Annotated in this window: 108 protein-coding genes and 1 riboswitch (2 of these 109 only partly in view); of the genes, 35 read left to right on the forward strand and 73 right to left on the reverse strand. The window is 72.1% G+C overall.

The genetic code is table 11. The features are described from left to right. The 8 genes from trpB to hisI all read right to left on the reverse strand — a co-directional run. Positions 1–23, reverse strand: the start of a protein-coding gene (gene trpB, locus ACYQ8Q_RS12685; RefSeq protein WP_460064533.1) for a tryptophan synthase subunit beta. 1261 nt of this gene lie to the left of the window's left edge; 23 of the gene's 1284 nt are visible here — the first part of the coding sequence; it begins with the start codon at positions 21–23; its stop codon lies off the left edge, out of view. Between the two features lie 70 nt (positions 24–93). Then, entirely contained in the window at positions 94–294 is a 201-nt protein-coding gene (gene trpM, locus ACYQ8Q_RS12690; protein ID WP_460064535.1) for a tryptophan biosynthesis modulator TrpM, read from the reverse strand. A 22-nt stretch (positions 295–316) separates the two neighbouring features. Further along, positions 317–1126 carry an indole-3-glycerol phosphate synthase TrpC gene (trpC, locus tag ACYQ8Q_RS12695; protein WP_460064537.1) on the reverse strand — a complete coding sequence of 270 codons (810 nt, stop codon included), beginning with the start codon at positions 1124–1126 and terminating at the stop codon, positions 317–319. A gap of 122 nt (positions 1127–1248) precedes the next feature. Then, positions 1249–1683, reverse strand: a complete 435-nt coding sequence (locus ACYQ8Q_RS12700; protein WP_460064538.1) for a DUF2752 domain-containing protein — start codon at positions 1681–1683, stop codon at positions 1249–1251. A gap of 83 nt (positions 1684–1766) precedes the next feature. Further along, positions 1767–2024 carry an HGxxPAAW family protein gene (locus ACYQ8Q_RS12705; RefSeq protein WP_460064540.1) on the reverse strand — a complete coding sequence of 86 codons (258 nt, stop codon included), beginning with the start codon at positions 2022–2024 and terminating at the stop codon, positions 1767–1769. A 143-nt stretch (positions 2025–2167) separates the two neighbouring features. Then, positions 2168–2818, reverse strand: coding sequence for a TIGR02234 family membrane protein (locus tag ACYQ8Q_RS12710; RefSeq protein WP_460064542.1), 651 nt, complete (start codon positions 2816–2818; stop codon positions 2168–2170). Between the two features lie 67 nt (positions 2819–2885). Next, positions 2886–4364, reverse strand: coding sequence for an anthranilate synthase component I (locus ACYQ8Q_RS12715; protein ID WP_460064544.1), 1479 nt, complete (start codon positions 4362–4364; stop codon positions 2886–2888). Between the two features lie 11 nt (positions 4365–4375). Next, positions 4376–4771 (reverse strand): phosphoribosyl-AMP cyclohydrolase, encoded by a 396-nt coding sequence (hisI, locus tag ACYQ8Q_RS12720; RefSeq protein ID WP_460064546.1) that lies wholly within the window; start codon positions 4769–4771, stop codon positions 4376–4378. An 82-nt stretch (positions 4772–4853) separates the two neighbouring features. Here hisI and ACYQ8Q_RS12725 point away from each other — a divergent pair, with 82 nt between their 5' ends. Beyond that, positions 4854–5489 (forward strand): TIGR03085 family metal-binding protein, encoded by a 636-nt coding sequence (locus tag ACYQ8Q_RS12725; RefSeq protein WP_460064548.1) that lies wholly within the window; start codon positions 4854–4856, stop codon positions 5487–5489. 34 nt (positions 5490–5523) lie between these two features. Beyond that, a complete protein-coding gene (locus tag ACYQ8Q_RS12730; protein WP_460064550.1) occupies positions 5524–5922 on the forward strand; it encodes a VOC family protein in 399 nt (132 codons plus the stop codon). Between the two features lie 3 nt (positions 5923–5925). Here ACYQ8Q_RS12730 and ACYQ8Q_RS12735 read toward each other — a convergent pair whose 3' ends face one another. The 10 genes from ACYQ8Q_RS12735 to hisD form a co-directional block, all read right to left on the reverse strand. Further along, entirely contained in the window at positions 5926–7692 is a 1767-nt protein-coding gene (locus ACYQ8Q_RS12735) for an MFS transporter (protein WP_460064551.1), read from the reverse strand. Positions 7693–7706: 14 nt separating this feature from the next. After that, positions 7707–8297: an ArsR/SmtB family transcription factor gene (locus ACYQ8Q_RS12740; protein ID WP_460064553.1), complete on the reverse strand. Its 591-nt coding sequence runs from the start codon at positions 8295–8297 to the stop codon at positions 7707–7709. A gap of 118 nt (positions 8298–8415) precedes the next feature. After that, entirely contained in the window at positions 8416–9171 is a 756-nt protein-coding gene (gene hisF / locus ACYQ8Q_RS12745; RefSeq protein WP_460064555.1) for an imidazole glycerol phosphate synthase subunit HisF, read from the reverse strand. Then, the gene (locus ACYQ8Q_RS12750; RefSeq protein WP_460064557.1) at positions 9168–9572 is read right to left on the reverse strand and encodes a RidA family protein; all 405 of its coding nucleotides are present in this window, start codon (positions 9570–9572) and stop codon (positions 9168–9170) included. Before ACYQ8Q_RS12750 ends, hisF begins: the two co-directional genes overlap by 4 nt. Then, on the reverse strand, positions 9569–10294 hold the full coding sequence (gene priA / locus ACYQ8Q_RS12755; protein WP_460064559.1) for a bifunctional 1-(5-phosphoribosyl)-5-((5-phosphoribosylamino)methylideneamino)imidazole-4-carboxamide isomerase/phosphoribosylanthranilate isomerase PriA: 726 nt from the start codon (positions 10292–10294) through the stop codon (positions 9569–9571). Before priA ends, ACYQ8Q_RS12750 begins: the two co-directional genes overlap by 4 nt. Continuing rightward, a complete protein-coding gene (hisH, locus tag ACYQ8Q_RS12760; protein ID WP_460064561.1) occupies positions 10291–10935 on the reverse strand; it encodes an imidazole glycerol phosphate synthase subunit HisH in 645 nt (214 codons plus the stop codon). Before hisH ends, priA begins: the two co-directional genes overlap by 4 nt. Next, positions 10932–11096 (reverse strand): hypothetical protein, encoded by a 165-nt coding sequence (locus ACYQ8Q_RS12765; protein ID WP_460064563.1) that lies wholly within the window; start codon positions 11094–11096, stop codon positions 10932–10934. The genes hisH and ACYQ8Q_RS12765 overlap by 4 nt, the downstream gene beginning before the upstream one ends. Positions 11097–11100: 4 nt before the next feature. Further along, positions 11101–11694, reverse strand: coding sequence for an imidazoleglycerol-phosphate dehydratase HisB (hisB, locus tag ACYQ8Q_RS12770; protein WP_055632936.1), 594 nt, complete (start codon positions 11692–11694; stop codon positions 11101–11103). Next, positions 11691–12800, reverse strand: coding sequence for a histidinol-phosphate transaminase (locus tag ACYQ8Q_RS12775; RefSeq protein WP_460064565.1), 1110 nt, complete (start codon positions 12798–12800; stop codon positions 11691–11693). The genes hisB and ACYQ8Q_RS12775 overlap by 4 nt, the downstream gene beginning before the upstream one ends. After that, a complete protein-coding gene (gene hisD / locus ACYQ8Q_RS12780) occupies positions 12797–14122 on the reverse strand; it encodes a histidinol dehydrogenase (protein ID WP_460064566.1) in 1326 nt (441 codons plus the stop codon). The genes ACYQ8Q_RS12775 and hisD overlap by 4 nt, the downstream gene beginning before the upstream one ends. A gap of 156 nt (positions 14123–14278) precedes the next feature. On the opposite strand from hisD, the gene ACYQ8Q_RS12785 reads away from it, so the two are divergent. The 4 genes from ACYQ8Q_RS12785 (at position 14279) to ybaK (ending at position 18360) form a co-directional block, all read left to right on the forward strand. Then, on the forward strand, positions 14279–15856 hold the full coding sequence (locus tag ACYQ8Q_RS12785; RefSeq protein WP_460073282.1) for an oxidoreductase: 1578 nt from the start codon (positions 14279–14281) through the stop codon (positions 15854–15856). Between the two features lie 165 nt (positions 15857–16021). Then, complete coding sequence (locus tag ACYQ8Q_RS12790) at positions 16022–17068, forward strand: hypothetical protein (protein ID WP_460064568.1); 1047 nt, start codon at positions 16022–16024, stop codon at positions 17066–17068. Between the two features lie 11 nt (positions 17069–17079). Then, a complete protein-coding gene (locus tag ACYQ8Q_RS12795; protein WP_460064569.1) occupies positions 17080–17820 on the forward strand; it encodes an LON peptidase substrate-binding domain-containing protein in 741 nt (246 codons plus the stop codon). A 36-nt stretch (positions 17821–17856) separates the two neighbouring features. Next, positions 17857–18360 (forward strand): Cys-tRNA(Pro) deacylase, encoded by a 504-nt coding sequence (ybaK, locus tag ACYQ8Q_RS12800; protein WP_460064571.1) that lies wholly within the window; start codon positions 17857–17859, stop codon positions 18358–18360. A 187-nt stretch (positions 18361–18547) separates the two neighbouring features. On the opposite strand, the gene ACYQ8Q_RS12805 is transcribed toward ybaK, so the two are convergent. The 4 genes from ACYQ8Q_RS12805 to ACYQ8Q_RS12820 form a co-directional block, all read right to left on the reverse strand. Beyond that, positions 18548–19237, reverse strand: a complete 690-nt coding sequence (locus tag ACYQ8Q_RS12805; protein ID WP_460064573.1) for a DUF2567 domain-containing protein — start codon at positions 19235–19237, stop codon at positions 18548–18550. 34 nt (positions 19238–19271) lie between these two features. Continuing rightward, entirely contained in the window at positions 19272–20093 is an 822-nt protein-coding gene (locus ACYQ8Q_RS12810; RefSeq protein ID WP_460064574.1) for an ABC transporter permease, read from the reverse strand. Positions 20094–20199: 106 nt separating this feature from the next. Continuing rightward, positions 20200–21174 (reverse strand): ABC transporter ATP-binding protein, encoded by a 975-nt coding sequence (locus tag ACYQ8Q_RS12815; RefSeq protein ID WP_460073284.1) that lies wholly within the window; start codon positions 21172–21174, stop codon positions 20200–20202. Positions 21175–21280: 106 nt separating this feature from the next. Then, complete coding sequence (locus tag ACYQ8Q_RS12820; RefSeq protein WP_460064575.1) at positions 21281–22498, reverse strand: NYN domain-containing protein; 1218 nt, start codon at positions 22496–22498, stop codon at positions 21281–21283. A gap of 224 nt (positions 22499–22722) precedes the next feature. On the opposite strand from ACYQ8Q_RS12820, the gene ACYQ8Q_RS12825 reads away from it, so the two are divergent. Further along, positions 22723–22887: a hypothetical protein gene (locus tag ACYQ8Q_RS12825; RefSeq protein ID WP_099053949.1), complete on the forward strand. Its 165-nt coding sequence runs from the start codon at positions 22723–22725 to the stop codon at positions 22885–22887. 92 nt (positions 22888–22979) lie between these two features. Here ACYQ8Q_RS12825 and dnaE read toward each other — a convergent pair whose 3' ends face one another. Beyond that, a complete protein-coding gene (gene dnaE, locus ACYQ8Q_RS12830) occupies positions 22980–26519 on the reverse strand; it encodes a DNA polymerase III subunit alpha (RefSeq protein ID WP_460064578.1) in 3540 nt (1179 codons plus the stop codon). 170 nt (positions 26520–26689) lie between these two features. Here dnaE and ACYQ8Q_RS12835 point away from each other — a divergent pair, with 170 nt between their 5' ends. The 4 genes from ACYQ8Q_RS12835 to ACYQ8Q_RS12850 all read left to right on the forward strand — a co-directional run bounded on the left by ACYQ8Q_RS12835 (position 26690) and on the right by ACYQ8Q_RS12850 (position 31490). Continuing rightward, positions 26690–28015 (forward strand): DUF2252 domain-containing protein, encoded by a 1326-nt coding sequence (locus ACYQ8Q_RS12835; protein ID WP_460064580.1) that lies wholly within the window; start codon positions 26690–26692, stop codon positions 28013–28015. A gap of 94 nt (positions 28016–28109) precedes the next feature. Beyond that, positions 28110–28811: a hypothetical protein gene (locus tag ACYQ8Q_RS12840; protein WP_460064582.1), complete on the forward strand. Its 702-nt coding sequence runs from the start codon at positions 28110–28112 to the stop codon at positions 28809–28811. Positions 28812–28914: 103 nt separating this feature from the next. Next, positions 28915–29727, forward strand: coding sequence for a thioredoxin domain-containing protein (locus tag ACYQ8Q_RS12845; RefSeq protein ID WP_460064583.1), 813 nt, complete (start codon positions 28915–28917; stop codon positions 29725–29727). 80 nt (positions 29728–29807) lie between these two features. Then, positions 29808–31490, forward strand: coding sequence for an alkaline phosphatase D family protein (locus ACYQ8Q_RS12850; RefSeq protein ID WP_460064585.1), 1683 nt, complete (start codon positions 29808–29810; stop codon positions 31488–31490). Positions 31491–31539: 49 nt separating this feature from the next. Here ACYQ8Q_RS12850 and ACYQ8Q_RS12855 read toward each other — a convergent pair whose 3' ends face one another. Then, positions 31540–32109: a dienelactone hydrolase family protein gene (locus tag ACYQ8Q_RS12855; protein WP_460064587.1), complete on the reverse strand. Its 570-nt coding sequence runs from the start codon at positions 32107–32109 to the stop codon at positions 31540–31542. A gap of 98 nt (positions 32110–32207) precedes the next feature. Between ACYQ8Q_RS12855 and ACYQ8Q_RS12860 the strand changes: the two genes are divergently transcribed. Then, positions 32208–33308, forward strand: a complete 1101-nt coding sequence (locus ACYQ8Q_RS12860) for a mechanosensitive ion channel family protein (RefSeq protein WP_460064588.1) — start codon at positions 32208–32210, stop codon at positions 33306–33308. Positions 33309–33318: 10 nt separating this feature from the next. Here ACYQ8Q_RS12860 and ACYQ8Q_RS12865 read toward each other — a convergent pair whose 3' ends face one another. From ACYQ8Q_RS12865 to ACYQ8Q_RS12890, 6 genes are all read right to left on the reverse strand, one after another. Next, positions 33319–34059, reverse strand: coding sequence for an SDR family NAD(P)-dependent oxidoreductase (locus ACYQ8Q_RS12865; RefSeq protein WP_460064590.1), 741 nt, complete (start codon positions 34057–34059; stop codon positions 33319–33321). 98 nt (positions 34060–34157) lie between these two features. After that, positions 34158–35744: a Na+/H+ antiporter gene (locus ACYQ8Q_RS12870; protein ID WP_460064592.1), complete on the reverse strand. Its 1587-nt coding sequence runs from the start codon at positions 35742–35744 to the stop codon at positions 34158–34160. A 69-nt stretch (positions 35745–35813) separates the two neighbouring features. After that, the gene (locus ACYQ8Q_RS12875) at positions 35814–36287 is read right to left on the reverse strand and encodes a GNAT family N-acetyltransferase (RefSeq protein WP_460064594.1); all 474 of its coding nucleotides are present in this window, start codon (positions 36285–36287) and stop codon (positions 35814–35816) included. Then, positions 36284–37228, reverse strand: a complete 945-nt coding sequence (locus tag ACYQ8Q_RS12880; protein WP_460064595.1) for an RluA family pseudouridine synthase — start codon at positions 37226–37228, stop codon at positions 36284–36286. Before ACYQ8Q_RS12880 ends, ACYQ8Q_RS12875 begins: the two co-directional genes overlap by 4 nt. Before the next feature lie 67 nt (positions 37229–37295). Beyond that, positions 37296–37904 (reverse strand): signal peptidase II, encoded by a 609-nt coding sequence (gene lspA, locus ACYQ8Q_RS12885; protein WP_358987907.1) that lies wholly within the window; start codon positions 37902–37904, stop codon positions 37296–37298. Between the two features lie 67 nt (positions 37905–37971). Further along, on the reverse strand, positions 37972–39297 hold the full coding sequence (locus ACYQ8Q_RS12890) for a TraR/DksA family transcriptional regulator (protein ID WP_460064596.1): 1326 nt from the start codon (positions 39295–39297) through the stop codon (positions 37972–37974). A 600-nt stretch (positions 39298–39897) separates the two neighbouring features. On the opposite strand from ACYQ8Q_RS12890, the gene ileS reads away from it, so the two are divergent. Next, positions 39898–43044: an isoleucine--tRNA ligase gene (gene ileS / locus ACYQ8Q_RS12895; protein ID WP_460064597.1), complete on the forward strand. Its 3147-nt coding sequence runs from the start codon at positions 39898–39900 to the stop codon at positions 43042–43044. A gap of 170 nt (positions 43045–43214) precedes the next feature. Here the strand turns inward: ileS and ACYQ8Q_RS12900 are convergent, their stop codons facing one another. The 16 genes from ACYQ8Q_RS12900 to rsmH form a co-directional block, all read right to left on the reverse strand. Further along, on the reverse strand, positions 43215–44540 hold the full coding sequence (locus ACYQ8Q_RS12900) for a DivIVA domain-containing protein (protein ID WP_460064599.1): 1326 nt from the start codon (positions 44538–44540) through the stop codon (positions 43215–43217). A gap of 52 nt (positions 44541–44592) precedes the next feature. Then, positions 44593–44877, reverse strand: coding sequence for a YggT family protein (locus ACYQ8Q_RS12905; RefSeq protein WP_020129925.1), 285 nt, complete (start codon positions 44875–44877; stop codon positions 44593–44595). A gap of 83 nt (positions 44878–44960) precedes the next feature. After that, entirely contained in the window at positions 44961–45602 is a 642-nt protein-coding gene (locus ACYQ8Q_RS12910) for a cell division protein SepF (protein WP_460064602.1), read from the reverse strand. A 128-nt stretch (positions 45603–45730) separates the two neighbouring features. After that, complete coding sequence (locus tag ACYQ8Q_RS12915; RefSeq protein ID WP_460064604.1) at positions 45731–46450, reverse strand: YggS family pyridoxal phosphate-dependent enzyme; 720 nt, start codon at positions 46448–46450, stop codon at positions 45731–45733. Between the two features lie 5 nt (positions 46451–46455). Further along, positions 46456–47184, reverse strand: a complete 729-nt coding sequence (gene pgeF, locus ACYQ8Q_RS12920; RefSeq protein WP_460064606.1) for a peptidoglycan editing factor PgeF — start codon at positions 47182–47184, stop codon at positions 46456–46458. Next, complete coding sequence (gene ftsZ / locus ACYQ8Q_RS12925; protein WP_460064608.1) at positions 47181–48377, reverse strand: cell division protein FtsZ; 1197 nt, start codon at positions 48375–48377, stop codon at positions 47181–47183. Before ftsZ ends, pgeF begins: the two co-directional genes overlap by 4 nt. Before the next feature lie 277 nt (positions 48378–48654). After that, a complete protein-coding gene (locus tag ACYQ8Q_RS12930; RefSeq protein WP_460064610.1) occupies positions 48655–49461 on the reverse strand; it encodes a cell division protein FtsQ/DivIB in 807 nt (268 codons plus the stop codon). Between the two features lie 143 nt (positions 49462–49604). Next, positions 49605–50702 (reverse strand): undecaprenyldiphospho-muramoylpentapeptide beta-N-acetylglucosaminyltransferase, encoded by a 1098-nt coding sequence (murG, locus tag ACYQ8Q_RS12935; RefSeq protein WP_055633830.1) that lies wholly within the window; start codon positions 50700–50702, stop codon positions 49605–49607. A 6-nt stretch (positions 50703–50708) separates the two neighbouring features. Further along, complete coding sequence (gene ftsW, locus ACYQ8Q_RS12940) at positions 50709–52073, reverse strand: putative lipid II flippase FtsW (RefSeq protein WP_460064612.1); 1365 nt, start codon at positions 52071–52073, stop codon at positions 50709–50711. A 122-nt stretch (positions 52074–52195) separates the two neighbouring features. Next, positions 52196–53626, reverse strand: coding sequence for a UDP-N-acetylmuramoyl-L-alanine--D-glutamate ligase (gene murD / locus ACYQ8Q_RS12945; RefSeq protein ID WP_460064614.1), 1431 nt, complete (start codon positions 53624–53626; stop codon positions 52196–52198). Further along, on the reverse strand, positions 53608–54681 hold the full coding sequence (gene mraY / locus ACYQ8Q_RS12950; protein WP_460064616.1) for a phospho-N-acetylmuramoyl-pentapeptide-transferase: 1074 nt from the start codon (positions 54679–54681) through the stop codon (positions 53608–53610). The genes murD and mraY overlap by 19 nt, the downstream gene beginning before the upstream one ends. Beyond that, positions 54678–56093: a UDP-N-acetylmuramoyl-tripeptide--D-alanyl-D-alanine ligase gene (locus ACYQ8Q_RS12955; RefSeq protein WP_460064617.1), complete on the reverse strand. Its 1416-nt coding sequence runs from the start codon at positions 56091–56093 to the stop codon at positions 54678–54680. Before ACYQ8Q_RS12955 ends, mraY begins: the two co-directional genes overlap by 4 nt. Positions 56094–56097: 4 nt before the next feature. Further along, positions 56098–57753 (reverse strand): UDP-N-acetylmuramoyl-L-alanyl-D-glutamate--2,6-diaminopimelate ligase, encoded by a 1656-nt coding sequence (locus ACYQ8Q_RS12960; protein ID WP_460064618.1) that lies wholly within the window; start codon positions 57751–57753, stop codon positions 56098–56100. A 56-nt stretch (positions 57754–57809) separates the two neighbouring features. Next, entirely contained in the window at positions 57810–59771 is a 1962-nt protein-coding gene (locus tag ACYQ8Q_RS12965) for a peptidoglycan D,D-transpeptidase FtsI family protein (protein ID WP_460064620.1), read from the reverse strand. A gap of 5 nt (positions 59772–59776) precedes the next feature. After that, on the reverse strand, positions 59777–60313 hold the full coding sequence (locus ACYQ8Q_RS12970; RefSeq protein ID WP_460064621.1) for a septum formation initiator family protein: 537 nt from the start codon (positions 60311–60313) through the stop codon (positions 59777–59779). A gap of 57 nt (positions 60314–60370) precedes the next feature. Next, positions 60371–61327 (reverse strand): 16S rRNA (cytosine(1402)-N(4))-methyltransferase RsmH, encoded by a 957-nt coding sequence (gene rsmH / locus ACYQ8Q_RS12975; protein WP_460064623.1) that lies wholly within the window; start codon positions 61325–61327, stop codon positions 60371–60373. A gap of 279 nt (positions 61328–61606) precedes the next feature. Between rsmH and ACYQ8Q_RS12980 the strand changes: the two genes are divergently transcribed. The 4 genes from ACYQ8Q_RS12980 to ACYQ8Q_RS12995 all read left to right on the forward strand — a co-directional run bounded on the left by ACYQ8Q_RS12980 (position 61607) and on the right by ACYQ8Q_RS12995 (position 67385). Next, entirely contained in the window at positions 61607–62215 is a 609-nt protein-coding gene (locus tag ACYQ8Q_RS12980; protein ID WP_460073285.1) for a beta-class carbonic anhydrase, read from the forward strand. Positions 62216–62464: 249 nt separating this feature from the next. After that, positions 62465–63502 carry an AAA family ATPase gene (locus ACYQ8Q_RS12985; protein WP_460064625.1) on the forward strand — a complete coding sequence of 346 codons (1038 nt, stop codon included), beginning with the start codon at positions 62465–62467 and terminating at the stop codon, positions 63500–63502. Continuing rightward, the gene (locus ACYQ8Q_RS12990) at positions 63502–64884 is read left to right on the forward strand and encodes a DUF58 domain-containing protein (protein WP_460064627.1); all 1383 of its coding nucleotides are present in this window, start codon (positions 63502–63504) and stop codon (positions 64882–64884) included. The genes ACYQ8Q_RS12985 and ACYQ8Q_RS12990 overlap by 1 nt, the downstream gene beginning before the upstream one ends. Then, complete coding sequence (locus ACYQ8Q_RS12995) at positions 64881–67385, forward strand: transglutaminase family protein (RefSeq protein WP_460064628.1); 2505 nt, start codon at positions 64881–64883, stop codon at positions 67383–67385. The genes ACYQ8Q_RS12990 and ACYQ8Q_RS12995 overlap by 4 nt, the downstream gene beginning before the upstream one ends. A gap of 87 nt (positions 67386–67472) precedes the next feature. Here the strand turns inward: ACYQ8Q_RS12995 and ACYQ8Q_RS13000 are convergent, their stop codons facing one another. The 3 genes from ACYQ8Q_RS13000 to ACYQ8Q_RS13010 form a co-directional block, all read right to left on the reverse strand. Further along, positions 67473–67865: a DUF3040 domain-containing protein gene (locus tag ACYQ8Q_RS13000; RefSeq protein ID WP_358987969.1), complete on the reverse strand. Its 393-nt coding sequence runs from the start codon at positions 67863–67865 to the stop codon at positions 67473–67475. Between the two features lie 276 nt (positions 67866–68141). Further along, complete coding sequence (locus ACYQ8Q_RS13005; RefSeq protein ID WP_460064630.1) at positions 68142–68912, reverse strand: methyltransferase; 771 nt, start codon at positions 68910–68912, stop codon at positions 68142–68144. A 642-nt stretch (positions 68913–69554) separates the two neighbouring features. Next, the gene (locus tag ACYQ8Q_RS13010) at positions 69555–70118 is read right to left on the reverse strand and encodes an SAV_6107 family HEPN domain-containing protein (protein ID WP_460064632.1); all 564 of its coding nucleotides are present in this window, start codon (positions 70116–70118) and stop codon (positions 69555–69557) included. A gap of 166 nt (positions 70119–70284) precedes the next feature. Here ACYQ8Q_RS13010 and ACYQ8Q_RS13015 point away from each other — a divergent pair, with 166 nt between their 5' ends. From ACYQ8Q_RS13015 to ACYQ8Q_RS13030, 4 genes are all read left to right on the forward strand, one after another. Continuing rightward, entirely contained in the window at positions 70285–71061 is a 777-nt protein-coding gene (locus tag ACYQ8Q_RS13015; protein WP_460064634.1) for an ATP-binding cassette domain-containing protein, read from the forward strand. Continuing rightward, positions 71033–73117 (forward strand): YhgE/Pip family protein, encoded by a 2085-nt coding sequence (locus ACYQ8Q_RS13020; protein ID WP_460064635.1) that lies wholly within the window; start codon positions 71033–71035, stop codon positions 73115–73117. The genes ACYQ8Q_RS13015 and ACYQ8Q_RS13020 overlap by 29 nt, the downstream gene beginning before the upstream one ends. A 44-nt stretch (positions 73118–73161) precedes the next feature. Further along, positions 73162–73788 carry a TetR/AcrR family transcriptional regulator gene (locus tag ACYQ8Q_RS13025; RefSeq protein ID WP_460064636.1) on the forward strand — a complete coding sequence of 209 codons (627 nt, stop codon included), beginning with the start codon at positions 73162–73164 and terminating at the stop codon, positions 73786–73788. A gap of 442 nt (positions 73789–74230) precedes the next feature. Then, on the forward strand, positions 74231–75703 hold the full coding sequence (locus ACYQ8Q_RS13030) for a phytoene desaturase family protein (protein ID WP_460064637.1): 1473 nt from the start codon (positions 74231–74233) through the stop codon (positions 75701–75703). A gap of 19 nt (positions 75704–75722) precedes the next feature. On the opposite strand, the gene ACYQ8Q_RS13035 is transcribed toward ACYQ8Q_RS13030, so the two are convergent. The 6 genes from ACYQ8Q_RS13035 to ACYQ8Q_RS13060 form a co-directional block, all read right to left on the reverse strand. Further along, positions 75723–76751, reverse strand: coding sequence for an SCO2102 family sporulation regulator (locus tag ACYQ8Q_RS13035; protein ID WP_460064639.1), 1029 nt, complete (start codon positions 76749–76751; stop codon positions 75723–75725). A gap of 56 nt (positions 76752–76807) precedes the next feature. Next, positions 76808–77731 carry a methylenetetrahydrofolate reductase [NAD(P)H] gene (gene metF, locus ACYQ8Q_RS13040; protein ID WP_460064641.1) on the reverse strand — a complete coding sequence of 308 codons (924 nt, stop codon included), beginning with the start codon at positions 77729–77731 and terminating at the stop codon, positions 76808–76810. Between the two features lie 143 nt (positions 77732–77874). Then, positions 77875–78522 carry a thiamine phosphate synthase gene (gene thiE / locus ACYQ8Q_RS13045; RefSeq protein WP_460064642.1) on the reverse strand — a complete coding sequence of 216 codons (648 nt, stop codon included), beginning with the start codon at positions 78520–78522 and terminating at the stop codon, positions 77875–77877. A 32-nt stretch (positions 78523–78554) separates the two neighbouring features. Next, positions 78555–78920, reverse strand: coding sequence for an Rv2175c family DNA-binding protein (locus ACYQ8Q_RS13050; RefSeq protein WP_055638238.1), 366 nt, complete (start codon positions 78918–78920; stop codon positions 78555–78557). A gap of 93 nt (positions 78921–79013) precedes the next feature. Then, the gene (locus ACYQ8Q_RS13055) at positions 79014–80216 is read right to left on the reverse strand and encodes an NAD(P)/FAD-dependent oxidoreductase (RefSeq protein WP_460073287.1); all 1203 of its coding nucleotides are present in this window, start codon (positions 80214–80216) and stop codon (positions 79014–79016) included. 77 nt (positions 80217–80293) lie between these two features. Continuing rightward, positions 80294–80644 carry a hypothetical protein gene (locus ACYQ8Q_RS13060; RefSeq protein ID WP_460064643.1) on the reverse strand — a complete coding sequence of 117 codons (351 nt, stop codon included), beginning with the start codon at positions 80642–80644 and terminating at the stop codon, positions 80294–80296. 75 nt (positions 80645–80719) lie between these two features. Next, a riboswitch (TPP riboswitch) is annotated at positions 80720–80832 on the forward strand. On the opposite strand from ACYQ8Q_RS13060, the gene thiO reads away from it, so the two are divergent. From thiO to ACYQ8Q_RS13090, 6 genes are all read left to right on the forward strand, one after another. Beyond that, a complete protein-coding gene (gene thiO, locus ACYQ8Q_RS13065) occupies positions 80830–81996 on the forward strand; it encodes a glycine oxidase ThiO (RefSeq protein ID WP_460064645.1) in 1167 nt (388 codons plus the stop codon). It overlaps the preceding riboswitch by 3 nt. 8 nt (positions 81997–82004) lie before the next feature. Then, the gene (gene thiS / locus ACYQ8Q_RS13070) at positions 82005–82205 is read left to right on the forward strand and encodes a sulfur carrier protein ThiS (protein WP_460073288.1); all 201 of its coding nucleotides are present in this window, start codon (positions 82005–82007) and stop codon (positions 82203–82205) included. Positions 82206–82210: 5 nt separating this feature from the next. Then, on the forward strand, positions 82211–83005 hold the full coding sequence (locus ACYQ8Q_RS13075) for a thiazole synthase (protein WP_460064647.1): 795 nt from the start codon (positions 82211–82213) through the stop codon (positions 83003–83005). Between the two features lie 273 nt (positions 83006–83278). Beyond that, entirely contained in the window at positions 83279–85216 is a 1938-nt protein-coding gene (gene pknB, locus ACYQ8Q_RS13080; protein ID WP_460064649.1) for a Stk1 family PASTA domain-containing Ser/Thr kinase, read from the forward strand. A 34-nt stretch (positions 85217–85250) separates the two neighbouring features. Continuing rightward, positions 85251–86141 carry a deoxyribonuclease IV gene (locus ACYQ8Q_RS13085; RefSeq protein WP_460064650.1) on the forward strand — a complete coding sequence of 297 codons (891 nt, stop codon included), beginning with the start codon at positions 85251–85253 and terminating at the stop codon, positions 86139–86141. Positions 86142–86236: 95 nt separating this feature from the next. Next, complete coding sequence (locus ACYQ8Q_RS13090; protein ID WP_460064652.1) at positions 86237–86725, forward strand: DUF4396 domain-containing protein; 489 nt, start codon at positions 86237–86239, stop codon at positions 86723–86725. Between the two features lie 3 nt (positions 86726–86728). Here ACYQ8Q_RS13090 and ACYQ8Q_RS13095 read toward each other — a convergent pair whose 3' ends face one another. Continuing rightward, a complete protein-coding gene (locus tag ACYQ8Q_RS13095; protein WP_460064654.1) occupies positions 86729–87361 on the reverse strand; it encodes a sulfite oxidase-like oxidoreductase in 633 nt (210 codons plus the stop codon). A gap of 175 nt (positions 87362–87536) precedes the next feature. Here ACYQ8Q_RS13095 and bfr point away from each other — a divergent pair, with 175 nt between their 5' ends. Then, positions 87537–88016, forward strand: a complete 480-nt coding sequence (gene bfr, locus ACYQ8Q_RS13100; protein ID WP_055637255.1) for a bacterioferritin — start codon at positions 87537–87539, stop codon at positions 88014–88016. Here the strand turns inward: bfr and ACYQ8Q_RS13105 are convergent. Further along, a complete protein-coding gene (locus ACYQ8Q_RS13105; RefSeq protein WP_460064656.1) occupies positions 88013–88273 on the reverse strand; it encodes a (2Fe-2S)-binding protein in 261 nt (86 codons plus the stop codon). The genes bfr and ACYQ8Q_RS13105 overlap by 4 nt on opposite strands. Positions 88274–88396: 123 nt before the next feature. Then, positions 88397–89749 carry a class II 3-deoxy-7-phosphoheptulonate synthase gene (locus tag ACYQ8Q_RS13110; protein WP_067245155.1) on the reverse strand — a complete coding sequence of 451 codons (1353 nt, stop codon included), beginning with the start codon at positions 89747–89749 and terminating at the stop codon, positions 88397–88399. Between the two features lie 97 nt (positions 89750–89846). Between ACYQ8Q_RS13110 and ACYQ8Q_RS13115 the strand changes: the two genes are divergently transcribed. Together ACYQ8Q_RS13115 and ACYQ8Q_RS13120 are read left to right on the forward strand one after the other, a co-directional pair. Further along, positions 89847–89903, forward strand: coding sequence for a trp operon leader peptide (locus ACYQ8Q_RS13115; RefSeq protein ID WP_460073290.1), 57 nt, complete (start codon positions 89847–89849; stop codon positions 89901–89903). Between the two features lie 98 nt (positions 89904–90001). Next, positions 90002–91855: an anthranilate synthase family protein gene (locus ACYQ8Q_RS13120; protein WP_460064658.1), complete on the forward strand. Its 1854-nt coding sequence runs from the start codon at positions 90002–90004 to the stop codon at positions 91853–91855. Between the two features lie 28 nt (positions 91856–91883). On the opposite strand, the gene ACYQ8Q_RS13125 is transcribed toward ACYQ8Q_RS13120, so the two are convergent. From ACYQ8Q_RS13125 to ACYQ8Q_RS13135, 3 genes are read right to left on the reverse strand one after another with little or no spacing between them, the layout of a single operon-like run. Next, positions 91884–92531, reverse strand: coding sequence for a response regulator (locus ACYQ8Q_RS13125; protein WP_460073292.1), 648 nt, complete (start codon positions 92529–92531; stop codon positions 91884–91886). Positions 92532–92542: 11 nt separating this feature from the next. Then, positions 92543–93769, reverse strand: a complete 1227-nt coding sequence (gene macS, locus ACYQ8Q_RS13130; RefSeq protein ID WP_460064659.1) for a MacS family sensor histidine kinase — start codon at positions 93767–93769, stop codon at positions 92543–92545. Between the two features lie 48 nt (positions 93770–93817). Continuing rightward, the gene (locus tag ACYQ8Q_RS13135; RefSeq protein WP_460064661.1) at positions 93818–94576 is read right to left on the reverse strand and encodes a lysophospholipid acyltransferase family protein; all 759 of its coding nucleotides are present in this window, start codon (positions 94574–94576) and stop codon (positions 93818–93820) included. 158 nt (positions 94577–94734) lie between these two features. Between ACYQ8Q_RS13135 and ACYQ8Q_RS13140 the strand changes: the two genes are divergently transcribed. Both ACYQ8Q_RS13140 and ACYQ8Q_RS13145 read left to right on the forward strand, forming a co-directional pair. Further along, the gene (locus ACYQ8Q_RS13140; protein ID WP_460064662.1) at positions 94735–95514 is read left to right on the forward strand and encodes an alpha/beta hydrolase; all 780 of its coding nucleotides are present in this window, start codon (positions 94735–94737) and stop codon (positions 95512–95514) included. Next, positions 95507–96133, forward strand: coding sequence for a hypothetical protein (locus ACYQ8Q_RS13145; RefSeq protein WP_460064664.1), 627 nt, complete (start codon positions 95507–95509; stop codon positions 96131–96133). The genes ACYQ8Q_RS13140 and ACYQ8Q_RS13145 overlap by 8 nt, the downstream gene beginning before the upstream one ends. A gap of 4 nt (positions 96134–96137) precedes the next feature. On the opposite strand, the gene ACYQ8Q_RS13150 is transcribed toward ACYQ8Q_RS13145, so the two are convergent. From ACYQ8Q_RS13150 to ACYQ8Q_RS13175, 6 genes are all read right to left on the reverse strand, one after another. Beyond that, positions 96138–96884, reverse strand: a complete 747-nt coding sequence (locus ACYQ8Q_RS13150) for an endonuclease/exonuclease/phosphatase family protein (RefSeq protein WP_460064666.1) — start codon at positions 96882–96884, stop codon at positions 96138–96140. Between the two features lie 127 nt (positions 96885–97011). Next, entirely contained in the window at positions 97012–97965 is a 954-nt protein-coding gene (locus tag ACYQ8Q_RS13155; protein WP_055631459.1) for an ROK family glucokinase, read from the reverse strand. Positions 97966–98084: 119 nt separating this feature from the next. After that, a complete protein-coding gene (locus ACYQ8Q_RS13160) occupies positions 98085–98585 on the reverse strand; it encodes a DUF5304 family protein (RefSeq protein ID WP_460064668.1) in 501 nt (166 codons plus the stop codon). A gap of 100 nt (positions 98586–98685) precedes the next feature. After that, on the reverse strand, positions 98686–99852 hold the full coding sequence (locus tag ACYQ8Q_RS13165) for an ArsA family ATPase (RefSeq protein ID WP_460064670.1): 1167 nt from the start codon (positions 99850–99852) through the stop codon (positions 98686–98688). A 50-nt stretch (positions 99853–99902) separates the two neighbouring features. Beyond that, on the reverse strand, positions 99903–100343 hold the full coding sequence (locus ACYQ8Q_RS13170; protein WP_055631456.1) for an SRPBCC family protein: 441 nt from the start codon (positions 100341–100343) through the stop codon (positions 99903–99905). 114 nt (positions 100344–100457) lie between these two features. Next, positions 100458–101213 carry a metallophosphoesterase family protein gene (locus tag ACYQ8Q_RS13175; protein ID WP_460073294.1) on the reverse strand — a complete coding sequence of 252 codons (756 nt, stop codon included), beginning with the start codon at positions 101211–101213 and terminating at the stop codon, positions 100458–100460. Positions 101214–101549: 336 nt separating this feature from the next. Here ACYQ8Q_RS13175 and ACYQ8Q_RS13180 point away from each other — a divergent pair, with 336 nt between their 5' ends. Next, positions 101550–103346, forward strand: a complete 1797-nt coding sequence (locus ACYQ8Q_RS13180) for an AMP-dependent synthetase/ligase (protein WP_460064673.1) — start codon at positions 101550–101552, stop codon at positions 103344–103346. A 17-nt stretch (positions 103347–103363) separates the two neighbouring features. On the opposite strand, the gene ACYQ8Q_RS13185 is transcribed toward ACYQ8Q_RS13180, so the two are convergent. Together ACYQ8Q_RS13185 and ACYQ8Q_RS13190 are read right to left on the reverse strand one after the other, a co-directional pair. Next, positions 103364–104980 carry a GMC oxidoreductase gene (locus tag ACYQ8Q_RS13185; RefSeq protein ID WP_460073295.1) on the reverse strand — a complete coding sequence of 539 codons (1617 nt, stop codon included), beginning with the start codon at positions 104978–104980 and terminating at the stop codon, positions 103364–103366. 68 nt (positions 104981–105048) lie between these two features. Beyond that, positions 105049–106191 (reverse strand): glycosyltransferase family 4 protein, encoded by a 1143-nt coding sequence (locus ACYQ8Q_RS13190; RefSeq protein WP_460064675.1) that lies wholly within the window; start codon positions 106189–106191, stop codon positions 105049–105051. 101 nt (positions 106192–106292) lie between these two features. Here ACYQ8Q_RS13190 and ACYQ8Q_RS13195 point away from each other — a divergent pair, with 101 nt between their 5' ends. Beyond that, positions 106293–107537, forward strand: a complete 1245-nt coding sequence (locus tag ACYQ8Q_RS13195; RefSeq protein ID WP_460064677.1) for a glycosyltransferase 87 family protein — start codon at positions 106293–106295, stop codon at positions 107535–107537. On the opposite strand, the gene ACYQ8Q_RS13200 is transcribed toward ACYQ8Q_RS13195, so the two are convergent. Beyond that, the gene (locus tag ACYQ8Q_RS13200; protein WP_460064679.1) at positions 107495–108820 is read right to left on the reverse strand and encodes an MATE family efflux transporter; all 1326 of its coding nucleotides are present in this window, start codon (positions 108818–108820) and stop codon (positions 107495–107497) included. The two genes, ACYQ8Q_RS13195 and ACYQ8Q_RS13200, sit on opposite strands and share 43 nt — an antisense overlap. Before the next feature lie 84 nt (positions 108821–108904). On the opposite strand from ACYQ8Q_RS13200, the gene ACYQ8Q_RS13205 reads away from it, so the two are divergent. Continuing rightward, the gene (locus ACYQ8Q_RS13205) at positions 108905–109435 is read left to right on the forward strand and encodes a PadR family transcriptional regulator (RefSeq protein ID WP_460064681.1); all 531 of its coding nucleotides are present in this window, start codon (positions 108905–108907) and stop codon (positions 109433–109435) included. Here the strand turns inward: ACYQ8Q_RS13205 and ACYQ8Q_RS13210 are convergent. From ACYQ8Q_RS13210 to ACYQ8Q_RS13220, 3 genes are all read right to left on the reverse strand, one after another. After that, on the reverse strand, positions 109423–110631 hold the full coding sequence (locus ACYQ8Q_RS13210) for a hypothetical protein (protein ID WP_460064683.1): 1209 nt from the start codon (positions 110629–110631) through the stop codon (positions 109423–109425). The genes ACYQ8Q_RS13205 and ACYQ8Q_RS13210 overlap by 13 nt on opposite strands. 99 nt (positions 110632–110730) lie before the next feature. Continuing rightward, positions 110731–111762, reverse strand: coding sequence for a C40 family peptidase (locus ACYQ8Q_RS13215; protein WP_460064685.1), 1032 nt, complete (start codon positions 111760–111762; stop codon positions 110731–110733). Positions 111763–111973: 211 nt separating this feature from the next. After that, positions 111974–112225: the 3' portion of a C40 family peptidase gene (locus ACYQ8Q_RS13220; RefSeq protein WP_460064687.1), read on the reverse strand. The gene runs 789 nt beyond the window's last position; the window shows 252 of its 1041 coding nt (coding positions 790–1041); its start codon lies off the right edge, out of view — the gene reads right to left on this strand; it ends in the stop codon at positions 111974–111976.

The raw sequence follows: 112225 nt of genomic DNA on the forward strand, positions 1-112225 counted from the left end.
GGGATGAAGAAGTCGCTGGGCATGCGGATACCTCACGGTGAGTGCCGATGAAAAAACACGATTCGCCGTGGGGGCAGGGGTTGTCGGTCGACCTCAGGCCGTGAGTGGCTGGTCGCGCAGTTCCCCGCGCCCCTGGGTAGGCCATCGCATGCCGTTGACCTGTCCGGGTTCGTCTCCGATGACGTAGCGCACCCGTCGGCCATGTACGCGGCGTGCGGGCGCGCGGCAACCACGAGGACGGCAGCCGCGCGCCAGGCGGGCGTACCGGTCCGAGGTGGTCACAGTGAGGGTCATCGGCGTCAATTCTACCGGGTGATCAGCCCCGGCCGTGGCGCAGTGCGGGGTGTTCGCCCGCCGCCACCAGGTCCGCCACCGCCGTCTTCGGGTCGCGGCCGGTCACCAGGGACTCGCCGACCAGGACCGCGTCGGCGCCCGCGTTGGCGTACGCGATGAGGTCGTGGGGGCCGCGGACGCCGGACTCGGCGATCTTGACGATGTGGTCGGGGATCTCCGGGGCGACCCGCTCGAACGTGGAGCGGTCGACCTCGAGGGTCTTCAGGTTGCGCGCGTTGACGCCGATGATCCGGGCGCCCGCGTCGACCGCGCGCTCGACCTCCTCCTCGTCGTGCACCTCGACGAGCGGGGTGAGACCGATGGAGACGGCGCGCTCGATCAGCGACTCCAGGGCCGGCTGGTCGAGGGCGGCCACGATCAGCAGCGCGAGGTCGGCGCCGTGCGCCCGGGCCTCCCAGAGCTGGTACGAGGTGACGATGAAGTCCTTGCGCAGGACCGGGATGTCCACCCGCGCGCGGACGGCGTCCAGGTCGGCCAGGGAACCGCCGAAGCGGCGCTCCTCGGTGAGGACGGAGATGACGGCGGCGCCGCCCGCCTCGTAGTCGGCGGCCAGGCCTGCCGGGTCGGCGATGGCGGCCAGCGCGCCCTTGGACGGGCTGGAGCGCTTGACCTCGCAGATCACCTTGACGCCGTCGCCCTTGAGCGCGGCGACACCGTCCTTGGCGGCGGGCGCCTTGGCCGCGCGCTCCTTGAGCTCGTCGAGGCTGACGCGCGCCTGCCGCTCCGCGAGGTCGGCACGGACTCCGTCGATGATCTCGTCGAGCACACTCACGCGAGCGGCCCCCTTTCAAGCAACCAGTGGAAAACGATGGTCACTGCGATGGTATCCGCAGGAGGGGTGAGGCCTCACATCCGGTGGAGCGCGGTCCCACTACCTGGACGTTCGGTAGTTGATCAAGGGTGCAGCCAGCCACCGAACGGCAGGTTCCGGACAACCGTGAAGACCAGCACCGACACGCCCAGCGACCACAGGGCGACCGGCCCGAGGTCGATCCGCAGGGGCCGGCCACGGGCCGCGCGGACCACCCAGACGGTCCACAGGACGGCGAAGAGCAGATAGCCGGTCACCGCGAGCGCGTTGGCGTGCAGGGCGGTGAGGAAGTCGCCGTGGACGAAGGCGTGCGCGCTGCGCAGACCGCCGCAGCCGGGGCAGTACAGGCCGGTGACGCGCAGCAGGGGGCAGACGGGGTAGTGGCCGGGTTCGTTGGGGTCGACGGCGCCGACGTAGGCGAAGGCCCCGGCGACGGCGGCGAGGATCCCGGCGGGTACGGCCAGGCGTCCCGCGGCCGTGGTCGTCACGCGCTGGCTGTCGGCGTTCACGTCTCGCATTGTGCCCCGGGCGGGACGCACACGCGCGTGAGGGGCGGCCGGTGTGCTCACCGGCCGCCCCTCACGGGGAGTCGTGCGGGTGCTCAGCCCTCGGCGGCGGCGGGCTCGGCCTTCACCGTCGCCGCGGTCTTGTGCACCGGGTGGGTGTCCTTCGGCTGCCCCAGGCCCGCGGCGCGCATGGCGCCACCGACGACCCCGCCGAGGGCCACGATCACCATGCCGGCCCAGAAGCCCACGGGCTGGGCCATCACCATGAACGCGCCCGCGACGCAGAAACCGATGAAGACGATGGTGACACCGGTCCAGGCGGCCGGGGTGTGTCCGTGGCTGCTGCCCGCCATGACTTGCTCCTCATTGCTGTCTATGTGTCGCTGTCTGTGTGTCCGTCCGAGCCGGGGCTCGTGGTCCATTGTCCCGTACGCGCACGCGTGGCGGACGTGGGGGTGGCTTCCGTTCGCGTCTGATTCACCACATCGGGAAACCCTCAGGCGGGATCGGCGCCCGTGGGGTCCTCGCCGCGGTCCAGGGCCTTCCAGATCTCCTCGGGCCGCTCGGGGTCGACGGGCCTGGCCGCCCGCCGCTGCCGGGGGGCGCCGGAGCGTTCGTAGCGGCCGGACATGGCGGGCCACTGACGGCCGTAGCGCAGGGCCAGCAGGCCGGCCAGGAGGATCAGGACACCGCCGACGACCGCGACGTAGGGCCAGGCGGTGTGGGTGAAGGAGGCGACCGAGGCGGAGGTGTCGCCGGAGGCCCGCGCGGCCTGTTCGTCGAGCGCGGAGTCGTCGGAGGCGCCGGTCAGGGCGGCGACGACGATGCCGGCGCCGGAGAGCGCGAGGAGGGCGGAGACCGCGAGGCGGCCGGCCTTGCGGACGGCGAAGACGGCGACGAGCGCGGCGAGGCCCACTATGGCGAGCGCCGCGGGCACGCCCGTGACGTCGCTGCCCCTGGCGGTGAGGGCGAAGGGGCCGCCGGCCACCGTCGCCGTGCCCTCGGACCAGCGCTGCCGGGTGGAGAGCAGGGCCACGGCCGCGCCCAGCGCACCGGAGAGCAGGGCGAGGCCGAGGCTCAGCCGGCCGGCCCGGGCGGAGGCGGCGGATACGGAACGGGGGTGAGGTACAGCAGTCACGGAGTCCACTATCGCCTGAACCCCGGGCGAACCGTCACCCGGGGCTCAGTGATTCGCGCCCCACCGCGCGGGAGGGTTACTTCACGAGCCGGTTCGCGGTGTGGACCGCCCGCAGCACCGCGGCGGCCTTGTTGCGGCACTCCTGGTCCTCGGCGACGGGGTCGGAGTCGGCGACGATGCCCGCGCCGGCCTGGACGTAGGCGGTGCCGTCGCGCAGCAGGGCGGTGCGGATGGCGATGGCGGTGTCGGAGTCGCCCGCGAAGTCCAGGTAGCCCACGCAGCCGCCGTACAGGCCGCGCCGGGACGGCTCCAGCTCGTCGATGATCTGCATGGCGCGGGGCTTGGGGGCGCCGGAGAGGGTGCCGGCGGGGAAGCAGGCGGTGAGGACGTCGAAGGCGGTGCGGCCCGGGGCGACCTTGCCGGTGACGGTCGAGACGATGTGCATGACGTGCGAGTACCGCTCGATGGACATGAAGTCGACGACCTCGACGGAGCCGGGTTCGCAGACCCGCCCCAGGTCGTTGCGGCCGAGGTCGACGAGCATGAGGTGCTCGGCGCGCTCCTTGGGGTCGGCGAGGAGTTCGTCGGCGAGGGCCTGGTCCTCCTGCGGGGTGGCGCCGCGGTGCCGGGTGCCGGCGATGGGGTGGACCATGGCCTGCCCGTCCTCGACCTTGACCAGGGCCTCCGGGGAGGAGCCGACCACGTCGAACCCGTCGAAGCGGAACAGGTACATGTACGGCGAGGGGTTGGTGGCCCGCAGGACGCGGTAGACGTCCAGCGCGCTCGCCGTGCACGGCGTCTCGAAGCGCTGCGAGGGGACGACCTGGAAGGCCTCGCCCGCGCGGATGCGCTCCTTGATGTCCTCGACGGCCACCCGGAAGTCGGGGCCGCCCCACAGCGCGGTGTACTCGGGCAGTTCGGAGGGCGGCAGCACGGCCGGGGGCTGGGCCACCGCGCGCGAGAGGTCGGCCTCCATGGTGTCGAGGCGGGCCACCGCGTCCGCGTGGGCCTCGTCGACGCCGGTGTCGAGGTCGTTGTGGTTGATCGCGTTGGCGATCAGCAGGACCGAGCCCTCCCAGTGGTCCATGACGGCGAGGTCGCTGGTGAGGAGCATGGTCAGCTCCGGCAGCCGCAGGTCGTCCCGCTCGCCGGGGCCGATCTTCTCCAGGCGGCGCACGATGTCGTAGCCGAGGTAGCCGACCATGCCGCCGGTGAAGGGCGGCAGTCCCTCCTGGTGGGGGGTGTGCAGGGCCTCGATGGTGGCGCGCAGGGCGGCGAGCGGGTCGCCGTCGACGGGGACGCCGACGGGCGGGGCGCCGAGCCAGTGGGCCTGTCCGTCGCGGGCCGTCAGGGTCGCCGCGGACCGGACGCCCACGAAGGAGTACCGGGACCACGAGCGGCCGTTCTCCGCGGACTCCAGCAGGAAGGTGCCGGGGCGCTCGGCGGCGAGCTTGCGGTACAGCGCGACCGGGGTGTCGCCGTCGGCGAGGAGCTTGCGGGTGACCGGGATGACCCTTCGGTCGGTGGCCAGCTTGCGGAACGTCTCGAGGTCCATGGCGGCTGACCTTACTGATCCGCGGCGGCGACACCGGAATCGGCGCCGTCCTTCAGGAGCACGTCGGCGTCGAAGCAGGTGCGCGCGCCGGTGTGGCAGGCGGCGCCGACCTGGTCGACCTTGACCAGCAGGGTGTCGGCGTCGCAGTCCAGCGCCACGGACTTCACCCACTGGAAGTGGCCGGAGGTGTCGCCCTTGACCCAGTACTCCCGGCGGCTGCGCGACCAGTAGGTGCAGCGGCCGGTGGTCAGGGTGCGGTGCAGCGCCTCGTCGTCCATCCAGCCGAGCATGAGCACCTCACCGGTGTCGTACTGCTGGGCGATGGCGGGGACGAGCCCGTCGGCGCTGCGCTTGAGGCGTGCGGCGATCTCGGGGTCCAGGCTGCTGGGCGGGGGCGTGCCGGTCATGGGGCCATTGTGCCGCGCGCGACGGACAGTGACGGGCCGGTGTCCACTGTGCGGACCCGGTACGCGGTCGTAGGCTGACCGCATGTCGACTTTCGCCAAGCGTGAACGGCTCCTTCTCGCCGACCTCTTGGAGACCGCCGGTCCGGGCGCCCCGACCCTCTGCGAGGGCTGGGAGACGCAGGACCTGGCCGCGCACGTGGTGGTGCGCGAGCGTCGTCCGGACGCCGCCGGGGGCATCCTCATCAAGCAGCTGGCACCGCGACTGGACAAGGTGATGGCGGAGTTCGCGGCCAGGCCGTACGAGGAGCTGATCCAGCTGATCCGTACCGGTCCGCCGCGGTTCTCACCTTTCCAGCTGAAGCAGATCGACGAGGCGTCCAACACGATCGAGTTCTACGTCCACACCGAGGACGTGCGGCGGGCCCAGCCGGACTGGACGGGCCGGGAGCTCGACCCGGTCTTCCAGGACGCCTTGTGGTCCCGGCTGGAGCGCACGGCCCGGCTGATGGGCCGCGGCGCCCCGACCGGTCTGGTGCTGCGCCGCGCGGACGGCCGTACGGTGGTCGCACAGCGCGGCGCGCCGGTGGTGACGGTCACCGGGGAGCCGTCGGAGCTGCTGCTGTTCCTGTACGGCCGGCAGAACGCCGCGAAGGTGGAGCTGGACGGCGACGAGGACGCGGTCGAGAAGCTGCACAGCGGCAAGCAGCTGGGCATCTGAGCGGGCCGGGTTCCGCGGGCTGAAAGGGCACCCCGTGATCAAAGTAGCCATGACCAGCGTGTACGTCGACGACGTCGCGAAGGCCCACGCGTTCTACACGGACGTGCTGGGTTTCGAGACCCGGATGCACATGGACCTGGGCGGCGGCACGCTGTTCGTCACCGTCGGCGCCGCCGAGGGCGCCCAGCAGGACCTCCAGCTGCTGCTGGAGCCCGGGCAGGGTCCCATCGCGGAGCCGTACCGCACGGCCGTGAAGGGGGCGGGGCTGCCGTGCATCGTCTTCTCCGTGGACGACGTCCAGCAGGAGTACGACCGGCTGCGCGCCCTGGGGGTCGCGTTCACGCAGGCCCCGACCGAGCAGGGTCCGGTGATCACGGCCGTGCTGGACGACACGGTGGGCAACCTGGTGCAGCTGGCCCAGCCGAAGGAGTGAACGTCAGCGGGGCAGTTCGGCGTGGCGCAGGGCGGGGACGCAGAGGGCCACGACCCCGCCGAGCCCGCAGACCACCGCGCTGGCCACGAAGACCGGGCCGGTGCCCCAGGCCCCGATCGCGGCGGCCGACAGCGGCATGCTGAGCGGGGTGAGGCCGAGGCTGACCAGGCTGGAGACGGAGGTGACGCGGCCGAGGTACGCCGGGTCGGCCCGGGTCTGGAGGAGGGCCCCGCACATCGCGCCGCTGAGCCCGGTGAGCAGCCCGATCAGCAGGGCCGCGCCGACGGCGGCGGTGACGGTCGGGGCGTACGCGAGGGCGGCGATGGCGAGCGAGCCCATCAGGATGGACCAGCCGACGACCCGTCCGGCGTGCGGGAGCCGCCCGCGCAGGGTCAGCAGCAGCGAGGCGGCGCCCGCGCCGGTTCCGAACCCGGCGAGCACCCAGCCCATCCCCGGGGCACCCCAGCCGCGCTCGTCGGCCAGCAGGGTCAGGCCGACGTTGAGCGGTCCGACAAAACCGAGGTCCCCGAGGGCGATGGTCAGCAGCAGCGGCGCGAGCACGGGATGCCGTCGGATGTACCCCAGCCCGGCGACCAGGTCGGCCCGCACGGCCGCGGCGCGTCCACCGACGGCACCGCCCGCGCCCGGCCCCGCGACCGAATCCACCCGGGTGGTCGCGGCGCGCACACCGGCCACGCCATCCACGCCCGGCCCGGCGACCGGATCCGCCTCGGTGGTCGCGGCGATTACACCGGCGATGCCATCCGCGCCCCGCCCGGCGACCGAACCCGCCCGGGCAGTCGCGGCGCGCACACCAACGGCGCCGTCCGCGCCCGACCCCGCGACCGAACCCGCCCGGGTGGTCGCGGCGCGCGCACCGGCCATGCCACCCGCGCCCCGCCCGGCAACCGAATCCGCCCGGGCAGCTGCGGCGCGCACACCAACGGCACCGCCCGCGCCCGGCCCCGCGACCGGATCCGCCCGGGTGGCCGCGGCGCGCACACCGGCCACGCCATCCACGCCCCGCCCGGCGACCGAATCCACCCGGGCAGTCGCGGCGCGCACACCAGCGACACCGTCCCCGCCCGACCCGGCAGCCGAACCCTCCCGGATCGTCGCCGTTCCCGTGTCGGCGGTGTCGTCCGGCGGCAGGTTCCGTATCCGCACCCCGGCCAGCAGCGGCACCGACACGGCTGTCAGCAGGCCCGCGAGCCCGAAGGCGGTGGCCGCACCTCCCACCGCCACGCCGAGACCGCCGAGCGGGGCGCCGACGACGCTCGCGAACCGGATCGCGAGCCCCCGCATGCCCTGCACGCGCGCGAGCTGGTCATGGCTCGTCACGCGTGCGGGCAGCGCGCCCACGGCCGGCACGAACACGGCGTCGACGGTGCCGAACACCACCGCGAGCAGGGCCAGGGGCCACAGACCGGGGCTGGTCAGGAACAGCAGCGCGGCCACCGCGAGGACGGCCGCGCAGCGTACGACGTCGCTGCCGATGACGACCCGGCGCGGCCCCAGCCGGTCGGCGATCACTCCCCCGCCCAGCATCAGCAGGGCCCGCGGCACGGCACTCGCCGTCATCACGAGCCCCGCCTGCGAGGGCGTGCCGGCCTGGACGGCGGCCCAGGACAGGGCGAGGTAGTAGACGCTGTCGCCGGTCATCGAGGCGGTGTAGGCGGCGAGCCAGCGCAGGACGTTGGGGTCCCGGTGGGCGGCGCGCTCCACGGCGGGGGCCGTGCGGACGAGGGCCGTGCTCACGGCGGGGCTCATGGCGGGGCTCCTTCTCAGATGCGGAACGGGAACGCGTACGTGTGCACGGCGACGCTCTCGCGGCCCTCGCGGTCCCCGGCCTCGTCGGCGGCCCGGCCCCGCTCGTCGTAGCGGCGGAGCAGGGCGAGGACCTCGCGGTTGAGTTCGCCGAGTTCGGCCGCGGTGAGGCGCATGTGGGACTCGGAGGACTCGGCGGCGGAGTTCCAGGCCTCGCCCCAGTGGGTGCGCTCGTCGAGGAAGCGGCGGTACATGTCGGCGCGCTGCTCGAAGAAGAGGCGGCTGGCCGCGGTGTGCGCGGCGGCCTTCTCGGGGGCGTCGCGGAAGTCCTCGTCGCGGATGCTCACCCCGTCGGAGGCGGGCTGCCACCAGCGTTCGCGGCCGTCGGCGCTCTGCGGCTCGGCCTCCTCGATGAGCCCGTGCTCGGCGAGTTTGCGCAGGTGGTAGCTGACGAGGGAGACGGCCTCGTCGACCTGCTCGGCGAGCTGGGAGGCGGTGGCCGTGCGGGCGACGGTCAGCGCGCGGTAGAGCTGCATCCGCAGGGGGTGGGCGAGCGCCTTGAGGGTGCCGAGGTCGGTGATGCGGCGGTCCCGCTCCTTGCCTGTCATGCCCTCACCCTAGATAGGAAAGAAAAGTTGTGCAATATAAGTTGCGCAATATTTCTTTCCTGTCCGTCCATGAAAAACCCCGACCGTCCGGCCGGGGTTCCTCGAGCCGAGCGCAGCGTCACCGCACCGGGTGACCCGCCTCCTTCAGCGCCTGCTTCACTTCCCCGATCCGCAGGTCGCCGAAGTGGAACACCGACGCGGCCAGCACCGCGTCCGCGCCCGACGCGACGGCCGGCGCGAAGTCGCCGAGCTTCCCGGCGCCGCCGGAGGCGATGACCGGGACCGTGACGTGCCCCCGGACGGCGGCGATCATCTCCAGGTCGTAGCCGTCCTTGGTGCCGTCCGCGTCCATCGAGTTCAGCAGGATCTCGCCGGCGCCCAGCTCGGCCGCCCGGTGCGCCCACTCGATCGCGTCGATGCCGGTGCCCTTGCGGCCGCCGTGGGTGGTCACCTCGAAGGAGCCCGAGGCGGTGCGGCGTGCGTCCACCGACAGCACCAGCACCTGGCTGCCGAAGCGTTCGGCGATCTCCTTGATCAGCTCCGGGCGCGCGATGGCCGCCGTGTTGACGCCCACCTTGTCGGCACCCGCCCGCAGCAGCTTGTCGACGTCCTCGGGCGTGCGCACGCCGCCGCCGACGGTCAGCGGGATGAACACCTGTTCGGCGGTGCGGCGTACCACGTCGTAGGTGGTCTCGCGGTTGCCGGACGAGGCGGTGATGTCCAGGAAGGTCAGCTCGTCGGCGCCCTCCGCGTCGTACACCTTGGCCATCTCGACGGGGTCACCCGCGTCGCGCAGGTTCTGGAAGTTGACACCCTTGACGACCCGGCCGTTGTCCACGTCCAGGCAGGGGATGACTCGGACCGCCAGGGTCATGAGTTCACGGCTCCTCTGAATGCCTCTAGTTCCACTTCGACCAGGATGCGCGGATCGACGAACCCCTCCACGACCAGCAGGGTCGAGACCGGGCGCACGGCGTCGAAGATCTCCTTGTGGGCCCGGCCCACGTCCTCGACGTCCCGCTGATGTGTCAGATACATCCTGGTACGGATCACGGACTCCACACCGAGTCCGAACGCGCCGATCGCCTCGACCGCGGCGGTGAAGGCCACCTTGGCCTGCTCGTAGGGGTCGCCCTCCCCGTAGAGCACGCTGCCCTTGAAGGACGTGGTGCCCGCCACCAGCACGCGGTCTCCCGCCGCGACGGCGCGTGCGAACCCGAAACTCTCCTCCCAGGGACTTTCGCTCTGCACCCGCCGTACGGCTTCGGACGTCATGACGACACTGCCTCCAGTGCTTCTTCCAGGGTGAACGCCTTCGCGTACAGCGCCTTCCCGACGATGGAGCCCTCGACACCGAGGGGTACCAGCTCGGCGATGGCGCGCAGGTCGTCGAGGGACGACACGCCGCCCGACGCCACGACCGGCCGGTCCGTCGCCGCGCAGACGTTCCTCAGCAGCTCCAGGTTGGGGCCCTGGAGGGTGCCGTCCTTGGCGATGTCGGTGACGACGTACCGTGCGCAGCCCTCCGCGTTGAGCCGCTCCAGCGTCTCGTAGAGGTCGCCGCCGTCGCGGGTCCAGCCGCGGCCCTTGAGGGTCGTGCCGCGCACGTCCAGGCCCACCGCGATCCTGTCGCCGTGCTCGGCGATGACCTTGGCGACCCACTCGGGGGTCTCCAGGGCGGCGGTGCCGAGGTTGACGCGGGTGCAGCCGGTGGCCAGCGCGGCGGCGAGGGAGGCGTCGTCGCGGATGCCGCCGGACAGCTCCACCTTGATGTCCATGGCCCCGGTGACCTCGCGGACCAGGTCCCGGTTGTCGCCGGTGCCGAACGCGGCGTCCAGATCGACCAGGTGCAGCCACTCGGCGCCCGCCCGCTGCCAGGCGAGGGCCGCCTCCAGCGGGGAGCCGTACGAGGTCTCCGTGCCGGACTCGCCGTGGACGAGACGGACGGCCTGGCCGTCGCGGACGTCGACGGCGGGGAGGAGTTCGAGCTTGCTCACAGGGTTCCGATCCAGTTGGTGAGGAGCTGGGCTCCGGCGTCGCCGGACTTCTCGGGGTGGAACTGCGTGGCCCACAGGGCGCCGTTCTCCACGGCGGCCACGAACGGCTTGCCGTGCGTCGACCAGGTCACCTTGGGCGCGCGCATGGCCGCGTTGTGGGTCTCCAGCGACCAGTCGTGGACGGCGTAGGAGTGCACGAAGTAGAACCGGGCGTCCGCGTCGAGACCGGCGAACAGCTCGGAGCTGGCGGGCGCGTCCACGGTGTTCCAGCCCATGTGGGGGACGATCTCGGCCTGGAGCGGCTCGACCGAGCCGGGCCACTCGTCGAGCCCCTCGGTCTCGACGCCGTGCTCGATGCCCCGGGCGAACAGGATCTGCATACCGACGCAGATGCCCATCACCGGACGGCCGCCGGAGAGCCGGCGGTCGATGATCCAGTCGCCGCGCGCCGCGCGCAGACCGGTCATACAGGCGGCGAAGGCGCCGACGCCGGGAACCAGCAGCCCGTCGGCGTTCATGGCCCGGTCGAAGTCACGGGTGATCTCGACCTCGGCCCCGGTGCGCGCGAGGGCGCGCTCGGCGGAGCGGACGTTGCCGAAGCCGTAGTCGAAGACGACGACCTTCTTGTTCACCGCGCTCAATTCCACACCTCCAGCCTCAGTACACCGGCGACCAGGCACATCCCGGCGCCGATCGACAGCAGCACGATCAGGCTCCTCGGCATGTCCTGCTTGACGAAGGAGTAGATGCCGCCGACCAGGAACAGGCCGACGACGATCAGAAGGGTCGACAGACCGGTCATGGCTTTACAGCGCGCCCTTCGTGGAGGGGAGGATGCCGGCCGCGCGCGGGTCGCGCTCGGAGGCGTACCGCAGCGCCCGGGCCAGGGCCTTGAACTGGCACTCCACGATGTGGTGGGCGTTGCGCCCGTAGGGCACGTGCACGTGCAGCGCGATCTGGGCCTGGGCGACGAAGGACTCCAGGATGTGCCGGGTCATCGTGGTGTCGTACTCGCCGATCATCGGCGCCATCTTCTCGGGCTCGGTGTGCACGAGGTACGGGCGGCCGGACAGGTCCACCGTCACCTGGGCGAGGGACTCGTCCAGCGGGACCGTGCAGTTGCCGAAGCGGTAGATGCCCACCTTGTCGCCGAGGGCCTGCTTGAAGGCGGCGCCGAGGGCGAGGGCGGTGTCCTCGATGGTGTGGTGCGAGTCGATGTGCAGGTCGCCGTCGGTCTTCACGGTCAGGTCGAACAGACCGTGCCGGCCGAGCTGGTCGAGCATGTGGTCGTAGAAGCCGACGCCGGTCGACACATCGACCTTGCCGGTGCCGTCGAGGTTGATCTCGACGAGGACCGAGGTCTCCTTCGTCGTGCGCTCTACACGTCCTACGCGGCTCATGCGCTCTGCTCCTTCTTGACTTCACGGACCGCGTCGAGGAACGCGTCGTTCTCTTCGGGGGTTCCGGCGGTGACCCGCAGCCAGCCCGGTACGCCGTTGTCGCGGACCAGGACGCCCCGGTCGAGGATCTTCTGCCAGACCTCGTGGGCGTCGGCGAACCGGCCGAACTGCACGAAGTTGGCGTCGGACGCCGTGACCTCGTAGCCGATCGCCAGCAGCTCGCTCACCAGCCGGTCCCGCTCCGACTTGAGCTGCTCGACGTACTTGAGCAGCGTGTCGGTGTGCTCCAGAGCGGCCAGCGCGGTCGCCTGGGTGACGGCCGACAGGTGGTACGGCAGCCGTACGAGCTGGACGGCGTCCACGACCGCCGGGTGCGCGGCGAGATAGCCGAGGCGCAGCCCGGCCGCGCCGAAGGCCTTCGACATCGTCCGGGAGACGACGAGATTCGGCCGACCTTCGAGCAGCGGCAGCAGCGAGTCGCCGTGGCTGAACTCGATGTACGCCTCGTCGACCACGACCATCGACGGCTTCGCCGCCTGCGCGGCCTCGTACAGCGCGAGGACCGTCTCGGCCGGGACGGCGGTGCCGGTGGGGTTGTTGGGGGTGGTGATGAAGACGACGTCGGGGCGGTGCTCGGCGATCGTCTTCTCGGCGGCCGCGAGGTCGATGGTGAAGTCCTCGTTGCGTGGCCCGGAGATCCAGCCCGTGCCGGTGCCGCGCGCGATGAGGCCGTGCATCGAGTACGACGGCTCGAAGCCGATCGCCGTACGGCCCGGTCCGCCGAAGGTCTGCAGCAGCTGCTGGAGGACCTCGTTGGAGCCGTTGGCGGCCCAGACGTTGGCCAGGCCGACCTCGTACCCGGAGGTGTCGGTCAGGTACTGCGCGAGCCGCGTGCGCAGCTCGACGGCGTCCCGGTCGGGGTAGCGGTTGAGGTCGCGGGCCGCCTCCCGGACCCGCTCCGCGATCCGCTCGACCAGCGGCTCGGGCAGCGGGTAGGGGTTCTCGTTGGTGTTCAGCCGTACGGGGACGTCCAGCTGGGGCGCGCCGTAGGGGGACTTGCCGCGCAGCTCGTCCCGTACGGGGAGATCGTCGATTCCGAGGTTCACTTGTTCGCCGGTACCTTCCACCCGAACCTTGCCTTGATCGCCGCGCCGTGCGCGGGCAGGTCCTCCGCCTCCGCCAGCGTGACCACGTGGTGCGCGACCTCGGCCAGCGCGTCCTTCGTGTAGTCGACGATGTGGATGCCGCGCAGGAAGGACTGGACCGACAGGCCCGAGGAGTGGCAGGCGCAGCCGCCGGTGGGCAGCACGTGGTTGGACCCGGCGGCGTAGTCGCCGAGGGAGACCGGCGCCCAGGGTCCGATGAAGATCGCGCCGGCGTTCTTCACCCGGTCGGCCACGGCCGCCGCGTCCGCCGTCTGGATCTCCAGGTGCTCGGCGCCGTAGGCGTCGACCACGCGGAGGCCCTCGTCGATGCCGTCGACGAGGACGATCGCGGACTGCCGGCCCTTGAGGGCCGGGACGATCCGGTCGTCGATGTGCTTGGTGGCCGCGATCTGCGGCTCCAGCTCCTTCTCGACCGCGTCCGCGAGCGCGACGGAGTCGGTGACCAGGACGGCGGCGGCCAGCGGGTCGTGCTCGGCCTGGCTGATCAGGTCGGAGGCGACGTGCACCGGGTCGGCCGTGTCGTCGGCGAGGACCGCGATCTCGGTCGGGCCGGCCTCGGCGTCGATGCCGATCCTGCCGGTGAAGTAGCGCTTGGCGGCGGCGACCCAGATGTTGCCGGGGCCGGTGACCATGGTGGCGGGCGCGCAGGACTCGGTGCCGTACGCGAACATCGCGACGGCGGTCGCGCCACCGGCGGCGTACACCTCGTCGACGCCGAGCAGGGCGCAGGCGGCCAGGATCGTCGGGTGCGGGAGGCCCCCGAACTCGGCCTGGGCCGGCGAGGCGAGCGCGACGGACTCGACGCCGGCCTCCTGCGCGGGCACGACGTTCATGACCACGGACGACGGGTAGACCGACCGGCCGCCGGGCGCGTACAGCCCGACGCGCTCCACGGGCACCCACTTCTCGGTCACCGAGCCGCCCGGCGCGACCTGGGTGGTGTGCGTGGTCCGGCGCTGCTCGCGGTGGACCAGCCGGGCGCGGCGGATGGACTCCTCCAGCGCGGCGCGTACGGCCGGGTCGAGCGCCTCCAGCGCGTCGGTGATCGCGTGCGCGGGGACCCGGACGGATTCCAGCCGTACCCCGTCGAACTTCTCGGCGAAGTCGATCAGCGCCGCGTCGCCCCGATGATGCACGGCCTCGCAGATCGGACGCACCTTCTCCAGGGCGGCCTGTACGTCGAAGTCGGCTCGGGGCAGCAGGTCACGCAGGGCGGGGCCCTCGGGAAGGGCGTCGCCGCGCAGATCGATTCGAGAGATCACGGTCCAATTCTCTCAGACCGGCTTCCGGCACCGTCCGCGCGTATCAGTGGCTGATACGGAGCGTGGCCGGAACCCGGAAGATCACCTTCACGTCTTGCTTCCGGGGGGTCACGCAAGGGCATCAACGGCTGTGAGTGAGCAAGGGGGTGACAGATGGTGACCGAAGGGGACGGAGCGGCCGCGGGAGACATCCCGGACGATCTGACCGCCGCCGAGGCCGGTATGTGGCAGGCCTTCCGCAACGGCAGTGTGTACGACCTGAGCAGCGGGGACACGGTCGTGGACGATCCGCACGGCGGGCATCCGTGGGGCGCGGAGCGGACCGTGCGGGCCAGGATCGTCGCCTGGCTGCTGCTGGCCGGGCCGCCCGCGCTGGCGGGCCGGGTGTCCAGCCTCAAGCTGGTGGGCGTGCGGATCAGCGGCAGCCTCGATCTGGCGGGCGGCACGGTGGTGCCGTACGTCGAGCTGCGGCGCTGCCGGTTCGAGCGGGACGTGCTGCTGCCGGAGGCGCGGTTCGCGACGCTGCGGATGGTGGACTGCGCGGTGCCGCGGCTGGAGGCGGCCCGGCTGCACACCGAGGGCGATCTGCATCTGCCCCGCTGCCGCTTCCAGCAGGGGGTACGGCTCACCGACGCGCACATCGGCACCGATCTGCTGCTCAACCAGGCGATCGTGTACCGCGACCGCACGGGCCGCTCGATCGCGGCCGACGGGATGACGGTCGGCCAGGACCTCCAGGCGGAGCTGCTGGAGTCGCACGGCGAGCTGAGTCTGCGCAGCGCCAAGATCGGCGTGTCGCTGAGCCTGCGGGGCGCCCGGCTGATCAATCCGTACACCCGGCTCGCGCTGAACGCTCCGCAGCTGACGGTGGAGCGCTCGCTGTATCTGACCCCGGCGGGCGTGGGCCGGCAGGCGCTGAGCGGGACGACGCCCGCGCGCGGGACACGGATCCAGCGCTTCGAGTGCCGGGGCGGGGTGCGGCTGGACGACGGGCGGTTCGGGGACGCGGTCGACCTGGAGCGGGCCCGGTTCACCTTCACGGACGACCAGGAGCTGTCGCTGGTCCGGGTCCAGACGCCCGAGCTGCGGTTCCTCGGCGAGCGGCCGCCGCGCGGCAAGGTGGTGCTGTCCGGCGCCCGGGTGATCAACCTGGTGGACCGGGCGAGCGCGTGGCCGGGTCCGGGCAGTCTGCACATGGGCGGTTTCGCGTACGAGAACCTGGTGCCGCAGGGCCCGTTCCCGCTGGCCGCGCGGCTGGAGTGGATCGCCGCGGCGACCGCCGAGTACGCGCCGGAGCCGTACGAACGGCTGGCGACGGTGCTGCGCGAGGGCGGCGAGGACGAGGACGCCCGTGAGGTGCTGCTCGCCAAGCAGCGCCGGCGCCGTGAGACCCTGCCGCCGGCCGCGAAGCTCGTGGGCTACGCGCAGGACTGGACCGTCGCCTACGGGTACCGGCCGGGCCGGGCGGCGGTGTGGATGGCGGTGCTGTGGGCGGCGAGCACCCTGGCCTTCGCGAACGCCCCGCATCCCCCGGTGAACCCGGGCGGGCACCCGCCCTGGAACCCGGCCCTGTTCAGCCTGGACCTGCTGCTGCCGGTGATCGACCTGGGGCAGGCCGGCCAGTGGCAGCTCACCGGGGGCTGGCAGTGGCTCTCGACGGCGCTGATCCTGCTGGGCTGGGTCCTGGCGACGACGGTGGCGGCGGGGGCGACGAGGCTGCTGCGCCGGGGGTGACACCGAGGGGGAATCCGCCTTCAAACCCGTCTCCACCAAACCCCCTTGTCCGTGCACGAACAATCCCTGAACAGGGCTCACCTTTTACGGTTCCTTGACCTGACGGCGTACAACTTTCCCGGGCTTGCCCGCACCCTCTGGCGGAACCCGACCTGCGGCTTTTCAATGGGCGGCACCATGGCTCTGCTGCCCCCCTTCATCCGTGCCTCCCGGATCTCCCGGGCGGCCCGGACGACCGCCGCCCCCCACCCCGGCGCCGGGCTTCCCGCCGACGACGAGGTGCTCCTCGACGTGCCCGACGACCGGCTCGGCCCGGCCCTGGTCGCGGCCGGACGAGGCTCGTACGAGACCGCCGCCGCCCTGCTCACCCGCACCCGGGAACGGGCCGAGTGGGAGTACCGCGACCGCTATGTGACCCGGCTGGCCTCCTTCGCGCGCTCCCGCACGGAGTGGTTCGAGGAGTGGCGCGCCGCGGCGCCCCGCGACCCGGACCTGCTGCTGGTCTCGGCCCAGCTCGCGGTGGACCGGGCCTGGCTGTCACCGGCGCGGGCCGAGCTGCTGCGCGAGGTGAGCCCGCTGATCACGGCGGCCGCGCAGAGCGACCACGGCGACCCGGTGCCCTGGCGGATCGCCCTGGACCACGCGCGCGGCGCACGGGCCGGGCACAAGTACTTCGGCGAACTGTGGGAGGCGGCGGTGCGCCGCGCCCCGCACCACTACGGCTGCCATGTCGCCGCCAAGCGCTATCTCGCCGAGTCCTGGCACGGCTCGCACCGCGAGTGCTTCGACTTCGCCGACCGGGCCGCCCAGGACGCCCCGGCGAGCTCGCTGGTCCAGGCGCTCCCGGCCCGGGCGGCCTTCGCCTATCTCACCGACGGCTGCGGCCCCGAGGTGCCCCGAGAGCGGCTGGACGCGGCGGCCGACCGCGCGATGGACCTGTCGGCGCGTTTCCCGTCCCTGGACCCCTGGCCGGCCGAGATACGCAACCTGCTGGTGTACGTCCTGGTCCGCCTCGGCCGCCTCGACGACGCCCTCGTCCAGCTGCGTCTGATCGGCCCGTACGCCACCTCCTTCCCCTGGAGCCGGCTCTCCGACGACCCCCTCGGCCACTTCCTGGCGGTGCGCGAGGCCGTGTACACGGGACGGGCCGTGCCCGAACCGTGGCAGCCACGAAAGGGGCACGGCGACCGAGCCCACCCGGACGACCATTAGGCTTCTGCGCCGTGACCACCGTCCGTCTGCCGCTCTTCCCCCTGAACTCGGTGCTGTTCCCGGGTCTGGTGCTCCCGCTGAACGTCTTCGAGGAGCGCTATCGCGCCATGATGCGCGATCTGCTCAAGACCGCCGAGGACGAACCGCGCCGGTTCGCCGTCGTCGCCATCCGCGACGGCCACGAGGTCGCGCCCAGCGCGCCGGGTCTGCCCGACCAGACCGCGCTGCCCGAGCGCGGCCCGGCGGCCGGCTTCGGCGCCGATCCCCTCAAGGCCTTCCACGGCACCGGCTGCATCGCCGACGCCGCGACGATCCGTGAACGCGCCGACGGCACCTTCGAGGTCCTGGCCACGGGCACCACCCGGGTCCGCCTGGTGTCCGTGGACGCCTCGGGCCCGTTCCTCACGGCGGAACTGGAGGAGCTCCCCGAGGCACCGGGCGACGAGGCCGGCGCGCTCGCCGAGGGCGTGCTGCGGGCCTTCCGCCAGTACCAGAAACGCCTGGCGGGCGCCCGGGAGCGCTCCCTCACCACCGGCGCGGACCTGCCCGACGACCCCGCGGTGGTGTCCTACCTGGTGGCCGCGGCGATGATGCTCGACACGCCCACGAAGCAGCGCCTCCTCCAGGCCCCCGACACCGCCTCCCGGCTCCGCGACGAACTGAAACTCCTTCGCACCGAGACGGCGATCATCCGTAACCTGCCCTCGCTGCCCGCGTCGGACCTGACGCGCGGCCCGACGAGTCTCAACTGACGTCCCGAACCGCATTCCCGAAGGCGCCCGAAACCCATGGCGAAGAAGCCGAAGAAGCAGCAGCAGTCCGGCGGCACCCCCGCCACGGTGGCCCTCACGTCCGCGGGGGTGGACTTCACGGTCCACGCCTACGACCACGACCCGAGCCACCCCTCCTACGGCGAGGAGGCCGCTGAGGCGATGGGCGTGTCCCCCGACCGGGTCTTCAAGACGCTGGTGGCGGACGTGGACGGCGCGCTCACGGTCGCGGTGGTCCCGGTGGCCGGTTCCCTCGACCTGAAGGCCCTGGCCTCCGCGGTGGGCGGCAAACGCGCCGCCATGGCCGACCCCGCCCTGGCCGAACGCACCACGGGCTATGTCCGGGGCGGCATCTCCCCCCTCGGCCAGCGCAAGAGGCTGCCCACGGTCCTCGACGCCTCGGCCACCACCCACCCCACGATCTGCGTCTCGGCGGGCCGCCGGGGCCTGGAGGTGGAACTCGCCCCGTCCGACCTGGCCACCCTGACCGAGGCGGTCCTGGCCCCGATCGGCCGCGGCTGACCGGGGAGGGAACCTGCGTCGGCGCCCGCCCGGACGGGGAGTGCCCCCGGACCAAGTCTGGGGTGATCTACGCCCGGGCCCGGGTGGACCAGCCCGCCGGCCGGATCCGCGCCCGCGGCCTGCCCGGCCGCGGCGACCGCAGCGAGGAGGACCCGGACCGGTGCCGCCGCGCTCCTGCGCGTCGCCGTCACGCGAGCGGCGCGCCGTAGGGGTCCTTCGGGGCCGGGCCCTGGGCGTACGGGTCGGGATCGCGGGGGCCGAACAGCGCCGTGAGGCCCAGGTGGACCAGCAGGGCCGCGAACGGCCAGGCCAGCAGCGCGCCGCGCGCACCCAGCTTCAGGGGCGCCGAGAACGTCACGCCCTTGCCCGCGGCCTTGGCCTGGGCGATCACATCCGACCCGGGCCCCAGCCACACCCCCAGCCGCCACGCCAGCACCGACCCGAGCAGCCCGCCGACCATCAGCGCCACCACCAGCGGCACGCCTCCGCGCCGCCGCCAGGCGAACACCACCGCCGCGCTCACGGCCCCGAACGCCAGCGCCAGCAGGGTGAACGTGCCGTCCACCCCGATCGCCTGCTCCCCCTCGGTGTCCTTGAGGTAGACGACCCACCCGCCGTTCACCACGTCCCCCACCAGGGGCACGGAGGGCGCCAGATACTTCCACAGCACCCCGAGCAGCGCCCCGGCCACCGCGACCGCCACCGTCACCACGGCGGCCTCCCGCAGTTCGGTCTTCATCCCGGGCCCGTCCTGTCCGTACGCGGCGTCCTGCGGCACGGCCGCCCCGCCCAGCGGCTCCCCGGGCGGAGGCGGCCAGGCGGCCCCCTGCGGGGACGGTTCGTGCGGCGGCGGAGGCGGAGTCAGCGGTGCGGTCACCCTGACATCGTGCCAGGCCCGGCTGTGCGGCGCGTCACCGGACGGCGGCCCGGCGGTAGGCCCAGGTGGCGACGGCCAGCGAGACGACGCCCACCCCGGCGCACACCGCGAGGTCGCCGAGCACCAGCGCCCAGTCCGGATCCGCCCCGAAGGTCCGGGCGAAGGCCTCCACGCCGTACGTCGACGGCAACAGGTCCCGGGCGAACCGCACCGCCTCCGGCATCCGGTCCGGCGGCAGCACCCCCAGCAGCAGCGCGGCGGACATCCCCAGCTGCCCCAGCACGGTCGCCAGCTCCGGCCGCGGCGCGAGCAGCCCGAACGCGGCGCCCAGCCCGGACAGCGCGGCCCCGGCCAGCGGGATCACGGCCGCCAGCACCCACAGATGCGTCAGCGGCAGCCCGAACAGCGCACACCCGAACACCGCGGTCACCAGGGTCCCCGGCACGGTGAAGGAGGCGTACGCCCCCGCCGCGCCCAGCACCACCGCCGCCGGCGGCACCGGCAGGGTGGCGTAGTGGTCGAGGCCGCCGCTCGCCCGCAGCTGCCCGAAGTACTGCGCGAGCAGATTGAGCGCGACGAACGCGACGACGAGCACCGCGGAGCCCGCGACGACCGCCTCGGCCTCGCTGCCCCCGTCCACGACACCCCGCATCATGATCAGGATGCCGACCGACTGGAAGGTCGCGACGAACAGCAGCGGGATCCGCGCCACCCGCGCACGGGAGAGCTGCGCCCGGTACACGGCCACGAGCGACGGCCACAGCCGCGCGCGCGGCCCCAGCTCGGCGGCCGCGCGGACCGTGCCGGTGACGGCCCGGGCGCTGCCCGGCAGAACCTCGGCGGGTACGACACTCACGTGGCGCTGCTCCTCTTCCCTGCGGCTCTCGAACCGTCCCCCACGCACCATACGGACACGCACCATACGGACCATACGGACCCGGGGCTCACCCTGCTCAGATCGCTCACGCCCGCACCAGCCCCTGCCGTGCGGCCCCGCCCAGCGCCAGGTACACGTCCTCCAGGCTGGGCGTGGCCAGGGTGAAGTCGTCCAGGGCGGCGAAGGCGGCCCCGCCGGTGACGGTGGCGACGATCGCGCGGGCCTCGTCGGGGGCCAGCCGCAGCGTCCAGCGGCGCCCGGACTCCACGGCCCGCTCGCGCAGCGCGGCGACCTCGGGGACGTCCAGCGGCGCCCGCTCCCGCCACACCAGCTCGACCCGGACCTCGCCGGCCACCTGCTCCTTGAGCCCGGCCGGCGTGTCGCAGGCGATGACCCGGCCCCGGTCGAGGACGGCGACCCGGTCGAGGACGGTCTCGGCCTCGATGACGTTGTGGGTGACCAGCAGGACGGTCGTGCCGCGCTCGGCGCGTCGCCGGTCCACGGCCGACCACACGGCGCGCCGCGCGACCGGGTCCATCCCGGTGGTGGGCTCGTCGAGCACCAGCAGCGGCCGCTCCCCCACCAGCACGGACGCGAAGCAGGCCAGCCGCCGCTGTCCGCCGGACAGTTTGCGCAGCGTGCGGCCGGCGAGCGGGGTGAGCCCCAGTTCGTCGAGGACGGCGTCCCGTTCCCGCCGGGCCTGCCGTACGTCGAGGCCGCGCAGCCGTCCGGTGGTCTCGGCGGCCAGGGAGACGGTGAGCTCGTCGAGGGCGGTGGACTCCTGGCCGAGGTAGGCGAGGATGCGCGCGGCCCGCTCGGGGTGGCGCACGATGTCGTGGCCGAGGATCTCCACGGTGCCCGCGTCGGGCCGCATCAGCCCGGTGAGCTGCCGTACGAGGGTGGACTTGCCGGCGCCGTTCGGGCCGAGCAGCCCGAAGATCTCGCCGCGGCGGATGTCCAGCTCCACGCCGTCGGTGGCCCGTACCTCCGCGGTCGCCGGGGTGCCGCGCCGGCCCCGTACCGCCGGATAGGTCTTGGTCAGTCCGCGCACGGCGCACACGACCTCGTCCGGGTGCCGGATGGCCGATGCCGCGCGCGTACTCACAAGGGACGAGCCTACGGGGTCGGGAAGCCCCGCTCGTCCCGGGGGCCGCTCTCGGGGGCCGTCAGTCCCCGGCGGGCGCGTGCTCGGTGGCGGTCCGGACGTCGACCTCGCGCCAGAAGCCCGCCCGGATGGCGTAGCGGTCGTGCTCGTCGATCTGGTCGTCCTTGTGCGCGAGCAGTCCGAAGCGGGCCGCGTACCGGAGCAGCTCGCCGTCGATGCGGTGCGGGATGCGCGGGTACATGCCGGACAGCTTCTGCAGATGGCCCTGGTCGCCGAGGCGGCCCATCCAGCGCCGGGCGAAGACCTGTCCCACCTCGAACGGGTCGCCGCCGACGGTGGTGATGTCCTCCTCGCGGTCGGCCCAGCGCTGCTCCGCCGTGGTCAGCTGGGCCAGCGTCGGCATGGACGAGGCCTCGGCGGGCTCGGCGACGACACCGGGCCGGTCCACCCAGCCCTTGTCCGAGGACCAGCGCAGGGTGGCGGTGGCGGGGTGCGGGGCGGGGTGGCTGCCGGGTGCGCGCAGCGCGGCCAGGTCCTTGGGGGTGGGAACGCCCTTGGTGGCCGGCACGCGCTCCTGGACCCCGGAGCGGTCGGCGGCGTCCGCGCCGGCGTGCTCGGGCTCCTCGGCGGGCCGCTCGGCGGGGGCGAGGCCGGCGTCGGGCAGCGGCGCGGAGAGGATCGCGGCGATCTCGGGCCGGGGCACGGGCGGCGGCGCGCACACTCCGCCGAGGTCCTTGGCGCGTACGGCCTTGGTGATCCACGTACGGTCCAGGACGCGCCGTTCGTCGGCCTCGGCGACCAGGTCCTCGGACTGGTTGTAGTCGCCGTCGGCGGCCTGGACGGCCCACAGGTGGACGGCGACGCCGTGTTCCTTGGCGGCCATCATGCCGGGCAGCAGATCGCCGTCGCCGGTGACGAGGACGACGTCGGAGCAGGCGCGGTTACGGGCCAGCTCGGTCAGTTCGGCGTGCATGGCGGCGTCGACGCCCTTCTGGGCCCAGCGTCCGTCGCTGCGGGTCAGGGCGCCGAGCCGGACGGTGACCCGGGGCATCACGCGCAGCCTGCGGTGTTCGGGCTGGGGAACGCGGTCGGGGGCGCCGTCGAACCAGTAGATGCGCAGCAGGGGGCGTTCGGTGTCGGACTCGGCCTGTTCGCGCAGTCCCTGGACGAGGGCGGAGTGGTCGACGGTGATGCGGGACCGCGAGGGCTCTCCGGCGAGGAGGCTCGCGGCGGCCCCCAGCAGATACCCGGCGTCCACCAGGACGATGCAGCGGTCCACACGACTCACCCTCTTCCCGGGAGGTTTGCTTCGGGCTTCCTTCGAGTCTGCCCGACCGTGCGGGGGTTAACGGCCCGAACTCGATCTTCGGCGTGGCGTTTCGGGGTGATGCGCTCCGAGAACCCCTGTCACGGACGGTAATTATCCGAAATGCGCCTTGTGTCAGCCTATGTGAATCTGGTCGCGGCCCTGGTCCCTACATCCCCCGCAGGAGGCAGATCCCCATGGCCAAGAACAAGAAGCAGGACCGTAAACAGCCGCAGTCCGAGCGTGGTCAGCAGCAGGCCCAGCAGTCCTCGATGCAGGAGCAGGCCGAACAGCGGATCTCCCAGGTGACCCCGGCCGACGTCGCCCGCAAGGGCCGGCAGAAGCGGTTCGGGCACAACTGACGTCCGCGCAGTGGGCTGTTGCAGCCCAGGCACACCGAGGGGCGCGTCCGGATCCGGACGCGCCCCTCGCGCCTGCTTCCCGGGCCCTGGCCTCAGCCCGCCAGGCAGGACGGGCCGAGCAGCACCTTCAGATCGCCGAACAGCGCCGGATCGGGCTTGACCCGGTGCCGGTCCAGACGCAGCACGGTCGTCCGGGTCGGGCCCTGGAGCTTGATGCGGACCTCGCTGTCGCCCCGGTGGTGGGTGAGGATCTCGTTGAGGCGGCTGACCATCGGCGGGGTGACCCGGGTGGCCGGGATGGTGAGGATCACCGGCGCGTTGGTGCCCGCGTTGGACAGGTCGGGGACCTGGAGCTCCATCGCGACGAGCCGGGGCACGTCCTCGCGCTTGTCGAGCCGGCCCTTGACGAAGACCACCGCGTCCTCGACCAGTTGGGTCGACACCAGCTGGTAGGTCGCGGGGAAGAACATGCACTCGATGGAGCCCGCGAGGTCCTCCACGGTGGCGATGGCCCAGGCGTTGCCCTGTTTGGTCATCTTGCGCTGGAGGCCCGAGATGATGCCGCCGATGGTGACGACCGCGCCGTCCGCGTGCTCGCCTCCGGTGAGCTGGGCGATGCCCGCGTCCGCCTTGTCGGACAGCACGTGCTCCAGGCCGAACAGCGGGTGGTCGGAGACGTAGAGGCCGAGCATCTCCCGCTCCTGGGCGAGCAGATAGGTCTTGTCCCACTCGTCCTCGGTGAACTGCACGTCGAGGCCGAAGCCGGGCTCGTCGTTCTCCTCCTCGCCCATGCCGCCGAAGAGGTCGAACTGCCCCTCGGCCTCCTTGCGCTTGACCGCGACCACGTTGTCGATCATCGGTTCGAACTGGGCGGTGAGGCCCTTGCGGGTGTGCCCGAGCGTGTCGAACGCGCCCGCCTTGATCAGCGACTCCGTGGTGCGCTTGTTGCAGGCGACCGCCTCGACCTTGTCGAGGTAGTCGGGGAAGGAGGCGTACTTGCCCTTGGCCTTGCGGCTCCTGATGATCGACTCGACCACGTTGGTGCCGACGTTGCGGACGGCCTCGAGGCCGAAGAGGATCACGTCGTCGCCCTGGGCGGCGAAGTTGTGCACCGATTCGTTGACGTTCGGCGGCAGCACCTTGATGCCCATCCGCCGGCACTCGTTGAGGTAGACGGCCGACTTGTCCTTGTCGTCCTTGACGGAGGTGAGCAGCCCGGCCATGTACTCGGCGGGGTGGTTGGCCTTGAGATAGGCGGTCCAGTACGAGACCAGTCCGTACGCGGCGGAGTGCGCCTTGTTGAAGGCGTAGCCGGCGAACGGGACCAGCACGTCCCACAGGGCCTGGATGGCCTCGTCGCTGTAGCCGTTCTTCTGGGCGCCGGCCTGGAAGATGGTGAAGTTCTTGGCCAGTTCGTCGGGCTTCTTCTTGCCCATCACGCGGCGCAGGATGTCGGCCTCGCCCAGCGAGTACCCGGCGATGATCTGGGCGGCCTTCTGCACCTGCTCCTGGTAGACGATCAGGCCGTAGGTGACGGCCAGGACCTCTTCGAGGGGCTCCTCAAGCTCCTTGTGGATCGGGGTGATCTCCTGGAGCTTGTTCTTGCGCAGCGCGTAGTTGGTGTGCGAGTCCATGCCCATCGGGCCGGGACGGTAGAGCGCGGAGACGGCGGAGATGTCCTCGAAGTTGTCGGGCTTCATCAGGCGCAGCAGGGAGCGCATGGGGCCGCCGTCGAACTGGAAGACGCCGAGGGTGTCGCCGCGCTGGAGCAGTTCGAAGGTCTTCGGGTCGTCGAGCGGCAGGGCCAGCAGGTCGAGCTCGACGCCCTTGTTGGACTTCACCATCTTGACGGCGTCGTCCATGATCGTCAGGTTGCGCAGGCCGAGGAAGTCCATCTTCAGCAGGCCGAGCGACTCGCACTGCGGGTAGTCCCACTGGGTGATGGTCACGCCGTCCGTGTGCCGCACCCAGATGGGGGCGTGGTCGACGATGGGCTCGCTGGACATGATCACTCCGGCGGCGTGCACACCCATCTGCCGGACCAGGCCCTCGACGCCCTTGGCGGTGTCGATGACCTTCTTCACGTCGGGTTCGTTCTCGTACATCGCACGGATCTCGCCCGCCTCGCTGTAGCGCGGGTGCGAGGGGTCGGTGATGCCGTTGAGGTCGATGCCCTTGCCGAGGACGTCGGCGGGCATGGCCTTGGTGAGGCGGTCGCCCATGGCGTACGGGTAGCCCAGCACGCGCGCGGAGTCCTTGATCGCGTTCTTGGCCTTGATCTTGCCGTAGGTCCCGATCATGGCGACCTTGTCGGAGCCGTATTTCTCCGTCACGTACCGGATCACCTCGACGCGCCTGCGCTCGTCGAAGTCGATGTCGACGTCGGGCATCGAGATGCGCTCGGGGTTGAGGAACCGCTCGAAGATCAGGCCGTGCGGGATGGGGTCGAGGTCGGTGATGCCCATGGCGTACGCGACGATCGAGCCGGCCGCGGAGCCCCGGCCGGGGCCCACCGCGATGCCCTGCTTCTTGGCCCACATGATGAAGTCGGCGACGACGAGGAAGTAGCCGGGGAAGCCCATCGAGATGATGGTGTCCATCTCGTACTCGACCTGCTTCATGCGGTCGTCCGGGATGCCCCCGGGGAAGCGGCGGTGCATGCCGCGCATGGTCTCCTCGCGGAACCAGGTGACCTCGGTGTAGCCGTCGGGGATGTCGAACTTCGGCATGAGGTTCCTGGCCTCGAACATGCCGGCGGTGTCGATCTGCTCGGCCACCAGGAGGGTGTTGGCGCAGCCCTCCTGCCAGGCGTCCGAGGAGTCGATGGCGTACATCTCGTCCGTGGACTTCAGGTAGTAGCCGGTGCCGTCGAACTTGAAGCGGTCGGGGTCGGAGAGGTTCTTGCCGGTCTGGATGCACAGCAGCGCGTCGTGCGCGGTCGCCTCGTGCGCGTACGTGTAGTGCGAGTCGTTCGTCACGAGGGGCGGGATGCCGAGCTTCTTGCCGATCTCCAGGAGGCCGTCGCGGACCCGGTGCTCGATCTCGATGCCGTGGTCCATCAGCTCCAGGAAGTAGCGGTCCTTGCCGAAGATGTCCTGGTACTCCGAGGCCGCCTTCAGCGCCTCGTCGTACTGGCCGAGGCGCAGCCGGGTCTGGAGCTCGCCGGAGGGGCAGCCGGTGGAGGCGATGAGCCCCTCGGACCACTGGGCGATGGTCTCCTTGTCCATGCGCGGCCACTTCTGGAGCCAGCCCTCGGCGTACGCGTCGGAGGAGAGACGGAAGAGGTTGTGCAGGCCCGTCGCGTTCGCCGCCCAGATCGTCTTGTGGGTGTAGCCGCCGGAACCGGAGACGTCGTCGCGCTTCTGGTGCGGCTGGCCCCACTGGATCTTGCGCTTGTTGCGCCGCGACTCGGGCGCGACGTACGCCTCGATCCCGATGATCGGGGTGACCCCGGCCTTCTTCGCGGTGTGGAAGAAGTCGTACGCCCCGTGCAGGTTGCCGTGGTCGGACATGGCGATGTGCGTCATGCCCATCTCGTTGCAGGCGTTGAACATGTCCTTCAGCCGCGCGGCACCGTCCAGCAGCGAGTACTGGGTGTGGACGTGCAGGTGCGTGAACGGCGGCTTCGACACGGCGTGGCCTCCAAGGGAAACACTCGACGACGGGCGGGCGGACAGTCCGGGGGTCAGCGTCGAAGTCTATGCCTCGCCACTGACACCCGGCGGGCACTCCCGCGTACCTTCGTGCGTTGGAGACGGCGAAGACGCTGTCGTACATGCACTGCACCAGGAGGCACCCAGCGATGTCGGTTCCCCAGCTCAACGACGAGCAGCGCGGCGAGGAGATCCTCGCCGTCTTCGACACCGCCTTCGGCGAGCTCCTGGCCGCCGACCCGGCCGCGTTCCGGGTGAAGTTCCGCAAGATGGCGGCCTCGGCGTTCGCGTTCTACCGGGGCACGGCGGCGCTCTTTTACCACGACCTGGACGCGGAGAAGAACGGCGGGCCGTTCCTGGACGACCGGACCTCGCGCGTGTGGATCCACGGCGATCTGCACGCGGAGAACTTCGGCACGTACATGGACTCCACGGGCCGGCTGATCTTCAACGTCAACGACTTCGACGAGGCCTACGTCGGCCCCTTCACCTGGGACCTCAAGCGCTTCTCCGCCTCGATCGCCCTCATCGGGTACGCGAAGGCGCTCGGCGACGACCAGATCACCGAGCTGGTGCAGGTGTACGCGGGCGCGTACCGCGACCGGATGCGCGCGCTGGCCACCGGCGCCAAGCGCGACGAGGTGCCGCCGTTCACCCTGGACACCGCCGAGGGCCCGCTGCTGGACGCCCTGCGCGACGCCCGCTCCCTGACCCGCTTCGGGCTGCTGGACTCCATGACGGAGATCCGTGACTTCGAGCGCCGCTTCGCGCCCGGCGGCGGCTCCATAGAGCTGGACGCGGCCACCCGCTACAAGGTCCTCGCCGCCTTCGACGGCTATCTGGAGACGCTGCCGGAGACCTCCCTGGCCCGCCCGGACTCCTACCGGGTGAAGGACGTCGTGGGCCGCCGCGGCATCGGCATCGGCTCCGCGGGCCTGCCGTCGTACAACATCCTCCTGGAGGGGCACAGCGACGCCCTGGAGAACGACGTCGTGATCTACATCAAGCAGGCCCAGACCCCGGCCGTCTCCCGGCACATCACCGACCCGGCGATCCGCGGCTACTTCCAGCACGAGGGCCACCGCACGGTGATCTCCCAGCGCGCCCTCCAGCAGCACGCCGACCCGTGGCTGGGCTGGACCGAGCTGGGCGGCGCGGGCCAGCTCGTCGCCGAGGTCTCGCCGTACGCCGTCGACCTCGACTGGGGCGACATCGACGACCCGGAGGAGATCGCGGGCGTCGTCGCCGACCTGGGCCGGGCCACCGCCACCATGCACGCGGCGGCGGACGACACCTCCGGCGAGTCCCTGGTGCCGTTCTCCACCGAGCGGGCCATCGACGCGGCCATCGCCGCCGACGAGGAGGGCTTCGCGCCGCTCCTGGTGGACTTCGCGCACAGCTACGGCGCCCGCGCCCGTGCCGACCACCAGATCTTCGTCGACCTGTTCCGCAACGGCCGGATCCCCGGCCTCTGACCGCGGGCCTTCACAACGGCTGTCTAACGGTCGCGCTTCTCACAGGCACCTTTTAGGGGTCTCTTACGGGAGCGCGTGACACACTTCCAGCGCAATGGACATATCCGGGACCCGACTCAGAGCCGTACGCGCGGCGCTGTTCACGGCGGTCGTCGTGACGCTCAGCACCGCGTCGCACGTCCTGCTGTCCCGGGCCCCGCTGCCGTTCAACACGGTGGCCGCCGTCGCGGCCGCCGTGTTCGTCCTCGCGTACGCCCTCGCGGGCCGCGAGTGCGGCTTCGGGCGGATCGCCGCGCTGCTGATCCCGCTGGAGCTGGCGGCCGACACGATCTTCACCACCGGCCAGCACGTCTGTTACGGCCGGGCCGGCGGCCCGGTCGCCGGCCCGCTGGCCGCGGTCGGCTGGGACGTGCTGTGCGGCAACGGCAGCCGGGTCGGCACCCCGCTGGCCCGGGTCACCGGCGCCGACCCCGACCGGCTCGCCGGGCTGATGGCCCACTCCGACCCGGTCACCGCCTGGCTGCTGCTCGCCGCGCACCTCACCGTCGGCCTGATCGCGGCCGCCTGGCTGCGCCGGGGCGAGCGGGCGCTGGCCCAGCTGCTGCGAGCGGCCGGCGCGACGACCTTCCGGCCCCTGCTCCTCGCGGTCCGTGCCGTGACCGTACGACGCGCCCCGGCGGCCCGCCGCCTGCCGCGGCCCACGCACCGTACGGCCACCGCCCGGGACCTGATCCTCGTGCACTCCCTGGGCCGGCGCGGACCCCCGCGCCCGGCCGCCCTCGCCCTCGCCGCCTGAGCGGCACACCCCGGCGTCCCCCGAGACCGCCGAGCACGAGCACGAGCAGTCCCTCACACGTATCCGCGCACGAACGTGCGCGTCCCCGATGGAGAACACCGACATGAGCAAGCGAAACAGCGCGGCGGCGAAGACGGCGGCCCGGGAGCGGCTGCGCGCGGAGCGCGAGAAGCAGGCCAAGCGGGCCAAGGCCAAGCGGCAGATCATCGTCGCCGCCTCGGCGGTCGGCGTGCTGGCCGCGGCCGGCGGCATAGGCTACGCCGTCGTCCAGGCCAACCAGCCCAGCTACTGGGAGGAGGCCAAGACCGCCAAGCTGGTCGAGCCGGCCAACACCAGCGGCAAGAACGGCACGACGGTCGTCCTCGGCAAGGAGAGCGCCAAGAAGACCCTCGTGATGTACGAGGACCCGCGCTGCCCGATCTGCGCCCAGTTCGAGCAGACCGTCGGCTCGACGGTGAAGAAGGACTACGACGACGGCAAGTTCAAGATCCAGTACGTCGGCGCCACCTTCCTCGACCGCAGCCTGACCGGTGAGGGCTCCAAGAACGCGCTGAGCGCCCTCGGCGCCGCGCTGAACGTCAGCCCCGAGGCGTTCCTCGAGTACAAGACCGCCCTGTACTCGGCGAAGTACCACCCCGAGGAGACCAGCGACAAGTTCAAGGACGACTCCTACCTGATCAAGGTCGCGGACACCGTCAAGGAGCTGAAGGGCAACACCAAGTTCCAGAACGCGGTGAAGAACGGCACCTACGACCGTTGGGCGCTGGAGATGTCGAAGACCTTCGACAGCAGCGGCGTCTCGGGCACGCCGACCCTGAAGATGGACGGCAAGACGCTGACCGGTTCGGACGGGCAGAACGCCCCGATGACGGTCGCCGACTTCAACACGGCGATCGCGGCGGCCCTCAAGGCCTGATCCGACGCGGAGTCAAAGAGCGGGCGAACATTTCACGTTCGCCCGCTCTTTTGTCGTACTGGTCAGTAATCTCATCGCCCGTGACCAGTCGACACAGATCACCCGAGAGCGCCGACACCCCGTCAGAGCGCGCCGACTCGCTGTCCCCCCGCCGCCGTACGGTCGTCAAGGCCGCGGCGGCCACCGCGGTCCTCGCCGGACCGCTCGCCGCCGCGATACCCGCCCGCGCGGCCGCCGAGGCCCCGGCCTTCCTGCACGGTCTCGCCTCCGGCGACCCGCTGCCCGACGGCGTCCTGCTGTGGACGCGGGTGACGCCGACCGCCGAGGCGGTGCCCGGCTCCGGGCTCGGCCCGGACACCGAGGTCGGCTGGGTCGTCGCCACCGACAAGGCGCTGACGAACATCGTCGTCCGCGGCTCCCTCACCGCGACCGCCGCCACCGACCACACCGTCAAGGCGGACGTCCGCGGCCTCACCCCGGCCACCGACTACTGGTTCCGCTTCACCGCGGGCGGCACGGACTCCCCGGTGGCGCGCACCCGCACCGCGCCGGCGGCGGACGCCTCCGTCGGCGGCCTGCGCTTCGGCGTGGTCTCCTGCGCCAACTGGGAGGCCGGCTACTTCTCCTCGTACCGCCATCTCGCGGCCCGCGGCGACCTGGACGCCTGGCTGCACCTCGGCGACTACATCTACGAGTACGGCACCGGCGAGTACGGCGCGCGCGGCACGGTCGTCCGGCAGACCTCGCCCACGCACGAGATCCTCACGCTCGCCGACTACCGCACCCGGCACGGCAAGTACAAGACCGACCCCGACCTCCAGACCCTGCACGCGAAGGCGCCGGTCGTCGCGATCTGGGACGACCACGAGTTCGCCAACGACACCTGGTCGGGCGGCGCCGAGAACCACACGGAGGGTACCGAGGGCACCTGGGCGGTCCGTCAGGCGGCCGCCAAGCAGGCCTACTTCGAGTGGATGCCGGTCCGTCCGGCGATCGCCGGCACCACCTACCGCCGGCTGCGCTTCGGCAAGCTGGCCGATCTGTCCCTGCTCGACCTGCGGTCCTTCCGCTCGCAGCAGGTCGCGGTCGGCAACGGCACGGTCGACGACCCGGACCGCACCATCACCGGCCGCGCCCAGCTCGACTGGCTGAAGGCCGGGCTGAAGGCGTCCGACACCACCTGGCGGCTGGTCGGCAACTCGGTGATGATCTCGCCGTTCTCCATCGGCTCCCTCTCCGCCGATCTGCTCAAGCCGCTCGCCAAGCTGCTCGGTCTGCCCCAGGAGGGCCTGGCCCTCAACACCGACCAGTGGGACGGCTACACCGACGACCGCCGTGAACTGCTGGCGCACCTGCGCTCCCACGCCATCGGCAACACGGTCTTCCTGACCGGTGACATCCACATGGCGTGGGCCAACGACGTGCCCGTGGACGCCGGGACCTACCCGCTGTCCGCCTCCGCCGCCACCGAGTTCGTGGTCACCTCGGTGACCTCCGACAACCTCGACGACATCGTCAAGGTCCCGGAGGGCACGCTCACCGCGATCGCCTCGCCGATCATCCGGGCCGCCAACCGGCACGTCCACTTCGTCGACACCGACCGCCACGGCTACGGCGTCCTGGACATCACCGCCGACCGCGCGCAGATGGACTACTACGTGCTGTCCGACCGCACCAGCGCCACCGCGACCTCCTCCTGGTCCCGTTCGTACCGCACGCGCAGCGGTACGCAGAAGGTGGAGCGCACGTACGACCCGGTCTGAGCCGGCCGGAGCGAGCCGAGCCGGCTAGAGCGAGCTCGAGCCGAGCCGGCTAGAGCGAGCCGAGGAAGCCGAGTGCCACCCGCCAGGTGGCCTCGGCGGCCTCCTCGTCCCAGTCCGGCAGGTCGGGGTCGGTGTACAGGTGCCCGGCGCCCGCGTACCGGTAGATCTCCACGTCGGCGCCCGCCCGGCCCATCTGGAGGTACCAGGCGCTCAGCCAGTCGTCGGTCTCGAACGGGTCCGGCTCCGCCACGTGCAGCTGGACCGGGAGTTCGTCCACCGAGACGTTCGGCGCGAGGTCGGAGGTGCCGTGCAGCAGGAGCAGGCCGCGCGCCTTCTCGTCGCCGAGGGCGAGGGTCTGCGCGACCGAGGCGCCCAGCGAGAACCCGGCGTACACGAGCCCTCTCTCCGAGTAGGGCGCGGCGGCCAGGACGGCTCGCTTCAATAGCTCGTCCTTGCCGATCTCCTCCTTGTGGGCCATGCCCTCCTCGGCCGTCCCGAACGTGCGCCCCTCGAAGAGGTCCGGGGTCCACACCTCGTGCCCGGCGGCGCGCAGCCGGTCGGCCGCCGCGCGCACGGCCGGGCGCAGTCCGTAGGTCGAGTGAAAGAGCATGATGTTCATGCGCCCATGGTGCCAGCCCGCACCGACAACGCCGTGTGTGCGTCTCTGCACGGAAGTCACATGTTCAAGCCCCCGCCCGCCCGGTTACTTTCGGGGACATGGAGAACCTGATCCGCCCCGTGATCGTGGTCGGCGGCTCGGTCCTGCTGACCGTCCTCATCGGCTGGGCCACCGACCTACTGCTGCGCAAGGCCGACGCCCGGCACAGTGAGACACCGCTGTGGGGTCTGCTGCGGCGCGGCCGCATCCCGTACCAGCTGGTGCTCTGCGCGGCCCTGCTGAGAGGCTCGTACGACCAGGCGAAGCTGCTGGAGGACCATCGCACCGGCATCGGCCAGGCGCTCACCCTGGTGCTGATCGGCTCGGTGGCCTGGCTGGTGATCCGGATCGCGGCGGCGGTCGTGGAGACGTCGTACTCCCGCTACGCGCGCGTGCACCGCGATCCGGCGCGGGTGCGGCGGGTGCGGACCCAGGTGTCGCTGATCATGCGGGTGGTGTCGGCCGTCGTCGGGGTGATGGCGGTGGCGTCGATGCTGCTGACGTTCCCGGCGATGCGGGCGGCGGGCGCCTCGCTGCTGGCCTCGGCCGGCATCCTCGGCATCGTCGCCGGTGTGGCCGCCCAGTCGACGCTGAGCAATATGTTCGCGGGGCTCCAGATCGCCTTCGGGGACATGGTGCGCATCGGCGACACGGTCGTGGTGGACGGCGAGTGGGGCACCGTCGAGGAGATCACGCTGACCTTCCTGACGGTGCGGACCTGGGACGAGCGCCGGATCACCATGCCGGTGTCGTACTTCACCTCCAAGCCGTTCGAGAACTGGTCGCGCGGGACGCCGCAGATGACCGGCATCGTCTACTTCCACGTCGACCACACGGCGCCGGTGGACGTGATGCGCGAGAAGCTGCGGGACATCCTGCGCGAGTGCCCGGCCTGGGACGGCCGCGCCTGCGGGCTGGACGTCACGGACACCACCCCGAACACCATGCAGGTGCGGGCCCTGGTCACCGCGAAGGACGCCGACGACATCTGGAAGGTCCGGGTCACGGTCCGCGAGCAGATGGTCCGCTGGCTGGCCAAGGAGCACCCCTACGCGCTGCCCCGCGTCAACACGGCGGACGCGACACCGCCGCCGGCCCGGGTCCCCGGCCAGTCCGCCTCCTCCGCCTCCTCGGACGGGGCGGCGGCGCACCACCCGTGACAGGAGAGGCTCAGTTGCCGCGTTCGGCGCCACCGTTGACCTGGACGACCTGCGAGGTGATGTGCGCGGCGCCGGGCGAGGCGAGCCAGTGCAGGGTGGCGGCGACGTCCCCGGGCGTCCCCGCCCGCCCGTCGAAGGTCTCACCGACCAGCCGCTCGCGCCGGGCGGGGTCGATGGCCTCGCCGAAGAACCCGGTGTCCTCGATGTAGCCGGGCGCGACGGTGTTGGCGGTGATCCCGCGCGGGCCCAGCTCCCGGGCGAGATCGCGGGCGTACGGGTGCAGCGCGGCCTTGGCACCGGCGTACGCCCCGCTCCCGGACCCGCGGTAGGCGGCGATGGAGCTGACGAACAGCACCCGTCCGCCCGGGGAGGCCAGCCGGTCCTTGAGGGCCTCGGTGAGGAGGGCGGCGGTGAGCGTGTTGATCCGGAAGTTCACGGTCCAGTTGTGGGCGACCCGGTCGAGTGGATCCTCACTGCCGCTCGGCTGCTCCAGATGCCCGGCCCCACCGGCGCTGTGCACCAGCACGTCGACGGTCCCGAACTCCTCCGCGACGAACCGGGCGACCCCTCTGACCTCCTCCACCCGGCTCAGATCGGCGGCACGGACCAACGCCCCGTCGACCCCGGCCTTCTCCAGCACCTCCAGCCGCCGCCCGAGCAGCAGCACCCGATCCCCGTCGGCCGCGAACACCCTCGCCGCCGCAAGCCCGATCCCCGTACCACCACCGCTGATCACGACGTTACGTGCCATGATCCGAGCGTAACCAGGGAAAGCCGCCGACGAGCCGCAACCACGAAAGGTCGGCCCGCCTCTCAGCCGACCGAACGGGCGGTGCGCGGGTGGGAGACTCACCGAAGGCTGCGCACGTCCAGCTGACGCAGCACCCGGTCCACCACCTCCGGATCCGCCCCCGCCTCACTACGCGCCGCCAGCACCTCGTGCCGAGCCGCACTGAGCAGCTCCCCCTGGATCCGCCGCACCCGCTTCAGCCTTCGCACCCGCGCGTCATGTCCCTCCCGCCGCTCCTCCTCCCCCATCTCGGGACTGATCCGCACCCCGATCTCGAACGCCCGCCGCAGCATCTGCTCGCTCAGTTCCTCCGGCACCTCCTCCACCTCCTCGATCTCCCGCAGCCTGCGCTTCGCCGCCTTCGCCGCCCGCACCGCCAGCTCCCGCTCGAACGCCTTCTCCCGCTCGGTGTCCGCCCGCACCCCGAGCCGTTTCACCAGCCACGGCAGGGTGAGCCCCTGCAGCACCAGCGTCGCCATGATCACCCCGAACGCGACGAAGATGATCTCGTCCCGGTCGGGAAACGCGTCCCCCGCCTCCGTCTCCAGCGGAATCGCCAGCGCCAGCGCGACCGACGCCACCCCCCGCATCCCCGACCACCACATGATCACGGTCTCCCGCCAGCTGAGCGGGATGTCCTCGTCGTAGTCCCGCCGCGCGTGCAGCCGTTTCGTCAGCCAGGTCGCCGGCAGCAGCCACGCCAGCCGTACGACGATCACCACGGCCGCGACGATCCCGGCCCAGCCGAGCATCTCGCCCCAGCGCCCGGACGCCGTACGGATCGCGTTGTGCAGTTCGAGCCCGATCAGCCCGAACGCCACCCCGGTCACCAGCGTGTCGACGATGTCCCAGAAGGCGTGCCCGGCGAGCCGGGTCAGCACGTCGTCGGGGTCGGTGGCGTACTCCGCGAGGAACAGCGCGCAGGTCAGCACGGCGAGCACACCGGAGCCGTGCAGCTCCTCGGCCAGCACGTAGGCGGCGTACGGCACCAGCAGGGTGAGCCCGATCTGGAGGGTCGCGTCGCCGAGCAGGTCGAGCAGCCGGTTGGCGCCCCAGCCGAGCCCGACGCCGACGGCGACCGCGACCACGGCGGACAGCACCAGCTCCAGGGCCGCCTCACCGGGCACGAACTCGCCGCTGACGGCGGCGGTGATCGCCACGTGGTACAGGACGATGGCCGTCACGTCGTTGAACAGTCCCTCGCCCTCCAGGATGGAGACGAGCCGGCGCGGCAGCCCGAGCTGTCCGGCGACGGCGGTCGCGGCCACCGGGTCGGGCGGCGCGACCAGGGCGCCGAGCGCGACGGCGGCGGCGACCGGCAGCCCGGGGATCACCGAGTGGGCGACGGCGGCCACACAGACCGTGGTGACGAACACCAGCGCCACGGCCAGCAGGAAGATGGGCCGTTTGTTGGCGGCGAACTGCCGCCACGAGGTGCGCCGTACGGCCGCGTAGAGCAGCGGCGGCAGCACCAGGGGCAGGATCAGGTCCGGCGGGACGTCGACGTTGGGCACGAAGTCCATCACCGCGAGGACGATCCCGAGCAGGGTCATCAGCACCGGCGACGGCAGCCCGAACCGGTCCCCGACCGGGACGCTGACCACGGCCCCGAGCAGCAGCACGAACAGCAGGGCCAACTGATCCACGGGTGGCGCTCCGGACGGCTAGACGATCAAGGGCATCCCGGCGTCCAGCCTCGCACGCGCCACCGTTCGCTAGAGAGAACGCCGCATGGACCGGTGCGGAATCCCCGCCTCCAGCTCCTCGGGGCCGTACGCCGCGTATCCCAGCCGTTCGTAGAAGCCGAGGGCCTGGGTCTGCGCGTGCAGGTCGACGGCCGTGAGCCCCCGCGCGCGGGCCGCCTCCTCGACGGCCCGCACCAGCGCGACCCCGACCCCGAGCCCGCGCGCCTCCCGCGCCACGGCCAGCCGCCCCAGAGACCCGACCGCGAGGTCGCCGCCGGTCCGGTCCGCGGCCGCCGCGCCGAACAGCAGCCGCCCCGTCCCGAGCGGGGTGCCGTCCGCGCGGACCGCCAGCACATGCACCGCTCCGGCGTCGTGCTCGTCGTACTCCAGGTCCTCCGGGACGCCCTGCTCGCGGACGAAGACCTCCTTGCGCACCGCGAAGCACGCCTCCAGGTCGGCGGGGTCCCCGGCGACGCGCACCGTGTACACGGGCGTGCCGCTCATCCCCAGGTCTCCTCGCGGACCTGGTCCAGGGCCTTCTGGAGGTCGGCCGGGTAGTCGCTGGCGAACTCCGCCCACTGCCCGTCCCCGGGGTGCTCGAAGCCGAGCCGCACGGCGTGCAGCCACTGGCGGGTCAGCCGCAGCCGCTTGGCGAGCGTCGGGTCCGCGCCGTAGGTCAGGTCGCCGACGCAGGGGTGGCGGTGAGCGGACATGTGGACGCGGATCTGGTGCGTGCGGCCGGTCTCCAGCTTCACGTCCAGCAGGGAGGCCGCGCGGAAGGCCTCGATCAGGTCGTAGTGCGTGACGGACGGCTTGCCGTCGGCGACGACCGCCCACTTGTAGTCGTGGTTCGGGTGGCGGCCGATGGGCGCGTCGATGGTGCCGCTGGTCGGGTCCGGGTGGCCCTGCACGAGCGTGTGGTAGCGCTTGTCGACCGTGCGCTCCTTGAACTGGCGCTTGAGCGAGGTGTACGCCCGCTCCGACTTGGCGACCACCATCAGGCCCGACGTGCCCACGTCGAGGCGGTGCACGATGCCCTGGCGCTCGGCGGCGCCCGAGGTGGAGATCCGGTAGCCGGCGGCGGCCAGCCCGCCGATGACGGTGGGGCCGCTCCAGCCGGGCGAGGGGTGCGCGGCCACACCCACCGGCTTGACGATCACGACGACGTCGTCGTCGTCGTGCACGATCTCCATGCCCTCGACGGGCTCGGCGACGATCTGCACCGGCGCGGGCGCCTGGGGCATCTCGACCTCCAGCCAGGCCCCGCCGTGCACCCGCTCGGACTTGCCGACCACCGAGCCGTCGACCGAGACCTTCCCCGCCGCGGCGAGCTCCGCGGCCTTGGTGCGGGAGAAGCCGAACATGCGGGAGATGGCGGCGTCGACGCGCTCGCCCTCCAGACCGTCCGGCACGGGCAGGGTACGGATCTCGGGAATCGTGCTCACCCGTCGAGTATGCCGGACGGCTCCGGCACCCCCGTACGGACCTGTGGACAACCGTCCCGCGGCGGGGTCAGTCCTTGTGGACGGTCCCGTCCGGGTCCAGCCCCTTGAAGGACAGCAGCACGATCAGGATGCCGCCGCACACGATCGCCGAGTCGGCGAGGTTGAAGACCGCGAAGTGCTTCGGCGCGATGAAGTCGACGACCGCGCCCTCGAACACACCGGGAGAGCGGAAGATCCGGTCGGTGAGGTTGCCCAGCGCACCGCCCAGCAGCAGGCCCAGCGCGATCGCCCAGGGCAGGCTGTAGAGCTTGCGGGCGAGCCGCGCGATGACCACGATCACCGCCGTCGCGATGACGGTGAAGATGATCGTGAAGGCCTCGCCGAAGCCGAAGGCCGCGCCCGCGTTGCGGATGGCCTCGAACCTCAGCCAGTCCCCGACGATCTCGATCGGTGCGTGGTGCTCCAGCTTGGCGACCACGATCATCTTGCTGACCAGGTCGATGGCGTACGCGAACCCGGCGACGGCGAAGAGCACGGCGATCCGGCGCTTGCCCCTGGGCCGCGCCTCGGTGCTCTCCTGCCCGTCCGGGAGGTCCGGGCCGGACGACTGCTCCGGCTCGGCTCCCGCCGCCTCTGGGATGTCCGGCGTACCGATGATGCGCTCCGCCTCTGCCACGTGAGTCCCTCAACCTAGGTACCTGACTGAGGACGAGGGTACGACACGCCCCCGCACCGGCACGCGATCAGTACCGGCGCTCCTGTTTCTGCTTGCACTCGACGCACAGCGTGGCCCGGGGGAAGGCCTGCATCCGCGCCTTGCCGATGGCCTTGCCGCAGTTCTCGCAGAGGCCGTACGTACCGGCGTCCAGCCGCTCCAGGGCGTGCTCGGTCTGGATCAGCATCTCGCGCGCGTTGGCGGCCAGCGCCAGTTCGTGCTCGCGCGTGATGTTCTTCGTCCCGGTGTCCGCCTGGTCGTCGCCCGCGCCGTCCCCGGAGTCCCGCATCAGCCCCACCAGGGCCGTCTCGGAGGAGGCCAGTTCGGCCCGCAGCCGCTCCATCTCGGACTGGAGCTCGGTACGGGCCTCCTCGACCTCCTCGGGGGTCCAGGGCTCCTCTCCGGGGCGTACCGCGAGCTCGCCCGGTTCCACCGCGGCGAGGCGCGCCTTGGGAACGGCGTTCTTCGCCGCCGTGGCCGTGCCAGGAGTCTTCTTCGCAACCACCTTCGTGGCTCCCGTCTGCTCCGCGGCCGTGGCCGCGCCCACCTTCTTGGCCGTGCTCTTCTTTCCCGCACCCGCCGCCGCCACGCCCTCGGCGCGCGCAGCCTTACCACCGGCGACCGCCTTCCTGCCGCCCGCCTTCTTCCCGGCCGCCTTCTTCCCGGCCGCCGCGGAGCCTCCGGCCTTCTTGGCCGCCGCCTTCTCGGCAGCCGCAGAAGCCCCGGTCCTCTTACCTGCCGCCCCCTTCCCGGCAGCCGTGTCAGGGACGGCCCCCTTCCCGGCAGCCGCCTCGGAAGCAGCCGCCTTCCCGCCGACCACCTCAGAAGCAGCCGTCTTTCCACCGGCCACCTCAGAAGCCGCAGCCTTCCCGCCGGCCGCCCCGGAAACGCCCGCCTTCTTCACAGCCGCCCCCCTCTTCCCGGACGACTCAGAAGCCACCGCCTTCCCACCAGCCGACTCGACAGCCGTCACCTTCCCGCCAGCCACCGCGGAGGCCGCAGCCTTCCCGCCAGCCGACTCAGAAGCCGTCGCCCTCTCGCCGGACGACTCGACAGCCGTCACCTTCCCGTCGGCGACCCCGGAGGCCGCCTTCCTGGTGGTCGTGTGGGGAGCCGTCGTCCGGTCGGTGGCGGCCTTCTTCCGCGTCCCCGCGGCACCGGCCTCCCGGGCGGTGGCGGCAGGCTCGCCCCGGGGCGACTTCTCCCCGGTGGTCCTCCTGGCAGGGCTCCTGCGCCCTGCCCGCTTCCCGGCAGCGCCCTTCACGGCATCCGCCGACCGTGCGGCCCTCGCCTGCGCCGTCGGCTTGTCGGCAGTCGCCTTCGGCTGCTCGGCAGTGGTCTTCTTCGCCACCATGGCCGCGGCCCCTTCACATATGGTGATCTTGCGCGCGAATCGTGCTGGGACGATAAATCGACTTGAGAGCCGCGGCAACGGGGCACACCGCCGAAATCGCCCGCCTCGCGCACGCCACGCGGTCGGCCTGCCTGCGTTGTGCCCAGCTCCCCGGCGGGTAATCCGCCCGGCCGACCACCCCGGGACCCGAACCCGCGTACCCCGCCGCGGGGCCACCAATCGGGTCACCCCGCGCCGGTCCGACCGCCACGCCCGGAGACCGCGAAAACCGGTCGGCCGCTGTCCGTGCGGCGCCGTACACTGGGCGGAGCGAAAAGCGTGGATGGGGACGAGTAGCGGCGTACGCAGCCCAGAGCGACCCGGGGACGGTGGAAGCCCGGGGGCGAGCGCGACGTGAAGATCACCCCGGAGCCGCCGGAGGAAAGCCCGCACGGGGCGAGTAGAACCGGCATCGCGACCCCAATGAGGGGGCTCACCGGAGCGCAGGGCGCACCGGAGGGCCAAGGAGGGTGGTACCGCGGGAGCGCGCCGCACACGGCGTAGGACACGAAGGCTCTCGTCCCTCCGACGGAAGGCAGTACGTCCGCCGGAGGAAGATCGATGACGCAGTACCGACAGGTGCCCGCCCAGGTCGACCTGCCCGCCCTCGAGCACGCCGTGCTCGATTTCTGGCGCGAGCAGAAGATCTTTGCCAAGAGCCTGGAGCAGTCCGAGGGCCGCCCCGAGTGGGTGTTCTACGAGGGCCCGCCCACCGCCAACGGCATGCCGGGCGCCCACCACATCGAGGCGCGCGTCTTCAAGGACGTCTTCCCCCGCTTCCGCACCATGCGCGGCTACCACGTGGCCCGCAAGGCCGGCTGGGACTGCCACGGCCTGCCGGTGGAGCTGGCGGTGGAGAAGGAGCTGGGCTTCGCCGGCAAGAAGGACATCGAGGCGTACGGCATCGCCGAGTTCAACGCCAAGTGCCGTGAGTCCGTGCTGCGCCACACCGACGCCTTCTCCGAGCTGACGACCCGCATGGGCTACTGGGTCGACCTCGACGACGCGTACGTCACGATGGACCCCGAGTACATCGAGTCGGTCTGGTGGTCGCTGAAGGAGATCTTCACCAAGGGGCTGCTGGTCCAGGACCACCGCGTCGCCCCCTGGTGCCCGCGCTGCGGCACCGGCCTGTCCGACCACGAGCTGGCCCAGGGCTACGAGACGGTCGTCGACCCGTCCGTGTACGTCCGTTTCCCGCTCACCTCCGGTCCGCTGGCCGGCCAGGCCGCGCTCCTGGTGTGGACGACGACCCCGTGGACCCTGGTGTCCAACACGGCCGTGGCCGCGCACCCCGAGGTCACCTACGTCGTCGCGACGAAGGGCCCGGAAGGCACGGAGAAGCTCGTCGTCGCCGAGCCGCTCGTGGCCAAGGCGCTCGGCGAGGGCTGGGAGACCACGGGCCAGACCTTCACCGGCGCCGAAATGGAGCGCTGGACCTATCAACGTCCGTTCGAGCTCGTGGAGTTCCCGGCCGAGGCGCATTTCGTCGTCAATGCCGAGTACGTCACGACCGAGGACGGTACGGGCCTGGTGCACCAGTCCCCCGCGTTCGGCGAGGACGACCTCAAGGTCTGCCGCTCCTACGGCCTGCCCGTGGTCAACCCGGTCCGCCCGGACGGCACCTTCGAGGAGTCCGTCCCGTTGGTCGGCGGTGTCTTCTTCAAGAAGGCGGACGAACGGCTCACCGAGGACCTCCAGCAGCGCGGCCTCCTCTTCCAGCACATCCCGTACGAGCACAGCTACCCGCACTGCTGGCGCTGTCACACCGCGCTCCTCTACTACGCGCAGCCGTCCTGGTACATCCGCACCACCGCGGTCAAGGACCGTCTCCTCCAGGAGAACGAGAAGACCAACTGGTTCCCGGACACGGTCAAGCACGGCCGCTTCGGCGACTGGCTGAACAACAACATCGACTGGGCGCTCTCCCGCAGCCGCTACTGGGGCACCCCGCTGCCGATCTGGCGCTGCGAGGACGACCACCTCACCTGCGTGGGCTCCCGCGCGGAGCTGTCCGAGCTGACCGGCCGCGACCAGTCCGAGCTGGACCCGCACCGCCCGTTCATCGACGACGTCACCTTCGCCTGCCCCCAGGAGGGCTGCGGAAAGACGGCCACACGCGTGCCGGAGGTCATCGACGCCTGGTACGACTCGGGTTCGATGCCGTTCGCGCAGTGGGGCTACCCGTACAAGAACAAGGACCTGTTCGAGTCCCGCTACCCGGCGCAGTTCATCTCCGAGGCCATCGACCAGACCCGCGGCTGGTTCTACACGCTGATGGCGGTCGGCACGCTGGTCTTCGACAAGTCCTCCTACGAGAACGTCGTGTGCCTCGGCCACATCCTCGCCGAGGACGGCCGCAAGATGTCCAAGCACCTGGGCAACATCCTGCAGCCGATCCCGCTCATGGACCAGCACGGCGCCGACGCGGTCCGCTGGTTCATGGCGGCCGGCGGCTCCCCCTGGGCGGCCCGCCGCGTCGGCCACGGCACCATCCAGGAGGTCGTCCGCAAGACGCTCCTCACCTACTGGAACACGGTCGCCTTCCAGGCCCTGTACGCCCGTACGTCCGCGTGGGCGCCCAGCGCGGCCGACCCGGCCCCGGCCGAGCGCCCGCTGCTCGACCGCTGGCTGCTCTCCGAACTGCACGCGCTCACCGACCAGGTGACCCAGGCGCTGGAGGCGTACGACACCCAGCGCGCCGGCAAGCTGCTCTCGGCGTTCGTCGACGACCTGTCCAACTGGTACGTCCGCCGTTCGCGCCGCCGCTTCTGGCAGGGCGACAAGGCCGCGCTGCGCACCCTGCACGAGGTCGTGGAGACGGTCACCAAGCTGATGGCCCCGCTGACCCCGTTCATCACCGAGCGGGTCTGGCAGGACCTGGTCGTGCCCGTCACCCCGGGCGCCCCGGAGTCCGTGCATCTCACCTCCTGGCCCGAGGCCGACCTGACCGCGATCGACCCGGAGCTGTCGAAGCAGATGGTCCTGGTCCGCCGTCTGGTGGAGCTGGGCCGCGCCACGCGCGCGGAGTCGGGCGTCAAGACGCGCCAGCCGCTGAGCCGGGCCCTGGTCGGCGCGGCCGGCTTCGACGCGCTCTCCCCCGAACTGCACACGCAGATCACCGAGGAGCTGAACGTCGAGTCCCTCGCCTCCCTCTCCGAGGTGGGCGGGTCGCTGGTCGACACCACCGCCAAGGCGAACTTCCGGGCCCTCGGCAAGCGGTTCGGCAAGCGCGTCCAGGACGTGGCCAAGGCCGTCGCGAACGCGGACGCGGCCGCGCTGTCCCTCGCGCTGCGCGAGGGCACCGCCTCGGTGGACGTCGACGGCGAGACGATCGCCCTCGCCCCCGACGAGGTCATCATCACCGAGACCCCGCGCGAGGGCTGGTCCGTCGCCTCCGACTCCGGCGCCACCGTCGCCCTGGACCTGGAGATCACCGAGGAGCTGCGCCGCGCCGGCCTCGCCCGGGACGCGATCCGGCTGATCCAGGAGGCCCGCAAGAACAGCGGCCTCGACGTAGCCGACCGCATCGCGCTGCGCTGGACCGCGACCGACCCGGCGACCGTGGACGCGCTCACCGGTCATGCCGGGCTGATCGCCGACGAGGTCCTGGCGACGGACTTCGCCCAGGGCGAGGCGGAGGAGACGTACGGCACCCCGTTCACCGACGAGGGCCTCACCCTCACGTTCCGCCTGCGCAAGGCATAAGGCGCACGGCGCACGGCGTAAGGACGTACGAGAAGGGCCCGGTCTCCTGGAGGCCGGGCCCTTCTCCTGCCTGCGCTGTCGTCAACACGCGTAAAAAGGGCGGGACCCCGGATCGGAATCCGGGGCCCGCCCTTTGAACGCTGCCGACGCCTAAGGCGTACTACTGGCCGTCAGTTGTCGTCCTCGTCGATGAGGAAGCCACGCATCGGCGAGGGAGCCTGGCCCATCGGGGAGGGACCCTGCGGACGAACCGGTGCCATCGGCTGAGTCATGGCCGGGGACATCTGCTGCTGCCCGCCGTAGGACGGCGCGGCGGGGCTGGGCGCGCCCATGCCCGAACCCATGCCCGAACCCATGCCGGACCCCATACCCGGAGCACCGGAGCCGTAGGACGGCGCACCGGCGCCGGCCGGAGCCATGGAGGGCGCCGGGGACGGCGGCAGGGAAGCGGCGGCCGGGGTGCGCGGCGGAGCGAGGGAGTCGTCGGCCTGGGTCTCCAGCTGACGCAGCTGGGACTCGAGGTACGACTTCAGACGCGTGCGGTACTCGCGCTCGAAGCCGCGCAGGTCCTCGACCTTGCGCTCCAGCGTGGCGCGAGCGGACTCCAGGGAGCCCATCGCGACGCGGTGCTTCTCCTGCGCGTCCCGCTCCAGGGCGTCGGCCTTGGCACGGGCGTCACGCTCCAGACCCTCGGCACGCGAACGCGCCTCACCGACGATCTTGTTGGCTTCGGAGCGGGCCTCGGCGATCGCCTGGTCGGCGGTCTGCTGGGCCAGCGAGAGGACACGGGCGGCGCTGTCGCCACCGGGGCCCTGACCGGGGCCACCCATCGGACCGCCCATGGGACCACCCATGGGGCCGCCCATCGGGCCACCCATCTGCTGCTGCATCGGGGGCTGACCGCCCATCGGGCCACCCATGGGGCCCTGGCCCATCGGACCCTGGCCCATCGGGCCGGGACCCTGCGGACCACCCTGACCGCCGGGGCCGGCGGGCAGCTGCGGGGCACCGCTCGGCAGCTGGGGCGGGCCACCCATGGGGCCACCCATCTGCTGCTGCGGCGGGCCCGATATGCCGGCGGGCACCGGGGCGCCGGGACCTCGCATGCCCTGCTGGGGCATTCCCTGCGGGGGCATGCCCTGCGGCATTCCCTGCTGGGGCATCCCGCCCTGCTGCATCCCACCCTGCTGGGGCATGCCGCCCTGCTGCATCCCACCCTGCTGGGGCATGCCGCCCTGCTGCATCCCACCCTGCTGAGGCATGCCGCCCTGCTGGTCCTGCGGCTCCGGAGGCTTGCGCATGTTCTGCTGGTTCTGGGCAGCAGCGCGCGTGGCCGCGGCCAGTTTGGCGCGCAGGTCCTCGTTCTCGCGGAGCAGGCGGGTCAGTTCGGCTTCGACCTCATCGAGGAAGGCATCGACCTCGTCCTCGTCATAGCCTTCTCGGAGGCGGACGGTCGTGAACTGCTTGTTCCGCACGTCCTCGGGGGTCAACGGCATCTCTTCACCTCAACGTAGTCGTCGGCATCGGCAAGACGGTAGTTCACATCGCTCACAGCCGGCTCACGATCGAGATCAGGATGTAAACAATGATCATCAGTACGAAGAAGGACAGGTCGAGCGCCACGCCCCCGAGACGCAACGGCGGAATGACTCGCCGCAGAAGCTTGAGCGGTGGATCGGTGACAGTGTAGGTGGCCTCCAGAACGACCACCATCGCCTTGCCGGGTTGCCATGAGCGGGCGAACTGGAAGACGTAGTCCATGACCAACCGGAAGATGAGCACGATGAGGAACACCATCAGCGCGATGTAGACGACATCCAGGACCACGCTCATGTTCGGTGCTTCCCTCTCCCCTGTTTCCGTGCCGCTCTGTACTGCGGTGTACTTCTTTGTACTGCTTTTTCCGGTCTTGCGTCTCAGCTCTGGTTGAAGAACCCGCCCTCTGCGATGCGGGCCTTGTCCTCCGCCGTGACATCGACGTTAGCAGGAGACAACAGGAACACCTTCTGGGTCACCCGCTCGATGCTGCCGTGAAGACCAAACACCAAACCGGCCGCAAAGTCGACAAGTCGCTTCGCGTCTGTGTCATCCATCTCAGTCAGATTCATGATCACCGGGGTGCCCTCACGGAAGTGTTCCCCGATGGTACGGGCCTCGTTGTAGGTCCGGGGGTGAAGCGTGGTGATCCGGTACGGCTCTCGTTCCGACACGACCTTGGGCATGATCACCGGTGCGTTCTTCTCCAGGGACTGACGTTCTTGTGTGATGGATGCCACGGGCGCGATGCGCGCCGGACGCCCGGAATCCGCGGCGAGCGAGGCGGAACGGGCCACCGGCTCGCGCGGCGCGGGCGGCTGCACGATTCGCACCTCTTCGTCCCTTTGGGACTGGTGCGCTCCGTGCGACTGGTGGGACGGCTCGTGTCGCCGGTGGTCCCGCTCGGGTTCCGGGTCGAGCTCGGGTTCGAAGTCGTCATCGGGGTCGAAGCCCCGGCCGTCGTACCCATCGTCCTCCACGAGGCCGAGGTAGACCGCCATCTTGCGCATCGCGCCGGCCATGCTCTGAGTCCTCCGCTCTGTGGTGGATCGACTTTTCGACTGCCAAGTCCCGCGATCCACGTGGCCCTTGTGCCCGCCTACGGCGGTAATGACCATATTTTCTGCTGTGGTCCGACTTCCTGGCGACGTTACCCGAGCCTGGGGCGGACTCCGAGTACCGCAGTGCCGACGCGTACATGTGTCGCCCCGGCAGCCACGGCCTCCTCGAGGTCCGCACTCATCCCCGCGGACACCATGTTCGCACCGGGATGGGCTCGGCGCAGGTCAGTCGACAAATCCATCAACCGCTCGAACGCGGCGCGTTGGCGTCCGGCGTATTCACCGGTCAGAGGTGCGACGGTCATCAGTCCGGCGAGTCTCAGTCCCGGCGCGCCGGCGACCAGAGCGGCCAACTCCTCGATCCCGCCGGGCGCCACGCCGCCCCGGTCCCCGCGCCCGCTCTCGCCGGCGTCAAGAGCGACCTGGATCAGGCACCCGACCTCCCGCCCGGCGCGCACCGCCTCCTTGGACAGCGCGCCCACCAGCCGGGAGCGGTCCACGGACTGCACGTAGTCCGCGTAACCGACCACGGATCGCACCTTGTTGGTCTGCAACTGGCCGACGAAGTGCCAGGAAAGCGACAGGTCCGAGCAAGTCGCGGCCTTGGGCGCGGCGTCCTGGTCCTTGTTCTCGGCGACGTGCCGCACCCCGAGGTCGGCGAGGATCCGCACGTCGTCGGCCGGGTAGGTCTTGGTGACCACGATCAGGGTCACGTCCTCCCGTGCCCGGCCGGCGGCGGCGCATGCGCGGGCGATGCGCTCCTCCACCTTCGCCAGGTTCACGGCGAGTTCGTCCTTACGGTCCGTCATGCCCCTCAGTCCAGCCAGACATATCCCGCGAGTCGCCCGGTGGCGCGGTCGCGGCGGTAGGAGAAGTGGTCCCCGGACTCACGGGTGCACACCGGCGACTGCTCCCGGTCGCACACCCCGAGCCGGTCGAGCTGCGCGTGCACCCCCGCGGTCACGTCGACCGCCGGCGTGCCCCAGCTGGTCTCGGCGTGCGCCGCCGGCTCCACGGCGGCGACCTCGGCCCGCATCTGCTCCGGCACCTCGTAGCACCGGCCGCAGACGGCGGGTCCGGTGCGGGCGACGATCCGGGACGGCTCGGCACCGAGCTCCACCATGGCCCGTACGGCGGCGGGGACGATCCCGGCGACCATGCCGGGCCGGCCCGCGTGGGCCGCGGCGGCGATCCCGGCGACCGGGTCGGCCAGCAGGACGGGGGTGCAGTCGGCGGTGAGGACGGCGAGGGCGAGCCCGCGCCGCGCGGTGACGATCGCGTCGACGCGCGGGACCGGCCGGTCGTCCCAGGGGCCTTCGACGACCGCCGCGTCGGCGCCGTGCACCTGGTTCATCCAGACCACGTCCGCGGCGTCCAGCCCCAGCGACTTGGCGGCCAGCTCCCGGTTCGCGTGCACGGCCGCGGGGTCGTCACCGACCGCCCCGCCGAGGTTGAGCTCCTCATACGGAGCGGCGCTCACCCCGCCCCACCGGTCGGTGAAGGCGAAGTGCGCGCCGCTCACGCTCTCGCGCTGTCCTATCACTTCAGGAAGTCCGGCACGTCCAGTTCCTCGGCCGCGCTGTCCGAGTAGGTCCGCGACGGCGGGACCGGCGGGGCGACCGGGATCTCGGCCACCGGCTCGGGGGCCGGCGCCGGCTCCTCCTTCGGCGTGACGCTGCCGAGGGAGCCGAAGGACGGGCGGCTCTCCGGCTGCCGTACCGGAGCGGGTTCGTCGCGGCGGGAGGAGGCCGTGGCCGAGCCGAGGACGTTGTCCCGGCGGGCCGGGGGCTGGCCGCCGTCGAAGCCGGCCGCGATGACCGTGACCCGGACCTCGTCGCCGAGCGCGTCGTCGATGACCGCGCCGAAGATGATGTTGGCCTCCGGGTGGGCGGCCTCGCTGACCAGCTGGGCGGCCTCGTTGATCTCGAACAGGCCGAGGTCGGAGCCGCCGGAGATGGACAGCAGCACGCCCCGGGCGCCGTCGATGGAGGCCTCGAGGAGCGGCGAGGAGATCGCCATCTCGGCGGCGGCCACCGCGCGGTCGTCGCCGCGGGCCGAGCCGATGCCCATGAGCGCCGAACCGGCCTCCGACATGACCGACTTGACGTCGGCGAAGTCGAGGTTGATCAGGCCGGGGGTGGTGATGAGGTCGGTGATGCCCTGGACACCCGAGAGCAGGACCTGGTCGGCCGACTTGAAGGCGTCCAGGACCGAGACCTGGCGGTCCGAGATGGACAGCAGCCGGTCGTTGGGGATGACGATGAGGGTGTCGACCTCTTCGCGGAGTTCCGCGATGCCGTCCTCGGCCTGGTTGGCCCGGCGCCGTCCCTCGAAGGTGAACGGTCGGGTGACCACGCCGATGGTCAGGGCGCCCAGGGAGCGGGCGATGTTGGCCACGACGGGCGCGCCGCCGGTGCCGGTGCCGCCGCCTTCACCGGCCGTCACGAAGACCATGTCGGCCCCCTTGAGGACCTCCTCGATCTCCTCGCGGTGGTCCTCGGCGGCCTTGCGGCCGACGGCCGGGTTGGCGCCGGCGCCGAGTCCGCGGGTCAGTTCGCGGCCGACGTCGAGCTTGACGTCGGCGTCGCTCATCAACAGCGCCTGCGCGTCGGTGTTGATGGCGATGAACTCGACGCCCTTGAGACCGACCTCGATCATCCGGTTGATGGCATTGACACCACCGCCGCCGACACCGATGACTTTGATGACTGCGAGGTAGTTCTGCGGTGCTGCCACGTCGAAGGCCTCTCGCCTCGAGTTACGTGTCGCCGCCTCGCAGATGGTGCGATCCGACGACTGATGCCGAATGGGACGGTCCGTTTCGCCGACCCGAACCCTAACGCTGAAGTTTAGGGTTACCAGTGTGTCTGTTCCTTGGAGTCTTCTGAACAGGACACTAAGTCGACAAGTGGCGCCCGTTCAACGAACACGCCGAACCTCCCGTTTTTCTTTTCACCCTATGTGATCAGCCGTGTCGCTGCCCAACCAGGGTGCTGGCCTGCGCTGATGTGCGTCAACTCCCTGATGACGCCGGGGCCGTGGGAGCGCTGACATCGAAGTGCCGGGCGGCCGGGGAGGCTTTCATGAGAGCACCGAGCGTACGCGCCTTCAGGGCGCCTTGGTCGGCACTTCCCCAGGCGACCGTGCGGCCGTCGGTCAGCTCCAGCGAGATGTCGTCGTAGGAACGGACTGTGAGGGCGCGGGTCTTCTGGGCGACGGCGTCCGGAATGTCGCCGGCCACCTCCACCGCCTCACGCACCAGCCGGTCCTCTCCGAAGCGGCGCAGGCTCGCGGCGCCGGACCCGCCCGAACTCGACGCGGAGACGGCCATTTCGAGAAGCGGTACGTTCCTCGGAGCCTGGGTAATCGTGGCGAAACGGACGCCTTCGTCGTCCACTTCCACGAAGTTCGACCCTTTTCCGATGAGCAGGACGGGCTGCCGTTCCGTCACTTTCAGGCCGATTCCATGGGGCCAGGAACGCACCACGTCCACCGTGTCGATTCTGGGCAGCCGTGCGCGCAGACGCGCCGCGATCGCCCCGGTGTCGACCGAGACGAGCGCCGAGCCGACCGGCACGGCGGCGGCCTCGCGCACCTGGTCGGGCGTCAGGACGTCCGTGCCGGACACCGCGACGCGCTCGACCTTCGTCCACGGGGAGCCGTACAGCACCCAGACCGTGCCCCCGCCGAGGAGGAGTACGGCGAGCACGAGGATGATGATCATACGGAATCGGCGCGGGCCGCCCAGTCTTCGGACGAGGGGCGGGCCGGACGGCTCCTCCTGGCGTGCACCGCGCTCGACGGTGGCGGATCCGGCCACGCGCACTCCCTTTCCTGGCTCGGTTCACCTCCGGGGCGCCGCAGTCGGTGTCGGGAGCCCGGCCGCCCTCAGCCCTTCGGGCCTGCGCGCTCCCCCGCTCTCGACACCGACGCGCCCCTTCGGCTCACTCGCCGATGCGTTTGCTATCGCTGGGCGCGACTTGCCGCGATCGCCTCGTACACCATGCCGACGAGCAGGTCGTCCGCGTCCCGGCGGCCGAACTCGCTGGCGGCGCGGGACATCTCGTACAGCCGGTGCGGATCGGCGAGCACCGGCAGGACGCTCTCGCGCACCCACTCGGGGGTGAGTTCCGCGTCGTCGACGAGGAGCCCGCCGCCGGCCTTGACCACCGGCTGGGCGTTCAGCCGCTGTTCGCCGTTGCCGATGGGCAGCGGGACGTAGGCGGCCGGGAGTCCGACGGCGGAGAGTTCGGCGACGGTCATCGCGCCCGCGCGGCAGAGCATCATGTCGGCCGCGGCGTACGCGAGGTCCATCCGGTCCAGGTACGGCACCGGGATGTAGGGGGGCATTCCCGGCATCTGCTGGACATGCGGCAGTTCGTTCTTCGGGCCGACCGCGTGCAGGATCTGGATGCCGGCCTGCTGGAGCCAGGGCGCGACCTGCTGGACGACCTCGTTGAGCCGGCGGGCGCCCTGCGAGCCGCCCGAGACGAGCAGGGTCGGCAGATTGGGGTCGAGGCCGAACATGTGCCGGGCCTCGGGACGGGCCGCGGCGCGGTCCAGGGTGGCGATGGAGCGGCGCAGCGGGATGCCGATGTAGCGGGCGTCGCGCAGTTTGCTGTCGGGCGTGGAGACGGCGACGCGGGCGGCGTACCGGGAGCCGATCTTGTTGGCCAGGCCGGGGCGCGCGTTGGCCTCGTGGACCACGATCGGCACCCCGAGGCGCTTGGCGGCGAGGTAGCCGGGCAGGGCCACGTAACCGCCGAAGCCGACGACGGCGTCGGCCTTGGTGCGCTCCAGGATCTGCTCGGCGGCCTTGATCGTGCCGCGCAGCCGGCCCGGGACGGTGATCAGCTCGGGGGTGGGCTTGCGCGGCAGCGGTACGGCCGGGATCAGCGCGAGGTCGTAGCCCCGCTGCGGAACGAGCGTGGTCTCCAGACCGCGCTCGGTGCCCAGGGCCGTGATCCCCACGGTGGGGTCCTGCCTGCGCAGGGCGTCCGCGAGGGCGAGCGCGGGCTCGATGTGGCCGGCGGTCCCCCCACCAGCGAGTACGACATGCACCGAAATTCACCGCTCTCCGGACGGACGCGCCGCCGAGGCACGCCGTCGCATCGTGTTCCATCTCCGGGGTTCCCGTTTCACCGCGGAACCCCCGGCCCCCCGCTTTCTACCAAAGCGGGGTTGCCGCATCGCAAGCGCGGCCCGTGCAGCGGGGTCGTCACGTGCGAAGGCGATCAGCAGCCCGATCGCGAACATGGTCGGCAGCAGGGCGGAGCCCCCGTAGGAGAACAGCGGGAGGGGGACGCCGGCGATCGGCAGCAGACCGAGCACCGCACCGATGTTGATCACGGCTTGCGCGGTGATCCAGGTGGTCACACCTCCCGCGGCGTACCTCACGAAGGGGTCCTCCGTGCGTCCGGCCACGCGGATACCCGCATAGCCTAGAGCCGCGAACAGGGCGAGCACCGACAGCGTCCCCGCGAGACCCAGTTCCTCACCGGTGACGGCGAAGATGAAGTCGGTGTGGGCTTCCGGGAGTTGTCCCCATTTCTCCACACTCGCCCCGAGTCCGGACCCGAAGATCCCGCCGGAGGCGAGGGCATAGATCCCGTGCACGGCCTGCCAGCAGTCGGCGGCCCCGGACTTGGGCTCGGTCGCGCCGATGCAGGCGAGCCGGGCCATCCGGTTGGGGCTGGTCTTGATCAGGAGGAACCCGATCGCGGCGGCGACCGAGAGCACCCCGACGAACAGCCGGGTGGGCGCCCCCGCGAGCCACAGCAGCCCGAAGAGGATCGCGGTGAGGATGATCGCCGTCCCCATGTCGCCGCCGAGCATGATCAGCCCGAGCAGCATGAAGGCGACGGGGACCAGCGGCACCAGCATGTGCTTCCACTGGGCGAGCAGCTTCCTGTCCTGCTTGCGGGCGAGCAGGTCGGCGCCCCACAGCACCAGGGCGAGCTTGCCGAACTCACTGGGCTGGATCTGGAAGGAGCCGCCGAGGGAGATCCAGTTCTGGTTGCCGTTGACGGCCATCCCTATCCCGGGCACCTGCACCAGGGCCATCATGAAGACGGCTCCGGCGAGGATCGGGTAGGCCAGCGCCCGGTGCAGCTTGACCGGCATCCGGGAGGCGACCAGCAGCAGCACGGCCCCGATGGAGGCGGCCAGGAACTGCTTGCGGAAGAAGAACGACCCGGGCAGCGACATCTGCAGCGCGGTGATCTGCGAGGCGGAGTACACCATCACCAGCCCGAGCACGGTGATCAGCAGACTGCCGCCGAGGATCACGTAGTAGGCGGTGAGCGGCCGGTCCCAGGCCTTACGCGCGCGCGTGTAGAGCCGTAGGACGGGGTTGTCACGCGGAGGCCGCGCGGCCGGAGGTCTCCTGACGGCCCGCTGAACGGGCGGCCTCCCGGTACGACTGCTGGACACGTTGCTACAACCCCCTAGGGGCGCGGGGCTCTGACATATGCGGCTCCGCCGCGCGGGCGCGACAAGCCCCCACCGGCCCGCACCTGAACGACACAGTCACGCGCCCTCCAAAAGACCCGCCGTCAGGCGAGTCCACGCACCGCTTCAGCGAACGCGTCCCCGCGCTGGTTGTAGTTGACGAACATGTCCATGGAGGCGCAGGCCGGGGCGAGCAGGACCGTGTCTCCCGCGCGGGCGAGGCGCCGGGCCTCCTGGACAGCCGCGAGCATCGCCCCAGTGTCGGTCCGGTCGAGGTCCACGACGGGTACTTCCGGGGCGTGTCGCGCGAGGGCTTCGGCGATCAGCGCGCGGTCGGCGCCGATCAGGACGGCCCCGCGCAGCCGCGGCGCCGACTTGGCGACGAGCTCGTCGAAGGTCGCGCCCTTGGCGAGCCCGCCGGCGATCCAGACGATCGACGGGTACGCCGCCAACGAGGCTTCGGCCGCGTGGGTGTTGGTGGCCTTGGAGTCGTCGATGTACGCGACGCCGTCCACGTCGGCCACGTGGGCGATGCGGTGGGCGTCCGGGGTGAAGGCCCGCAGGCCGTCCCGTACGGCCTGGGGAGGCACGCCGAAGGCGCGGGCGAGGGCCGCCGCGGCGAGGGCGTTGGCGATGTTGTGCGGGGCGGGCGGGGTGACGTCCGTGACCTCGGCGAGCTCCTGGGCGTTCTTCTGCCGGTTCTCGACGAACGCGCGGTCGACCAGGATGCCGTCGATCACGCCGAGTTGGGACGGTCCCGGAGTGCCGAGGGTGAAGCCGATGGCACGGCAGCCCTCCTCGACGTCCGCCTCGCGCACCAGGTCCTCCGTGGCCTTGTCGGCGACGTTGTAGACACAGGCGACGCGATTGCCCTCGTAGACGCGGCCCTTGTCGCGCGCGTACGCCTCCATCGAGCCGTGCCAGTCGAGGTGGTCGGGGGCCAGGTTCAGCACGGCCGCCGAGTGCGCCCGCAGGGAGGGCGCCCAGTGCAGCTGGTAGCTGGACAGCTCCACGGCCAGGACGTCGTACTCCTCGTCGCCGAGGACGGCGTCGAGCAGCGAGACGCCGATGTTGCCGACGGCCGCGGTGCGCAGTCCGGCCGCCTTCAGGATGGCGGCCAGCATCTGGGTGGTGGTCGTCTTGCCGTTGGTGCCGGTGACGCACAGCCAGGGGGCGGCGTCGGGGCCCCTGAGGCGCCAGGCGAGTTCGACGTCGCCCCAGATCTCCAGCCCGGCCTCGGCCGCCGCCGCGAAGAGCGGCTTGTCGGGCTTCCAGCCCGGTGCGGTGACGACGAGTTCGGTGCCCTCGGGCAGGGTCGCGCCGTCGCCGAGCCGCACGGTGACGCCCAGCGCCTCCAGCTCGGCGGCCTGCTCACGCGCGCGTGCGTCGTCGCCGTCGTTGACGACGGTGACGATCGCCCCGCGCGCGTGCAGCACCTTGGCCGCCGGGACACCGGAGACGCCGAGTCCGGCGACGGTGACGTGCTTGCCCGTGAAGTCCGGGGACACCGAGGAGGTCACTTGTCTGCTGCCCATCCCGCGTAGAAGAGACCCAGTCCGACGATCACACAGATGCCCTGAATGATCCAGAATCGGACCACGACCAGGACTTCGGACCAGCCCTTGAGTTCGAAGTGGTGCTGGAGCGGCGCCATCCGGAAGACCCGCTTCCCGGTCAGCCGGAACGAACCGACCTGGATGACCACCGACATGGTGATGAGGACGAACAGACCGCCCATGATGGCCACAAGCAGCTCCGTGCGGGAGCAGATGGCGAGGCCCGTGAGGACACCGCCGAGCGCCAGCGAACCGGTGTCGCCCATGAAGATCTTGGCCGGTGACGTGTTCCACCACAGGAAGCCCAGGCAGGCGCCCATCAGCGCGGCGGAGACCACCGCGAGGTCCAGCGGATCGCGCACCTCGTAGCAGGCGTTGGGGTTCGTCAGGGTCTCGCCGTTGGCGCAGGACTCCTGGTACTGCCAGACGCCGATGAACGTGTACGCGCCGAAGACGAGGACGGAGGCGCCGGTGGCGAGGCCGTCCAGACCGTCGGTGAGGTTCACGCCGTTGGACATGGCGAGGATCATGAACAGCGCCCAGACGACGAACAGCACGGGGCCGATCGTCCAGCCGAAGTCCGTGATGAACGACAGCTTGGTGGAGGCCGGGGTGTTGCCGCGGGCGTCCGCGAACTGGAGCGAGAGCACCGCGAAGGCGATGCCGACGATCAGCTGGCCGGCCATCTTCGCCTTGGCCCGCAGACCGAGCGAACGCCGCTTGACGATCTTGATGTAGTCGTCGAGGAAACCGACGAGGCCCATGCCGCACATCAGGCCCAGCACCAGCAGACCGGAGTAGGTCGGCGGCTTGCCCGTGATCAGCTTGGACAGGAAGTACGCCGCGACCGTCGCCAGTATGAACGCGATACCGCCCATGGTCGGCGTACCGCGCTTGCTGGCGTGCTCACGCGGGCCGTCGTCGCGGATGTACTGGCCGTAGCCCTTGCGCGCCAGCAACTTGATCAGCAGCGGTGTGCCGATCAGCGTCAGGAAGAGGCCAATGACGCCCGCGAACAGGATCTGCTTCATCATCGGGCGGAAACCTCACCCTCGGCACCGGTCGCGAGCAGCGCCTGCGCGACGCTCTCGAGACCGACCGATCGGGACGCCTTCACGAGTACGACGTCCCCCGGGCGCAGCTCGCTGCGCAACAGGTCGACAGCCGCCTGTGCGTCGGACACGTGCACCGACTCCTCACCCCACGAACCCTCGTTATATGCGCCCAGTTGCAGCCAGGCGGCTTCCCTGCCCCCGACCGCGACGAGCTTGCTGACGTTGAGCCGGACGGCGAGCCGTCCGACCGCGTCGTGCTCGGCGAGCGCCTCGTCCCCGAGCTCGGCCATCTTGCCGAGCACCGCCCAGGTCCGCCTCCCCTTGCCCATGGCCGCCAGCGCGCGCAGAGCGGCTCGCATGGACTCGGGGTTCGCGTTGTAGGCGTCGTTGACGATCGTCACGCCGTCCGGGCGCTCGGTGACCTCCATCCGCCAGCGGGAGAGGGAGCCCGCCTCGGAGAGCGCGGTGGCGATCTCTGTTACGGACATGCCCAGCTCATGGGCGACGGCGGCCGCGGCGAGCGCGTTCGACACGTGGTGCTCACCGTACAGGCGCATGGTCACATCGCTGCACCCGGAGGGTGTGTGAAGGCTGAAGGAGGGCTGTCCGCTGTCCGTGAGTCGTACGTTCTCGGCCCGTACGTCCGCTTCGCCGGACTCTCCGAAAAGGACCACCTTCGCCTTCGTACGGGAGGCCATGGCCCGGACCAACGGGTCGTCGGCGTTGAGGATCGCGACCCCGCCGTCGCTCGCCGGGGGAAGGCTCTCGACCAGCTCGCCCTTTGCCTGTGCGATCTGTTCGCGGCCGCCGAACTCGCCGATGTGGGCGGTGCCGACGTTCAGGACGAGGCCGACCTTCGGAGGCGTCAGACCGGTGAGGTAGCGGATGTGTCCGATGCCGCGGGCGCCCATCTCCAGGACCAGGAACCGGGTTTCCTCGGTGGCGGACAGCGCGGTCAGCGGCAGCCCGATCTCGTTGTTGAGGGAGCCGGGGGTGAAGACGGTCGGCGCCTTGCGCCGGAGCACCTGGGCGATGAGGTCCTTGGTGCTGGTCTTGCCGGCCGAGCCGGTGAGCGCGACGAGGGTCGTGCCGAGCTTGTGCACGACGTGCCGGGCGAGGGCGCCGAGGGCGGCCTGGACGTCGTCCACGACGATCGCGGGCACGCCGACCGGGCGCGAGGCCAGTACGGCCGCCGCGCCCGCCTCGACGACCGCGGCCGCGTAGTCGTGGCCGTCGACGCGTTCACCGACGAAGGCGACGAAGAGGCTGCCGGGCTCCACCTCGCGGGAGTCCCGGACGACCGGTCCGGTGACCTCCGCGGACGGATCCGGTATGTCGTACGTCTGCCCGCCGACGACTGCTGCGATCTCGGCGAGGGAGAGGGCGATCACAAGTTCATCCCTGGGTCTGCTGGATAGCTTCGCGAAGCACCTGGCGGTCGTCGAACGGACGGACCACTCCGGCGATGTCCTGGCCCTGCTCATGGCCCTTGCCCGCGACCAGCACGGTGTCCCCGACGTGCGCGCGGGCGACGGCGGCGGCGACGGCGGCGGCCCGGTCCTCGAACAGGAGCACCTCGCCGCGCTCGTGCGCGGGCACCGAGGCGGCCCCTTCGAGCATGGTCGCGAGGATCGCGAGGGGGTCCTCGGAGCGGGGGTTGTCGGAGGTCAGTACGGCGGTGTCGGCGAGCCGTGCCGCGGCGGCGCCCATCGGCGCGCGCTTGGTGCGGTCCCGGTCGCCGCCGCAGCCGATGACCACGTGCAGCCGCCCCTTGGTGACCTTGCGCAGCGCCCTGAGCACCGATTCGACGGCGTCCGTCTTGTGGGCGTAGTCGACGACCGCGAGGTAGGGCTGGCCGGCGTCGACGCGCTCCAGGCGGCCCGGCACGCCCGGTACGGCGGCGACGCCGTCGGCGGCGGTCTGCGGGTCGAGTCCGGCGGCGGCGAGGGCGACGATCGCGGCAAGGGTGTTGGCCACGTTGAACGAGCCGGGCAGCGGCGCCCTGGCGGCGACCCGCACCCCTTCGGGGCCGAGGACGGTGAACGTCGAGTCCATCGGGCCGATATGGACCTCGCTCGCTCGCCAGTCGGCGTCGGGGTGCCCCTCGGCGGAGAAGGTGACGACCGGGACCTCGGCCTCGCGGGCCAGCCGGCGGCCGTACGCGTCGTCGAAGTTGACCACGCCGAGTTTGCTGCGTTTAAGGGTGAACAGCTGTGCCTTGGCCCGGAAGTAGTCCTCCATGTCGGAGTGGAACTCCATGTGTTCCGGGCTGAGGTTGTTGAAGACGGCGATGTCGAAGACACAGCCGTCGACCCGGCCGAGGACCAGGGCGTGGCTGGACACCTCCATGGCGACCGCCTCGACCCCGCGCTCGCGCATGACGGCGAACAGGGCCTGCAGATCGGTGGCCTCGGGTGTGGTGCGCTCGGACTTGATGCGCTCCTCGCCGATGCGCATCTCCACCGTGCCGATCAGTCCGGTGGACTTCAGCGACTTCAGTCCGCCCTCCACCAGGTAGGCGGTGGTGGTCTTGCCCGAGGTGCCGGTGATGCCGATCTGGAGCAGGTCGCGGCCCGGGCGGCCGTAGATCGTGGCCGCCAGCTCGCCCATCCGCGCGCGCGGGTCGTCGGCGACCAGGACCGGCAGTCCGGTCGCGGCGGCGCGCTCGGCGCCGGTCGGGTCGGTGAGCACGGCGACCGCGCCGAGGCCGGCGGCCTGGGTGACGAAGTCGGCCCCGTGCAGCCGGGCGCCCGGGAGCGCGGCGTACAGATCGCCGGGGCGGACGGCGCGCGAGTCATGGGTGATGCCCGTGACGGTCGCCTCGCTCCGCACGGCGGTGGCCCCCAGCTGGTCGGTGAGCTCCGCGAGGGGTGTGGCGGAGACCTGAACCGGCCTGGGCGGTCCCGGGTATGTCACGGAAGCGCCCTTCTGGGTGGTTTGGGACTGATCAGCGTGTGGCACGGCGGTGAGCGTACCGGGCGCACCCGCCTGCGGGCGAAGCGAGGCGGAGGAGGACGCGTGGTTCCCGGGGTCGGGAGTGATCATGGTCACGGGCTGGTTCCTGGCTGGTTCGGCGCTGAACAGCGATGGGCGGGGCGAGCGGGACGTCAGGGGGAGAAGGTGACGGGCAGGTTGGCCGCCTTCGCCCCGGTCGGCGGGATCTGGAGGGTCTTCAGGGCGAACTCCATGACCTGCTTGAAGATGGGTCCGCAGATCTGGCCGCCGAAGTAGCTGCCCTGGGTGGCGTTCTGGATGGCGCAGTAGACGGTGACCCGGGGCTTGTCGGCGGGGGCGAAGCCGGCGAAGGAGGAGGTGTATCCCTTGTACTTGCCGGTGGCCGGATCCACGCGGTTCGCCGTGCCCGTCTTGCCCGCGACGCGGTAGCCGGGGATGCGCGCCTTGGTGCCGGTGCCCTCCTGGTCGTCCACCACCGACTCCAGCATCTGGGCGAGGGTCTTCGCCGTCTTCGTGCTGACCACCCTGGTCTTCTTGGGTGCGGCGGCGGGGGTGAAGCGGCCGTCGGGGCCCTGGGTGCCGCGCACCAGGGTCGGCTCGATCCGTACGCCGCCGTTGGCGATGGTCGAGTAGACGGAGGCGGCCTGGAGGGCGTTGAGCGAGACGCCCTGTCCGAAAGGGATCGTGTACTGCTGCGAGGTCGACCATGTGTCCGGCGCGGCGAGGATGCCCTTGGTCTCGCCGGGGAAGTCGAGTCCGCTGTAGCTGCCGAGGCCGAACTTGCGCAGGTAGGAGTAGAGGACCCGGTTGGCCTCGGCCTGGGTCTTGCCGAGTTCCCCGGTGGCGAGGATCGTGCCGATGTTGCTGGACTTGGCGAGCACGCCGTTGAGCGTCAGGTTCCAGGTCGCGTGGTCGATGTCGTCCTTGAAGAGCCGGTCGCCGCGGTGCAGCCGGTTCGGGACGACGACATGGGTGAGCGGGGTGGCGACGTTCTCCTCCAGGACGGCCGCCATCGACATGATCTTGGCGGTGGAGCCGGGCTCGTAGGCGTCCTGGAGGGCCGCGTTGCCGAGGGCGTCCGGGTCGGCTGTGGTGAGGTCGTTGGGGTCGAAGCCGGGCGAGTTGGCCATGGCGAGGATCTCGCCGGTGCGGGTGTCCTGGACGACGACGTAACCGCTGTCCGCCTTCGATGCCTTGACCTGCTCGGTGATGGCGTTCTGGGCGGCCCACTGGATGTCCCGGTCGATCGTCAGCTCGATGTCGGAGCCGGGCACGGCGGGGGTCTCGGTGGAGCCTGCGGTGGGGACCTGGAGGCCGCCGGACTGGGCGTAGCGGATCTTGCCGTTCTTGCCGGTCAGGACGGAGTTCAGCTGCTGCTCGATGCCGCCGCCGCCCTTGCCCTCGGCGTTGACCCAGCCGAGCACGGAGGCGGCGAGGTCGCCGTTGGGGTACACGCGCTTGCTGCTGGGGACCGCGAAGAGGCCCGCGAGGACGTTGACCGTGGTGCCGTCGGACCGGGACTTGGCGGCGAGCGCGGAGCGCAGGTCCTTGATCTGCTTCCAGACCTCCGGGGTCTGCCGGACGGCCAGCAGCGCGTACTGCGACCTGGTGTTCTCGGGCCGCAGCTTCGCGACGATCGTGGACTGCTCCTGGCCGAGGATCGGGGCGAGGAGGGCCGCGGCCTGCTCGGGGCCGTCGTCGATCTTCAGGTTCTCGCGGTTGAACATCGTCGGGTCCGCGGTGATGTCGTACGCGTCCTCGCTGCTGGCGAGGGCGACCCCGCTGCGGTCGGTGATCTCGCCGCGCTCGGCGGCCAGCACCTGGCCGACGTACCGGTTCCTGTCGGCCTTGGCGGCGTAGGTGCCGGCGTCCACGGCCTGGACCTGGAGGAGGCGTACGACGAAGGCGGCCATCACCAGGGTCAGGGCGAGGCCCACCATGCGCAGCCGGGGGCGGGGGCTGCCGAGCCGGATGGCGCGCGGGGCCGGGGGGCGCGGTGCGGCCGGGCGGCGGGCCGGGCGGGCGCCGGGGCCCGGCCGCCGCTGGGCGGAGACGGGGCGGGAGGGCCGGGCGGGGCCGGGCACGCGGCGGCGGGGCGGTTCCCTGTCGGACACTTCCGTCACCTGCCGGGGGTCGTGGGAAGGGCTGCGGTCGGAGCCGGCGAGGCGCTCGGCGCGGGAGTGCCGGCGGGAAGGGCGGGCGAGGGTGACGCCGAGGGTGAGGCGAGCGTCTGGGAGAGGGTCATCGCCTCGGGCGGCCGTACGACGGCGGCGGCGCCCTGCGCGGACGGCCCGGCCGCGGCCGTGGGGACGCCCTTGACGGTGCCGTCGGGGTCCAGGAAGGCGGGGTCGCCGCCGGGGACCATGCCGAGTTCACCGGCGCGGCGCCGCAGGGCGTCCGGGGCGGAGTAGGAGTCGATGTCGCGCTGGAGCGCCTGTTCCTCGTCGGTGAGGTTCTTGGTGTCCCGCTGGAGGTCGCCCATCCGGAACGAGCCTTCGCTGAGCGCGGAGTTCAGCACGAGCAGTCCGATGAGGCCGCCGCCGAGCAGGAGGACGACGAGGAGGACGAAGGGGGTGCGGGCCGCCTGGCGCGGTCCCGCGGGGAACAGCCGGGCCAGCCGGGCCGCCCGCCCCTTGAGTTCGGGTCTCCTGCTCACTCGCCCTCCCCCGCGTCCGGTTTTCCCGCCTGCGCCCGCCGCGCCCTCATCGCGCCCTCATTCGATGGACTCCCTGATGCGTTCGGCCCCGCGCAGCCGGGCCGGTGCCGCGCGCCGGTTCTCGGCGACCTCTTCCTCGGTGGGAAGTTCGGCACCGCGGGTCAGCAGCTTGAGCCGGGGCTGGTAGCGCTCCGGGACGACGGGCAGTCCGGGCGGGGCGGTGGTGGCGGCGCCGGCCGCGAACACCTGCTTGACCAGCCGGTCCTCCAGTGACTGGTACGACAGCACGGCGATCCGTCCGCCCACGTCGATCGCCTCGACGGCGGCCGGGATCGCCCGCTCCAGCACCGACAGTTCGCCGTTGACCTCGATACGCAGCGCCTGGAAGGTGCGCTTGGCCGGGTTGCCGCCGGTGCGCATGGCGGCCTGCGGCAGGGCGCCGCGGATCAGCTCGACCAGCCGGGCGCTGTTGCTGAACGGCTCCTTGTCGCGTTCGCGGACGATCGCGGAGACGATCCGCTTGGCCTGCTTCTCCTCGCCGTACGCCCGCAGGATCCGCACCAGTTCGCCGGGCGGGTAGGTGTTGAGGACCTCGGCGGCGCTGATGCCGGTCGTCTGGTCCATGCGCATGTCGAGGGGGGCGTCCTGGGCGTAGGCGAAGCCCCGGCCGGCCTCGTCGAGCTGCATGGAGGACACGCCGAGGTCGAACAGGACGCCCTGGACGTGCCGGAGGCCGAGCCGGTCGAGGACGTCGGGGAGTTCGTCGTAGACGGCGTGCACGAGGGTGGCGCGTTCGCCGAAGGGGGCGAGGCGTTCGCCGGAGAGCCGGAGGGCCTCCTTGTCGCGGTCGAGGGCGACGAGCCGGACCTCGGGGAACCGGGTGAGCAGGGCCTCGCTGTGGCCGCCGAGGCCGAGGGTGCAGTCGACGACGACGGCGCCGGGCCGCCGCAGGGCGGGGGCCAGCAGGTCCAGGCACCGCTGGAGCATCACCGGGACGTGTCGACTCTGGCTCAAGGGGCCCTCTCAGATCCGGCGGGAACGCCCACCGCCGGGTCCCCGCCCTCTCGTCTGGGGAAGGCCTGCCGCGGCATGCGGGGAAGTCAGTCCAGCAGGGAGATCGCCGTCGAGATCGCCGCCTCCCGCTTCGCGTCACTTTAGTCCACGGTGTCTCGCGGTCAATCAACCGGCCTGCGCGTCGCGGGCGGGCGCCGCCGTGAAGCGTCGGAGCGGCGGAATTCACCCGGCCGGACGACTCGACCTCACTCCTGTGGCTTACCTCACAAACGCGACGTGATGACGCTCTTTTTCCCTTCTCACAGCAGGACCGCAAGGGCCGTGACCAGTACCGTCATGGTTATGACGACTTCTGCATCCGTACCCACCGAGTCCGAAGGCGCCATACGCGGCGGCACGGTGACCGATCGTCTCGTCGACGCGAACGAGCAGTACGCCGCCGCCTTCACCGATCCCGGCATGGACGCCCGGCCCGTGCTGCACGTGGCGGTCGTGGCCTGCATGGACGCCCGTCTCGACCTGCACGCGGCGCTCGGTCTGGAGCTGGGCGACTGCCACACGATCCGTAACGCCGGCGGGGTGGTCACCGACGACGTGATCCGGTCACTCACGATCAGCCAGCGCAAGCTGGGCACCCGCAGCATCGTGCTGATCCACCACACGGGCTGCGGCCTGGAGGCGATCACCGAGGACTTCCGCACCGAGCTGGAGATGGAGGTCGGCCAGCGTCCGGCCTGGGCGGTGGAGGCGTTCCGGGACGTGGACCAGGACGTACGGCAGTCCATGCAGCGGGTGCGCACCTCGCCGTTCCTGCTGCACGCCGACGACGTGCGCGGCTTCGTGTTCGACGTGAAGACGGGCCTGCTGCGCGAGATCGACCCCGCCTGACCGCCTCCACCGTTGCCCGTTCGCTGTCGTTTGCCTGTTGATTTCTCCCGCGCCGGTACCCGAAAAGCCATAGAACCGACATATCGCGGGCAGTTGTCCACAGGCGAGTGACACGAATCGGTAACGGCAGCAAGAATGCGGTTGTGACGCCACGCCGAACATTTCACGGGTGGCGCACGTGATTCGGGGTGGGCCGGTTCGCGGTGAAGAGCGTCGGCCCTGAGGAATGTAAGGGCCGAGGAGGGCCGGGTGACGACCTATGACGAGCGAGCGAGCCTCACGGATCTGACCGCCACTGTGGATCGAGTCCGCAGTTCGGTGGAGGGAGTGATCGAGGGCAAGCCCGAGGTCGTACGGCTTTCGCTGACCGTGCTGCTCGCCGAGGGACATCTTCTGATCGAGGACGTCCCCGGCGTCGGCAAGACGATGCTCGCCAAGGCGCTGGCGAAGTCGATCGACTGTTCGGTGCGCCGGATCCAGTTCACACCGGACCTGCTGCCCTCGGACATCACGGGCGTGTCGATCTGGGACCAGCAGCGCCGCGACTTCGAGTTCAAGCCGGGCGCGATCTTCGCCCAGATCGTGATCGGCGACGAGATCAACCGGGCCTCGCCCAAGACGCAGTCCGCGCTCCTGGAGTCCCTGGAGGAGCGCCAGGTCACCATCGACGGGCAGACGTACGAGCTGCCCAGCCCGTTCATGGTGGTGGCCACGCAGAACCCGGTCGAGATGGAGGGCACCTACCCGCTGCCCGAGGCCCAGCGCGACCGTTTCATGGCCCGGGTCTCCATCGGCTACCCGAGCGCGGAGGCCGAGCTGCAGATGCTCGACGTGCACGGCGGGGTCAGCCCGCTGGACGACCTCCAGCCGGTCGCCCACGCGCACGAGATCGTGAAGCTGATCGACGCCGTCCGCACGGTCCATGTCGCCGAATCGGTTCGCCGCTACGCCGTCGACCTGGTCGCCGCCACGCGCACCCACCCGGACCTCAGACTCGGCGCCTCGCCGCGCGCGACGCTGCACCTGCTGCGCGCGGCGAAGGCGTCCGCCGCCCTCTCGGGCCGGGACTACGCGCTGCCGGACGACGTGCAGAACCTCGCCGTGGCCGTCCTGGCCCACCGTCTGCTGCCCACGGCGCAGGCCCAGCTCAACCGCCGCACGGCGGAACAGGTCGTCGAGGAGATCCTGCAGCGCACCCCGGTGCCCACCGGCGGCCAGCAGCACACCTACGGCGGCCTGGGCCAGAACACGCCCGCGTACCCGCAGCAGCCGCCGCGGAGGATCTGATGGCCACCGGGGGGACCGGCCGGACCGGACAGCCCCAGGGCGGCCGCCTCGAGAAGGGCGGCGCCCGGACCGCCCTCGCGGGTCTGACCACCCGCGGGCGCTCCTTCCTGGCGGCCGGCATAGCCGCCGCCGTCTGCGCGTACGTGCTCGGGCAGCCCAATCTGCTGCGGGTCGGGCTGCTGCTGGCCGCGCTGCCGCTGATCTGCGCGGCCGTCGTCTACCGCACCCGCTACCGGGTCGCCGGCAGCCGCCGGCTGGCCCCCGCGCGCGTGCCGGCCGGCGACGAGGCCCGCGTGCATCTGCGGATGGACAACGTCTCGCGGCTGCCCACCGGCCTGCTGATGCTCCAGGACAAGGTGCCCTACGTCCTCGGCCCGCGCCCCCGGTTCGTCCTGGACCGGGTGGAGGCGGGCGGCCGGCGCGAGGTGTCCTACCGGGTCCGCTCCGATCTGCGCGGCCGTTATCCGCTGGGCCCGCTCCAGCTCCGGCTGAGCGACCCCTTCGGCATGTGCGAGCTGACCCGGTCCTTCTCGACGTACGACACCCTGACGGTGATCCCCCGGGTGGAGGCGCTGCCGCCGGTGCGGCTGAGCGGCGAGGCGAAGGGGTACGGCGATGGCCGGCAGCGCGCGGTGGCGCTGGCCGGCGACGACGACGTGATCCCGCGCGGCTACCGCTACGGCGACGACCTGCGCCGGGTGCACTGGCGTTCGACCGCCCGGTACGGCGAGCTGATGGTGCGCCGCGAGGAGCAGCCCCAGCGGGCCCGCTGCACGGTGCTCCTGGACACCCGGGCCCTGGCCTACGCGGGCGCCGGCCCGGACTCGGCCTTCGAGTGGGCGGTCTCGGGCGCCGCGTCCGTCCTGGTGCACATGCTGGAGCGGGGCTTCTCGGTCCGGCTGCTGACGGACACCGGCACCTCGGTGCCCGGGGAGGGCGCCGACGGGTTCGCCGGCGCCAGCGGGGAGTCGGCGGACGCGGCCGGGCTGATGATGGACACCCTCGCGGTGGTCGACCACTCCGACGGCGCGAGCCTGTCGCGCGCCTACGACGTGCTGCGCAGCGGCAACGAGGGGCTGCTGGTGGCGTTCCTCGGAGACATCGACGAGGAACAGGCGGCGATCGCCGCGAAGATGCGCCAGCGCAGCGGGGGCGCGGTCGCCTTCCTGCTGGACAGCGACACCTGGGGACGTGAACCGAACGGCATGGCCCATCCGATGAACAGTCAGGAGGAGCGGCTGCGGTTGCTGCGCGAGGCGGGCTGGACCGTCCTGGGCGTACCGCAGGGCACCTCGCTGAACGAGCTGTGGCGTCAGGCCGACCGCGAGCGGGCGGGCGTCGTCACGGCGGGCGGGACACGTGCGGGGGAGGCGGGATCATGAGCGGACGGGCTCGGCTGACACTGTGCTCGGCGGCGGCCACGCTGATGGCGTCGTGCGCCCTGCTGCCCCTGGTCGACCCGGCGACCTGGATCCTCCAGGCGGCGGTGCTGCTGGCGATCCAGTCCGGGGTGGGCGCGGCCGCCCGCCGGGTGCCGCTGGCCCGGCCGCTGACGGTGGCCGCCCAGGCACTGGTCTCGCTGCTGTTGCTCACCCTGGTCTTCGCCCGGGAGCAGGCGCTGCTCGGGGTGGTTCCCGGCCCGGAGGCGATCCGGCACTTCGGGGAGCTGCTGCGGGCCGGCGCCGAGGACGTCGGGCAGTACGCGATCCCCGCCCCGCTGTCCGACGGCATCCGGCTGATGACGGTCGGCGGAGTGCTGGTGATCGGCCTGGCGGTGGACACCCTCGCGGTGACCTTCCGCAACGCCGCCCCGGCCGGTCTGCCGCTGCTCGCGCTGTACTCGGTGGCCGCGGGGCTGTCCGACGGGTCGAGCGACTGGGTGTGGTTCCTGGTCGCCGCGGTCGGCTATCTGATGCTGCTGCTGGCCGAGGGCCGCGAGCGGCTCTCCCAGTGGGGCCGGGTCTTCGCCGGCGCCCCGCGCACCCCGGGCGGACAGCCGGGGGCGGTGGCGCCGGTGCGCACCGGGCGGCGTATCGGCATGGCCGCGCTGGGCGTGGCCCTGGTGGTGCCGCTGCTGCCCCTGCCGGCGATCCAGGGCGGTCTGCTGGCGGGCGCCGGGACGGGCGTGGGCGCGGGCAACGGCAGCGGGGGCACGATCTCCGCGGTCAACCCGGTGGTGGGGCTGCGCGACAGCCTGAACGTGAACGAGGACCGCACGGTCCTGACACTGAGCACCAACGCCGACGACCTGTCGGACATGTATCTGCGGATCGTCTCCCTGGACGACTTCGACGGCACCACCTGGAAGCCCTCCAAGCGCCACATCGTCGCGGTGCCGGACGAGTTGCCCACGCCCACCGGTCTGGGTGCCGACATCAAGCGCTCGGTGGTCACCACGCGGATCTCGGCGGCCACCGGCTACGCCCAGGCCTGGCTGCCGATGCCGTATCCGCCGAGCGGAGTGAGGATCAAGGGCGACTGGCGGTACGAGCCGGTCGGCATGACCCTCGTCGGCGACCACGGCGAGGACACCAGCGGCAAGACGTACGAGGTGACGAGCCTCGATGTGCAGCCGACCGCGCAGCAGCTTCAGGACGCGCCGAAGGCGCCGAGCTCGATCCGCGACGAGTACACCAAGGTGCCGGGCTCGCTGCCGAAGGTGGTGGCGCGCCAGGCGAAGGAGATCACCGCGGGCGCGACGAGCGACTACGCGAAGGCGGTCGCGCTCCAGGACTACTTCGCGGTCACGGGCGGCTTCGAGTACGACACCGATGTGGAGGTCGGCTCCGGGCCCGACGCGATCGCCCGGTTCCTGCGGGACAAGCAGGGCTTCTGCGTCCACTTCTCGTTCGCGATGGCGGCGATGGCCCGCACGCTGGGCATACCGGCCCGGGTCGCGGTGGGCTTCGCGCCGGGGTCCCCGCAGGCGGACGGATCGGTGGCGGTGAGCCTGAAGGACGCGCACGCCTGGCCCGAGCTGTACTTCGAGGGTGTGGGCTGGACCCGCTTCGAGCCGACCCCGACGCGCGGGACGACGCCTTCGTACACGGTGCCTGACTCCTCGGACACGGACACCCCCGACCTGCCGCAGTCCTCGCAGTCGGCGGACGCGGCCCCCTCGGCGGCGCCCTCGACGAGCGCGAGCTGCTCGGCGCAGGACAAGAAGCTCGACGGCTGCGGTGCGGCGCTCCCGCTGGACGAGGCGGAGCAGGGCGGCCAGGGCACCCCGCTGTACGAGACGGTCGGCTGGATCCTGCTGGGCGCCCTGGCGCTGACCCTGCCCCTGCTGCCGATGCTGTGGCGGCTGCGGCGGCGGTCGGTGCGGCTGGCGTCGGCCCGGCACTCCGGGGCCGTGCCGGCCGGCGGACGGCATCCGGCGGGCGGCACCGACGGGCTCGCGGCGGGGGACTCAGGTTCCGCGGTGCTGCTGGACGAGCCGTCCCACGAGGCGGCCGAGGCGGCCGCGGCGCATGTGCTGGCGGTCTGGCGCGAGCTCATCGACACGGCCTGGGACTACGGCATCGAACCGGACGACGCGCTGACCCCCCGGCGGGCGGCGGCGCGGATCGTGCGGATCGGGGAGCTGGACGAGACGGCGGCCGGATCGGTGCACCGGGTGGCCGGGGCCGTGGAGCAGGTGCTGTTCGCGCCGCACCCGCGCGCCGGGACCGGGCTGTCCGAGGAGGTCCGCCGGGTGCGGGCGGCCCTGCGGGCGAGGGTCGGCTGGACCACCCGGGTACGGGCGGTCGTGGCACCCCGGTCGGCCGTCCGGGCGGTCTGGGACCTCGCGGACCGCTGGACGGCCTTCAAGGCGTCCTGGGCGGAGCGGGCGGACCGGCTGGCGAGCCTGCTGCGCAGGCGCCCCTCGGGTCAGCAGGGCTGAGCGGAGGACGGAGAGGCGCGGATACGTCGAGGGGGTGACCACCCGGTGGGTGGTCACCCCCTCGACGTCGTCCGGGGTGGGGGCCGGTCAGTGGCCGCCCTGCTCGTCTCGGCGGCGCTGCCAGCGCTGCTCGATCCGGTCCATCAGTGAGCGCTTCTGCCGTCCCTGGCCGCGGGTGTGATGCGCGCCCGCGGGGTGTTCGCCCGGCTTGGGCGCCTTGCGCCAGCCGGTGACCGCGAGCACCGCACAGCCCAGCATGACGAGGAAGCCCACGACACTGAGCCACACCTGCTTGGCGACCATTCCCGCCATGAGGAGCGCGATACCCACGAGGAAGCCCGCGACCGCCTGGTAGACCCGCCGCCGGGTGTACGTACGCAGCCCGCTTCCCTCGAGCGCCGACGCGAACTTGGGATCTTCGGCGTACAGCGCTCGCTCCATCTGCTCGAGCATGCGCTGCTCGTGCTCCGAGAGCGGCACGGAGTCCTCCTCATTCGTGCAGTCGCCGGGGCGACTCGGGGGTCCCTTCAGGATAGGCAGGGATTCGCCCCCGTGAAACCCGCCCCTCTACGCCAATTGGCCAACCGGAGCCCGCCATGGGCGTCCCGGTCCGCTGAGGCTTCCATTCCCCAGCGGCCGACCCGTCATGCCGGGCGGTCTCCCTCGATCATACGGCGCACCGCGCCCGAACGGGGGGCCTGTGGCGTACTCCATGTGCCGCCAAGCCCCTGATCAGCGGGCGGGGTCCGGGAGCGCTCAGGCCCCCTCGGTCCCCCGCGTCTCACCGAGCACATGGAGCTGGGTGGCGACGGAGTGGAAGGCGGGGAGTTCGGCGGCGGCCTCCTCGAGCTTGAGCAGGGCGTCGAGGGCGCCGGGCTCGGTGTCCACGAGGACGCCGGGGACGAGGTCGGCGAAGACCCGTACGCCGTGCACGGCGGTGACGCCAAGGCCCGCGCCCTCGACGAGCCCGGTGAGCTGCTCGGCGGTGAAGCGGCGCGGCACGGGGTCACCGCTGCCCCAGCGGCCGTCCGGGTCGGAGAGGGCCTGCCGGGCCTCCTTGAAGTGGCCGGCGAGGGCCCGCGCCAGGACGGCTCCGCCGAGGCCGGCGGCGAGGAGGCTGAGGACGCCCTCGGGGCGCAGGGCGGCCACGGTGTTGCGGACGCCTTCGGCGGGGTCGTCGACGTACTCCAGGACGCCGTGGCACAGGACGGCGTCGTAGCCGCCGCGCTCGACCACGTCGAAGAGGCCGTGGGCGTCGCCCTGGACGCCGCGCACCCGGTCGGCTACGCCGGCCTCGGCGGTGCGGCGCTCCAGCGCGAAGAGCGCGTTGGGGCTGGGGTCGACGACCGTGACCCGGTGACCGAGGCGGGCGACGGGCACCGCGAAGTTGCCGCTGCCGCCGCCGGTGTCGAGGACGTCGAGCGCCTCGCGGCCGGTGGCCTTGACCCGGCGCTCGAGGGCGTCCTGGAGGACCTCCCAGACCACGGCGGTACGGAGAGCGGCACGGGGGCGGATCGGGTCCGGCACGGCGGTTGACTCCTCGGCGCGGCACCGCCTCTTGCGCGGCGGAGCGAACGGGCTGCCTCCCGGACCGGCGCGACCGGAACGGTCCGGGCGGAGGGAAGGCTTCAAACACCGTCCACCCTATTGCCTCCGGCACCCGCACCGGGCACTCCGTCCCACCGCACCCGACATCCCCCATCCGCCCCGCGCCGGGCCTGCGCCCACCCTCCGTCCGCCCATGTCCGGCCCCGGCAGGACGAGCTCAGAAGCACACCCCTGACACGGCACCCCGGCAGGACGCCCCCGGCAGGACGGGCCACTCAGGACGACCCTGGCACGGCACCCCCCAAACGGAACGGCCCCACAGGACGCCCCCACACACCGCGCCCTCACACAGCGGGCTCGGCAGAACGGGCTCGGGAGCACGCCCCCAGTTACTGCACCCCCGGCGAACGGCGCCCCCAACACGCCGCGCCCTCTCACAGCGGGCTCGGCAGGACAGGCCCGGGAGCACGACCCCGGCACGGCACCCCCGGCAGGACGGGCCGCTCAGCACGGCCCGGCAAGACGCCCCGGCGGAACAGCCCCGCAGGACGACCCCGCAAGACGACCCCGGCGCTGCGGCCCCGGTGCGGTGGGCTCGGGAGGATGGGGGGTGGGCCCGCCTCAGCCCGCGTTCGGTATCGGTCGTCCCTGGCCCCTGCCGTCCGGGTCGTCCCCGTCCTGGCGGGGCTGGGGCAGGACGGGCTGGAGGACCAGCATGCGCTCGACGAGGCGGACGAACATCGCCACGTCGCGTATCAGATCGTCGGCGTCCCGGCGGCTGGCCGCGCCCTGGATGTCCGCCTCGGCCCGGGCGCGTCGCCGGGCCCCGGAGGCGAACAGGGCGCTCCACTCGGTGAGTTCGGGCGCGATCTCGGGGAGCACCTCCCAGGCGCTGCGGATGCGCGCCCGCTTGCGGGGGGAGGGGTCGGGGCGGCCGCGGGCGGCGAGAACGGCGGCGGCGGTGCGCAGGGCGGCCAGATGGGCCGTGGCGTAGCGCTCGTTGGGGGTTTCGAGGACGGCCGCCTCCTCCAGGCCGGCACGGGCCTGGGCGAGCAGGTCGAGTGCGGCGGGCGGTGCCGTCGTCCGGCGCAGCACGGGGTGGACGTCGCTCGCCGGGCCGGTCAGTGAGGGGGCAGGGCCGGTGGCGCGGCGCCGGTGTGCGGCGGCTGCGTGGAAGCTGGCCATGACGAACCTCCTGTCGTCTGGGTGACGGCACTCCCTGGCGGGTGGTGCCGTATGTGCCCATCGTGCGGTATGCCACTGACAATCCGTTCTGACCTGGGCTTTTGCTTCGATCGAAGGTTCGGGCTATTTTTTGCACTGACCAGTCAGTTCAAAAAGTGGGGGGATTGTGGGCGGCGTCCGCATCACAGCCGAAGGCCTCGGCCTCAGCGGCCCCCGGGGTTGGGCCTTCCGGGGCGTGGACCTCGACGCGGAACCCGGCTCGCTGCTCGCGATCGCGGGACCGTCCGGCTCCGGCCGCACGAGCCTGCTGCTCGCGCTCACCGGCCGGATGAGAGCCACCGAGGGGACGGCGACCGTGGGCACGGCCCGGCTGCCGAAGCAGTCGGCGGCCGTACGCCGGATCGGCGCGCTCGCGCATGTCGCCGGCGTCACCGACCTCGACCCGGCGCTGACCGTCGACGAGCACCTGCGCGAACGGGCGCTGCTCCAGCGGCGGTTCGGCGGATCCGTACGGGACCTGCTGCGCCCGCGCGCGGAGCGGGCCGCGGCGGCGGAGCTCGGCATCGGCACCGCACTGGAGGCGGCCGGTCTCGACCGCGCGGCCCTGCCCAAGGGCGGGCGGACCGCCGTACGGGATCTGGAACGGATCGAGGCACTGCGGCTGTCGGTGGCCCTCGCGCTCGTCGGACGGCCGGCGCTGCTCGGCGTCGACGACACCGACCTGAAGCTGTCCGAAGCCGAACGCGGCGCGGCCTGGGACCTGTTGAGAGCGATCGCCGCGTCCGGGACCACCGTCCTGGCGGTCTGCGCCGAGGCCCCCGAAGGAGTCACCGCGGTGTCCGCCCGCCCACCCGGGGACACGGCGCCGGACACCGAGGCGCCCGCCCCCGGACCCGACGAGAAGGAGAAGGCCGATGCGCTCGCCGCGACTGGCCGCGATTGAGCTGCGCCGCTTCGGCAGGGGGAAGCTGCCGAGGGCCGCCCTGGTGGCGCTTCTGCTGCTGCCGCTGCTCTACGGGGCGCTGTACCTGTGGTCGTTCTGGGACCCCTACGGCCGGCTCGACCGCATCCCGGTGGCGCTGGTCAACGACGACAAGGGGGCGACGGCCGACGGCAGGCGGATCACCGCCGGGGACGACATCACCCGGGGGCTGCGGGACAGCGAGGTCTTCGACTGGCACGAGGTGAGCGCCGAGCAGGCACGCGCGGGCGTGGAGGACGGCACCTACTACCTGTCGCTGACCATGCCCGCCGACCTCAGCGCGCGGATCGCCTCCAGCGCGGGCGACACACCGGAGACCGGCGCCCTCCGGGTACGGACGAACGACGCGAACAACTACATCGTCGGGCAGATCTCACGGACCGTCTTCAGCGAGGTCCGCACGGCCGCCTCCACGAAGGCCTCGCGGTCGTTCCTGGACAAGATCTTCGTCTCGTTCTCCGACCTGCACGGCGCGACCGCGAAGGCGGCCGACGGCGCCGACGACCTCAACGGCGGCATCGGCAAGGCCGAGAAGGGGTCCAAGGACCTCGCCGACGGACTGGCCGCGGCCAAGAAGGGCAGCGGCTCGCTGGCCACGGGCCTGGAGAAGCTCGACTCGGGGTCCGGCGAGCTGGCGGACGGCACGCAGCAGGTCGCGAACGGCACCCAGACGCTCGCCGACCGGGTCAACGGGGTCGCGGGCAAGGTCGGCCCCTTCCTGAAGGACAACGAGAAGACCATCGGCGACACCGCGCAGCTCGTCGCGGACTCCGCCGAGGCGGTCGGCGCCCACCTCGACACGCTGGTGAAGGCCGCCCCGATCGCCGGCGAGGGGGCACACACCGCCTCGGACGCCCTCGCCGCCCTCTACCGGGCGCGCTGCGAGAACCCCGTGCTGCCCGACCCCGCCTGCGCGGACCTGGAGAAGGCCCGGGACACGGCCGCCGAGGTCGCCACGATCGCGGACGACCTCACCACGCTGATCGCCGACCAGGACGGCGACCTGACGACCCTGCGCGCCCACCTCGGCACCCTCCAGGAGCAGGCACAGGCCCTCGCCGACCGGGCCCCGCACCTCTCCGAGGACCTCGACGACGCGGTGACCCGGATCAACGCCCTCAACACGGGCGCCCGGAAGGTCGCCGCGGGAGCGCGGGAGCTGCACACCGGGCTCGGCACGGCCAGCACCGGCGCCGGCACCCTGGACCAGGGCGTCGGCAGGCTCAGGTCCGGGGCCGCGGACCTCACCGGCGGCATGTTCAAGCTCTCCGACGGCTCGGGACGGCTCGCCGACGGGCTGCACGACGGCGCCGCGCGCATCCCCGACTACGACGAGCAGCAGCGCGACACGCGGACCGCCGTCATGGCCGACCCCGTGCGACTCGCCGCCCAGGACCTGCACAAGGCGGCGAACTACGGCACCGGTTTCGCCCCGTACTTCATCCCGCTGTCACTGTGGGTGGGCGCGATGGTGGCGTACATGCTGATCCCGCCGATGAACCGGCGCGCCCTCGCCGTCGGCGCCCCGGCCTGGCGGATCGCGCTGGCGGGCTGGCTGCCGGTGGTCGCCGTCGGGGTGCTCCAGACGACGGCCCTGATGGCCGTGCTGCACTGGGCGATCGGCCTGGAGATGGCCCGCGCGGCCGGGACGGTGGGCTTCCTCTTCCTCGTCACGGCGTGTTTCGCGGCCCTCGTGCAGTGGCTCAACGCACGCTTCGGCGCGGCGGGCCGGATCCTCGTCCTGGCGCTGCTGATGCTCCAGCTCACCTCGGCGGGCGGCACCTATCCGGTGCAGACCAGCCCCGGCTTCTTCAACGCCATCCATCCCTGGCTGCCGATGAGTTACGTCGTGGAGGCGCTGCGCAGGCTCATCACGGGCGGCGGACTGGAACCGGTGTGGCACGCGTGCGTGGTGCTCGTCCTGTTCACCGCGGGGGCGCTGGCGCTGACCGCCCTGTCGGCACGCCGCCGCCAGGTGTGGACGCTGGACCGGCTGCACCCGGAACTGAGCCTGTGAAGATCCGGCGTACGGGAGGTCGGGTTCCTGTGACAATCGGGACCATGGAAAGCAGCACCACGTCGGGCGGCCGCACCCGCCGCGAGGCCACCCGGCAGAAGCTCTACGAGGCGGCCGTCACCCTCATCGCCGAACAGGGCTTCTCCGCCACCACGGTGGACGAGATCGCCGAGCGGGCCGGCGTCGCGAAGGGCACGGTCTACTACAACTTCGCCAGCAAGTCGGTCCTCTTCGAGGAGTTGCTGCGGCACGGCGTGGGCCTGCTCACCGCCTCCCTGAGACAGGCCGCCGAGGACACCGAGCAGCGGGGCGGCAGCAAGGTCGACGCGCTGGACGCGATGGTCCGCGCCGGCCTTGTCTTCATCGAGCGCTACCCGTCCTTCACCCAGCTGTACGTGGCCGAGCTGTGGCGCACCAACCGGACCTGGCAGTCCACGCTGATGGTGGTGCGCGAGCAGGCGGTGGCCGTCGTGGAGGGCGTGCTGCGCGAGGGCGTGGACAACGGCGAGTTCAGCGAGGAGATCGATGTCCAGCTGACCGCGTCCGCGCTGGTCGGGATGGTCCTGGTGGCCGCCCTGGACTGGCAGGCGTTCCAGCCGGAGCGCTCGCTGGACGATGTCCACTCGGCGCTGTCCCGGCTGCTGCAGGGGCGGGTGAGCGGTCCCCGCTGACGGACGGGGCACCTACGACGGGACGCGCACGCACGAAAGCGCCGGTCCGCCATGGCCACGTCCCCCGCGGGCCACCACGCACCGGCGCTTCCCCGTGCTCCCCCGTTCCCCCCGATTTCCCCCGTTCCCCCGTGCGGTCGGTTCCCCCGGGTCTCCCCGTATCTCCCCCGTGTCTCGCTCCCGCCGACTGGTCGGCGGAAGGAGCGGAGCGAGGGCCGCTCCGTTCCGGCGCCCCGTGTCGCCGGTGCCGGAGCCGCGCCCCTTTTCCGTGTCTCCACTGTCGCGTTCGCGCAGGCCGGCCCCCATCCGCGCGCGTACTCAACTCACCGACTAGGTACGTGTACTCAGGGCTGTGTGCTCAACCCCAGAACGCTCCGCGGTCGTCTGGTCACGATCGCCTCCGTCGCCGTACTTGTCGGTGGCGGCCGATAAAGTCACCGGCATGGCACGGATTGCGGTGATCGGCGCCGGGCTGGGCGCGATGGCGACCGCCGCCCGGCTGGCCGTCGCGGGCCACCGGGTGGCGGTGTACGAGCGTACGGAGACGTACGGCGGAGCGGTGCGCCGCTTCGAGCGGGACGGCTTCGGCTTCGACACCGGGCCGGGGCTGCTGCCCCTGCCCGCGGTCTACCGGGACCTGTTCGTCAAGACCGGCAAGGAGCCGCTGGAGGCGTGCGTCGAGCTGGTCCAGGTCGATCCGTCGGCCCGGCACCTGTTCGCGGACGGCACCGAGGTGTCCCTGCCGAACGCCTCGCGTGCGGGGGTCGTCTCCGCCCTGGACGGGGCGCTCGGCCCGGGCGCGGGGCTGCGTTGGGGCGACTTCCTGGTCCGGGCCCGCGAGGCCTGGGACCGCACCCGCCGTCCGCTCCTGGAGGAGCCCCTGTGGCCGAACTGGCGGGTGCTGGCCGACCGTGAGCCCTATCCGGCGGTGCCGCACAAGAGGCTGCTGCGCACCCGCCGGGCGGGCACCCTCGCCGAGGTGGGCGCCTGGGAGCTGCGTGACCCCCGGCTGGCCGCCCTGCTGGAGGGGCACGCGCTCGTGTACGGCCTGGATCCCCGCCGCGCCCCGGCGAGCGCGGCCGTGCTGCCGTACATGGAGCACGCCTTCGGCATGTGGTACGTGCGCGGGGGTCTGCGGGAGCTGGCCCGCGCGGTGTACGAGCGGTGCGTGGCCCGCCGGGTCGAGTTCGTCTTCGGCGCCGAGGTCGTCCGGGTGCTGGAGAAGGACGGCCGGGCGACCGGTGTGGAGCTGGCCGGTGGCGAGGTGGTGGACGCGGACTTCGTGGTCGCGCCCGGCGGCACGGCGGGGCTGCCCGTCCGGGGCGAGGGCGAGGTGCCGCCCCAGCGGGGCCTGCCCAGCAGGCTGACGGTGCTGCTCGCGCTGCGCGGTGCCCGGCCTGAGGGCACCGCGCACCGGACGGTGGTGCACACCGGGGACCGTGAGGGCGAGTTGGAGAGCCTGTTCGGTACGGCGCCCGCGGTGCCCGCGCGGCCGACGGTCACGGTGGTGCGGCCCGGCGATCCGGCGCTGCTGCCGGACGGCGACCACGAGGCGGTCACGCTCGGTGCCACGGTGCCCGCGGGGGCGGAGATCCGCGAGGAACACGTGGAGGCTCTGGTCTCGGCGGCCGAGCGGGCCGTGCCGGGGCTGCGCGACCGTGTGCTGTGGCGCGAGGTGCGCACCCCCGCGGACATCGCGGCGGAGACGGGAGCCCCGGGCGGCGCCGTCCCTGCGCCGTCGCTGGCGGCGGCCGGGGGCCGACTGCTGCACCCGGCCAACTCGACCGGTCTGCAAGGGCTGTTCACGGCCGCCGGCTGGTCACATCCGGGAGGCGGGCTGCCCCACGCCGGCATGTCGGGTGCGCTCGTGGCCGGACTGATCGTGGAGGGACCGGAGTTCCGCGGCTCGCAGTGAGGGCCTGACGGCCGGGCCGTCAGAAGCGGTACTGCTGGTCGTCGTACCCGTGGTTCTGCTGCCCCTGCTGACCCTGCTGGCCGTCGCCCTGGTACGGGTACTGCTGCTGCTCGGGCGGGAGTTCACTGCCGAACGGGTCGTCGGTGCGCTGCTGCGGGACCCAGACCCCGCCCGCCGGGGTCTCCCCGTAGCCCCCGGTGGCGCCGGTGCCGTACTGGTCCTGGCCGTGGCCCTGCTGCCCGTACTGCTGCTGGTCGTAGCCGCCGTCGTAGGAGCCGCCGCCGTAGGTCTGGGTGCCGATGTACGGGTCGGAGTAGGCGGCGTACTGCTGCTCGCCGGTGGTGTCGTAGCCGTACTGCTGCTGGTTGTACCCGGAGTAGCCGTCGTAGCCGTAGCTCTGGTCGGCGCCCTGGGCGGCCGTCGCGTACTGGTCCTGGGACTGGCCGCCGGCTCCCGCGAACTCGGAGGAGTCGGTGTATATGCCGTAGGCGTTGGTGTCGTCGGGCATGGGCTGCGGCGAGTAGACGGTGGTGGTCTCCGCGGCGGAGGCCTGGGCCGTGCGGGCGGCCGGGGTGAAGACGTCGTCGCGGTCGTAGTCCTCCTCGGCGAAGGCGCCCGCGCCCTTGTCCTGGCCGTAGACCGGGCCGTCGCCGCCGAAGGAGGAGGAATCGATGTCGCCGTATCCGGGGAGGCTCCCGGTCCCCGGCTCGGCGCCGTCCAGGTCCGGGTCCTCGCGGTCGTCCTTGGTGCGGCGGCCCTTGCCCAGGCCCTTGGGGAGCGGTCCCTCGCCGTCGCCGCGGCGCACGGCCCAGCCCTCGGCGAAGCCGCGGCGGAAGGACAGCGTGACGTACGTCTGGCCGACCGCGAAGGCGGCCGCGCCCAGCCCGATGACGATCACCGAGGGGATCAGCACGCCCAGCACGACACCGAGGAAGCCCACGAAGGCCAGCAGTCGCCAGCGCAGGCGCGCCTTGTACTGCAGCAGCACCTCACCGAGCAGCCACAGCGCGACGATGCCGAACGCGATGTAGAGGACCGTCCAGCCCATGTACGCCCCTCTCCCAGTGGCCGCTACGCAGTGTGTCGTAAATCGGTGCGACCGGTCTAGGCCTGCGGCGGGTGGTGCAGACCCAGGTTCTCGTAGATTTCCAGTGTCGCCGTGGAGTTGTTGAGCGTGATGAAGTGCAGTCCGGGCACTCCCTCGGCGAGGAGCCGAGCGCAGAACTCCGTGGCGAAGTCGATTCCAATGGAGCGTACAGCGGCCGGATCCTCTTTGGCTGTGAGGATCCGCTCTTTCAGGACGTCCGGGAAGTGCGCGTTGCTGAGCTTTGGCAGCCTCTCCAGCATCTTCACACTCGTCACCGGCAGGACCTCCGGGATGACGGGGGTCTCGCAGCCGGCCGCCGCGACCCGGTCGCGCAGCCGCAGGTAGGACTCGGGCTGGAAGAACATCTGCGTGATGGCGTAGTCGGCGCCCGCCCGGCACTTGTCGACGAAGTGCGCGACGTCGGTGTCCCAGTCGCCGGAGCGCGGGTGCATCTCGGGGAAGGCGGCGACGCCGACACAGAAGTCGCCCGACTCCTTGATGAGCCGGACGAGCTCGGCGGCGTAGGTGAGGCCCCGGGGATGCGGCACCCAGTCGCCCATCGGGTCGCCTGGCGGGTCGCCGCGCACCGCGAGCATGTTGCGGATCCCGGCGTCGGCGTACTGGCCGATGATGTTGCGCAGCTCGGCGATGGAGTGGTCGACGGCGGTGAGGTGCGCCACCGGGGTGAGGGTGGTGTCGACGACGATCTGCTGGGTCTCCTTGACCGTGGTCGCCCGGGTGGAGCCCCCGGCGCCGTAGGTCACCGAGACGAAGTCGGGGGCGACCGCCTCGACCCTGCGGAGCGCGTCCCACAGGCTCCGCTCGCCCTTGGGCGTCTTCGGCGCGTAGAACTCGAACGAGTACGTCGTCTTGCCGGTCGCCAGGATGTCACGCACGGTGCGTGCGCGGTCCGTCCTGGTGGATGCGGTTCCTAGGGCCATACCCGCAGGTTATCCAGGGGCCGACGGTCACCCAACCGGATGCCGGATATTTGCCCGAATTGTCGGCCGCTTGTCCACCCATTGGACAGACATCCGGACAGGCATACGGGCAGGCATACGGGCAGGCATACGGGCAGACGTCCTTAGTGCTGACGCAACCGCTTCGCGAACTCCGCCGCCGCCGTGCCCGGATCGTCCGCCTCGGTGAGGGCCCGGACGACCACGACCCGGCGGGCGCCGGCCTCCAGCACCTCGTCGAGGGTGCCGAGGTCGATGCCGCCGATCGCGAACCAGGGCCGCTCGGTGCCGAGGGCGGCGGTGTGCCGGACCAGGCCGAGGCCGGGCGCGGGCCGGCCGGGCTTGGTGGGGGTGGGCCAGCAGGGGCCGGTGCAGAAGTAGTCCACGCCCTCCTGGACGGCGGCGGCCTCCGCCTCCGCCCGGGAGTGGGTGGAGCGGCCGATGAGGACGTCGTCGCCGAGGATCGCGCGGGCCGCGGGGACCGGCAGGTCGCCCTGGCCGAGGTGGAGGACGTCGGCGCGGGCCGCGTGGGCGACATCGGCCCGGTCGTTGACCGCGAGGAGCTTGCCGTGCCGGGCGCAGGCCTCGGCGAACACCGCCAGCAGCTCCAGCTCCTCGGCGGCCTCCATGCCCTTGTCGCGCAGCTGCACGATGTCGACACCGCCCGCGAGGACCGCGTCCAGGAACTCCGGGAGGTCGCCCTGGCGGGTGCGGGCGTCCGTGCACAGGTACAGGCGGGCGTCGGCCAGGCGTGCGCGAGCGGTGTCGGTCATCGGTGTCCCCCGTGGTGTCGGTACTGGCTGCCTCAGACGGCGAGCGCCTGGGCGCGGCGCTTCACCTCCGTACCGCGATTCTCGCTGAGGGCCTGGGCGGGGGTGCCGGGCAGGCTGTCGTCGGGCGTGAAGAGCCACTCCAGCATCTCTTCGTCCGTGAAGCCGTCGTCCCGCAGCAGCGTCAGGGTGCCGGCGAGGCCCTTGACGACCTTGTCGCCGTCGATGAAGGCGGCGGGCACGTGCAGCGCGCGGTTCTCACCGCGGCGTACGGCGATGAGCTGGCCCTCCTTGATCAGCTGCCGGACACGGATCACGTCGACATCGAGCATCTCCGCGATGTCGGGCACGGTCAGCCAGGCAGGGACGAGAGCATCGGTCTTTGCGTCAATCTCGGTCACGGGGTCAAGGGTAGGCGCATGTGGGGGTGGGCGGCGATGGGTGCGTGGTCGGGTGCGGCCGCGTGGGGGCTGGTCGCGCAGTTCCCCGCGCCCCTAGGTGAGTGCAGTCGCGGTCTTCAAAGGGCGGCCCGGGTCCGCCAACGCCTCAGGGTCCATGCGGGTGGCTGACTCGATCAGGCGTCTGCCCTGGGCCAGGTCGCGGGGGCGGCCCACGGCCAGGAGGGCGGTCAGGTGGCCCTCGCGGAGCCAGCAGACGCTCCAGGCCGGGCCCGTCGGGTCGCCGCGCCAGACCAGGGTGTCGGCCGGGGCGTGGTGGCCGGCGTACTGGACGAAGCGGCCGAACTGCTCGGACCAGAAGTACGGGACCGGGTCGTAGACGGCCGGGGGCTCGTCCGTGGCCGTGCCGATGATGTTCGCGGCGACCGTGCGGGGGCCCTGGAGGGCGTTGTCCCAGTGGTGGACGAGGAGGCGTTCGCCGTAGCGCGCCGAGGGGAAGGAGGCGCAGTCGCCGACCGCGTACACGTCCGGGACGGAGGTGCGCAGCCGGTCGTCGGCCAGGACCTCGTGATGAGGGCCCAGAGCGACGCCGGAGTCGGCCAGCCAGGCGGTGGCGGGTCGGGCGCCGATGCCGACGACGACGGCGCCCGCGGGCAGCCGGGTGCCGTCGTCGAGGACGACCGCGCCGGGCTCGACGCGGGCCACGCGCGCGCGAGTGCGCAGGTCGGTGCCGCTGTCGGCGTACCAGGAGGTCATCGGGGCGGCGACCTCGGCCGGCAGGGCGCCGGCGAGGGGCCGGTCGGCGGCCTCGACGACGGTGACCGCGCAGCCGGCCTCGCGTGCGGCGGTGGCGAACTCGGCGCCGATCCAGCCGGCGCCGACGACCACGATGTCGTGCGCGGCGGCGAGGACGGGCCGCAGCCGTTCGGCGTCGTCCAGGGTGCGCAGCAGATGGACGCCGGGCACACCGTCGGCGCCCGGCAGCCGGACCGGTTCGGCGCCGGTGGCGAGGACGAGGACGTCGTACGGGACGGGCCCGGCCTCGGTGTCCACCTCGTGGTCGGCGGGCCGCAGGCCGAGCACCTCGCGGCCGAGCAGCAGCTCGATGCCGAGGCCCTCGAAGTCGACGTCGAAGGCGGAGCCCTCGGCCTTGCCCAGCAGTACCGCCTTGGACAGCGGTGGCCGGTCGTAGGGCTGGTGGGGCTCCGCGCCGATCAGCGTCACGGTGCCGTCGAAGCCCTGTTCGCGCAGGGCGACCGCGGTCTGCACCCCGGCCATGCCCGCGCCGACGACGACCACGCGCCGCCCGGCCCGCCTGTCCTCTTCCCTGCTCAGCTCGCTCACCTGATCACCATAGACACCTGACGTTTCGTCAGTCAGCCGTCGTGCTCCGTGACCTGCTCCACAACGCTGGTGCCGCTGCCCTCCTGCGACTCCCAGGACCAGGTCTCCTCCAGCCGCACCCGGCCGTCCGGCAGGGCGAGGACCGTCGAGACGCAGTGCCCCGAGGAGGTCGTACCGTCCTGCTTGAGCTGGACGTACCGGAAGTCGAGCCGGTCCTCCTCACGGGTACCCACGAGATGGCCGCGTACGACGTCGCCGCCCGCGTAGTCCGCCCAGATCACACCGTCGTGCTCGTGGTACGCGAAGCGGGTGCGGGTGCCGACCTGGCCCGGGGCCTGGTCGGCGACGGGGGCGAGGACGAGACCGTCGAGCGAACGGGGCATCGGGACAGGGCTCCTTGCGGGGCGGGAGGCTCCCTTTACAGGGGCGCGGAAGCACGGGCTAGGGTGTGGCCAACGTAGAGCACTCGCGGGAGCCCGGACGCACCGGGCTGAGAGGGAGGCTGGCCGGCCTCCGACCGTACGAACCTGATCCGGGTCATGCCGGCGAAGGGAGGGGCTGGACGCCCATGTCGCGTACACGTACATCCGACGTCCTCGTCGTGGGGGGCGGGATCATCGGGCTGGTCACGGCGTGGCGGGCCGCGCAGCGCGGGTTCGCCACGGCGGTGGTGGACCCCGAGCCGGGCGGCGGGGCCGCGCGGGTGGCGGCCGGGATGCTGGCCGCCGTCACCGAACTGCACCACGGCGAGCAGACCCTGCTGGGGCTCAACCTGGCCTCGGCCCGCCGGTACCCGGACTTCGCGGCCGAGCTGACGGAGGCGACGGGGCTCGGCCTCGGCTACCGCAGGTGCGGCACGCTCGCGGTGGCGCTGGACGCCGACGACCGCGCCCATCTGCGGGAACTGCACGCGTTGCAGGCGCGGTCGGGGCTGGAGTCGGAGTGGCTCACGGGCCGGGAGTGCCGGCGCCTGGAGCCGATGCTCGCGCCCGGGGTGCGGGGCGGGCTGCGGGTGGACGGCGACCACCAGATCGATCCCCGGCGGCTGGCCGACGCGCTGGTCGTGGCGTGCGAACGGGCGGGGGTGGTCCTGCACCGGGCGTGGGCCGAGCGGCTGTCGGTCGTGGGCGGGCGGGCGGCGGGGGTCGTCACGGGTGACGGTACGGCGCTGGGGGCGGGGCAGGTGGTGCTCGCGGCGGGGAGTCTCAGCGGGCGGCTGGCGGGGGTGCCGGAGGACGTACTGCCGCCGGTGCGGCCGGTGAAGGGGCAGGTGCTGCGGCTGTCGGTGCCGGCCGGGTACGCGCCGTTCCTCAGCCGTACCGTGCGGGCCGTGGTGCGCGGCAGCCAGGTGTATCTGGTGCCCCGGGAGAACGGCGAGCTGGTCGTGGGCGCCACCAGCGAGGAACTGGGCTGGGACACGGCGGTGACGGCGGGCGGCGTGTACGAACTGCTGCGCGACGCGCACGAGCTGGTGCCGGGCATCACGGAACTGCCGCTGACGGAGACGCGCGCGGGACTGCGGCCCGGCTCCCCCGACAACGCGCCGCTGCTCGGGCCGACCGCGCTGGAGGGGCTGCTGCTGGCCACCGGGCACTACCGCAACGGGGTGCTGCTGACGCCGGTGACCGGGGACGCCCTGGCGCATGCCCTGGCCACCGGGGAACTCCCCGACGAGGCCCGCCCCTTCACGCCCCGGCGTTTCGGCGCCGCCGCCCGCTCGGAGCAGCTCGTATGAACGTCTCGGTGAACATCTCGGTGAACGGGGAGCGGCAGGCGGTCGCTCCCGGTACGGCCCTCGACAGCGTCGTACGGTCCCTGACGGCGGCGCCCTCCGGGGTGGCGGCCGCGCTGAACGAGACGGTCGTCCCGCGCACGGAGTGGTCGGCGACGGCGCTCCGCGAGGGCGACCGGGTGGAAGTCCTGACCGCCGTGCAGGGAGGGTGAGCGCCGTGGCCGACGACCCGTTCCTCCTCGGTGGTACGTCCTTCTCGTCCCGTTTGATCATGGGTACGGGGGGTGCGCCGAGCCTGGAGGTGCTGGAGAGGGCGCTGGTGGCGTCCGGGACCGAGCTGACGACGGTGGCGATGCGGAGGGTGGACCCCGGTGTACGGGGCTCCGTGCTGTCGGTGCTCCGGCGGCTCGGCATCCGGGTGCTGCCCAACACGGCGGGGTGCTTCACGGCCGGGGAGGCGGTGCTGACGGCGCGGCTGGCGCGGGAGGCGCTCGGGACGTCGCTGGTGAAGCTGGAGGTCATCGCCGACGAGCGGACGCTGCTGCCGGATCCGGTGGAGCTGCTGGAGGCGGCGGAGACGCTGGTGGACGACGGGTTCACGGTGCTGCCGTACACGAACGACGATCCGGTGCTGGCGCGGAAGCTGGAGGACGTGGGGTGTGCGGCGGTGATGCCGCTGGGGTCGCCGATCGGGTCGGGGCTCGGGATCCGCAACCCGCACAACTTCCAGCTGATCGTGGAGCGGGCGGGGGTGCCGGTGATTCTGGACGCGGGGGCCGGGACGGCGTCCGATGTGGCGTTGGCGATGGAGTTGGGGTGTGCGGGGGTGATGCTGGCGTCGGCGGTGACGCGGTCGCCGGATCCTGAGCGGATGGCGTCGGCCATGCGGGCCGGTGTCGAAGCGGGGCGGTTGGCCCGGCTGGCGGGGCGTATCCCCCGCCGCTACTTCGCGGAGGCGTCCTCCCCCACGGAGGGTCTGGCCGCCCTGGACCCGGAACGCCCCGCCTTCTGACCCGCCCCTCCCCCACCCCCGCACCACCCGTTTCCAGTAGGCCAAGAGCCGACCCGACCCGAGGGGGCCACCCACCATCGGCGGCCGCCCCTCACCCACCCCCACCTCCGCACACTCCTCCCGACGCCCCTCACGCCCGCCCCGCAGGCCCGCGCCCCCGCACACCCCACACCCCCACCCCCGCCTCGCAGGGTGCGTCACAGGTCGGCTGCAGTCGTGCTCCGAATGGGTGGGTGGGGGTGGGGTGTCGGTCGTGGCTCGTAGACTCGCTGCGTGGACACGACCCTTCAGGACCCTCTGGTCGGGCAGGTGCTCGACGGGCGGTATCGCATCGACGCGCGGATCGCCGTGGGCGGGATGGCCACGGTCTACCGGGCCGTGGACACCCGCCTCGACCGTGTGCTCGCCCTCAAGGTGATGCATCCGGCGCTCGCGGCCGACGGGTCCTTCGTCGAGCGGTTCATCCGGGAGGCCAAGTCCGTCGCACGGCTCGCCCACCCCAACGTCGTACAGGTGTTCGACCAGGGGACGGACGGGTCGTATGTGTATCTCGCGATGGAGTACATCGCCGGCTGCACCTTGCGGGACGTGCTGCGGGAGCGCGGCGCGCTCCAGCCGAGGGCCGCGCTCGACATCCTGGAGCCGGTGCTCGCCGCGCTCGGCGCCGCGCACCGCGCCGGGTTCGTGCACCGGGACATGAAGCCCGAGAACGTGTTGATAGGGGACGACGGGCGGGTCAAGGTCGCGGACTTCGGGCTCGTGCGGTCCGTGGACACGGTGACCAGCACCACCGGCGCCGTGCTCGGGACCGTCGCCTACCTCGCGCCCGAGCAGATCGAGACGCCCGGCGCCGCCGACCCCCGGGTCGACGTGTACGCGTGCGGTGTCGTGCTCTACGAGATGCTCACCGGGGAGAAGCCGCACGACGGGGACTCCCCCGCGATCGTGCTCTACAAGCATCTCCACGAGAACGTACCGCCGCCCTCCGCCGAGGTCCCCGGCCTGCCGCTCGCGCTGGACGAACTGGTCGCCTCGGCCACCGCCCGCACCCGGGAGATCCGGCCGCAGGACGCGGTCGCGCTGCTCGGCCAGGTGCGGGACGCCCGCGCCGGGCTGACCGAGGACCAGCTCGACGCCGTGCCCCCGCAGGCGGTGTCCGCCGCCCATGACAACGCCGAGGACCGGACGAGCGTGATCCCGCGCTCGCTGACCGTGCCCCGGCCGCTGCCGGTCAACGAGGAGGAGGGGTTCGGCCCGGACGAGGTCAACCGGACCTCCCGGTTCCAGAGCCCCCCTCCGCTGCCTCCCCGTCGGCGCGGGGCGCGGCCCCGGCGCGGGCTGCTCGCCCTCGTCACCGTCGTGCTGCTGGTGATCGGCGTCGGCGCCGGCGTCTGGTACATCAATTCCGGGCAGTTCACCAAGGTGCCGGCGGTGCTCACGCAGTCGCGGGCGAAGGCGGAGCAGCGGCTGGAGTCCGCCGGACTCGAGGTGGGCGCGGTCAAGCACGCCTACAGCGACACCGTCAGACGCGGCACCGTGATCAGCACGGACCCGGAGCCGGGCACCCGGATCCGCAAGCACGACTCGGTCACGCTCACCGTCTCCGACGGCCCGCAGACGGTGAAGGTGCCGGATGTGACGGGGTCCCGGCTGGACAAGGCCAAGGGGCTGCTGACGTCGGACGGGCTGGAGCCGGGGCAGGTCACCCAGGAGTTCAGCGACGATGTGATCAAGGGCTTCGTGATCAGCACCTCGCCCGAGGCGGGCACGGAGCGGCGGGCGGGCTCGGCGGTCTCGATCGTCGTCAGCAAGGGCAGCGCGATCGACGTCCCGGACGTCACCGGCGAGGATCTGGACGACGCGAAGGCCGAGCTGGAGGAGGCCGGTCTGACGGTGGAGGTCTCCGCCGAACAGGTCACGTCCGAGTTCGACAAGGGGCAGGTCGCGGCGCAGACCCCGGAGGCGGACAGCCAGGCCGCCGACGGCGACACGGTGACGCTGACGCTGTCCAAGGGCCCGGAGATGGTCGAGGTCCCGGACGTGGTCGGGGACAGCGTCGACGACGCGAAGACGGCGCTCGAACAGGCCGGATTCGAGGTCAAGGAGGACCGCGGGCTGCTCGGGCTGTTCGGTGACACGGTGAAGAAGCAGTCGGTGGACGGCGGCGACACCGCACCCAAGGGGTCGACGATCACGATCACCATCCGGTGACCGGGTCCGGGGCACCGCATGACACCCTGAACGGGTGAGTCAGCCATCCCGCCCAGCAGCGCCCTTCCCCTCCCGCAACCCCGTCGGCGGTCATGTCCCCGTGGCCGGCGGACTGCACTCCGTGGGCCTGTCGTACGCCCGTGACCTCAAGGCCGAGACGGTCCAGGTGTTCGTCGCCAACCCGCGCGGCTGGGCCACCCCGGTGGGCAACCCCGCGCAGGACGAGGCGTTCCGGGAGGCGTGCGCCGCGGAGTCGCTCCCGGCGTACGTGCACGCGCCGTACCTGATCAACTTCGGGTCGCACACCGAGGCGACGGTGGAGCGGTCGGTGGAGTCGCTGCGGCACTCGCTGCGCCGGGGGCGGGCGATCGGCGCGCTCGGGGTGGTCGTGCACACGGGGAGCGCGACGGGCGGGCGGGAGCGGTCCGTGGCGCTGAAGCAGGTGCGGGAGCACCTGCTGCCGCTGCTGGACGAGCTGACCCACGACGACGACCCGTTCCTGCTGCTGGAGTCCACCGCCGGGCAGGGCTCCTCGCTCTGCTCCCGCACCTGGGACTTCGGGCCGTACTTCGAGGCACTGGACGCGCATCCCCGGCTCGGCGTCTGCCTGGACACCTGCCACATCTTCGCCGCGGGGCACGATCTGACCGGCCCGTCGGGGATGCACGAGACGCTGGACCTGCTGGTGGACACCGTCGGCGAGGGCCGGCTCAAGCTGATCCACGCCAACGACTCCAAGGACGTGGTCGGCGCCCACAAGGACCGGCACGAGAACATCGGCGCCGGGCACATCGGCGAGGACCCGTTCCGCGCGCTGATGACCCACCCGGCGACGGAGGGCGTCCCGCTGATCATCGAGACGCCCGGCGGCAAGGAGGGCCATGCGACGGACGTGGAACGGCTGAAGAAACTCCGGGACGCGTAGCACGTTCAGGAATACCCCAGGGGGGTATACGGTTCCTTGAGGTGAGCGACTCAGGCGAGCGACTCAGGAACCGTCATCCGGCATTGGGGGCACCCATGGAGCACGAGACGCACACCGCGCACGTCCACCACACCGCGGCACCGGCCGCCGCCACCTGGGCCATGGCCGCCCAGGCCACCCTGCACTGCCTCACCGGCTGCGCCATCGGCGAGGTGCTCGGCATGGTCGTGGGCACCGCACTGGGCTGGGGCAATCTGCCGACCACGGTGCTGGCGATCGTCCTGGCCTTCTTCTTCGGCTACTCGTTCACCCTGCGCGGGGTGCTGCGGGCCGGCCTCGGCTTCCGTGCCGCGCTGCGGGTGGCGCTGGCCGCGGACACGCTGTCGATCGCGGTGATGGAGCTGATCGACAACGGTGTGATCGTACTGTGGCCCGACGCGATGGACGCTACCCTGTCCGACGTCCTGTTCTGGGCCTCGCTCGCGATCTCGCTGGTCATCGCCTTCGTGGTGACCGTGCCGGTCAACAAGTGGATGATCGGGCGCGGCAAGGGTCATGCGGTGGTGCACCAGTACCACCACTGAGGCTCAGAGCTCGGGGCCGTCCCCCGGTTCCTCCTGGTAGGAGTAGCGCTGCTCCTTCCAGGGGTCGCCGATGTTGTGGTAGCCGCGCTCCTCCCAGAAGCCCCGGCGGTCGGCGGTCATGTACTCGACGCCGCGGACCCACTTGGGCCCCTTCCAGGCGTAGAGGTGGGGCACGACGAGCCGGACGGGGAAGCCGTGCTCGGCGGTGAGGAGTTCGCCGTCCTTGTGGGTGGCGAAGATCGTGCGCTCGGCGGCGAAGTCCTCCAGGCGCAGATTGGAGCTGAAGCCGTACTCCGCCCACACCATCACATGGGTGACGTCGGCGGCGGGCGGGGCGATCTCCAGGACGGTCCGGGCCGGGACCCCGCCCCACTCGGCGCCGAGCATGCTGAACTTGGTCACGCAGTGCAGATCGGCCACGACGGTCGCGTACGGGAGGGCGGTGAACTCCTCGTGGTTCCAGCAGCGCTTCTCACCGTCGGCGGTGCCGCCGAAGACCCGGAACTCCCAGCGCTCGGGCCGGAACTTGGGGACCGGCCCGTAGTGGGTGACCGGCCAGCCGCGCTGCAGTCGCTGTCCCGGCGGAAGCTCGGACGCTGCTGCTTCTCCAGATTCGCGCTCCACCGGCTGACCCATGTCCCCATCCTGACAGACCCGACACAGTGCACATGACCTGCCATGTCCCGAATCGGGCAACACCGACTAAGCATGCACTAACTTACTAAGTACGCACTTACTGGACGATCTTTCCCACCGGTGCAATCATGCGGCGGCAACCTCCCCGACTCCCCAGGTGGAAGGAGCCTCTGCGATGCAGGGCGACCCCGAGGTCATCGAGTTCCTGAACGAGCAGCTCACCGGTGAGCTCACCGCGATCAACCAGTACTTCCTCCACGCCAAGATGCAGGAGAACTTCGGCTGGACGAAGCTCGCGAAGTACACGCGGCACGAGTCCTTCGACGAGATGAAGCACGCGGAGGTGCTCACCGACCGGATCCTGTTCCTCGAGGGCCTGCCGAACTACCAGCGGCTGTTCCATGTGCGGGTGGGCCAGACCGTCAAGGAGATGTTCGAGGCCGACCGCCAGATCGAGGTCGAGGCGATCGACCGCCTCAAGCGCGGGATCAAGGTGATGCGCGAGAAGGGCGACATCACCTCGGCGAACATCTTCGAGTCGATCCTCGAGGACGAGGAGCACCACATCGACTACCTCGACACCCAGCTGGAGCTGGTGGAGAAGCTCGGTGACGCCCTGTACATCGCGCAGCTGATCGAACAGCCCGAGAGCTAGGCGGCTTCTTCCAGTCCGTCCAGTCCGTCCAGTCCGTCCAGTCCGTCCAGCGAGGACAGGACCGGCCGGCCCTGGTCGGCGAGCTCCCGGCGCGGGCAGGTGCCCCGGCCGAGGATCGCCTGGATCCGGCGGACGCACGAACCGCAGTCGGTGCCGGCCTTGCAGGCGGAGGCTATCTGGCGGGGTGTGCAGGCACCGTCGTCCGCGTGCTGCTGGACCTGCGCTTCAGTCACTCCGAAGCAGCTGCAGACGTACACGCGGATTCACCTCCCGCCGAGATCAATAAGGATAACCTAACCTTACCCGGCACTCGGTGACGGCAAAAGTGGAGTGGGGCGCGGATCGTATGTGATCCGCGCCCCACTCCACTGACCGGAGGGTCACTGGTCGCGGTACATCTCCGCGACGAGGAACGCCAGGTCGAGGGACTGGCTGCGGTTCAGCCGCGGGTCGCAGGCCGTCTCGTAGCGCTGGTGGAGGTCGTCGACGAAGATCTCGTCGCCGCCGCCCACGCACTCGGTGACATCGTCACCGGTGAGCTCGACATGGATGCCGCCCGGGTGGGTGCCGAGGCCCTTGTGGACCTCGAAGAAGCCCTTGACCTCGTCGAGCACGTCGTCGAAGCGGCGGGTCTTGTGGCCGGAGGCCGCCTCGAAGGTGTTGCCGTGCATCGGGTCGGTCACCCAGGCCACCACCGCGCCGGACGCGGTGACCTTCTCGACCAGCTCGGGCAGCTTGTCGCGGACCTTGTCGGCGCCCATGCGGACGATGAAGGTCAGCCGGCCGGGCTCACGGTCGGGGTCGAGGCGCTCGATGTACTGGAGCGCCTCCTCGGCCGTGGTCGTCGGGCCGAGCTTGATGCCGATCGGGTTGCGGATCTTCGAGGCGAACTCGATGTGCGCGTGGTCCAGCTGCCGGGTGCGCTCACCGATCCACACCATGTGCCCGGAGACGTCGTACAGCTGCCCGGTGCGGGAGTCGACCCGGGTCAGGGCCGCCTCGTAGTCCAGCAGCAGCGCCTCGTGCGAGGAGTAGAACTCGACCGTCTTGAACTCCTCCGGGTCGGTCCCGCAGGCCCGCATGAAGTTCAGCGCGTTGTCGATCTCGCGCGCCAGCTGCTCGTAGCGCTGGCCGGAGGGGGAGGACTTCACGAAGTCCTGGTTCCAGGCGTGCACCTGGCGCAGGTCGGCGTAACCGCCGGTGGTGAAGGCGCGCACCAGGTTCAGCGTGGAGGCCGAGGCGTGGTACATGCGCTTCAGCCGCTCGGGGTCCGGGATCCGGGCGGCCTCGTTGAAGTCGAAGCCGTTGACCGAGTCGCCGCGGTACGTCGGCAGGGTCACGCCGTCGCGGGTCTCGGTGCCCTTGGAGCGCGGCTTGGAGTACTGGCCGGCGATCCGGCCCACCTTCACCACGGGGACGGACGCGGCGTACGTCAGCACGGCGCCCATCTGGAGCAGGGTCTTCAGCTTGTTGCGGATGTGGTCGGCCGACACCGCGTCGAATGCCTCGGCGCAGTCGCCGCCCTGGAGGAGGAACGCCTCTCCCTTGGCGACGGCCGCCATCCGGGCGCGCAGCTGGTCGCACTCGCCCGCGAAGACGAGCGGCGGATACGACTCCAGCTCCGCAACGACTGCGCGCAGAGCCTCGGTGTCGGGGTACTCGGGCTGCTGCGCCGCGGGCAGGTCTCGCCAGGTGTTGCCAGCGCTCGCGCTGGTCTTAGCGTTCACGGTCACGCCCTCAACATTACGGGGTCGTGTCGAGTCCTTTTCGCCCCGGCTCGACAGGTGAGACGCCCCCGCGCTCAGGTGGGCGTGGGGTAGGGTGCGGCACATGTTCGCGCACTCGACCCAGAACTGGTGGTGGACCGTCCTCCCGGCGGCCCACTGACTGCGCGTACACACGACGTCGCGAAGGCCGCCCGAGGGGCGGCCTTCGGCGTTTCCGGGGTCCGTTCCTCTCCCACCTCCCCACCTTGCAGAGGAACCATGGACCTGACACAGCTGTCCCACGACGACCGCCCCTTCGCCCTGCTGCGCCGCCGCACCCCCGGCCACGACGAGCAGACCGTGGAGGTGCTGGTCGGCCCGGTCACCACGTACGACCGGCTGGCCGACCTCCCGGACGAGGGCCTCGCGCTCGTCCCCTTCCGCCAGATCCGGGAGCGCGGCTTCGACGTCCGCGACGACGGCACCCCGCTCGCCGTCCTCACCCCCGAGGAGCGCCACGCCCTCCCGCTCGCCGAGGCGCTCGCCCAGCTCCCGGCGCACGAGGTGCGGGTCGAGGGCGGGGGCTTCGACGTCACCGACGAGGAGTACTCCTCGATCGTCGGGCGGGTGCTGCGCGAGGAGATCGGACGCGGCGAGGGCGCGAACTTCGTGATCCGGCGGACGTACGAGGGTGGGATCGCCGGGTTCGGCAGGGCGGACGCCCTCGCGCTGTTCCGGCGGCTGCTGGAGGGCGAGCGGGGCGCGTACTGGACGTTCGTGGTGCACACCGGGGACCGCACGCTGGTGGGCGCGAGCCCGGAGGTGCATGTGCGGATGTCCGGCGGGACGGTCGTGATGAACCCGATCAGCGGGACGTACCGCTATCCCGCCGAAGGGCCCACCCCGGAGCATCTGCTCGGCTTCCTCGCCGACGGCAAGGAGATCGAGGAGCTGTCGATGGTGGTCGACGAGGAGCTCAAGATGATGTGCACCGTCGGCGACATGGGCGGGGTGGTCGTGGGGCCCCGGCTGAAGGAGATGGCGCATCTCGCGCACACCGAGTACGAGTTGCGCGGGAGGTCCTCGCTGGACGTGCGGGAGGTGCTGAGGGAGACCATGTTCGCGGCGACGGTCACCGGGTCGCCGGTGCAGAACGCCTGCCGGGTCATCGAGCGGCACGAGGTCGGGGGGCGGGGCTACTACGCGGGGGCGCTGGCGCTGCTGGGCCGGGACTCCGGCGGGGCGCAGACCCTCGACTCCCCCATCCTCATCCGGACCGCCGACATCGACGCGGCGGGACGGCTGCGGGTGCCGGTCGGCGCCACGCTCGTCCGGGGGTCCGACCCGGCGGGCGAGGTCGCCGAGACGCATGCGAAGGCGGCGGGCGTGCTGGCGGCGCTCGGCGTACGGCCGGGCCGGCCCGCGCAGGAGCGGACGCGTCCCCGGCTCGCGGACGATCCCCGGGTACGGGCCGCGCTGGACGGGCGGCGCTCGTCGCTGGCGCCGTTCTGGCTGCGGATGCAGGAGCGCACGCAGGACCTCACCGGTCATGCGCTGGTCGTGGACGGGGAGGACACGTTCACGGCGATGCTCGCGCACGTGCTGCGCTCCGGCGGCCTGGAGGTGTCCGTCCGGCGCTACGACGAGCCCGGGCTGCGCGAGACGGTGACGGCGCACGAGGGGCCGGTGGTGCTGGGCCCCGGTCCCGGTGACCCGGCCGATCTCGGCGACCCGAAGATGCGCTTTTTGCGGGAGCTGACCGCGCGGGTGCTGCGGGAGCACCGGCACGGGGTGCTGGGGGTCTGCCTCGGCCACGAGCTGATCGCGGCGGAGCTGGGGCTGGACATCGTCCGCAAGGAGGTGCCGTACCAGGGGGCGCAGACCGTGGTGGACCTGTTCGGGCGGGAGGAGACCGTCGGGTTCTACAACAGCTTCGTGGCCCGGTGCGACGACGCGAGGGCGCAGGAGCTGGCCGGGCGGGGCGTCGAGGTGAGCCGGGCCCCGAACGCGGAGGTGCACGCCGTACGGGGTCCCGGGTTCGCGGGGGTGCAGTTCCACCCGGAGTCGGTGCTGACGGTGAACGGGGCTGCGATCGTGCGGGAGTTGATGAGGTCGTTGCGACCGGTCGGCTAGCCGGACGACATGCCCGCCTCCGCGAGCCTCACTCGTCGTCGAGACCCCGCTCGATCGCGTACCGGACCAGCTCCACCCGGTTGTGCAGCTGGAGCTTGCCGAGGGTGTTCTGGACGTGGTTCTGCACCGTGCGGTGGGAGATGACGAGGCGTTCGGCGATCTGCTTGTAGCTGAGCCCCTTGGCGACCAGCCGCAGCACCTCGGTCTCCCGGTCCGTCAGCCGCGGCGCGTCCGGCTCGTCCGGGCCGGAGGCGGGACCGGGGTCGGAGGCCAGCCGGCGGTACTCGCCGAGGACCAGTCCGGCGAGGCCGGGCGTGAACACCGGGTCGCCGACCGCGGTTCGGCGCACCGCGTCCAGGAGTTCCTCGGTGGACGCCGACTTCAGCAGATAGCCGGTCGCACCGGACTTGACCGCCTCCAGGACGTCGGCGTGCTCACCGCTCGCGGAGAGCACCAGGACGCGCAGCGCGGGGTTCGCGGCGACGACCTCCTTGCACACCTGGACACCGGGCTTGGCCGGCAGGTTGAGGTCCAGGACGAGCACGTCCGGCACGGCGGCCTTGGCACGCCGCACGGCCTGTTCGCCGTCGCCGGCGGTGGCGACCACGTCGAAGCCCGACTCGGCGAGGTCCCGGGCGACCGCGTCGCGCCACATCGGATGGTCGTCGACCACCATGACCTTGATGCTCATCGCCTGCTGTCCTTCCCCGCCACGGCCTTCGGCACGGTCAACTCCACTTCGGTGCCCTGTCCGGGCGTCGAGATCAGCTCGGCGCGGCCGCCGAGGTCGCGCAGCCGGCCCCGGATCGACTGGGCGACCCCGAGCCGCCCCTCGCCCTCGGCCTGGGCGAGCCGCCCCTCGGGGATGCCCGGCCCGTCGTCCCGCACGGTGACGATCACCTCGCCGGGTTCGTCCTCCACCAGGATCCAGGCGCGGGCGTCCTCGCCCGCGTGGCGGCGCACGTTGTCCAGGGCGGCGCCCACCGCGGCGGCCAGCTCGCGGGCGGCGGCCGGCTCCAGCAGCACCGGCGCGCCCGGCTCCGCGAGGGCGACCTTCGCGGCGGCGTACGGCGCGAGCAGCGTGCGCAGATCGACCGGTCCGCCGCTCTCCGCCGGCTCCTCGGGCACCTCCACCAGGCGTACGACGGCCCCCTCGGCCAGGTCCTCCGACACCCGGGAGACCGGTACGAGCCCGCCGGAGACCAGGGTGCGCAGCGCGACCTCCTGCTCACCGGCCAGTCGGCCCAGCTCGGCCGCCTCGCCGCCGAGGACCGCGCCGCGCCGCTGCACCATGGCCAGCACCTGGAGCACCCCGTCGTGGATGTCCCGGGCGAGCCGCTCCCGCTCCCTGGTCGCGGCCTCGATCTCCAGGGCGCGGGCGAGGGTGCGCTCGGAGGCGCGGGCGACCTCGACGACGTACCCGATGGCGAGGGAGGCGACCCAGACGAGGATCACGTTGTGGACGGTGTCGTGGGCCGGGTGGCCGCGCTCGATCAGGTTGGCGACGGCCACGGGCGTGGAGGCGAACGCCGCCCAGCGCCAGCCGCCCTTGATGGCGAAGGCGAGCACCGAGCCCGCCGTCCATATCGAGGGCAGGGTGGGGCCGCCGTCCTGGATGTGCTGGTCACTGACCACGAACGGGGTGAGGACGATGCCGGTGAGCGCGACGGCGAGGTCGACGGCGAGGAAACGCTTGGTGCAGGCCGCCGCGTTCTGCACCCGGGGCAGGGTCGCGAGCGTCCAGACGAACAGGACGGCGAAGTAGGCGATGGCGACGCCGGGGCGGTCGTAGTCGTCGTAGGCGGTGGCGAACAGGCCGACCGCGTACAGCATCGTCAGGACCCGGTAGCCGGAGAGCGCGCGCCACAGCGGCAGCTCCACCGACATCCTCATGACTCTCTCGCGCCTGGCCATCCGTCCAGTCCCCCCGCCCCCGGAGCGTCCCCTGCTGCTCTTGTTCCGCTACTGCTGCTGTTCCTTCTTGGCCTGGTCCTTCTCGGCCTGTGCGAGCGCCGCCCGCGCGGCCTTCCCGGCCTCCCTGCCGGCCTTGGCCGCCTCCGCGATCTGCCGTTTGGCGGCGGTCGCGTAGATGTCGACGTACTCCTGGCCGGAGAGCTTCATGATCTCGTACATCACCTCGTCCGTCAGTGCCCGCAGCACGAAACGGTCGTGGTCCATGCCCTCGTAGCGGCTGAAGTCCAGCGGCGCGCCGATCCGGATGCCGGGCCGCATGACCTTGGGCATCACCTTGCCCGGCGGCTGGATCTTCTCCGTGTCGATCATGGCGACGGGGATGACGGGCGCGCCGGTGGCGAGCGCCACGCGCGCGAGGCCGCCCGGCTTGCCGCGGTAGAGGCGGCCGTCGGGCGAGCGGGTGCCCTCGGGGTAGATGCCGAACAGCTCACCGCGCTCCAGCACGTCTATGCCGCTCTTGATCGCGGCCTCCCCCGCGCCGCGCGCGCCGGAGCGGTCCACCGGGAGCTGGCCGACGCCCTTGAAGAAGGCGGCCGTGAGCCTGCCCTTGAGGCCGGGCGTGGTGAAGTACTCGGCCTTGGCGATGAACGTGACCTTGCGGTCCAGGACCGCGGGCAGGAAGAACGAGTCCGAGAAGGACAGGTGGTTGCTCGCCAGGATCGCGGGGCCCTCGGCGGGAATGTTCTCGAGGCCTTCAACCCAGGGCCTGAAGGTGACCTTCAGTGGTCCCCCGATAGCGACCTTCATCGCGCCGTACAACAACCCAGTGCCTCCTGTATGTGTCCTCAGACCTTAACCCGGAGCGGCGGCAAAGGCTCCGACGGCCCTGGTCGGTGTCAGTGGGGTCGCGTACCGTGAACCTCACGTCCCTCTCATGCAGAACAGACGAAGACAGGAGACCGAAGGTGCCGGTCCTTCCTGGAGCCGAGCCGTACCGCCACGAGGGCGGGGAGGTCGGGGTCCTCCTCTGCCACGGCTTCACCGGTTCCCCTCAGTCCTTGCGCCCCTGGGCCCGGTATCTGGCCGGCCGGGGTCTCACCGTGTCGGTGCCCCTGCTGCCGGGGCACGGCACCCGCTGGGAGGACATGGCCCTCACCGGCGGCCCCGACTGGTACGCGGAGGTGGACCGCGAGCTGCGCGCCCTGCGCGAGCGGTGCTCCCGGGTGTTCGTGGCCGGACTGTCCATGGGCGGCGCGCTGGCGCTGCGGCTGGCGGCGAAGCACGGCGCGGGCGTCGAGGGCCTGATCGTGGTCAACCCGGCGAACAAGGTGCACGGGCTGTCGGCGTACGCCCTCCCGGTGGCCCACCACTTCGTGCGCTCCACGAAGGGGATCGCGAGCGACATCGCGAAGGAGGGGACCGTCGAGACCGGGTACGACCGGGTGCCGCTGCGCGCGGCGCACTCGCTGCGGATCCTGCTGCGGCAGATCGACGGGGAGCTTCCGCAGGTCACACAGCCGCTGCTGCTGCTGCGCAGCGTCCAGGACCATGTGGTCCCAGCGGCCGACCCGGCCCGGGTGCTCAGCCGGGTCTCGTCCACGGACGTGACCGAGATCCTCCTGGAACAGAGCTACCACGTGGCAACGTTGGACCACGATGCGGACCGGATCTTCGAGGAGAGCTACGCGTTCATCGCCCGGATCGCGCCCAGTGTCGGCAAGGAAGGGACGGCCGTAGGTGGCTGAGCACGACTCCGACCGCGAGGACCGGGAGAACCGGGACGAGCGGGAGGGCCTGGACGGCCAGGATGCCCGTCGGGGCCAGGAGCCGGAGGAGCAGAACGTGCCCTTCGACGAGGACGCCGCGTGGGCGGCGATCGTCGCGGGGTACGGGGACGAACCGCCGGACCCGCCGGGGGCCAAGCCGTTCAAGTCGATCGAGGACCTGGCCCTGCTGGAGACCCGGACGAACGAGGACGAACCCCGTGACTCCGGGGAGGAACAGGAGCCGAAACCGGCCAAGCCGCTCGGCAGCTCCGTCTCGTTCGCGCCCGGTGTCGGCCCGCGCGACTACAGCGCGCCGGAACCGGCCGAGGAGGACTTCGACGAGGAGGACGAGGGGCACTTCGTGCCGCCGGAGCCGCCGCCGTTGCCGGCCGCCGACACCACGGCCAAGTTCGCCTGGCTCGGGGTGGTCGGCGGGCCGCTGCTGCTGTTGCTGGCGGTGCTGCTGGGCTGGGACATGACGTGGTGGCTGACGACGGTCTGCGTCGGCGGCTTCCTCGGCGGCTTCGCCACGCTGGTGGTGCGGATGCGACCGGACGACGAGGACGACGGGGATCCCGGCCGGGGGGCCGTGGTCTGAGGTTTCAGGAAGCGGGGATTCTGAGGGCGGCCAGGACCGGGAGGTGGTCCGTGGCCGCCCTCAGGTCGTTCCCGGTGACGCCGGGGAGGTCGCGGGGGACGCCGCAGCCGAGGACCTCCACGCCCTCGGTGGCGAAGATGCCGTCGATACGGCGGTCGGGGGCGGCGGCGGGGAAGGTGTGCTCGGCGCCCCAGGGCGCGGTGGTGCGGCAGTCGCTCAGGGCGTCGGCGAGACGGCTGAAGGCGGGGCCGTCGGGCCGCTCGTTGATGTCGCCGCCGGCGATCGCGTGGTCCACGCCCAGTCCGGCGAGGCGGTCGAGGAGCATGCCGCTCTGGTCGTACCGCTCGTCCTTGTGGAGGCTGAGGTGGCAGCTGATCACACCGAGGCGGGCGCCGGCGAGTCGTACGACGGCCGTGGCGAGGCCTCGGCGGTGCCGGCCGGGGATGAGGGGGAGCAGGACGTCCTCCGTGCGTTCCACGGTGGCGCGGAGGGAACACAGGACGGCCGGGCCCGCTGCCGTGCCGCCGCCGGTGAGGATCACCAGGTCGGTGGCGGCGGCGAGGCGGGCGAGTTTCTTGCGCCAGCGGAAGAAGAGCGGTGATTCCTGGAGGAGGACCAGGTCGGGGGCGCAGGCGGTGATGATGCGGGCGAGGGCGGCGGTGTCGTCGCGCATCGAGCGGATGTTGTAGCTCAGGACCCTGACGACGGCCGAACCGTCGGGCTCGGTGCGGGAGTTGGGGAGCTGCGGCATGGTGGTCAATTTACGCCCCATGAGGTGGAGCGCGAGGAATGTGCGCGACCGCCGGATCGTCGTGGCTTGTCGCGCAGTTCCCCGCGCCCCTGGGTGGGCCCCGTGGCCCCTGCGCAGGAAGTGACCGCTACATGATGGGATCCGGCTCTCTCGCCAGGTCCGCCGCGCCGACCAGGCCCGCCTTGTTGCCCAGCTGGGCGGCGATCACATCGGCGACCGGGCGCCAGTTGCCGCCCACCAGCCAGCGCTTGTACGACTTACGGATCGGGTCGAGGACCAGTTCGCCCTCGTCGGAGAGGCCGCCGCCGACGATGAAGGCGGAGGGGTCGAAGAGGGAGGCGAGGTCGGCGAGGCCGGCGCCGGCCCAACGGGCCAGTTCACGGTAGGAGTCGACGGCGACCGGGTCGCCCTGGCGGGCGGCCATGGAGATGTGCTTGCCCTCGATGCCCTCGGGGGAGCCGTCGCCGAGGGCGAGCAGGATCTCGGCGTTCTCCGGGGTGGCGTTGGCGCGCTGCTTGGCGTACCGCACGAGGGCGCGGCCGGAGGCGTACTGCTCCCAGCAGCCCTGCGAACCGCAGCCGCACAGCAGGCCGTCCGGGACCATCCGGATGTGGCCGAACTCGGCGGCGACGCCGAAGTGGCCGCGGCGCAGCTTGTTGCCGATGATGATGCCGCCGCCGAGGCCGGTGCCGAGCGTGATGCAGATGACGTTGCGGTGGCCCTTGCCCGCGCCGAACTTGTACTCGCCCCAGGCGGCCGCGTTGGCGTCGTTCTCGACGACGACCGGGAGGCCCACGCGGGCCTCGACGTCGTCCTTGAGCGGTTCCTGGCGCCAGTCGATGTTGGGCGCGAAGTAGACGGTGGAACGCTGCCGGTTGACGTAACCGGCGGCTCCGATGCCCACACCGACGATCTCGTGGCCCGCGCGGGCGCCCTCCACGGCCGAGGCGATGGCGTCCACGATGGCCTCGGGCGTGGTGGGGGTCGGCACCTTGAAGGTCGAGAGGATGTTGCCTTCCTCGTCGACCACGCCGGCCGCGATCTTCGTGCCGCCGATGTCGACGCCGATGGTGAGTCCCATGAATCCCTCAGTTTCGGTCGAGCCCCGCTACGGCCAACGGTACCCGAGCCGCTGTTCCCGGATTCCCGTCGTCCGCCGGGCGGACAGGCGCCCCGGGGCTTCCTCGAGGGTCCGCGCGGTCAGTCGAGGTCGATGCGCTGTCCCGGGCCGGTGTCCTCGCCGCCGTCGCGGGGGTCGTCGCGCGGGTCGTCCTTCAGGTCGCGGTCGGGGCTCGTCCAGCGCTGTTCCTGGTGCTGGACGGCGGAGCGGTAGGCGGCGAGGAGTTCGCCGCCGGCCGCCGCGAGGTGGTCGAAGACATCGGGGTTGCGCTCGATGACGGGTTCGACGGCGGCCTTGGCCTGCTGGACGACCTGGCGGACCACCTGCTGGGCGGCGCCGCCCGCGACCGCGCCGAGCAGCGGGGACTGGATGCCGGAGAGCTTGTCGGCGACGGTCTCGACGAGCCTGCGCAGTTCCTCGGCTGCCGTGCCCTCCGGTCGGCCCTGTCCGGCCCGGCGGCGGGCCTTCTCGCGGGCCAGGTCCTCGGCACAGGCGGTGGCCCAGGCGTCTGCGTCGGTCGCGCGGGGCTCCTCGGCGGCCTCGTCCCGGGCGGCGTCGGGCGTGGGGCGCTCTTCGCTCATGACGGACTCCTGATGGCTTCTGCTGTCCTGCTGCTGTCCTGACGGGACGACGCCGATGACGGTCGCCCCTCTCGACGTTACCCGAACGGGGGTACGCCGTTCACCGTCCCTGCGGCCACAGGCCGGGATCCGGCGCGAACCGGATGCGCAGCTCGCCGTCGCGCAGGGCGGCGCCCTCCACGGTGCAGCGGCGCAGGGCCGAGGGCAGCGGGACGATCCGGCGGAAGGGTCCGGCGGCGAGGACGAGTTCGTCGCCGCGCCGGATGAGGTCCAGCTCGTCGCGCAGGGCGCCGGGCAGCGGGAGGTGCCAGACGAGGACGCCGTCCTCGGCGAGGCGGTCGGCGACGGCCCACTCGACCGGGGAGGCGGCCGTGTTGACGGGGGGCACGGCGAGCGCCGTGAGGTCGTCGGCGCCGCGCGGGTCGTGGCCCAGGTGGGCGACGGTCCGCGCCGCGCCCTCCCACTCCCCGAGGGCCTTGCGCTGCTGGCCGACCAGCCGGCCGAGCCAGCCGTCGTCGGCCGCGGCCTCCGGCAGGACCCGGTTGGCGACGAGCGACTCGACGGGCAGGGCGCGCAGGGCGAGGCCGAGGCGGGCGTCCCGGACGGCGTCGGCCCCGGCGGGGCCGGGTTCGGCGACGAGCCGTACGGCGGTGCGGCGGTCGGCGAGGACCGCCTCCACGGCGGCCAGCTCCAGGTCCCAGCGGCCGGTGGTCTCGTACAGCCACTCGGCGGGCATGGGCACCCCGGCGAGCCGTCCGAGGACGGGCCGCAGCGCACGGGCGGCCTGGCGCTCCGGCGGCAGCAGCCGGCGCAGATAGCGGCGCAGTTCCTCGGGGAGCGCGAGCAGCGCCAGGGCCTGGGCGGTGGGCGGCAGGTCGACGACGAGCAGCTCGTGCGCCTCGGCGAGGGCGGCGTCCCGCAGGGCCCGCAGCAGGGTCAGCTCCTCGGCCCCGGGGAGCGGGGTGACCTCCTCGGTGTCCAGGCGGGCGGCCCCGAGCAGATCGAGCACGGTGGAGGCGCGGTCCTGGAATCCGGCGAGGTCGTCGCGGAACCCGGTGGTGGCGTCGGGCCGCCAGGCGGTGAGGTGCGACAGGACCCGCACCGGCTCGCCGCCGGTCGCGACGCCGAGGGCGGCCCCGAGGCTGTCGCCCCGGTCGGCGCTGAGGACGAGGGTCCGCACGCCGGCGCGGGCGGCGTCCAGCGCGGTGGCGGCCGCGACGGTCGTACGCCCGCTGCCGCCGGGTCCGATGATCAAGAGGGTGCGCATGAGGAGGAACGCTAACCGAGACGCGCTTTAAGCCTGCTTACCGGTTGAGCCTACTTACCGGACTCGACCCGCTTCTTCAGACCGGCCAGCGCCCGGTCGATGATGACCTTCTCGGCCTTGCGCTTGATCATCCCCAGCATCGGGATCTTGACGTCGACGGTCAGCTGGTAGGTGACCTCGGTGGCGCCCGCCCCGGCCGGCTTGAGGAGGTACGACCCGTCGAGCTGGCGGAGCATCTGGGACTTCACCAGCGTCCAGGACACCTCGTGCTCCCCGGTCCAGGTGTAGCCCAGCACCTGGTCGTCCTTGATCGCGCCGGCGTCCATGACGAGCCGCACCTGCTCGGCGCGCCCCTGGCCGTCCTCCTTGAGGACCTCCGCCTGCTTCACCTCGCCGGTCCAGTCGGGGTAGCGGGCGAAGTCCGCGATCACGGCCATGACGTCGGCCGGTGCCGCCTCGATCGTGATGCTCGAGCTGGTGTGTTCCGCCATCGCCGTGACTCCTCCGGATACGGGCCCGTAAAGGTACGTGTGTGCAGCGTGAAGGCTACCGCGCGCCCGACCTGCCGCCTTCACCCCACCTCGTGATCAGGTCACCGGCCCTCGTCACCACTCCAGCGCCCAGGGCTTCCCGCTCCCCGCGAAGTGTCCGACGTTGACGCATTCGGTGGCGCCGATCCGCATCCGGCGGGCCAGCGGCTGGTGGACGTGTCCGAAGAGGGAGTACCGGGGGCGGGTGCGGTGGATCGCGTCCAGCAGGGCGCGGCTGCCGCGTTCGAAGCGGCGCGCGACGGTGTCGTAGACGAGTTCGGGCACCTCGGGCGGGATGTGGGTGCAGAGCACGTCGACCTCGCCGACGGCCTCGATCTTCGCGGCGTACTCCTCGTCGCTGATCTCGTACGGCGTGCGCATGGCCGTGCGGAGCCCGCCGCCGACGAAGCCGAAGACCCGGCCGCCGATCTCCACCCGTTCGCCGTCCAGGACGGTGGTGCCGGGGCCGGCGAACTCGTGCCAGAGCTGGGGCATGTCGACGTTGCCGTAGGTGGCGTACGTCGGGGTCGGGAAGGCGGTGAACAGCTCGGCGTACTGCTTGCGCACGGCCTTCTCGATGACGGCGGCCCGGTCGCCGTCGACGCCGGCCCACAGCCGCCGGCCGAGTTCGCGGGCCTCCTCGAAGCGGCGGGCGGTGCGCAGCTCGACGATCCGGTCGGCGTTCTCGACGCCGAAGAGGTCGGGGAAGATCCCGCGGGAGTGGTCGGCGTAGTCGAGGAAGAGGACGAGGTCGCCCAGACAGACCAGCGCGTCCGCACCCTCTCCGGCCCGGGCCAGGTCACGGGCGTTGCCGTGCACGTCACTGACCACGTGGATGCGTGTCCTGCGGTTACCGGCGGGTGTGGAGGCCATGACGATCAAGAGTAGGCGTGTGCGGCATAAGTGAACAGTGCCGACGGAAATAGCGGTTACTGGCCAGTCAGTAAAGGGGTGGACTACTGTGCGCGAGGAAACACCAATCTGTGTGACGCAGCGAACATCTCGTCGGACCCCCCTGTCGAAGACGCCATACCGGCGGGTAACGTCCGGGCAGTCCAGTCGTGCTCAGGATTTCAACCATCGATGTCCGAGCACCTCCCGAGCCGTGGACGGCACCGTCGCATCACACAACGTCGTGGCGCCGGCGCCCTATGAGGAGCAGCAGTCTTGCGCGAGTTCAGCCTTCCGGCTTTGTACGAGGTCCCCGCGGACGGCAATCTGACCGACATCGTCCGCAGAAACGCCGCGCAGCACCCCGATGTGGCCGTCATCGCCCGCAAGGTGGACGGCGCCTGGCAGGACGTGACCGCGACGGCCTTCCTGGCCGAGGTGAACGCCGCCGCCAAGGGCCTCATCGCCTCCGGTGTGCAGCCGGGGGACCGGGTCGCCCTGATGTCGCGCACCCGCTACGAGTGGACGCTGCTGGACTTCGCGATCTGGTGCGCGGGCGCGGTCACCGTGCCGGTGTACGAGACCAGCTCGCCGGAGCAGGTGCAGTGGATCCTCTCCGACTCGGGCGCCACCGCGATGATCGTCGAGCTGGACGCGCACACGGCCGCCGTGGAGTCGGTGCGCGACACCCTGTCGGCGCTGAAGCACGTCTGGCAGATCGAGGGCGGGGGTGTGGAGGAGCTCGGGCGGCTCGGCCAGGGCGTCTCCGACGGCACCGTCGAGGAGCGCGGCTCGCTCGCCAAGGCGGACGACCCGGCGACCATCGTCTACACCTCGGGCACGACCGGCCGGCCCAAGGGCTGTGTGCTCACCCACCGCAGCTTCTTCGCCGAGTGCGGGAACGTGGTGGAGCGGCTGCGGCCGCTGTTCCGCACGGGCGAGTGCAGTGTGCTGCTCTTCCTGCCGCTCGCGCACGTGTTCGGCCGACTGGTGCAGATCGCCCCGATGATGGCGCCGATCAAGCTGGGCACGGTCCCGGACATCAAGAACCTCACCGACGAGCTGGCCGCCTTCCGGCCGACGCTGATCCTCGGTGTGCCGCGTGTCTTCGAGAAGGTCTACAACTCGGCCCGGGCCAAGGCGCAGGCGGACGGCAAGGGCGCGATCTTCGACAAGGCGGCGGACACGGCGATCGCGTACAGCCGGGCGCTGGACCTGCCCTCGGGGCCGTCCCTCGGGCTGAAGATCAAGCACAAGGTGTTCGACCGGCTCGTCTACAGCAAGCTGCGGGCGGTGCTGGGCGGCCGGGGCGAGTACGCGATCTCGGGCGGCGCGCCGCTCGGTGAGCGGCTCGGTCACTTCTTCCGCGGCATCGGCTTCACCGTCCTGGAAGGCTACGGTCTGACGGAGTCCTGCGCGGCGACCGCGTTCAACCCCTGGGACCGGCAGAAGATCGGCACGGTCGGGCAGCCGCTGCCGGGCTCGGTGGTGCGGATCGCCGACGACGGCGAGGTGCTGCTGCACGGCGAGCACCTGTTCAAGGAGTACTGGAACAACCCCACGGCGACCGCCGAGGCGCTGGCGGACGGCTGGTTCCACACCGGTGACGTGGGCACCCTCGACGAGGACGGCTACCTCAGGATCACCGGCCGCAAGAAGGAGATCATCGTCACCGCGGGCGGCAAGAACGTCGCCCCGGCCGTGATCGAGGACCGGATCCGGGCGCACGCGCTGGTCGCGGAGTGCATGGTGGTGGGCGACGGGCGGCCGTTCGTGGGCGCGCTGGTCACGGTCGACGAGGAGTTCCTGGGCCGCTGGGCCGCCGAGCACGGCAAGCCGGCGGGGTCCACCGCGGCGTCGCTCCACCAGGACCCGGACCTGCTGGCCGCGATCCAGTCGGCGGTCGACGACGGCAACGCCGCGGTGTCGAAGGCGGAATCGGTGCGGAAGTTCCGCATTCTCTCCTCCCAGTTCACGGAGGACTCGGGCCATCTGACGCCGTCGCTCAAGCTCAAGCGCAACGTCGTGGCGAAGGACTTCGCGGCGGAGATCGAGGCGATCTACGCCAAGTAGTCACGCGAGCGGCACGATCATGGCGCGGCGTCCTCGGCGAGGACCCGCGCCATCGTGCGTTCGGCGAGCGCGGTGATGGTGACGAACGGGTTGACGCCGATGTTGCCCGGCACCAGCGAGCCGTCGGTGACGTAGAGCCTGGAATATCCCTTCACGCGCCCGTAGTTGTCGGTGGACCTGCCCAGCACACAGCCGCCGAGCGGGTGGTAGGTGAAGTCGTCGGCGAAGATCTTGCTGGACGAGCCGAAGAGGTCGTACCGGTAGATCGTCGCGTTGGCGGAGTTGATCCGGTCGAAGAGCTTCTTCGCCATGCTCACCGAGACCGCGCTCTGGGCGGCGCTCCAGCTCAGCTTGAGCGCGCCGTTGGTCCAGGAGAAGGCGGCCCGTTCGGGGTTCTTGGTGATCGCCAGATAGAGGCTGACCCAGTGCTCCAGGCCGGTGGGCAGCGGGGCGATCTCGGCGAAGACGGGGTTGTCGGCGTTGGCCCAGTCGTCGATGCCCATGACCGGCATGGTCGACTGGTTGGCGCCGACCGTGTCCCACAGGTGGTTGGCCCGGCCGAGCATCACGTTGCCGTTGGTGCCCCAGCCGGTGCCGACGCTGGCGTCCAGCGCCGGGAGCGCGCCCGTCTGCCGTGCCCGGACCAGGAGTTCGCTGGTGCCGAGGCTGCCCGCGCCGAGGAACAGATAGGTGCAGCCGTACTGCTTGGTCTCGACGACGGCGCCGGTGTCGTCGATGCGCTGGACGGTCAGCAGCCAGGTGCCGTCGCTCGCCCGGCTGATCGCGGTGACCTTCTCCATGGTGTGGATGGTGACGTTGCCGGTGCCGAGGGCGGAGGCCAGATAGGTCTTGTCGAGGCTCTTCTTGCCGTAGTTGTTGCCGTAGATGACCTCCTGTCCGAGGGCGGACTTCGTGGCGGTCCCGGCGGCCTCGCGCTGCATGTAGCCGAAGTCGTAGACGCTGGGCACGAAGGTGGTCTTCAGACCGGTGTTGGCGGCGGCCTTCCGGGAGGTGCGGCTGAACTGGTACCACTCGGTCGACTCGAACCAGGCGGGGTCGATCGTGTTGACGCCGAGCATGGCGCGGGCCCGCGGGTAGTAGGTGCTGTACATCTCGGTGACGTCGACGGTCGGGAACTGCTCGGCGAAGTAGGACTGGAGCGGGGTGACCGCCATCGAGCCGTTGACCAGGGAGCCGCCACCGACCCCGCGGCCCACGAAGACGGACATGTTGTCGAAGTGCACCCGGTCCAGGACGCCGGGGTAGGGGCTGATGTCCTTGTTGACGACGTCCAGCCAGAGGAAGGTGGCCAGCGGCGCCTCGGTGCGGGTCTTGAACCACATGGAGCGCTGGTCGGGGCTGGCGGTGTTGCAGAAGATCTTGCCGTCGGCGCCGGCGGTGTTCCAGAGCCGGCCCATCTCGAGGACGAGCGTGCGGATGCCGGCCTGGCCGAGGCGCAGGGCGGCGACGGCGGCTCCGTAGCCGGAGCCGATGACGATCGCGGGCGCGGACTCGACCGCGGCGGGCTCGTCCGCGCGGGCCGACTGCAGGCCGATGCGGGTGAAGCCGAGGGTGGCCGCCGTCTGGAGGGCGGCCATACCAAGGATTTGACGTCTCGTCAGCTGACGCTGCATCAGTTTGGCTGTCATGTGCGCAGCATCAGCGGATTTCCGCCGTCCGGCTAGAGCAAAAGGCGAAAAGTCTAGAGCAAGGTTTTCAGCCGCTCCGCGAGCAGGTCCCAGCGCCACTTCTCCTCCACCCAGCGCCGCCCCCGCTCCCCCATGCGACGGCGCAGCTCGGCGTCCCCGAGGAGGGCGACGATCCGCTCGGCGGCCTCGGCCGGGGAGCCGCCCCGCACGACCCAGCCCGTCTCCCCGTCGAGCACCGCGTCGGGCGCCCCGCCGGAGTCCCCGGCGACGACGGGCAGCCCGGTGGCGGACGCCTCCAGGTAGACGATCCCGAGGCCCTCGACGTCCAGTCCGCCCCGCCGGGTCCGGCAGGGCATCGCGAAGACGTCCCCGGCGCCGTAGTGCGCGGGCAGTTCGCTCCAGGGCACCGCCCCGGTGAACCGCACGGAGGCGCCGACCCCGGTCTCCCGGGCCAGCCGGCGCAGGTCCTTCTCGTACGGCCCACCGCCGACGATCAGCAGGACGGCGTCCGGCACGGCGGCCAGGATCCGGGGCAGGGCGAGGATCAGTGTGTCCTGGCCCTTGCGCGGCACCAGCCGCGAGACGCACACGACCACCGGCCGGTCGGTCAGCCCGAGCCGGGCCCGCACCTCGTCGCCGCCCGAGCCGGGGTGGAAGGTCTTCTCGTCGACGCCCGGCGGCAGCTGCACCATCCGCCCGGCCGCCGCCGGGCTCAGCGCCGTCGCTATCCGCGAGCGGGTGTACTCGCCCAGATAGGTGATCGTGTCGGTGGCGTCCCCGATCCGGCCCAGCAGCTGCCGGGCCGCGGGCAGCTGCGCCCAGCCGGCCTCGTGCCCGTGCGTGGTGGCGATCAGCCGCTCGGCGCCGGCCCGGCGCAGCGCGGGCGCCATCAGCCCGAGCGGCGCGGCGGCCCCGAACCACACCGAGGTGCACCCGTGCTCCCGCAGCAGCCCGACCGCCCGCCGGGTCGCCCCGGGCGTGGGCAGCAGCATCGTCGTGGAGTCCCGTACGACGGTGAAGGGCTGCTCGGCGTCGAAGGCGGCGGTCGCCTCGGCACCCTCCCGGCCCCGCTTCCAGGTGGAGGCGTACACGACGAGCCGGTCGGGGTCGAGCCGGAGCGCCATGTTGTGCAGGAACGCCTGGATACCACCGGGACGGGGCGGAAAGTCGTTCGTCACGATCAGGGTCTTGTGCATCGGGGCCGACCCTATCCAAACCCCGCCCGCCGGCCCCGTCCACACCCCGCTCACAGCCGCGCCGGGCCGCGCCTCACAGCCGCCCGCAGGATCATGGCCCCATGACGACGAAGGCCCCGAGACCGCCGCTGGCCCCGCTGCTGACAGTCTGGGGCGTGACCCGGCTCGTGCTGCTCCTGTTCGTCTTCCGGGTGTTCCTCTTCCCCGGCCCGGACGTGACGACCGACGTGTCGTCCATCTACCAGGGCTGGTACGAGGTGCTGCGCACCGGCAGCTTCCCGTCGGCGGACGTCACCTGGCAGTACCCGCCCGCCGCCGCCCTCGCGATCCTCTCCCCCGCCCTGCTGCCGTTCCTCGACTACGCGCAGGCGTTCTTCGTCCTGGCCTTCCTGGCCGACCTGGCCGTCCTCGTGCTGCTGCTGAACGCGGGCCTGCGTCCCCGCCGCTCGCCGCGCGGCGCCTGGCTGTGGGTGGTGGGCCTGCCGCTGCTCGGCCCGACGGTCTACGCCCGCTACGACGTGATGGTCACCGCGGTCGCCGTGGCGGCCCTCCTCGCGGGCGTCCGGCACCCCCGGACGATGGGCGCGCTCACCGGCTTCGCCGCGCTGCTGAAGGTGTGGCCGGTGCTGCTGCTGGCGGGCGCGGTGCGGCGCCGGGCGTGGGGCGCGGCGGCGGTGACGGTGGCCGCGCTCGCGGGCCTGTTCGCGCTGCTGATGCCGGGCGCCTTCGCCTTCCTCACCTTCCAGCGCGACCGGGGCACCGAGGTGGAGTCGCTCGGCGCCCTCGTCTTCCATGTGGCCCGGCAGTTCGGCTGGCAGGGGCGGGTGCTGCTGAACTACGGCTCGGTGGAGTTCCTCGGCCCGTACGTGTCCGTGGTGAGCGACGTGGCGCTGTTCCTGACGGCGGTCGCGTGCGGCTGGCTGCTGCTGTGGCGGCTGACGGCGCGCCGGATCGCGCCGCACACCCTGGCCGACGCGGCGTTCACGGCCGTCCTGCTCTTCACGGTGACCAGCCGGGTGATCAGCCCGCAGTACCTGGTGTGGCTGGTGGGCCTGGCCGCGGTCTGCCTGTGCTCCCACGCGACCCGGATGACCGGCCCCGCCGTGCTGGTCCTGGCCGCGTCCGCGGTGACCGTGCTGGAGTTCCCGGTGTACTTCGCGGACGTCGTCAACAGCACCCCGCTCGGGCTGGCCCTGCTGTTCGCGCGCAACGGCCTGCTGCTGACCGCCGCGCTGGCCGCCGCCGTACGGCTGTGGCGCTCGACCGTGCCCGGGCGCGCACCGGACGGGGATCCGGTGCCGGATCAGGCCGCCCGGACGAGCGAGGCGGCCCCGGCCTCCTCCTGACGCCACACGCTCCGCGACACCAGCCCCACCGCGGCGCACTGCACCCCCATCGCGAGCGCCAGCGCGAGACAGACCCCCGGCAGCCCGAGCCCGGACAGCGCGTGGGCGAGCGGCAGCTGGACGGCCGTGCCGAGCAGGGTCACCCGCAGCAGCACCGGCGCTCCCCCGCTGCCCTCGAAGACCCCGCCGAGGGCGATGAACCCGGCCATCAGCAGCAGGTACGGCCCGACGCAGCGCAGGAACCACACGCCCTCGTGGGCCACGGCGGGCCCGGCGCCGAAGGCGGCCATGATCCAGGGCGCCGTGAGGAACAGCAGGACGGCCGCCGCTCCCCCGGCGCTCCCGGACACCAGCACTGCCTGCCGCCCGATCGCCCGCCGCTCGTCCCGCCCTTCCCCCTCGGTGTGCGCGGTGTGGATGGAGGCGGCCTGGCGCACGGAGTAGAAGGCCATGGTCGCCACGTACATGACCTTGTAGGCGATCGCGTAGGCGGCCACCGCCGTCACCCCGAGGCGGGCCACCACCGCCACCAGACCGAGCGCGCCGGCCTGCCGCACGGTGAAGTCGGCGGACATGGGCAGCCCGGTGACCAGGGTCCGCCGCAGCGAGGCGCCCGCAGTGGCCCCGGGCGCGCACCCGGCCGCCGTCCGCAGCAGGGCGTTGCGCCGCAGGACGACCAGCCCCACGGCGAGGGCCACGCAGCGGCACAGCACGGTGGAGGCGGCCGCGCCCCGGACGCCGTAGAGGTGGATGAGGAAGGGGTCGCAGACCAGGATCAGGCCGTTGGCGAGGAGGGCGAGGCGCAGGGGCGTCTTCGTGTCCCCCGTGCCCTTGAGGATGCCGTCGACGAGGTTCTGCGCGAAGAACACGGCCGTGCCGGGCATCGAGATCGCGAAGTAGGAGACGGCGAGCGGCAGCGCCGGACCGCCGTCCGCCCCGAGGACGAGCCGGGCCAGCGGCTCGCGCAGCAGATATCCGCCGGCCGCGACGACCGGGGTGACGACCGCGCAGAGCGCCCAGCCGCCCCGTACGGCCGCCCGGACGGCCCCCGGATCCCGGGCGCCCCGGGCGTGCGCGACCAGCACGGTCGTCCCGGAGGCGAAGACCAGGGCGACGCCGAGCAGCACGTTCTCGGCGTTGGTGGCGATCGCGACGGCGGCGACCGCCGGGCCGCCGAGCCGCGAGACCCAGACGGTGTTGATGATCCCGGCGGCGACCGAGGCGAGCAGCGAGAAGTAGACGGGGTGGGCGAGCCGGACGAGGTGCTTGCGATGAGCGTTCATGGGTCCCCCTGGCGTCAGCTACCTCGATTCGAGGTAGCTCGAAAAGAGGTAGCATGAGCGCGTCACCCACCGCAAGGGAGCACGATGCTGGAGCTGTCGATCCTCGGCTTCCTCGCCGAAGAGCCGCTGCACGGCTATGAGCTGAAGGAACGGATCACCGCGCTGAGCGGTCATGTCCGCCCGGTCAGCGACGGCGCGCTGTACCCGGCGATCACACGTCTGGTCACCGCCGGCAAGCTCGACCAGCGCACCGAGGACGGGGTGAGCGCGGCCCCGCGCCGGGTGCTGTCGCTCACCGGACCGGGCCGCGAGGACCTGCTGGAGCGGCTGCGGCACCCCAAGCCGGTCGAGATCAGCGACCAGGTCCGCTTCAACACGGTGCTGGCCTTCCTGCGGCACCTGCCCGACCGGCGGGAGCAGGCGGCCGTGCTGCGCCGACGGCTGGACTTCCTCCTGACCCCGACGAGCTTCTTCTACGAGGGCCGCGAGCCGGTGGCCGCGGAGACGGCCGGGGACCTGTTCCGGCAGGGCATGCTGCGGGTGGCGCGGGCGACGGGCGCGGCCGAGCGGGAATGGCTGGCCGAGGCGATCGAGGTGCTGGCTCAGCCGAGCTGAGCGCGCAGATACGCCTGCCAGTCCGCGGTCAGCTGCGGCAGGGACACGCCCAGCACGCTCCGCAGGGCCCCCTCGACCGCCCCGGCGCGCTCCTGGTGCGCCCCGACGGCCCGGTAGAACGCGTCCAGCTTCACCTCGCCCCACCGCTCGGCGATCATCCGGCAGGCCAGCCAGCCGCCCTCGTAGGCCCGGGCCAGCCGGTCCGGGTCGCCGGAGAAGCCGAAGTCGGCGTCGGTGGGCAGCGCGGCCGGGACGCGGCCCCCGGTGACCGCGCTCCGGAGCTCGGGCGCGACCTGGCGCGGGGTGCGCCCGGAGTCGCGGTAGCCGACCCAGTCGGCGTATCCCTCGGACAGCCACAGCGGGGTGGCCGCGTCGGTGTGGGCGCGGGTGGCCACATGGGTGGTCTCGTGGGTGAGGACGACCTGCCGGCCCAGCCCGCCGAGCAGGGCGTACGCGTCGGGGTTGACCACCACCCGGTCCGCCGGGAACCGCGCCCGTCCGTCGGCCCCGCCCCCGGTCTCGCCGGTCGTCACCGCGGCGATGCCCCGGTAGGAGGAGGCGGGCGAGCCGAGCAGGGCCGCCATGCCGTTCAGCGACTTCGGGACGAGGACCACGACGCGCCCCGCCCAGTCCGTGCCCCAGGCCGCCGACACCGACGGGACGGCGTCGTCGGCGAGACCGGCGAAGGCCCGCAGCCGCTCCGCGGTCTGCCCGGTGCCCAGGACCAGGCTGTGCTCACCGCGCACCACGGTCACCTCGCCCTGGTCCCAGAGCTGCTCGGCCGCCTTCTGCGCGGGCCGCTCGGAGGTCACGCCCCAGCGCCCGCCCGCGTCCCGGGCCAGCCGCAGGGTGCGGGCGACGGTGACCGGGGCGCTGTCGTAGTCCCGGATGCGGTAGCTCAGCTCGGCGCCGGCGGTCAGCGTGCCGCCGTCCCGGCGCACCGAGGTCACCCGGTACGACCAGGCCGCGAGGGGCACGGCCCGCAGCCGGGCGTAGTCCGCGCGGGCGCCGGTGGCGGCGTAGGCGTCGGCGTCGTGGTGCAGGACGGCCGCCGCCCGCCGGTCCAGCACCCGCTGCACCTCGGTCCGGGAGGTGTCGGTGGCGGGCCTGCCGCCGCAGCCGACGAGGAGGAGGCCGACGAGCAGCAGACAGAGACCGGGGACCCCGGATCCGCGCACCCGCCCACGACCAGCCATCCTCCCGATCGTACGGCCGTCCCCGCGAGGTCGTGTCGTCGCACGGCTGGGGGCACCCCCTCTGGGGGAGGGAAGGTGACGACAGGGCCTGGGCCCCGGTCAGGGCCGTGTCACCGAGGACACCGGCATCATCCCGACCGGGTCGTAGCGCACCGGGGCGCCCGGGTAGGGCGCGTGGATGACCTGGCCGTTGCCTGCGTACATGCCGACATGGCTGGCGTCGGAGCGGTAGGTGACGATGTCGCCCGGCCGGGCCTCGGAGAGCGGGACGCGGCGGCCGGTGTGCGCCTGGGCCTGCGAGGTGCGGGGCAGAGCCACCCCGGCCTGCGCGTACGACCACTGCATCAGGCCCGAACAGTCGAAGCCGGTGGGCCCGTTGGCGCCCCAGACGTAGGGCCGGCCGAGGGCGGAGCGGGCGGCGGCGAGGGCGGCGGCCGCACGGCCCGAGTCGGGGACGGCGCCCGTGAGGCCGGGCAGGTCGCTGCGGCCGGAACGGGAGGCCCGGTCGTAGGCGGCGCGCTCGGCGGCCGGCAGGGCGTCGAGGAGCTGCCGGGCCCGGGCGAGCTTGCGCTCGACGGTCCGCTTGTGGCCGGCGACCGCCTTGCGGCTCTTCTCCAGCTCGGCGAGCTGCCCGGCGGCCTCGGTGCGCTCCTGGGCGAGGTCCCGCAGCGCGAGCTGGAGCTCCCTGAGTTCGCCCGCCTGGTGGGCGGAGATCCGGTTCAGGACGGACGCCTTGTCGAGGTAGTCGGCCGGGTCGTCGGAGAACAGCAGCGCGAGGGACGGGTCGAGTCCGCCGGAGCGGTACTGGGCGCCGGCCAGCGAACCGAGCTCCTCGCGCAGATCGTTGACGTGCCCCTGCTGGCGGGCGATCCGGTCCTGGGCGTGGCGCAGCCGCCCGCGCAGGACCTCGGCGCGCTCGCCGGCCTCGTTGAAGGCCTCGGTGGCCTGCTCCGCCTCCTCGTAGAGGCGGTCCACCTCGGACCGGGTGTCGTCGTGCGGCGCGGCCGAGGCCGGTACGGCGGTTACGGCGGTCAGGGAGCCGAGGGCGGCGGCCGCGGCGGACAGCACACCGAGGGCTCCGGCGGCGCCCCGGTCGAACCCGGACGGTGCAAGGCGGCGATGGGACCCCACGGGAAGCCGCGCTCCTTCCACTGGCGGACGAAACGCGGCAGACAGTAGCCCCGTGTCAGGGGGGCGGCCAAAGACCTTCGCGGGCACACAACGTGACGCCCCGCCGCTGACGCAGGTCACCGGCGGGGCGGGGGTCACTTCGGGTTGCCGTAATTCGCCCGTTCGGGCGGTGCCGTGTCCTGATCTTGGAAGGACCGGGACCCGGTGAGCGTCAGACGCGGACGCCCCACATGAAGGGGCCGCCGATGGTGCTCATCGACTCGTAGCGGACGACCGTGCCGGTGCGCGGCGCGTGCAGGATCTGGCCGTTGCCCGCGTACAGGCCCACGTGGTGCAGGTCGTTGAAGAAGAAGACCAGGTCGCCGACCTTGAGGTCACCGACGGAGTAGATCTTCGTGCCGTAGCTGGACTGCGCCTCGGAGGTGCGCGGGATGGAGACGCCGGCCTGGGCGTAGGCCCAGGA

Source organism: Streptomyces sp. YKOK-I1, assembly GCF_054660435.1.

What these genes read in the sequence shown, in the direction of transcription:
- trpM (WP_460064535.1), bottom strand. Translation starts at nt 294, where the DNA reads ATGACCCTCACTGTGACCACCTCGGACCGGTACGCCCGCCTGGCGCGC.
- ACYQ8Q_RS12700 (WP_460064538.1), bottom strand. Translation starts at nt 1,683, where the DNA reads ATGCGAGACGTGAACGCCGACAGCCAGCGCGTGACGACCACGGCCGCG.
- ACYQ8Q_RS12705 (WP_460064540.1), bottom strand. Translation starts at nt 2,024, where the DNA reads ATGGCGGGCAGCAGCCACGGACACACCCCGGCCGCCTGGACCGGTGTC.
- ACYQ8Q_RS12715 (WP_460064544.1), bottom strand. Translation starts at nt 4,364, where the DNA reads ATGGACCTCGAGACGTTCCGCAAGCTGGCCACCGACCGAAGGGTCATC.
- hisI (WP_460064546.1), bottom strand. Translation starts at nt 4,771, where the DNA reads ATGACCGGCACGCCCCCGCCCAGCAGCCTGGACCCCGAGATCGCCGCA.
- ACYQ8Q_RS12725 (WP_460064548.1), top strand. Translation starts at nt 4,854, where the DNA reads ATGTCGACTTTCGCCAAGCGTGAACGGCTCCTTCTCGCCGACCTCTTG.
- ACYQ8Q_RS12735 (WP_460064551.1), bottom strand. Translation starts at nt 7,692, where the DNA reads ATGAGCCCCGCCGTGAGCACGGCCCTCGTCCGCACGGCCCCCGCCGTG.
- ACYQ8Q_RS12740 (WP_460064553.1), bottom strand. Translation starts at nt 8,297, where the DNA reads ATGACAGGCAAGGAGCGGGACCGCCGCATCACCGACCTCGGCACCCTC.
- hisF (WP_460064555.1), bottom strand. Translation starts at nt 9,171, where the DNA reads ATGACCCTGGCGGTCCGAGTCATCCCCTGCCTGGACGTGGACAACGGC.
- ACYQ8Q_RS12750 (WP_460064557.1), bottom strand. Translation starts at nt 9,572, where the DNA reads ATGACGTCCGAAGCCGTACGGCGGGTGCAGAGCGAAAGTCCCTGGGAG.
- ACYQ8Q_RS12765 (WP_460064563.1), bottom strand. Translation starts at nt 11,096, where the DNA reads ATGACCGGTCTGTCGACCCTTCTGATCGTCGTCGGCCTGTTCCTGGTC.
- hisB (WP_055632936.1), bottom strand. Translation starts at nt 11,694, where the DNA reads ATGAGCCGCGTAGGACGTGTAGAGCGCACGACGAAGGAGACCTCGGTC.
- ACYQ8Q_RS12790 (WP_460064568.1), top strand. Translation starts at nt 16,022, where the DNA reads ATGGGCGGCACCATGGCTCTGCTGCCCCCCTTCATCCGTGCCTCCCGG.
- ybaK (WP_460064571.1), top strand. Translation starts at nt 17,857, where the DNA reads ATGGCGAAGAAGCCGAAGAAGCAGCAGCAGTCCGGCGGCACCCCCGCC.
- ACYQ8Q_RS12825 (WP_099053949.1), top strand. Translation starts at nt 22,723, where the DNA reads ATGGCCAAGAACAAGAAGCAGGACCGTAAACAGCCGCAGTCCGAGCGT.
- ACYQ8Q_RS12835 (WP_460064580.1), top strand. Translation starts at nt 26,690, where the DNA reads ATGTCGGTTCCCCAGCTCAACGACGAGCAGCGCGGCGAGGAGATCCTC.
- ACYQ8Q_RS12840 (WP_460064582.1), top strand. Translation starts at nt 28,110, where the DNA reads ATGGACATATCCGGGACCCGACTCAGAGCCGTACGCGCGGCGCTGTTC.
- ACYQ8Q_RS12845 (WP_460064583.1), top strand. Translation starts at nt 28,915, where the DNA reads ATGAGCAAGCGAAACAGCGCGGCGGCGAAGACGGCGGCCCGGGAGCGG.
- ACYQ8Q_RS12855 (WP_460064587.1), bottom strand. Translation starts at nt 32,109, where the DNA reads ATGAACATCATGCTCTTTCACTCGACCTACGGACTGCGCCCGGCCGTG.
- ACYQ8Q_RS12860 (WP_460064588.1), top strand. Translation starts at nt 32,208, where the DNA reads ATGGAGAACCTGATCCGCCCCGTGATCGTGGTCGGCGGCTCGGTCCTG.
- ACYQ8Q_RS12865 (WP_460064590.1), bottom strand. Translation starts at nt 34,059, where the DNA reads ATGGCACGTAACGTCGTGATCAGCGGTGGTGGTACGGGGATCGGGCTT.
- ACYQ8Q_RS12875 (WP_460064594.1), bottom strand. Translation starts at nt 36,287, where the DNA reads ATGAGCGGCACGCCCGTGTACACGGTGCGCGTCGCCGGGGACCCCGCC.
- ACYQ8Q_RS12890 (WP_460064596.1), bottom strand. Translation starts at nt 39,297, where the DNA reads ATGGTGGCGAAGAAGACCACTGCCGAGCAGCCGAAGGCGACTGCCGAC.
- ileS (WP_460064597.1), top strand. Translation starts at nt 39,898, where the DNA reads ATGACGCAGTACCGACAGGTGCCCGCCCAGGTCGACCTGCCCGCCCTC.
- ACYQ8Q_RS12900 (WP_460064599.1), bottom strand. Translation starts at nt 44,540, where the DNA reads ATGCCGTTGACCCCCGAGGACGTGCGGAACAAGCAGTTCACGACCGTC.
- ACYQ8Q_RS12905 (WP_020129925.1), bottom strand. Translation starts at nt 44,877, where the DNA reads ATGAGCGTGGTCCTGGATGTCGTCTACATCGCGCTGATGGTGTTCCTC.
- ACYQ8Q_RS12910 (WP_460064602.1), bottom strand. Translation starts at nt 45,602, where the DNA reads ATGGCCGGCGCGATGCGCAAGATGGCGGTCTACCTCGGCCTCGTGGAG.
- ACYQ8Q_RS12915 (WP_460064604.1), bottom strand. Translation starts at nt 46,450, where the DNA reads ATGACGGACCGTAAGGACGAACTCGCCGTGAACCTGGCGAAGGTGGAG.
- murD (WP_460064614.1), bottom strand. Translation starts at nt 53,626, where the DNA reads ATGGGCAGCAGACAAGTGACCTCCTCGGTGTCCCCGGACTTCACGGGC.
- mraY (WP_460064616.1), bottom strand. Translation starts at nt 54,681, where the DNA reads ATGATGAAGCAGATCCTGTTCGCGGGCGTCATTGGCCTCTTCCTGACG.
- ACYQ8Q_RS12980 (WP_460073285.1), top strand. Translation starts at nt 61,607, where the DNA reads ATGACGCTCTTTTTCCCTTCTCACAGCAGGACCGCAAGGGCCGTGACC.
- ACYQ8Q_RS12990 (WP_460064627.1), top strand. Translation starts at nt 63,502, where the DNA reads ATGGCCACCGGGGGGACCGGCCGGACCGGACAGCCCCAGGGCGGCCGC.
- ACYQ8Q_RS12995 (WP_460064628.1), top strand. Translation starts at nt 64,881, where the DNA reads ATGAGCGGACGGGCTCGGCTGACACTGTGCTCGGCGGCGGCCACGCTG.
- ACYQ8Q_RS13010 (WP_460064632.1), bottom strand. Translation starts at nt 70,118, where the DNA reads ATGGCCAGCTTCCACGCAGCCGCCGCACACCGGCGCCGCGCCACCGGC.
- ACYQ8Q_RS13020 (WP_460064635.1), top strand. Translation starts at nt 71,033, where the DNA reads ATGCGCTCGCCGCGACTGGCCGCGATTGAGCTGCGCCGCTTCGGCAGG.
- ACYQ8Q_RS13025 (WP_460064636.1), top strand. Translation starts at nt 73,162, where the DNA reads ATGGAAAGCAGCACCACGTCGGGCGGCCGCACCCGCCGCGAGGCCACC.
- ACYQ8Q_RS13030 (WP_460064637.1), top strand. Translation starts at nt 74,231, where the DNA reads ATGGCACGGATTGCGGTGATCGGCGCCGGGCTGGGCGCGATGGCGACC.
- ACYQ8Q_RS13035 (WP_460064639.1), bottom strand. Translation starts at nt 76,751, where the DNA reads ATGGGCTGGACGGTCCTCTACATCGCGTTCGGCATCGTCGCGCTGTGG.
- metF (WP_460064641.1), bottom strand. Translation starts at nt 77,731, where the DNA reads ATGGCCCTAGGAACCGCATCCACCAGGACGGACCGCGCACGCACCGTG.
- thiE (WP_460064642.1), bottom strand. Translation starts at nt 78,522, where the DNA reads ATGACCGACACCGCTCGCGCACGCCTGGCCGACGCCCGCCTGTACCTG.
- ACYQ8Q_RS13060 (WP_460064643.1), bottom strand. Translation starts at nt 80,644, where the DNA reads ATGCCCCGTTCGCTCGACGGTCTCGTCCTCGCCCCCGTCGCCGACCAG.
- thiO (WP_460064645.1), top strand. Translation starts at nt 80,830, where the DNA reads ATGTCGCGTACACGTACATCCGACGTCCTCGTCGTGGGGGGCGGGATC.
- ACYQ8Q_RS13090 (WP_460064652.1), top strand. Translation starts at nt 86,237, where the DNA reads ATGGAGCACGAGACGCACACCGCGCACGTCCACCACACCGCGGCACCG.
- ACYQ8Q_RS13095 (WP_460064654.1), bottom strand. Translation starts at nt 87,361, where the DNA reads ATGGGTCAGCCGGTGGAGCGCGAATCTGGAGAAGCAGCAGCGTCCGAG.
- bfr (WP_055637255.1), top strand. Translation starts at nt 87,537, where the DNA reads ATGCAGGGCGACCCCGAGGTCATCGAGTTCCTGAACGAGCAGCTCACC.
- ACYQ8Q_RS13120 (WP_460064658.1), top strand. Translation starts at nt 90,002, where the DNA reads ATGGACCTGACACAGCTGTCCCACGACGACCGCCCCTTCGCCCTGCTG.
- ACYQ8Q_RS13125 (WP_460073292.1), bottom strand. Translation starts at nt 92,531, where the DNA reads ATGGTGGTCGACGACCATCCGATGTGGCGCGACGCGGTCGCCCGGGAC.
- macS (WP_460064659.1), bottom strand. Translation starts at nt 93,769, where the DNA reads ATGGCCAGGCGCGAGAGAGTCATGAGGATGTCGGTGGAGCTGCCGCTG.
- ACYQ8Q_RS13135 (WP_460064661.1), bottom strand. Translation starts at nt 94,576, where the DNA reads ATGAAGGTCGCTATCGGGGGACCACTGAAGGTCACCTTCAGGCCCTGG.
- ACYQ8Q_RS13150 (WP_460064666.1), bottom strand. Translation starts at nt 96,884, where the DNA reads ATGCCGCAGCTCCCCAACTCCCGCACCGAGCCCGACGGTTCGGCCGTC.
- ACYQ8Q_RS13155 (WP_055631459.1), bottom strand. Translation starts at nt 97,965, where the DNA reads ATGGGACTCACCATCGGCGTCGACATCGGCGGCACGAAGATCGCGGCC.
- ACYQ8Q_RS13160 (WP_460064668.1), bottom strand. Translation starts at nt 98,585, where the DNA reads ATGAGCGAAGAGCGCCCCACGCCCGACGCCGCCCGGGACGAGGCCGCC.
- ACYQ8Q_RS13165 (WP_460064670.1), bottom strand. Translation starts at nt 99,852, where the DNA reads ATGCGCACCCTCTTGATCATCGGACCCGGCGGCAGCGGGCGTACGACC.
- ACYQ8Q_RS13170 (WP_055631456.1), bottom strand. Translation starts at nt 100,343, where the DNA reads ATGGCGGAACACACCAGCTCGAGCATCACGATCGAGGCGGCACCGGCC.
- ACYQ8Q_RS13185 (WP_460073295.1), bottom strand. Translation starts at nt 104,980, where the DNA reads ATGCAGCGTCAGCTGACGAGACGTCAAATCCTTGGTATGGCCGCCCTC.
- ACYQ8Q_RS13190 (WP_460064675.1), bottom strand. Translation starts at nt 106,191, where the DNA reads ATGCACAAGACCCTGATCGTGACGAACGACTTTCCGCCCCGTCCCGGT.
- ACYQ8Q_RS13195 (WP_460064677.1), top strand. Translation starts at nt 106,293, where the DNA reads ATGACGACGAAGGCCCCGAGACCGCCGCTGGCCCCGCTGCTGACAGTC.
- ACYQ8Q_RS13200 (WP_460064679.1), bottom strand. Translation starts at nt 108,820, where the DNA reads ATGAACGCTCATCGCAAGCACCTCGTCCGGCTCGCCCACCCCGTCTAC.
- ACYQ8Q_RS13205 (WP_460064681.1), top strand. Translation starts at nt 108,905, where the DNA reads ATGCTGGAGCTGTCGATCCTCGGCTTCCTCGCCGAAGAGCCGCTGCAC.
- ACYQ8Q_RS13210 (WP_460064683.1), bottom strand. Translation starts at nt 110,631, where the DNA reads ATGGCTGGTCGTGGGCGGGTGCGCGGATCCGGGGTCCCCGGTCTCTGT.